Genomic DNA, 114,514 nt, shown 5'->3' on the forward strand with positions numbered 1-114,514 from the left:
AGAACCAGCCCGCGCATCTGACGCTGAAAGACCCGACCGTGCCGGTCAACGTCAACTGGCAGACCTATGCGGGTCCGGAGTCGCGCTACTGCCCCGCTGGCGTGTATGAATTCGTCAAGAACGATGACGGCAACGAGCGGCTTGTGATCAATGCGCAGAACTGCGTGCACTGCAAGACCTGCGACATCAAGGACCCGACGCAGAACATCGTGTGGGTCACGCCGGAAGGTGGTGGCGGGCCGAACTACCCGAATATGTGATTGATGTTTGGCTTGCCTTCGCGGCGCACTGTTCGGAACAGAAGAACTGCGTTGCGGGGGCAAGTTTCGATAGTGCGTTCGCGCTATCGTCTATACGCTCTCTTCGGCGTTTTGCTGCCCCTTCGCCGTTTTCTCTTATGACGATGGCTCGTGCACGACCGGGTCTCGCCCGGTCGCACACGCCAATCCATTCAATCCTGAAATCGTCGATACGGTAGTCCGCTGCGCGACGCGCTTACGGCGCCGCATCAGCGGGACCCGCGTTAAGGCGCGCTCGCCGCGATCTTCGGCGTGCTCACCGAAACATCGCCGCATTGCCCCCGATGCCGCAGCGCATGATCAATCAGCACGAGCGCGAGCATCGACTCGGCGATCGGCGTCGCGCGAATGCCGACGCACGGGTCATGCCGCCCGAACGTTTCGACGATGGCTGGCTGCCCCGCCTTGTCGATCGAACGACGCGGCGTACGGATGCTCGACGTCGGCTTGATCGCGATCGACACCGTGATGTCCTGCCCCGTCGAAATACCGCCGAGCACACCACCCGCGTTATTGCCGACGAAACCTTCCGGCGTCAGCTCGTCGCCATGCACGGAGCCGCGTTGCGCCACGCTCGCGAAACCCGCGCCGATCTCGACGCCCTTCACCGCGTTGATGCCCATCATCGCGTGCGCGATGTCGGCATCGAGGCGATCGAACAGCGGCTCGCCGAGACCGACCGGCACACCGGACGCCACCACGTTGATGCGCGCACCGATCGAATCGCCGTCCTTGCGTAGCGCGTCCATATACGCTTCGAGTTGCGGCACGATGTCGGCGTTCGGCACGAAGAACGGATTCTCGTGCACCTGCGCCCAGTCGACGAACGGCACGTCGATCTCGCCGAGCGCCGCCATATGGCCGCGAATTTCGGTGCCGAATTTCTCGCGCAGCCACTTCTTCGCGACCGCGCCGGCCGCCACTGTCGGCGCCGTCAGCCGCGCCGACGAACGGCCGCCGCCGCGATAGTCGCGAATGCCGTATTTCTGCCAGTAGGTGTAGTCGGCGTGACCTGGGCGGAAGGTGTCGGCGATGTTGCCGTAGTCCTTGCTGCGCTGGTCGGTATTGCGGATCAGCAGCGCGATCGGTGCGCCGGTGGTCTTGCCTTCGAACACGCCCGACAGGATCTCGACCTTGTCTTCTTCCTGGCGCTGCGTGACGTGGCGCGACGTGCCCGGCTTGCGGCGATCGAGTTCGAACTGGATATCGGCTTCGTTGAGCGCCATGCCCGGGGGGCAGCCGTCGATCACGCAGCCGATAGCGGGGCCGTGCGATTCGCCGAAGGTCGTGACAGTGAAAAGCGTACCGAGCGTGTTGCCGGACATGAGCGTCGTCCAAAGAAATGCGGGGAAGCCGCTATTATGCCAGCCCGCCGGGCTTGACCGGGCATCGCCGATCAGGTCTGAGAGAACGATCGGCGCGGAAGCGAGCCGAAAAGCCGGAGCGGTTGCGACACAGTAGACGGCCGGCTACCGGGATGGCCGAAGAAGCCAGGACCGCCGCGACAGTCGCCATCATGACCGCCACCGCCGCCATCGCGCCCCGCGCTATTTCCGCGCGCCGCGCAGCTCGGTCACGATTTCCTGCAGCCGTTCGGGCGTCGCCTGCTCCGGCTCGATCGGCTCGCCCACCGCGAGACTCAGCCGGCTCATCATCCCCTTCCCGATGGGCCGCGGCCAGTGCGTATCGACGGCGCGCGAAAACACGCTGCCCCACAACCCGCGCAGCGCCATCGGAATGACCGGCGCCGGCGTGCGCTTGACGATCTCGGTCACGCCGTGACGGAACGGATTCATCTCGCCGGTACGCGTGAGCTTGCCTTCCGGGAAGATGCACACGAGTTCGCCCTCGGCGAGCGCCTGCGCGCAACGGTCGTAGGCTTGCGCGAGCAACGCGGCGTCCTCGTGCGCGGGCGCGATCGGAATCGCCTTCGCATCGCGGAACAGCCAGCCGACGAACGGCGACTTGAATATCTGATGATCCATCACGAAGCGGATCGGCCGCGGGCTCTCGGCCATGATCACGATCGCATCGACGAAACTTACGTGATTGCACACGAGCACGGCCGCGCCCTCTTGCGGAATCCGCTCGGCGTGCACGAGCCGGATCCGGTAGAACGTGTGCACGAGCAGCCACGCGATGAAGCGCAGCAGGAACTCGGGCACGAGCGAATAGATGTAGCACGCGACCACGACATTCAGCAGCGCGGTGACGAGGAAGATCGCCGGAATGCTGAAGCCGGCCGAGGTCAGCACCATCGCCATCAGCGCCGAGACGATCATGAACAGCGAATTGAGGATATTGTTCGCGGCGATAATGCGCGCGCGATGGCTCGGCTGGCTGCGGCTCTGGATCAGCGCATAAAGCGGCACGCTGTACAGGCCGCCGAACAGCGCGAGCAGGAACAGGTCGGCGAGCACGCGCCAATGCGCGAAGCGGCCGAGAAACTCGCCGACGCTCAGCAGATGCCCGGCCGGCGGCAGTGCATGGCTTGCGAAAAAGAGGTCGATGGCGAACACGCTCATGCCGATCGAGCCGAGCGGCACGAGGCCGATTTCGATGCGCCGCTTCGAGAGCCGTTCGCACAGCAGCGAGCCGATGCCGATGCCGATCGAGAAGGTGCCGAGCAGCACGGTCACGACGTCGGGGTCGGCCGAGAGCACGTCTTTCGCGAAATTGAAGAACGACGCGAGAAACGTCGCGCCGATGAACCACAGCCACGAAATGCCGAGCAGGCTCAGGAACACGGTGCGGTTTTCGCGCGCGAGCTTCAGGTTGCGCCACGTTTCGCTGAACGGATTCCAGTTGATGCGCAGATCGGCCTGCGGCGCCGGCGTGGCCGGCACGAAGCCCGACACGACGCGGCCGACCAGCGCGATCGCGATACACGCGCAGGCGAGCACCAGCGCGCCGTGCCCGACCATCCCCGCGCCCGCGCCGCCGATGATCGTGCCGATCAGGATCGCGACGAAGGTGCCCATCTCGACCATGCCGTTGCCGCCGACCAGTTCCGCCTCCGACAGATGCTGCGGCAGATACGAGTACTTGACCGGCCCGAACACGGTCGAATGCACGCCCATCAGGAACGTGCACAGATACAGCAGCGGCGCGGCATGCAGCCAGAAGCCCGCGCCGCCGATCAGCATCACCACGATCTCGAAGCTCTTGACGAGCCGCGTGAGCTTCGCCTTGTCGTACTTGTCGGCGATCTGGCCGGACGTGGCCGAGAACAGCACGAACGGCAGAATGAAGATCGCCGAGATCAGGAACGCCGCGGTTTTCGGATCGACGCCGGAAAAACGCGCCGCCTGATACGTGACGAGCGACGTGAAGCCGATCTTGAAGACGTTGTCGTTCATCGCGCCGAGGAACTGCGTCCAGAAAAACGGCGCGAAACGGCGCTGGCGCAGCAGACGGAACTGGGATTCGTGCGCTTCATGCGCGCGAGCGGCGCGACGGGCGGCAGGCAAGGGACGATCGTTCATGAGGTTGGGGAAAGGGCGCGGGAAAATCGCGCGTTGCCCGTCCGGCGACCGGGCAGAAAATCGGGCAGAAAAAAAGCGCGCGCCTGCGCGCACGCTCTGTGAGCAGATTCGCGCCCGCGGCATGAGCCCGGGCGCGACGCCGGATCGACACGCATCAGCGCGTCGGCTGCTGCTCCTGCTGCTGTTCTTCCGGCCAGTCGCGGATATAAGCCTTGAGCATGCGGTTCTCGAAACCCTGCTCTTCGACCACCGCCTTCGCGACGTCGTAGAACGAAATCACGCCCATCAACGTGCGGCTCTCCATGACCGGCAGATAACGCACATGGTGTTCGAGCATCATGCGGCGCACTTCGTTGACGTCGGTTTCCGGCGTGCAGGTGAGCGGATGATCGTCCATCACCTTGCGGATCGTGGAGGTGCCGACGCTGCCGCCATTCTTGCTCAACGTCATGATGATTTCACGAAACGTCAGCATGCCGACGAGATCGCCGTACTCCATCACCACGAGCGAGCCGATATCGTGCTCGGCCATTGTATTGACGGCCTCATGCAGCGCGGTATCCGGCGTGACCGTAAAAAGGGTGTTGCCCTTGACCTTAAGAATGTCGCTGACTCGCATGATCTATCTCCTGATACCACTCGTCTGGCAATGCATGAAATGATTTTTCGATCCTAGCGGAAAGGCCCATAAAAGGAAAGCGGGCCGCCCGGCCTGGCGCGACGGCGCTTGCATCATGCCGGATCCGTGCGCCGGCATGAACGCGTCGCGCTCCGCCCTCCGGGCACAGGCCGGCGGACTCGCGGACAGCCCCGCGGGAAAGCCGCGCTTGATACGGCGCGCGCCGGTGATACGATGGCCGGCCACCCTCATCCTTTGCGAGGCCGCCCGTGGCCCCGCCGCCCACGATGTCCGCCAACCGTTTCGATACGCTTGCGCTGCACGCCGGCGCCGCGCCCGACCCCGTCACCGGCGCGCGCGCCACGCCTATCTACCAGACTACCTCGTTTTCGTTTCGCGATCCCGATCACGCCGCGGCGCTCTTCAACATGGAGCGCGCCGGCCATGTCTACTCGCGCATTTCGAACCCGACCGTCGCCGTATTCGAGGAACGCGTGGCCGCGCTCGAAAACGGCGCAGGCGCGATCGGCACCGCGAGCGGCCAAGCCGCGCTCCACCTCGCGATCGTCACGCTGATGGGCGCGGGCTCGCATATCGTCGCCTCGAGCGCGCTGTACGGCGGCTCGCACAATCTGCTGCACTACACGCTGCGGCGCTTCGGCATCGAGACGAGCTTCGTCAAGCCCGGCGACCTCGACGCGTGGCGGGCGGCGCTGCGTCCCAATACGCGCCTGCTGTTCGGCGAAACGCTCGGCAATCCGGGCCTCGACGTGCTCGACATCGCCGCGCTCGCGCAGATCGCGCACGCACACCGCGTGCCGCTGCTGGTCGACTCGACCTTCACGACGCCCTATCTGCTGCGGCCCTTCGAGCACGGCGCCGACTTCGTCTATCACTCGGCGACCAAGTTTCTCGGCGGCCACGGCACGACGATCGGCGGCGTGCTGGTCGACGGCGGCACGTTCGACTTCGACGCCTCGGGCCGCTTTCCCGAATTGACCGAGCCCTACGACGGCTTTCACGGCATGGTGTTCGCCGAGGAAAGCACCGTCGCGCCGTTCCTGCTGCGCGCCCGCCGCGAAGGTCTGCGCGACTTCGGTGCGTGCCTGCATCCGCAGGCCGCGTGGCAACTGCTGCAAGGCATCGAGACACTGCCGCTGCGCATGGAACGGCACGTCGCCAATACGCGGCGCGTGGTCGAGTTCCTCGCCGCTCACGCCGCGGTCGAAACGGTCGCTTACCCCGAGTTGCCAACGCATCCCGATCACGCGCTCGCGCAGCGGCTGCTGCCGCGCGGCGCCGGCGCGGTGTTCAGCTTCAATCTGCGCGGCGACCGCGCGGCCGGGCGCGCGTTCATCGAAGCGCTGTCGCTGTTCTCGCACCTCGCGAACGTCGGCGACGCGCGCTCGCTCGTGATCCATCCGGCCTCGACGACACATTTCCGCATGGACGCCGCCGCGCTCGCCGAGGCGGGCATCACGGAAAGCACGATCCGCCTGTCGATCGGTCTCGAAGACCCCGACGACCTGATCGACGATCTCAAGCGCGCGCTGAAGGCCGCCCAGAAAGCCGGGGCGCAGGCCGCCGCGACGCCGCGCGCCAACGCTGACGCCGCGCAGCAGAACGCCGCCGCCGCAAGCCTCGCCCCCGCCCCATCTGGCGCCACGCCCCCGTCCTGCCCGGAGTCCGCATGATCGTCAGCGTTCAGGGCCAAGCCGCCTACGCCTATACCGGCGGCAAACCGTTCGACCCCAGCCTGCCCGCCGCGGTGTTCATTCACGGCGCCGAACACGACCACAGTGTGTGGGCGCTGCAAAGCCGCTACTTCGCGCACCACGGCTTCGGCGTGCTCGCGGTCGACCTGCCGGGCCACCGCCGCAGTGCCGGCCCCGCGCTCACGAGCGTGCCGGCGATGGCCGACTGGCTCGCCGCGCTGCTCGACGCCGTGGGCGTCGCGCGTGCGTTCGTGGCCGGCCACAGCATGGGCTCGCTGATCGCGCTCGACTTCGCGGGCCGCTACCCCGAACGCGCGACGCATCTCGCGCTGCTCGCGACCGCGATGCCGATGGCCGTCTCCGACGCATTGCTCGACGCCGCACTCAACCGCGAGCCCGAGGCGATCGGCATGGTCAACCAGTGGTCGCACTCGACGCTGGCGGCCAAGCCGTCCTGCCCGGGCCCGGGCTTCTGGCTGCACGGCATGAACCAGCGGCTCATGGAACACGTTTCGGCGAGCGGCGAACCGCACCTGTTCCATACCGACTTCACCGCCTGCCACACCTACGCCGACGGCCTCGCCCGCGCGGCTCAGGTGCGCTGCGCGACGCGGCTGATCGTCGGCCGGCGCGATGCGATGACGCCGCCGCGCGCCGCGCAGGCAATCGCCGGCGCGCTCGCGCAGGCCGGCACGCCGATCGACACGATCACGCTCGACGCGGGCCACGCCTTGATGACCGAGCAGCCCGACGCAACGCTCGATGCGCTGTTCAGCTTCGCTGCGCGAGCGCCGCGCTAGGTGTCGCGGTGTCGCAGAGGAAGTCGTCGCGAATGGTCAAGATACCGGAGCCAAACGCGCCCTGCCATCGGCCGAATGGCCAGGTTGCACGCGACGCGCGACAGCCGGAAAATGTTCGAAGCCAGTCTTTTTCAGTCCATGTCCGATAACACCACGCCGACGCGCGGCAAAACCTCCTCGCGGCAACGGCGGGCAACCACGGGCAACGGGCCGGTAATCGGGCTGCATCCATAAGCTGCGTTCTATCCGGAGGCCACCATGGCTCATACAGCGCACACCGATCACTTCGCGAATTTCGCGGAGTTTTACCCGTACTACCTCAGCGAGCATCGCAACCCGGTCTCGCGGCGGCTGCACTTCGTCGGCTCGCTTGGCGTGATCGGCTGCCTCGCCATGGCGCTCGCCACCGGCGACTGGCTATGGCTGCCTGCGGCGGTGATCTGCGGCTACGGCTTTGCGTGGATCGGCCATTTCTTCTTCGAGAAGAACAAGCCGGCCACCTTCCGCCATCCGCTCTACAGCCTGATGGGAGACTGGGTGATGTTCAAGGACATCTGCGTGGGGAAAATCTCGCTGTAGTTGCGTGCTGCAATTGCGTGTTGTGGCTTCGAGCCGTCGTTGCGGCAGAAACCCACCGCTGCGAACCGCAACCTCACGCCGCCGGATGCGGCAGCGAAGCCGCCTCGCGCGCGCTTCCCGCTGCCCGGGCCGACCTTGTGGCCGCGCGTGCCGCCAGCAGCGCGGCGAGCGTGAGCTTCAGCCTGTCGTTATCGAGCGCCGCCAGCAGCATCTCGCTGTCCACGCGCGTCGACTCGAGTTCGAGCTGATACGTGAGTTCCGCGCGGTCGATCACGAACAGATCGAAGAGCCGCTGCACCGTGGCCTGTGCCGGGTTCACGACCAGCACGTAGTGCGGCCCGGCCCGGTCTTCCTGCAGGCGCGCGATCCACTCGATCTCCTCGAGCCGCTGCAGCAGCATCAGCGTCGTGTCCATATCGCGGCGAAGCATGCGCGCGAGCTCGGGCATCGTGTAGCCCGGCTTGCCGGCCTCGCGCGCCTCCGAGAGCCGCGCGAGCAGTTCGAGCGAATCGAACAGATTGCTGCCGTTGAAAACGGGCCGGTGAAACTGGCCGATGCGGATCGCCGGCAAGGCCGACGAGATCATCGCGCCCGTGAGCGTAATGAACCAGCACAGGTACATCCACAGCAGGAACAGCGGCACGGCGGCGAACGCGCCATATACCGCGGTATAGGTCGGAATGCGGCGCACGTAATAGCCGAAACCGCGCTTGCCGAGTTCGAAGGCGACCGCCGCAATGACGCCGCCGATCACCGCGTCGCGCCATTCGACACGGCAGTTCGGCAGATAAACGTAAAGAATCGTGAACGCGAGCGCGGTGAGCGGCAGCGCGGCGCCCGCGAGCGCCCATTCGATCAGCGGCGTGATGCGCTGCGCGGCCGAGAACGACATCGATTGCGTGAACAGATACGACGAAATGGACAGGCTCACGCCGATCAGGATCGGCCCGAGCGTGATGATCGCCCAGTAGACCAGCACGCGCTGCGCGACGGGCCGCGCCTTGCGCACGCGCCAGATCACGTTGAACGCCGATTCGACGGTCATCATCGTCATGACCGCGGTGACGAACAGGATGATCATGCCGATCGTCGTCAGCCCCTTGGCCTTCGAGGCGAACTGGTTCAGATACTTGAAAATCTGGTCGTTCAGCTGCGCGGGCATCAGGTGGTCGGCGAGAAAAAACTGCAGCGACGCCTGGAACGAACTGAAGATGGGAAACGCGGTGAACAGCGCGAACGCCACCGTGGCGAGCGGCACGAGCGCGAGCATGGTCGTGAACGTCAGGCTGCCCGCGACCTGCGGAATCCGGTCCTCGCCGATGCGTTGCGCGGCAAACTGCGCGAGCCGCCTGAGCGTGTCGAGATCGAAACGCACCCTGGACAACAAACCTGCCTCCTTGCTGACTGAACCGCCAGATAAACCACTACCGCGGGACTGCGCGGACCGCACGCGGCGCGAGGCCGAACGCACCTGGCCGAATGGCCATGAGCGGCCTGTGCAGCGGACCGAGCCCCTATAATACCCGTTCACCGATGAGGCCTATGAAAGACATTCTCGTGCTTTATTACAGCCGTCATGGCGCCACACGCGAACTTGCGCTCGCGATTGCGTACGGCGTCGACAGCGTTCCCGGCATGCAGGCGCGCGTGCGCACCGTGCCGGCGGTTTCCACGGTCTGCGAGGCGAGCGAGCCGGACATCCCCGCCGAAGGGCCGCCCTACGTCGAGCTGCGCGACCTCGAGGAATGCGCGGGCCTCGCGCTCGGCTCGCCGACCCGCTTCGGCAACATGGCGGCCGCGCTCAAATATTTTCTCGACGGCACCACGCCGCAGTGGCTCTCGGGCGCGCTCGCCGGCAAGCCGGCCTGCGTGTTCACGTCGACCGGCAGCCTGCACGGCGGCCAGGAATCCACACTGCTCTCGATGATGCTGCCGCTCCTGCATCACGGCATGCTGCTCGTCGGCATTCCGTACACCGAGAGCGCGCTCTCGACCACGCAAACCGGCGGCACGCCCTACGGCGCATCGCATTTCGCGCGCGCAGGCACGGCCGGGCAAGGCATCTCCGCCGACGAGAAAACGCTCGCGATGGCGCTCGGCGCACGCGTCGCGCGCACGGCGGCGTCGCTGACCGAAAGACCGTGAGCGAGTGACTGACTGGGTAGCCAGGTAGCCAGATAAACGAGCGAGCGAGCGAACAAGCAGGCAATCAAGCGAGCAACCAAGCGTGAGCGAAAAGCCGTGAACGATCCCGATCTGCAGCCAGCCGAGCGCGAGGATAGCCGTCGAGCCACGCATGCGCACCGTGCCGAATCCCGGGCCGCGAACCCGCCCAGCCACGCCGCGAATGCACCGCACGCAGCGCAGGCGCCGCACGCTCCCCTCGCGGCCGGCGCCTCGTTGCACGCCACCGCCGTGCCCGTGCAGCCGAAAACCACCGCCGCGCGCGTCGCCGCTGTCACGCTCGTCGCGATGATCGCGCTGGCCGTCACCTGGGAAGGGTGGCTCGCGCCGCTGCGTCCGGGCGGCTCGCTGCTCGTGCTCAAGGCGTTGCCGTTGCTGTCCGCGTTGCCGGGCGTGTGGCGGCGCCGGCTTTATACGCTGCAATGGGCGTCGATGCTGATCCTGCTGTATTTCGCCGAAGGTGTCGTGCGCGGCTGGAGCGATCACGGACTCAGCGCGCGTCTCGGCTGGCTGCAAGCCGTGCTCGCGGTGATTTTTTTTGCGAGCACACTCGCGTATGTCGGACCGTTCAAGCGCGCGGCGAAACGGCGGGCGAAGCAGGCGGCCGCCGAGGCGGCCAACGGCACCGCTGGCAGCGAAACCCGGCATGACTGAGCAGACCGCCCCGAACGACTTGTCCCACGCCCCGCACCTCAACCTGACCGAGCTGCCCCCATGACCCCGACCGACTTTCTCACCGCCTGCCGCGACGCCATCGGCGCGGCCCACGTCCTGACCGACCCGCACGACACCGCGCCCTATCTCACCGACTGGCGCCGCCGCTACACGGGCGCCGCGTGCGCGGTACTGTGCCCGGCCACCTCCGCGGAAGTCGCGGCGCTCGTGAAACTCGCCGCCGAGCATCGCATCGCGCTCGTGCCGCAAGGCGGCAACACCGGGCTCGCCGGCGGCGCAACGCCCGACGCGAGCGGCGCGCAGGCGGTCCTCAGCCTGCGGCGGCTCAACCGCGTGCGCGACATCGATCCGCACAACAACACGATCACCGTCGAAGCCGGCGTGATCCTCGCCGAGGTGCACAAGCACGCCGAAGCGGCCGGACGTCTGTTTCCGCTGAGCCTTGCCGCCGAAGGCAGTTGTACGATCGGCGGCAATCTGTCGACCAACGCGGGCGGCACCGGCGTGCTGCGCTACGGCAACACGCGCGAGCTGTGCCTCGGCCTCGAAGTCGTGACGCCGCAAGGCGAGCTGTGGGACGGTCTGCGCGGCCTGCGCAAGGACAACACCGGCTACGATCTGCGCGATCTGTTCATCGGCGCGGAAGGCACGCTCGGCATCATCACCGCGGCGGTGCTGAAGCTGCATCCGCAGCCGGCCGCGCGCGTGACCGCGCTCGCCGCGCTCGCCTCTCCTCATGCGGCGCTCGATTTTCTCGCGCTCACGCAAAGCGTCGCCGGGCCGCTTCTGACCGGTTTCGAACTGATGTCGGATTTCTGCCTGCGTCTCGTCGGCCGGCATTTCGAGCAGATGCGCTATCCGTTCGCCGAACCGCACGCGCAGGTCGTGCTGCTCGAACTGTCGGACAGCGAGAGCGAGGAACACGCGCGCACGCTATTCGAGGGGCTGATGGAAACGGCGCTCGAACAGGGTCTCGTCGAAGATGCGGTGGTCGCGGAAAACCTCGCGCAGTCGCGCGCGTTCTGGAATCTACGTGAGCACATTCCGCTCGCCCAGGCCGAGGAAGGGCTGAACATCAAGCACGACATCGCGGTGCCGATCTCGCGCATCGGCCACTTCATCGAGGCGACCGACGCCGCCATCGCCGAGGCCGCGCCGGGCGCGCGCATGGTCACGTTCGGCCATCTCGGCGACGGCAATCTGCACTACAACGTGCAGGCGCCCGAGGGCCTCGACGCGAAGGCGTTTCTGCAGGAATACCAGAGCCCGATCAACCGGATCGTCTACGACAGCGTGCACGCGCATCGCGGCAGCATCAGTGCGGAGCACGGGCTCGGCCAGTTGAAGATCGACGAGGCGGCGCACTACAAGCAGGACGTCGAGGTGCGGATGATGCGCGCGGTGAAACAGGCGCTCGATCCGCTCAATCTGATGAACCCGGGTAAGGTGCTACGCTAGGGTTCGAAGCCTGCACGCTCCGGTGCGCAGGCGCTTGCAGGAGTCGCGTCCGTGAAGATTCGCGTGCTGTCCGATCTGCATCTGGAAAACGACGAACCCGAACTGGTTCCGCATGCGCATGCGGACCTCATCGTGCTGGCCGGCGACATCCACAACCATGCGGCCGGTCCGCGCTGGGCCGCGCAAACCTTCGACGACACGGTGCCGGTCGTCTACGTACCCGGCAACCACGAGTACTACGGCGGTGAATTCGGCGCGCTCGAAAGCGCGCTCATCGACGCGGCCGCGCAGGTCGACAACGTGCACGTGCTGAACAACGCCGCGCTCGTCGACCCGCAAGGCCGCTGGCGCGTGCTCGGCACGACGCTGTGGACCGACTTCGCGCTATACGGCGCGACACCCGAGGCAATCGAAGAGTCGATCGAGGCCGCGCGCCGCGTGATGCTCGACTATCGCGGGCTGATCCAGATGAACTGGCCGCACGACACGCACGACGCCGCGCGCGACTTCACGCCGGCCGACTCGCTCGCGCTGCACCGGCGGTCGCGCGCGTGGCTCGAAACCGAACTGGCGAAGCCGTTCGCCGGCAAGACGATCGTGGTCACGCATCATGCGCCGCATCGGCTGAGTCTCGCCGGGCGCTATGCCGAGGACCGCGTCTCGGCGGGCTTCGTCAATCATTTGCCGGAACTCGTGCGCGCGCCGGTCGCGCTATGGATTCACGGCCACACGCATACGTCGTTCGACTATACGGTGGGCGGCACGCGCGTCGTGTGCAATCCGCGCGGCTATTTCGACCGGCGCAACGGGCAGTGGGAGAATCCGCAGTTTGCGTGGGATAAGGTGATTGAAATCGGTGGTTGAAATCGGCGCTTGACAGCGCGGGTTGAAATCCGGCGCGCGGATGCGCCGAACCGCGCGGCCTGGTTCAAGCGTTCAATGCTCGCGACGCTGGCGCTGCGCATCCTGCGGTTCGATCTCGACCGGCACGAGTTGCGGCTGCTGTTCGCGCATGCGGCGCAGCAGATCGCGCGATGCCGCGATGCCGATCAGTCCAAACATGACGGCCACGCCGATCATCAGGTGCGTATCCATGAATTTGTCGTCCTTCAGTGGTTGCGAGGTGCCGAACGGCGGCGAATCCAGCGCCTGCTGCAAGAGCGGCGGCGCGTGAACCACACGTTAGCAAATCACCCGCGCGCGAAAAGTAAGGAAGTGTTGCGGCGCAGCGCGTATGTAACAGGCTGTCACGCCACGCGGCGCCCCGCCGTTCCCCTACATCAGGCAGGGCGCGCGCATGCGCGAGAAGCGCTCAGGGCGCGGCGCCCTCTCACGAACGCGCGAACTTCCGCAACTCCGCGTGATCGGCGGCGAGCGTCGCCGGCAATTCGTCGCGCAGGAATTCGACCCACGTGCGAATCTTCGCGTCGAGATACTGCCGCGACGGATACAGCGCATACAGGTTCATTTCCTGCGACGTGTATTCGGGCAACAACCACACGAGGTCGCCGCTGCGCAAACCGCTGATCGCCGAATAGATCGGAATCAGGCCGATGCCCATGCCCTGGCGAACGGCCACGACCATCGCCTCGGCCACGTTCACCTGGAACGGGGTCGTGCCGAGCGCCACGGTTTCCTCGCCGTTCGGACCGTCGAAGGTCCATTTGTCGGGCGGAAACACCGGCGCGATCATTTGCAGGCACGTATGGCGCGCCAGGTCCGCCGGCGTTTGCGGCACGCCATGCTGTTCCAGATACGCGGGCGACGCGCACACGATGCTGAACGCGCTGCCGAGGCGCTGCGACACGAGGCCCGAATCGGGCAGGCCGGTCGCGAGCGTCAACGACACGTCGAAGCCCTCGTCGAGCAGATCGGGCATGCGCTGCGCGAGCGTCAGCTCGATATGCACGTCCGGGTAGCGCTCCTGATAACGCCCCACGGCCGGCACCACGTAGTGCTGGCCGAAGCTCGTCATCGCGTGAACCTTGAGCTTGCCGGACGGGCGCGCGTGCGCGTCGCTGGCCTCGGCCTCGGCCTGATCCACATACGCGAGAATCTGCTCGCAGCGTTGCAGATAGCGCTCGCCGGCCTCGGTCAGCGCGATGCGGCGCGTCGTGCGGTTCAGGAGCCGCGTGCGCAGATGCGTTTCCAGATCGGAGACCGCGCGCGACGCGTAGGCCGTCGTCGTATTCAAATGCTGCGCGGCGCCCGTGAAGCTGCCCGCCTCGACGACGCGGACGAATACGCGCATGTTTTGAAGCGTGTCCATACTCCTCCCCCCTCTGTCGATCCGGCGTGAGCGGCGCTTCGGCCGCCGCCCCGGAATAGACGCCCCGGCATCCGTTCCGGCCCGCTGCAAGGCAGCGCCGAACAATGCCGGTTAATTGGCCGCGATTGTTACACGATCCGCAAAGGCAATTGTCTCATGTAGCGCAACGATGCCTTGCACCTTTACCGGTTATTCCCCAATCAATCAAAAAATATAATTGCGCACAAGGTTCTATAGTCAATTTTGGAGGAAATCGTGCAGTCTCCGGTACCCAGAGGGATCGCCGCAGCCGCGGTTCTTACGATCTTAATAACAATCGCGGGATGCGCAAGTACCGGAGGCATCGCACCGCAGGCGAGCGCGGTCGCCCCGGCATCGCTCGACGCGGGCAACGCGATCCGCGCCGCGAATGCCGACGCGCAGTGGCCCGCCGCCGACTGGTGGCGTGCCTATCAAGATCCGCAGCTGAACCTGTGGATCGCCGACGCGCAGGCCGGCAACCCGAGCCTCGCGGTCGCGCAGGCGCGCGTGCGCGAGGCGGCATCGATGGCCGGCGTCGCGCGCGCGGCGCTCGCGCCGCAGGTCAACGGCAGCCTGTCGATCCAGCGTCAGCGGTGGGCCGACAACGTGTTCTACGGTCCGGGGCCGCTCGCGGGCGAGCAGTCGTGGAACAACACCGGCACGCTCGCCCTCGCCTATCACCTCGACCTTTGGGGCAAGGACAGGAACGCCGCCGAGCGCGCGCTCGACCTCGCCCACGCGAGTGCCGCCGACGCGCGCGCCGCGCAGCTCGAACTGCAGGCCAACGTCGTGCGCACCTATATCGAGATGTCGATGAATTACGCGCTGCTCGATATCGCCAGGGCAACGCTGCAGCAACAGCAGCAAATCGTCGACCTCGCGAACCGGCGTCTCAAGGGCGGCATCGGCACGCAGCTCGAAGTGAGCCAGGCCGAGACGCCGATGCCCGAGTACGAGCGCCGCATCGACGAACTCGAGGAAAAGATCGCGCTCGGCCGCAATCAGCTGGCCGCGCTCGCGGGCAAGGGTCCGGGCGCGGGCGATGCGATCACGCGCCCGACGCTCGCGCTGGGCGCGGCGCCCGCCGGTCTGCCGGCCGCGCTGCCCGCCGACCTGATCGGCCACCGGCCCGACGTCGTCGCGGCGCGCTGGACCGTCGCCGCGCAGGCTCGCGGCATCGACGTCGCCAAGGCCGACTTCTATCCGGACATCGACCTGCTTGCGTCGATCGGCGGCTACGCGGCCATGGGGCCGCTGTTCCAGTTCCTGAAGAATCCGTCGCATAGCTGGAGCGTGGGGCCGGCGCTGTCGCTGCCGATCTTCGACGGCGGCCGGCTGCGCTCGCAGCTCGGCGCGGCCTCGGCGGGCTACGACGAAGCGGTCGAGCGCTACAACCAGTCGATCGTGGGCGCGCTGAAGGACATCTCCGACCAGGTGATCCGCATGCGTTCGCTCGCGACCCAGGCCGACGATGCCGACCGCTCGGTTGCCGCGGCCCGCAAGAACTACGAGCTGTCGCGCGAGGGCTACCGGCGCGGCCTGACCGATTATCTGAACGTGCTGGTCGCGCAAAGCCAGTTGCTGCGCGCACAGGAAGGCGTCGCGACGATCGAGGCCGAGCGCCTCGGCGCGCATGCGTCGCTGATGACCGCGCTCGGCGGAGGACTCGACGAGCCGGCCGATGGTCCGCAGGACAGCGAGACGCTGCCGGCGCACGGCAAGGGTAAAGGCAAGAGCGACGCCGCAAAGAGCACCGGCGCCGGGACGGATGCGAAGGCAGCGACGCAAGCAGTAACGCAAGCGGCGGCACAGGCAACGACACCAGCAGCCCAACCAACGGCTGCGGCAAACCACGCAGCCAGCCTCAGCGCCACCCATGCTCCCGCCGCCGTCACCACGCGCGCGGCTCACGCGCGCGCGGCCGAGTGAGAAAGGCCATGTCCACCTCTCCCACCACCGCCCGCCCGGCCTCGCTCGCCGCGTGGTACGCGGCGGCCGCCGACTGGGCGCGCACCGACGGCCTCACGTGGATCTACATGTTCAAGGCGCTCGCCGCGTGCTTTCTCGCGCTCGGCATCGCGATGAAACTCGACCTGCCGCAGCCGCGCACCGCAATGACCACCGTGTTCATCGTGATGCAGCCGCAAAGCGGCGCGGTGTTCGCGAAGAGCTTCTACCGGATCTGCGGCACGCTCGTCGGTCTCGTCGTGATGCTCGCGCTGATCGGCCTGTTCGCGCAGCAGCCCGAACTGTTCATCCTCTCGACGGCGATCTGGATCGGCATCTGCACCGCGGGCGCCGCGCGCAACCGCAACTTCCGCTCGTACGGCTTCGTGCTGGCCGGCTACACGGCCTCGCTGATCGGCATTCCCGCCTCGCAGCACCCGGACGGCGCGTTCCTCAGCGCGCTCACGCGGGTCGTCGAAGTCGTGGTCGGCATCGTCTGCGCGGGCGCGGTCAGCGGCCTCGTGTTCCCGCAGTTCGCCGGCCTGCAGATGCGCAGCACCGTGCGCGCGCGTTTCTCGGCCTTCGTCGACTACGTGTCGGCGTCGCTCGCCGGGCGCAACGACCGCGCGCAGATCGAGGCGACCAATGCGCGCTTCGTCGCCGATATCGTCGGCTTCGAGGCGGCGCGCAGCATCGCCGTATTCGAGGGGCACTACTCGCGCATGCGCGGCGGCCGGCTCGCGCGTCTGAACAGCGAGTTCATGACCGCCTCGACGCGCTTTCACGCGCTGCATCAGCTGATGAACCGTCTGCACGCGAGCGGCACGCCGGGCGCCGCGATCGCGATCGCGGCGCTCGAGCCGTACTTCAGGGAGATCGCGCCGCTGCTCGCGAAGTCGGGCGAGCCGGTGCTCACCGCGACCGATGCCGCGCACGCCGCGGCCCAGCTCGAGACCTACAAGGCCGAACTGCCGAAGCGCGTGCGCGCGACGCGCGGCGAACTGGAAACGCAGCCCGACGCGCCGCTGCTCGACTTCGACACCGCCGCCGAACTGCTCTACCGCTTCATCGACGATCTGCACGCCTACGCGGCCACCTACGCCTCGCTGGTGGTCGACACGCACGAGCGCGAACGCTGGATCGAGCGCTACGAGCCGAAGACCAACGCGATCGCGGCGGGCGTCGCCGGTCTGCGTGCCGCAATCGTGATGGTCGTGGTCGGCGCGTTCTGGATCGCGACCGCGTGGCCGAGCGGTGCGACGCTGACGCTGAACGCGGCGACCACCAGCGCGCTCGTGGCATCGACGCCGGACCCGAAGCGCTCCGCGTTCCAGATGGCCGGCGGCACCGTGCTCGCGACGCTGATGGGCATGATCGCGGTATTCGGCGTGTATCCGCACATCGACGGCTTCGCGCTGCTGTGCGCCGCGCTCACGCCGTTCCTGCTGCTCGGCGTGTTCATGACCACGCGCCCGGCGCTCGCGGGCTACGGCGTGGGCTACTGCATCTTCTTCTGCTTTCTCGCCGGCCCGGACAACGTCATGCACTACGACCCGAGCGCGTTCATGAACGACGCGCTCGCGCTCGTGCTGTCGATGCTCGTGTCGTCGGTTGCGTTCGCGGTGCTGCTGCCGCCGTCGACGCCATGGCTGCGCAACCGCCTGCTCGTCGATCTGCGCCGCCAGGTCGTGCTCGCCGGCAGTGCGGGCATGCGCCACGTGCGTTCGCGCTTCGAGAGCGGCGCGCGCGATCTGATGTGCCAGATCAACGCGCTCTCGCCGAACGAGCCTGAAACGAAGCGCGACACGCTGCGCTGGCTGTTCTCGGTGCTCGAAGTCGGCAACGCGGTGATCGATCTGCGCGGCGAAGTGGCGGCGCTGCCGGCCGAGCCGCGCCATGACCGCTCGACGCCGTGGCGCGTCGCGCTGCGCGGCCTGCTCGAGGCCTTGAACGAGCTCTTCGAGCGGCCGCGCGAAGACCGCTTCGAGCGCGCGCTCGCTGCAACCGCCGACGCGATCGCCGAAGTGCAGCAGATGATGAGCCGCTTCACGCCGACGCGCGAAGAACGCCACCAATTGCTGCGCATTCTCAGTCAACTGCATTTCATCCGTACCGCGCTGCTCGATCCGCAGTCGCCGCTCGCCTCGGCGATCGGCGCACGGCATGGGGCGAGCGGCGCGTCAGAAGAAGGAGCTCCTCATGCCACGTGATATCGCCGTACTCGATGCCTACGTGCCGGCCATCGTGCTGCTTTTTATCGCGGGCTCCGCGTTGACCTGGGTGCTCGACCGCGTGCTCGCCTATACGGGCCTCTATCGCGTGGTGTGGCACCCCTCCCTGTTCCGGGCCAGCTTGCTCGTGTCCGTGTGCGGCCTTCTCGGCCTCGCCGTTTATCGTTGATCAGAGTCGAATCATGACCATCCGAAATCTTGTGGGCTTCGTCGCGACAGCCGTCATTTTTATCGTCGCGATCCTGATTGGCCGCGTGCTGTGGGTCCATTACATGGACGAACCGTGGACCCGCGACGGGCGCGTGCGCGCCGAGATCGTCAACGTCGCGCCCGACGTGTCGGGCGCGATCGTCGATCTGCCGGTCAAGGACAACCAGCTCGTGAAGAAGGGCGACCTGCTGATGCAGATCGATCCGTCGCACTACCAGATCGCCGTCGAGCAGGCGCAGGCGGCGGTTGCCGCACGCAAGGCCGAATTGCAGATGAGGCGCGACGACGCGCAACGGCGCGCCGACATGGATGCGCTCGTGGTGTCGAAGGAAAACCGCGAAAACGCGACGCATACGGCGTCGGCCGCCGAGGCCGCCTACCAGCAGGCGCTCGCCGCGCTCGACGCCGCGAAGCTGAATCTCGAACGCACGCGCGTCGTCTCGCCGGTCGACGGCTACGTGACGAACCTCAGCGTGTTCCGTGGCGACTACGCGACCGCGGGCGCCGCCAAGCTCGCGATCGTCGACAGCCATTCGTTCTGGGTCTACGGCTACTTCGAGGAAACCAAGCTGCCGCACGTGCGCATCGGCGACAAGGCCGAAGTGAAGCTGATGAGCGGCGGCACGCTGCAAGGCCACGTGGAAAGCATCTCGCGCGGCATCTACGACCGCGACAATCCGCAAAGCCATGAACTGCTCGCCGACGTGAACCCGACCTTCAACTGGGTGCGCCTCGCGCAACGCGTGCCGGTGCGCGTGAAGATCGATTCCGTGCCCGACGACGTGATGCTGGCCGCGGGCACGACCTGCACGGTGATCGTGCGGCCGGCGACGCGCAAGGCGAGTTGATCGGGCCGCCGCGGGGCGGCGGGGAGCGCAGGGGAACATCAAGCAGCGTCGGAAAGCAGCGAGGGCGGCAGGCGAATCGAAACCCGAATCGCCTGCCGCCTTCGCTTGTGCGTCCGATTCGCGACAAAACTTGTCCGCACAATTCGCTCAAGCCACATTACACTTCGACCCATGCTTACAAACATTGGTTGACGCGGCCCCACGCCGCGGATTTCGCGTGAGACACCGACAAAGACCGCAAAAAAACCCTGAAGACGACAAAAGGGAGCATGAAGGGGGCATGAAGAGCACACGCCAGGCCCCGCACGCGTCGGCCGCCGGTTTCTCACCTTCACTGTGTGCCTTGATCTCCTTCATCTAGCGTATGGAAACGAGCCTCGATAAAAACGCCCTCGCCGGCGCGCCCCCTTCCCCCTCTGCCGCTGCGCCGGCCGTCGCCAAAGTCCAGCGCACGGTTTACTCCGTGCTCGGCGCGATCAGCTTCTCGCACCTGCTCAACGACATGATCCAGTCGTTGATTCTCGCGATCTACCCGATGTTCAAGGAGAACTTCTCGCTGTCGTTCGGGCAGATCGGCCTCATCACGCTGACTTACCAGATCACGGCGTCGCTGCTGCAGCCGCTCGTCGGCAGCTATACCGACAAGCATCCGAAGCCGTATTCGCTGCCGGTCGGCATGGGCTTCACGCTCGCCGGCCTGCTGCTGATGTCGGTCGCGTCGAGCTTCGGCATGCTGCTCATCGCCGCCGCGCTGGTCGGCTGCGGCTCGTCGGTGTTCCATCCGGAATCGTCGCGGGTCGCGCGCATGGCCTCGGGCGGCCGCCACGGGCTCGCGCAGTCGCTGTTCCAGGTCGGCGGCAACGCGGGTTCGTCGCTCGGACCGCTGCTCGCCGCGCTGATCGTGTATCCGCACGGCCAGGGCAGCATTGCGTGGTTCTCGGCGGCGGCGCTCGTCGCGATCGTCGTGCTCACGCAGATCGGGCGCTGGTACAAGCGTCATCCGTCGGTCAAGAAAGCGCGCGGCCAGGCGACCCACGCGACGCTGCCGCGCAACAAGATCGTCATGGCGATGAGCGTGCTGGTGCTGCTCGTGTTCTCGAAATACTTCTACCTCGCGAGCATCAACAGCTACTTCACGTTCTATCTGATCGACCGGTTCCATCTGTCGGTGCAGGCCGCACAGATCCATCTGTTCGTGTTCCTCGCGGCGGTCGCGGCGGGCACGGTGATCGGCGGGCCGATCGGCGACAAGATCGGCCGCAAGTACGTGATCTGGGTGTCGATCCTCGGCGTCGCGCCGTTCACGCTGCTGCTGCCGTACGCGAACCTGTTCTGGACCGGCGTGCTGACGGTCGTGATCGGCGTGGTGCTGGCCTCGGCGTTCTCGGCGATCCTCGTCTACGCGCAGGAACTGATTCCCGGCAAGGTCGGCATGGTCGCGGGGCTGTTCTTCGGCTTCGCGTTCGGCCTGGGCGGAGTCGGTGCAGCCGTGCTCGGCCAGCTCGCCGACGCGACGAGCATCGCGTTCGTCTACAAGGTCTGCTCGTTCCTGCCGCTGATCGGCGTGCTGACGGTGCTGCTGCCGGATATCGAGGGGAAGCGCGCGAAAGCGTGATGGTTTGAGTGGATGCTGCATGCGGTTGCATGCGGGGAAAAGGCGCCTTGGGGCGCCTTTTTCTTTTGGAACGGTCGGGATGGGTGATGTCTTGAGGGTATGGGTCCCGAAGCGCTTATCCGCGTTGCAAGATCCGCGAGCAAATTTCAGAGTTATCCGACTGTATTGGAGGCACGTTTGCTTTAACGCCGAGGAGAGTTAGAGGTGGTCCCCGTTTAGGATCGCAAGACGCAATGCACACTACATGAAGGTCGCGAATGAGCCCGATCACTGTCCACGCGACGGCACAAACAAAAATACACGCGAGCAAAAGAATTCGGGGTTTGGGAACCCGCTATTTGGCTACGCTAATTTCAGCACACGTTATTTTCTTACTGACTTTTGGCTCATTCGCCTATGGGAAAACCGTTTATTCGGTGCCCTTTGATTATGAAAAATTTCCTTCGTCGTCGATCCATTTCACTGGGAATATACCCAAAGAGATCGACCACTTCTGCCAGACAGCCAAGCATGCTTCCAATGACGATATCGCCGCATGCGAACAGCGAGACTTCGAACATCTGAACTCGGAGTTCAGTTCGAGGTACTCGCAGGTTCTGAAGGAAATAAAGGAAATCGATAAAGAATCGAGGGCATCCGGCGATCCTCTCGCCGAACCTGCTTTCATCAGCGCACAGGATAATTGGATAAAGTATCGCGATAGTTACTGTTACGCCTATGTCTATGCAATGGGCGAAGCATCCGCGCGCTACATTTACTTTTGGGACTGCATGAAAGGAGCTACTCAGGACCGAATCAAACAGCTAGAAAAATTTCTCAATCCCTAAGAGCACAACGAATGCGGCATGCGGGTTTTCGCCTAACCTGCTCCTGCGATGGCTTGCCTGCCGGCGTCAGCCTTACCCGCTCCAGTACTTCGCCTGCTTGTTAGCATAGGTGAAGCACCAAGCCTTCCGACGCGACGTTCAACGCATAGTTCTCGAAGCACGTCTCCACAGAAAAAAACATGCCGCAACCGCGAGAACAGCGACGCCATCAACGACAGCGAGAACGGGAAGCGGATCGCTCCACTTGTCCATGTTTGTCGTGCGCGAATAGTACGGTTCTCCACTGCCATATGCTTCGTTCAGGTTCACGAGATTAAACGCAACAACTGCAGCGACGAAGGCAAACAGAATAGCGCCCGTCAGAAGACGCGCAACCGGGATTTTCGACATGTCAGTACCTGACGGTTAGCGGGATGTAGCAGTCCGGCGACGACGCGACCCACTCATTCAGATCCCTCGCAAATGCCTCCCTTTCGATGTGCAGGTTGATGCACCCAGCGCTACCTGCATGTGTGCCGCCGTGAATAAAAAAACCACCCCGTCCGTACAATAGGGCCCGTATTGTGCTCACGCTGGCGAGCCGGCGAGTAATCAAAACTTCGTCTGTCAGCCACGCTGCCCGACGATGCCGCATAAGTCCGAAAAACGGGACCATTCATAGTCAGAAAGCGACCGCTAAAGTCAAGGGATAGTTGCGATCTGGCGCAAACAGGGCCAGTCGGAATACCGTGCTCAGCGGCATATCGATCAGACATGCAAACCTCTCATTTGAAACGAAAAAGATGACCGGGCCGAAATAGAAACTGCCTGAGACAATCGGTTCGATTCACAGCACCTGTACCGGCAAGGCCCGTAAATTACCAGGCAACGACCGAATAAGATATGGGCGACGGATGATTCTGCAGCTCAGCCGGAGCAAGCCGAACCAGACAGGCGGCGAGCTGCACCACACAACCGCCCCGCGCCCCGCAAACCCCATCACTCCCGCCCGCAGCTCACGCACGCGCCCGCCCCTCATGGTCAACCCGCATTACCCACTCCACGATGCCTGTCTATGCTGATGCGGACACCCGCGCCTCCCTCGGGCGCGGAATTTGCGCGACTGTTTCATCCGCCCCCCTCCACCACGCCGCACGAGGATCGCCGCCGATGACCCGCTACCGCGATTTCCACCGCCGCTCGATCGAGAACCCCGAGGCTTTCTGGGGCGACGAAGCGAAGCGCATCCACTGGCACACGCCGTTCGACAGCGTGCTCGACCGCTCGAATCCACCGTTCGCGCGCTGGTTCGTCGGCGGCCGCACGAATCTGTGCCACAACGCGGTCGACCGGCATCTCGCCGAGCGCGCGCAGCAGAACGCGCTCGTCTACGTATCGACGGAAACCGGCATCGAGCGGCACTACACCTACGCCGAGCTGTACGCGGAAATCAACCGCATGGCCGCGGTCATGCGCTCGCTCGGCGTCAAGCGCGGCGACGTCGTGCTGATCTATCTGCCGATGATCCCCGAGGCGCTGTTCGCGATGCTCGCGTGCGCACGCCTCGGCGCGATTCACTCGGTCGTGTTCGGCGGCTTTGCGGCGCCGAACCTCGCCACCCGCATCGACGACGCCAGACCCGCCCTGATCGTCACCGCCGACGCCGGCGCGCGCGGCGGCAAGGTGATCGACTACACGCCGCTCGTCGACGAAGCGCTCGCGCGCGCCGCGCACAAGACGCCGCACGTGCTGCTGATCGACCGGCAACTCGCGCCCGAACGCCTGAACGCGCCCTACCTCGTCGCCTACGAGCCGCTGCGCGAGCAGTTCTTCGACGCCCGCGTGCCGTGCGAATGGCTCGAATCGAACGAGCCTTCCTATGTGCTCTACACCTCGGGCACGACCGGCAAGCCGAAAGGCGTGCAGCGCGACGTCGGCGGCTATGCGGTCGCGCTCGCGGCCTCGATGGAATACATCTTCGAGGGCAAGCCCGGCGACACGATGTTCACCGCTTCCGACGTGGGCTGGGTGGTCGGCCACAGCTATATCGTCTACGCGCCGTTGATCGCGGGTCTCACCACCGTCATGTATGAAGGCACGCCGATTCGCCCGGACGGCGGCATCTGGTGGCGGCTCGTCGAGCGGCACAGGATCAACCTGATGTTCACCGCGCCGACCGCGCTGCGCGTGCTGAAGAAGCAGGACCCGGCGCTGCTGAAGGCGGCCGATCTGTCGAGCCTGCGCACGCTCTTTCTCGCCGGCGAGCCGCTCGACGAGCCGACCGCCGCATGGATTTCCGGCGCGCTCGGCAAACCCGTCATCGACAACTACTGGCAGACCGAAACCGGCTGGCCGATGCTCGCGATCCCGCGCGGCGTCGAAGCGCTGCCGACCAAGCTCGGCTCGCCGGGCGTGCCGTCGGCCGGCTTCAGCCTGACGCTGCGCAACGAACTGACGGGCGAGCCGTGCGCAGTCGGCGAAAAAGGCGTGCTGACGCTCGACCATCCGTTGCCGCCGGGCTGCATGTCGACGGTGTGGGGCGACGACCGCCGCTTCGTCAGCACCTACTGGTCGAGCATTCCGAACCATCAGGTCTATTCGACGTTCGACTGGGGCGTGCAGGATGCGGACGGCTACGTGACGATCCTCGGCCGCACCGACGACGTCATCAACGTCGCCGGCCACCGGCTCGGCACGCGCGAGATCGAGGAAGCGCTGTCGAGCCACGCGGCCGTCGCGGAAGTGGCGGTGGTCGGCGTGATGGATGCGCTCAAGGGGCAGACCGCGATGGCCTTCGTCGTGCTGCGCGGCGCGCGCCCCGATAACGATCCTGGCGGCCGCGACCCGAGCGAGCGCGCGCGGCTCGAAGCCGAACTGCTGGCGACGGTCGATCGCCAACTCGGCACGATCGCGCGGCCAACGCGCGTGGTGATGGTGTCGATGCTGCCGCAGACGCGCTCCGGCAAACTGCTGCGCCGCGCAATCGCGGCGCTCGCGGAAGGCCGCGAGCCCGGCGACCTGCCGACGATCGAAGACCCGGCCGCGCTACAGCAGGTGCGCGATGCGCTCGGTGGTGCGCTCGAATGAGAGCGGACAAGGCTGAATTGCTGCGGGAGCCGGGCGTGAAGCTGACATGAGGCCGGCGTGAGGTGCGGGTGTGCAGCACTTGAAGCGCTGGAGTCAAGCAGCGGCGACGGCTAAGGCGCGAGTATCGAAGCGCCGACGCGCAACGTCAGCGCGAGCAACGCGCGCCCCGCGGCAAAAAATCAGCGAGTCCCGCATTCGCGTCCGCCGTATCGCCAACCCGCCGCTGTAGCGCGCCTTTACCCGCATCGCCAGCCCGCCAGCAAGTCAGCCGGCCAGCAAACTTCGCGCGCGGCTTCGCTACCCTACCCTCGCGCCGTCCCTGCCCGCTCCCCCGCCTCGCCATGCGCCTCGAAAAAGCGCGCAAGAATCGCGTTCGAATACGTGCCCGCGATCTCGGTGAGGAACGACATGAACGACGTCGGCGCATGATCGTCGGCGGTATCGGAAATGGTGCGCACGACCGCACACGGCACGCCGTACTCGTAGCAGACCTGTGCGAGCGCCGCGCCTTCCATCTCGACCGCGAGCGCATCGGGCAAGGCTTCGCGCAATGCCGCGACGGCCGCCGCGCTCGCGACGAACTGATCGCCGCTGACGATCAACCCGCGATGCACGCGCGGCTCGCGCGTGCCGAAGCGCGCCGCGCAAGCCGCGCCTTCCTCGGCGGCGAAGCGCTCGCAGGCGGCGGCGAGCCGGTCGGCGAGCGTCGCATCGACGCCGAAACGCGACACGCCGAGCAGCGGCACCTCGAAGCGCGGGAACAGCGGCGACGCGTCGATATCGTGCTGCAGCAGCGTATCGGCGACGACGATATCGCCGATCCGCACCTCGCTGCCGACGCCGCCGGCCACCCCGGTGAACACGATCGCTTCGACATCGAACGCATGGATCAGCGCGCTGACGGTAGCCGCCGCCGCGACCTTGCCGACGCGCGCGAGCGTGACGACGCACGGCGTGCCACGCACGGTGCCGACGTGATAATCGCGCTGGCCGTGCGTGACCGTGCGCACGCCGGATTCGGCGCGCATCGCTTCGATCAGATCGCCGAGTTCCTGCGGCAGCGCGGCCAGCACGCCGAGCGGACGCCGCGCATCGGCGCTGGTGACTACATTAGCGCCTGCATTCGGAACAGCATTGAGATTGGCCTCGGGAGCCGCGCCCGGGATAGTCGTCGTGGGTGCGCTCATTCGACCGCCTGCAATTTAGCCACCGCGAGCGCCAGCCACTTCTCGCCGTGCCGCTTGAACTTGACCTGCGCCTTCGCATCGGTGCCGCCGCCTTCGAGCGCGGTGATCGTGCCTTCGCCGAACTTCGTGTGGAACACCTGCTGACCGACGCGGAAGCCCGTTTCCGCGGCGCGCTGCTCGTTCGCGAAAGCGGGCAGCGTGGCCGGGGTCGTCGAGGCGGGGCCCGTGTAGCCAGGCCGCGCGAACCAGTCGCGTCCATAGCCGGCGTTGTCCGAGCGGCCGCCCCAGCGCGAACCCGCCTCGACCTTCGGCGTGAGCCACTTGAGCGTGTCCTGCGGCAGTTCGTCGAAAAAGCGCGAGCGGATGTTGTAGCGCGTCTGGCCGTGCAGCATGCGGCTTTGCGCGAACGACAGATAGAGCCGCTCCTTCGCGCGCGTGATCGCCACGTACATGAGGCGCCGTTCTTCTTCGAGGCCGTCCGTTTCCATCGCGCTGTTCTCGTGCGGGAACAGCCCTTCTTCGAGACCGGTGATGAACACCGCGGTGAATTCGAGCCCCTTGGCCGCGTGTACCGTCATCAGCTGCACGGCTTCCTGGCCGGCCTGCGCCTGGTTGTCGCCCGCTTCGAGCGACGCGTGCGACAGAAAACCGGCGAGCGGCGTCATCGTGTCGGGGTTTTGCGCGGGCTCGGCGAGATCGGGCGCATCGAGCACGACCGTGTTCGGATCGTCGGTCGCGACCGCCAGTTCGGGCGCGGCGCTCGCACCGGGGCGCAGCGGAATCGAGCGCGCGGGCGTGTCGAGCCCGTAGCCCTCTTCGCTGACGAACGCGGCCGCCGCGTTGACGAGTTCCTGCAAGTTTTCGAGCCGGTCCTGGCCTTCGCGCTCGTTCTGGTAGAACTCCGCGAGACCGCTCGTGCGGACCACGTACTCGACGGTTTCGGGCAGGCTCATCTGCTGCGTTTCCGCGCGCATCCTGCCGATCAGGTTCGCGAACGCGGCGAGGCTCGAACCGGCTTTGCCCGCGACGTACGGAATTGCCGCGGCCATCGAGCAGTTGTACAGGCGCGCCGCGTCCGCGAGCTGTTCGAGCGAGCGCGCGCCGATGCCGCGCGTCGGGAAATTGACGACGCGCGCGAACGCGGTGTCGTCGTTCGGGTTGTCGATCAGACGCAGATAGGCGAGCGCGTGCTTGACTTCCTGGCGCTCGAAAAAGCGCAGGCCGCCATACACGCGATAGGCGATGCCCGCATTCACGAGCGTGTGCTCGATCGTGCGCGACTGCGCGTTGCTGCGATAGAGCACGGCGATTTCGCTGCGCGAGGTGCCGGTGCTGATGAGCGCCTTGATTTCCTCGACGATCCAGCCCGCTTCCTGCGAATCGGTTGCCGATTCGTAGACGCGCACCGGCTCGCCGTGCCCCGCGTCGGTACGCAGATTCTTGCCGAGGCGCCGCGAGTTGTTGGCGATGAGCTGATTCGCGGCATCGAGAATATGGCCGTGCGAGCGGTAGTTCTGTTCGAGCTTGATCAGATTGCGCACGTTGAACTCATGCTCGAAGTCGCGCATGTTGCCGACGTTCGCGCCGCGGAATGCGTAGATCGACTGGTCGTCGTCGCCGACCGCGAAGATCGCGTTGTGCTGACCCGCGAGCAGCTTGAGCCACGCGTATTGCAGCTTGTTGGTGTCCTGGAACTCGTCGACGAGGATGTGCCGGAAGCGCGCCTGGTAATGCGCGCGCAGCGGCGGATTGTGCGCGAGCAGTTCGTGGCAGCGCAGCAGCAGCTCGGGGAAATCGACCACGCCTTCGCGCTGGCACTGCTGGTCGTAGGCTTCGTAGAGTTCGACGAACTTGCGATTGAAGTTGTCGGTGGCGTCGACGTCTTTCGGCCGCAGCCCCTGCTCTTTCGCGTTGTTGATGAAGTACTGGAGATTTTTCGCCGGGTACTTTTCGTCGTCGATGTTGAGGCCCTTCATGAGGCGCTTGATCGCGGAAAGCTGGTCGGCGGTATCGAGAATCTGGAACGTGGCGGGCAGGCCCGCGTCGCGGTGATGCGCGCGCAGCATGCGGTTGCAGAGACCGTGGAAGGTGCCGATCCACATGCCGCGCGTGTCGATGGGCAGGAGCGCCGAGAGGCGCGCCATCATTTCGCGGGCGGCCTTGTTCGTGAAGGTGACGGCGAGCACGGTCGCGGGAGACGCGAGGCCGTGCTGGATGAGCCACGCGATGCGGGTGATCAGGACGCGGGTTTTGCCGCTGCCGGCACCTGCGAGGATCAGTGCGGGCTCATTGGGGAGCGTGACGGCGGCGTGTTGTTCGGGGTTCAGATTGGCGAGGAGATCGGGCATTTTCTCTGGCGGACGGCAGGGCGAATGACATTATAGGCCCCTGTGCGGGGCGGGATTTTTTTGTTGGTCTGGATTGGGGGGTGTCGTTGTGCGTGGGGTGTTGGCCCCTTGGGCGGGGCGGTGCTTCTTTGTCGTTGTTCTGACTTTGTTGGCCTTTCCTTGTTTTCGTGTCGGTCTATTAGTGTTGCCCCTGTGCGGGGCGGCACCTACTTTCTTTGCGGCTGCAAAGAAAGTAGGCAAAGAAAGCAGCTTCACACCTCCAGCTCTTAAGTGGGCCCCTTGGCTTGGAGAGGACAGTGGTGCATCTGGAATCGGTGCCCTCGCACATTCCATCTTGGTGACAAAGCCGTCATCCGCTCCCACTCCGCACTGCGTGCGTCGCGGACGGGTCTGCCAGGAGAACCCGCGGGTTCGTTCGCGCAACGGGGGCCATCGGCTGCACCTCGGCGACACGCCGAAACAACCGATGGTTTTTGAGCCGGGCTTCGGCGCGCGTAGCGCCGCCGGAAGAATGACGGCCTTGTCACTGACGCGGAATGCGCGAGGAGACAGATTCCAGATGCACCACGATCCCCTCCAGGCCAGGGGACCCGCTTCAGAATTAGCGGTGTGAAGCTGCTTTCTTTGCCTACTTTCTTTGCAGCCGCAAAGAAAGTAGGTGCCGCCCCGCACAGGGGCAACGCCAATAGACCGACACGAACACAAGGAAAGGCCAACAAAGCCAGAAAAACGAAAAAAACCGCCCCACGCAGGCCCCTCCCCCTCCCAGCTATAATCTCCAATCCTCCGCATCCAAAATCCTGCCTTTAACCAGAAACATGAGCGACACCTCGAGCGACCCCACCTCGACGCTTGCCAAAAGCTTCGAACCCCACACCATCGAAGCCCATTGGGGCCCGGAATGGGAAAAGCGCGCCTACGCCGCGCCCTTCTTCGACTCCAATCGCAAGGATTTCTCGATCCAGCTGCCGCCGCCGAACGTCACGGGCACGCTGCACATGGGCCACGCGTTCAACCAGACCATCATGGACGGCCTCACGCGCTATCACCGTATGCTCGGTGAAAACACGCTGTGGGTGCCGGGCACGGACCACGCCGGGATCGCCACGCAAATCGTCGTCGAACGGCAACTGGACGCGCAGGGCGTGTCGCGCCATGACCTCGGCCGCGCCAAGTTCGTCGAGCGCGTGTGGGAATGGAAGCAGCAGTCCGGCTCGACCATCACGAGCCAGGTGCGCCGCCTCGGCGCGTCGATCGACTGGTCGCGCGAATACTTCACGATGGACGACAAAATGTCGGCCGCCGTGCGCGACGTATTCATACGCCTGTATGAACAGGGCCTGATCTATCGCGGCAAGCGTCTCGTCAACTGGGACCCGGTGCTGCTCACCGCCGTCTCCGACCTCGAAGTGGTCAGCGAGGAGGAAAACGGCCACCTGTGGCACATCCAGTATCCGCTCACCGACGGCTCGGGCCATCTGACCGTCGCCACCACGCGTCCGGAAACCATGCTCGGCGACACCGCCGTGATGGTGCATCCCGAAGACGAACGCTACGCACACCTGATCGGCAAGACCGTCACGCTGCCGCTGTCGAACCGCGAAGTGCCGATCATCGCCGACGACTACGTCGACCGCGAATTCGGCACCGGCGTCGTCAAGGTCACGCCCGCGCACGATTTCAACGACTACCAGGTCGGCCTGCGCCACCAGCTGCCGCAAATCGAAATCCTCACGCTCGACGCGAAGATCAACGACAACGCGCCCGAAAAATACCGCGGCCTCGATCGTTTCGACGCCCGCAAGCAGGTCGTCGCCGATCTCGAAGCGCTCGGCGCGCTCGAATCGGTCAAGCCGCACAAGCTGATGGTGCCGCGCGGCGACCGCACCGGCGTCGTGATCGAGCCGATGCTGACCGACCAGTGGTTCGTCGCGATGAGCAAGCCGGCTCCCGAGGGCACGTTCAACCCGGGCAAGTCGATCGCCGAAACCGCGCTGAACGTGGTCCGCACCGGCCAGATCAAATTCGTGCCCGAGAACTGGACCACCACCTACTACCAGTGGCTCGAAAACATCCAGGACTGGTGCATCTCGCGTCAGCTCTGGTGGGGTCATCAGATTCCGGCGTGGTACGGCGAAAACGGCGAAATCTTCGTTGCGAAGACCGAGGAAGACGCGCGCGCGAAAGCCGCCGCGGCGGGCTACACGGGTGCGTTAAAGCGCGACGAAGACGTGCTCGACACATGGTTCTCGTCGGCGCTCGTGCCGTTCTCGTCGCTCGGCTGGCCGAACGAAACCGAGGAACTGAAGCACTTCATGCCGTCGTCGGTGCTCGTCACCGGCTTCGACATCATCTTCTTCTGGGTCGCGCGCATGGTCATGATGACCACGCACTTCACGGGCAAGGTGCCGTTCGACACGGTCTACGTGCACGGCCTCGTGCGCGACGCCGAAGGCCAGAAGATGTCGAAGAGCAAGGGCAATACGCTCGACCCGATCGATATCGTCGACGGCATCGGCCTCGACGCGCTCGTCGCGAAACGCACCACCGGCCTCATGAATCCGAAGCAGGCCGCGTCGATCGAAAAGAAAACCCGCAAGGAGTTTCCGGACGGCATTCCGGCGTTCGGCACCGACGCGCTGCGCTTCACGATGGCCTCGATGGCCACGCTCGGGCGCAACATCAACTTCGACCTCGCGCGCTGCGAGGGCTATCGCAACTTCTGCAACAAGCTGTGGAACGCCACGCGCTTCGTGCTGATGAACTGCGAAGGCCACGACTGCGGTTTCGGCCAGCCGGCGCAATGCGGCGAATGCGGGCCGGAAGGCCATCTGCATTTCTCGCCGGCCGACCGCTGGATCGTGTCGCTGCTGCAACGCGTGGAAGCCGAAGTCGCCAAGGGTTTTGCCGACTATCGCTTCGACAATGTCGCCAATGCCCTATACAAGTTCGTATGGGACGAATACTGTGACTGGTATCTCGAACTTGCAAAGGTCCAGATCCAGACGGGACAGCCGAACCAGCAGCGCGCCACGCGCCGCACGCTGTTGCGGGTGCTCGAAACGGTGCTGCGCCTCGCGCATCCGGTGATTCCGTTCATTACCGAAGCGCTGTGGCAGAAAGTGGCGCCGCTCGCGGCACGCTACCCCGAGGGCAAGGCCGAAGGCGAAGCGTCCATCATGGTGCAGCCGTACCCCATCGCCGAGCCCGCCAAGCTCGACGAAGACGCCGAGCGCTGGGCCGCCGACCTCAAGGCTGTGATCGACGCGTGCCGGAATCTGCGTGGCGAGATGAACCTGTCGCCGGCCGTGAAGGTGCCGTTGCTCGCCACCGGCAACGCGGAGCGGCTTCGCACTTTCGCGCCATACGCCCAGGCATTGGCGCGTTTGTCCGAAGTGCAGATCATCGCCGACGAGGCTACGCTCGATGCGCAGGCGGATGGCGCGCCGATTGCTATCGTAGGAAGCGACAAGCTCGTCTTGAAGGTCGAAATCGACGTGGCCGTCGAGCGGGAACGCCTGTCGAAAGAGATCGCGCGTCTCACCGCCGAAATCGCCAAATGCAACGGCAAGCTGCAGAATCAGGCTTTCGTTGCCAAGGCGCCGCCGGCGGTCGTTGAACAGGAACAAAAACGTCTCGCCGATTTCGAAGCTACCGTCGGCAAGCTGAAAGCGCAACTGGATCGCTTGCCGGTCTGATCGACACGTCTTGCCCCACCGCCGCCGCGGTGGGCAAGGCCTTAAACCAGAGGACTCAGGGTAATCACATGCTAAAAGTTACAAAGGCGGTATTTCCGGTAGCCGGTCTTGGCACCCGATTCCTCCCTGCCACGAAGGCAAGCCCGAAAGAAATGCTGCCGATCGTCGACAAGCCGCTGATTCAGTACGCTGTCGAGGAAGCGATGGCAGCCGGCATCACCGAAATGATCTTCGTCACGGGCCGCAGCAAGCGGGCGATCGAGGACCATTTCGACAAGTCCTATGAAATCGAGGCCGAACTCGAGGCGCGCGGCAAGGACAAGCTGCTCGAACTCGTGCGCAGCATCAAGCCAAGCCATGTCGACTGCTTCTACGTGCGCCAGGCCGAAGCGCTCGGCCTCGGCCACGCGGTGCTGTGCGCAGAAAAGCTGGTCGGCGAAAACCCGTTCGCCGTGATTCTCGCGGACGACCTGCTGTACGGCACGCCGCCCGTGATGACGCAGATGATCGAGGTGTTCGATCACTATCACAGCTCGGTGATCGGCGTCGAAGAGATCCCGCCGCAAGACACGAAGTCGTACGGTATCGTCGACGGCAAGGAGTGGGAAGATTCGATCATCAAGATGTCAGGCATCGTCGAAAAGCCGGAGCCGAGCGTGGCGCCGTCGAACCTCGGCGTGGTCGGCCGCTATGTGCTCAAGCCGCGCATCTTCAATCATCTGCGCTCGATCAAGCCCGGCGCGGGTGGCGAATTGCAGTTGACGGACGCGATCCAGTCGCTGCTCGCCGACGAACAGGTGCTCGCGTACAAGTATCACGGCACGCGTTTCGACTGCGGCAGCAAGCTCGGTTATCTGAAGGCGACGGTCGAGTTCGCGCTGCGTCACCCGGAAGTGGCCGCCGATTTCGAGCAGTATCTGCGCACGCGTTCGCCGGTGCTGGAAGGCTGACGGATTCGCTTCGCGGCCTGCGGGCCGCGGGGCCATTCAACGCAACGCGCGCCACACCGCTGAGCGTGCCCTCGGGTGCGCTCGGTGCGCTCAAAACGAAAAGGCGCTGTGCCCCGCATTCGCGGGCACAGCGCCTTTTCTGCTTCTTGCGTACCGCCTCGCGTGGCGGGTTTGGCCGAGTGCCGGGTTCTGGCGGGTTTGACTGCCTAGCGCCGCCGCATCAGAAACGTGAACACCTTGTCTTGCGCCGAGCTTTCGACAATCTCGTTGCCGGTCTGCTTCGCGAACGCGGCAAAATCGCGCTGCGAGCCGGGATCGGTGGCGAGCACCTTGAGAATCTGGCCGCTTTCCATGTCGGCGAGCGCCTTCTTGGCGCGCAGGATGGGCAGCGGGCACATGAGCCCGCGCGCATCGACTTCCTTGTGAATCTGAATTTGCATCGACGATGACCTTCGGGACGAGGGCGTCGCTCGCGACGCCGGACAGAGGGCCAAATTCTACAGCAGGCGGTGTTTCGCCGCCCGGGCCTGCGACGGTGCGTGTCACCGCCTCGACACGATCCGCCCCGCTTCACCTCGCCTCGCCCGCCCTCGAGCGGCAACCCGCGCCGCTACAGCATCACCGCCTGCCCGCTTTGCAGCGACTCGCGCAGCGCCATGCCAATCCGCGTCGCTTCGAGCGCATCGGCCAGCGTCGCCCCCGCCTGCGCCGACTCGGGTTGAGCCACCCCGCCCTGCACCGCCGCAACGAACGCGCGTGCCTCGTGCAGAAATGCATCCTCGAAACGGTCGAAAAAGTTCGGCGTGCATTCGTTGCGAACCCCGCTCGCGTCATAAATCTCGACGCGATTCGCGCGCGGATTGCGGCCGATCGCGAGCGCGCCCGCCGTGCCGATCACTTCGCTATGCGTGTCGTTGCCGTGCGCCTGCGTGCGCGACGCGTAGAACATCGCGAGCTTGCCGCCCTCGAATTCGCAGATCGCGACGCCGTTGTCGACGTCGCTGAATTCACGCAAGCCTTCGTGCAACGCAACGGCCCCCGCCGCGAACACGCGCGTCGCACGCGGCTTGCCGAGCAGCCAGCGCGCGACGTCGATGTCGTGCACGGTGCAGTCGAGAAAGATGCCGCCCGAGGTCGCCGCGAAGCGCACGAAGAAACCGTCGGTATCGTTTTTGTCGGTGGTCTGCGAGCGCACGAGAAACGGCCGGCCGATCTGGCCCATCGCGATCCTGTCGAACGCGTCCTTGTAGCTCGGATCGAAGCGCCGCATGAAGCCGATCGTCGCCTGCAAGTGCGGATAGCGCGCCGCCACCTCCAGCACGCGCTCGCATTCGGCCACGTCGAGCGACAGCGGCTTTTCGCAGAACACGTGCTTGCCGGCCTGCAAGGCGTCGACGATCTGCTGCGCGTGCAGCGACGACGGCGTGACGAGCCACACCGCATCGACCTGCGGATCGGCGAGCAGGTCTGCGTAATCGGTGTAAAGACGCGGCTCGGGCAGTGCATCGCGAGCCCATGCGAGTTCGTCTTCCAACGGACTGCAGGCGGCCGCGAGCATGGCGCCCGGCACGCGATACGCGAGATTTTCGGCGTGCCGCTTGCCGAGCCGCCCAAGGCCCACCACGCCGAGGCGCACCTGCTGCGTAGCCGGCTTCATCACGCCACCTCGCCGAGTTGGATCGCGCGGCCTTCGCGCCACGAACGCGTCGCCGCTTCGGCGAGTTCGAGCGCTTTCAGACCATCGGCGACGGTCGTGCGCACCGGCTTGCCATGCCTGACCCCATCGAAGAAATGCGCGATTTCGAGCGCGTAGGCCGCACGATAGCGTTCGAGAAAGAACGCCTCGGGCACGTCGGTCGACACTTCGGTTTTCGAGTACGCGGTGACTTCGGTCGGCCGCACGTTGCCGGCTTGCAGCATGCCGCCGCTGCCGAGCACTTCGAAGCGCTGGTCGTAGCCGTAAGCGGCACGGCGCGCGGTGTTGATCTGGCACAGCCGGCCGCGCTTCGTGCGGATCGTGACCGCCGTCGAATCGATGTCGCCCGCCTCGGCGATCGCCGGATCGCCAAGGCAGCTGCCGGTGGCGTGCAGCGTGTCGGCTTCGTCGTCGAGAATCCAGCGGAAGATATCGAAGTCGTGAATCAGCATGTCCTTGAAGATGCCGCCCGAGTGCCGGATGTATTCGAGCGGCGGCGCGCCCGGATCGCGGCTCGTGACGACGAGCATTTCCGGCGTGCCGATCTCGCCCGCGTCGAGGCGCGCTTTCAGCGACGCAAACGTCGGATCGAAACGGCGCTGAAAACCGATCATGCACACCACGCCCGCGCGCTCCACCGCTTGCGCGCACAGGCGCGCGCGCTCGAGCGCGAGATCGACCGGTTTCTCGCAGAACACGTGCTTGCTCTGCGCCGCCGACTTCACGATCAGGTCCGCATGCGTGTCGGTGCTCGAACAGATCACGGACGCTCCGATCGACGCGTCGCCGAGCGCGCCATCGATATCGGCAACCCGCGCGCCATGCTGCTCGGCCAGCGCCCCGGCGGCCTCGCGATTCACGTCGACAACGTACTTGAGCCGCACGCCGGGCTGCCGCGCAAGGTTAGCCGCATGAATCCTGCCGATGCGCCCCGCGCCGAACAGCGCGACGTCGATCGTGTTTACCGCGTCAGTCATCGTAGCCTCCAGGGTCGTGGGATTCTTCAACGTTCAGTTCGAGCTTGTACGCGAGCGCAATGAACAACGCCTGGCACAGGCAGATCGTGCTGGTCAGCGAGCGAAACGCGAACGCGCTGCCCTCTTTCACATACAACAGCGTGCTCGCGTAGCGCGCGAGCGGCGATAGTTGGCTATCCGTAATGACGAGCGTCTTCGCCTGAAGATGATGCGCGACGCGCAGGCAGTACTGCGTTTCCTTGCCATATGGCGCGAAGCTGATCGCGATCACGACGTCGCCCTTCTTCACGCTGCGAATCTGCTCGCGGTACATGCCGCCGAAGCCCGACACGAGATGCACGCGCTTAGGCGTGTGCTGCAACGCGTAGACGATGTAGCTCGCGACCGGAAACGAGCGCCGCACACCGACCACGTAGATGTTGTCGGCCTGCTGCAGCATTTTCACGGCGGCGTCGAACTGCTTGTCGTCGAGGCCCGCCTCGAGTTCTTCGAGGCCGCCGCGCGACGCCGCGATGAACTCGCGCGCGACCGAGCCGCCCGACAAGGTGCCGGGCTTCTCGTCGATCAGCCGGCGAATGCGCTGCTGATAGCTCGGCGACGACACGCCCTGCTCCGCATAAGCCTGACGAAACACCGCCTGCAGATCGGAGAAGCCGGAAAAGCCGAAGCGCTGCGCAAAGCGCACGACCGCCGACGGATGCACGCCGCAGCTCGCGGCGATGTCGCTCGTGCGGTCCATCATCACGCTCGAACGATGCTGCTCGATATAGGTCGCGACGCTCTTCAACTGACGCGGCAGCGTCTCGTAGTTGTCCGCGATGCGCCGCATCAAATCCTCGACGCCCGGCAACGTTTCTTCGGTGTTCGGTTCCGCCATGTCTGCCCCTCGAGTGTTTTTTGCTATGCGGCAGAAGCACTCGCGGCCTCCCGCTCGTGCTTCCGACGCTGCCGATTATAGGCAGCGCCCCAAGCAAATGGAACATATTTTCCATTTTTATTTTTCGTGAAATTTTCTTTGCAAGACATCGAAAGATGGCCTACTCTTGGTCCTGAGCGGTGCCGCTTCGGCCCTGTTGTGCGGATTTACACGGAAATGGGCAACCATCCGCGAGGCGCGCCTTCAATGACAAACGACAGATCGAGAAAGGTGGAGACCATGAGACTTGGCAAAGGCAAGGCGGCGCTCAGGATTCTGGCGACGGCGTTGGCATTGGCAACGGGATTCGGCGCGGCGACGGCAGCCCGCGCGGCGGACGCTCACTTCGTGCTGATCAGCCATGCGCCCGATTCGGATTCGTGGTGGAACACGATCAAGAACGCGATCAAACAGGCCGACGAGGACTTCAACGTTCAGACCGACTACCGCAATCCGCCGAACGGCGACATTGCCGACATGGCGCGTCTCGTCGAACAGGCGGCCGCGCGCAACTACGACGGCGTGATCGTCTCGATCGCCGACTTCGACGTGCTGAAGAGCTCGATTGCGAAAGTCACCGAAAAGCACATTCCGCTCGTCACGATCAATTCGGGCACCGAAGAACAGAGCGCCAAGCTCGGCGCGCTCATGCACGTCGGCCAGCCCGAATACGCGGCCGGCAAGGCGGCGGGCGAAAAGGCCAAGACCGCCGGCATCAAGTCGTTCCTGTGCGTGAACCACTATGCGACGAACCCGGCTTCGTTCGAACGCTGCCGCGGTTTCGCCGAGGCGATCGGCGCCGACGTCAAGACCTCGACGCTCGACGCGGGCCAGGACCCGACCGGCGTGCAGTCCAAAGTCAGCGCGTTCCTGCGCAATCATCCGGACACCCAGGCGGTGCTCGCGCTCGGCCCGCTGTCGGCCGATCCGACCTTGAAGGCGCTGCAACAGATGGGCCTTGCCGGCAAGCTCTGGTTCGCCACGTTCGACTTCGACAGCGACATCGCGAAGGGCATCCAGAACGGCACGATCCAGTTCGCGATCGACCAGCAGCCGTATTTGCAGGGCTATATCCCGGTTGCCGTGCTCGCGATCGCGAAGAAGAACCAGACGACCGATCCGGTGAAGATCCGCGAGATTCTGCAGGCGAATCCGAAGTTCAAGGAGCGGCTCGACACCTACGGGCTCGCGCCGTCGTATGGGCCGCGCAATATCGGCTCGGGTCCGGGCTTCATCACGAAGGCCAACGTCGACAAGGTACTCAAATACGCGGGGCAATATCGCTGACTGCGCGGCAACGCAGCGCCTGAGCAGGCCGCCGCGCCGGCGGCCCACGGTTGAATTCATCAGTTCCAACGCCCGCGGTGCCGCGTCGATCGGCTTGCCGGCGTATCAAGGAGAGCTTCAATGGGTGTCGCCGATCTTTTCCATCCCAATCACCGCAAACCGCCCGCGTCCGATCCGCAGGACCCGGCTGCATCAGCGGCCACCTCAGGGGCCACCTCAGGGGCCACCTCAGCAGCCACATCGGCCACCGCGCCGGACGAACGCATGCGCGAGGAATCGTGGTTCCGGCATCTGCTGAACCGCCCCGAATTCGCGGCGCTGGCCGGCACCGTGATGGTGTTCCTCGTGTTCGGCCTCGCGGCCGGCAACTCGGGGATGTTCAACCTCGACGGCATCATGAACTGGTCGCAGGTCGCGGCCTATCTCGGCCTGATCTCGGTCGGCGCGTGCATGCTGATGATCGCCGGCGAGTTCGACCTGTCGATCGGCTCGATGATCGGCTTCGCCGGCATGATGGTCGCGCTGCCGACCATGTACTTCCACTGGCCGATCTGGCTCGCGATCCTGTTCGCGTTCGCCGGCTCGATGCTGCTCGGCGCGCTCAACGGCTACCTCGTGATGCGCACGCGGCTGCCGTCGTTCATCGTCACGCTCGCGTTCCTGTTCATTCTGCGCGGCCTCACGCTCGCGCTCTCGGTGATGTTCGCCGACCGCACGATCATCTCCGGCGTCGGCGACGTCGCGCGCGAGGACTGGTTCGCGCACACGCTCTTCCAGGGCGTCGCCTTCAAAGGGCTGTTCGTCTCGCTCGGCCATCTCGGCCTCGTGAAGATGCTCGACAACGGCACGCCGCTCGTGCCGGGCATTCCCAAGGTCCTGCTGTGGTGGCTCGCGTTGGCCGTGGTCTGCGCGTTCACGCTCGCGAAAACGCGCTTCGGCAACTGGATCTTCGCGGTCGGCGGCGACGCCAACGCGGCCAAGAACGTCGGCGTGCCGGTACGCCGCGTAAAGATCTCGCTGTTCGTGCTGACCGCGTTCTGCTCGGCCCTGTACGCGGTGCTGCAGGTGTGCGATATCGGCTCGGCCGCCGCCGACCGCGGTTTGCAGGCCGAATTCGAGGCGATCATCGCGGCCGTGATCGGCGGCACATTGCTCACGGGCGGCTACGGCTCGGTGGTCGGCGCCTGCTTCGGCGCGCTGATTTTCGGCGTGGTGCAGATCGGCATCACCTACACCAATGTCGACTCGGACTGGTTCCGCGTGTTCCTCGGCGTGATGCTGCTGTTCGCCGTGCTGTTCAATCACTACGTGCGCGGCCGCGTCGCCGCATCGCGCTAACGCGCCCGGCAAGGAGTTCATGATGACCGACCTCGAACAGAACGCGGACGACACCATCCTCGCGCTCGAAAACGTCAGCCGCTATTTCGGCAACATCATCGCGCTGAACGACATCACGCTGCGCCTCAAACGCGGCGAGGTGCACTGCCTGCTCGGCGACAACGGCGCCGGCAAATCGACGCTGATCAAGACGCTCGCGGGCGTCCATCAGCCGAGCGCGGGCACCTATCTCGTGGACGGCAAGCCGGTGCACTTCACCTCGCCGAAAGACGCGCTCGATCTCGGCATCGCGACCGTCTATCAGGACCTCGCGCTGGTGCCGCTGCTGTCGGTCGCGCGCAACTTCTTCATGGGCCGCGAGCCGAACAGGAAACTATTCGGCTTCCTGAACGTGATGGACCTCGACACCTGCGCGAGCACCGCGCGCGACAAGCTCGCCGAAATGGGCATCAACGTGCGCGACCCGCATCAGCCGATCGGCACGATGTCGGGCGGCGAGCGGCAATGTCTCGCGATCGCGCGCGCAATCCACTTCGGCGCGCGTGTGCTGATTCTCGACGAACCGACCGCCGCGCTCGGCGTGAAGCAGAGCTTCAACGTGCTGAAGCTGATTCACAAGGCGCGCGCCAAGGGCATCTCGGTGATTTTCATCACGCACAACGTGCATCACGCCTATCCGATCGGCGATTCGTTCACGCTGCTCAATCGCGGCAGATCGCTCGGCACGTTCACGAAGGAAACGATCAGCAAGGACCAGGTGCTCGACATGATGGCCGGCGGCGCCGAGATGCAGAAAATGATGGGTGAACTCGAAGGCGCGACCATCTGAGCTTCGCGCGGATCGCACGTCGTCCGCCTAACCCGCGTGGCCTTCGACCATGCCCCGTTATTCAGGATTCTTCATGAACCATTCCAGCATATCGCGTGCGACCGCGCCGGGTTCGGATACCGGTGCGGGCACCGCGCGCGGCAGCCGCTTCGCGCCGGGACGCGCGCGTGACATCATCTGCCTCGGCCGTCTCGCCGTCGATCTGTACGCGCAGCAGGTCGGCGCGCGGCTCGAAGACGTATCGAGCTTCGCGAAGTATCTCGGCGGCTCGTCGGCGAATATCGCCTTCGGCTGCGCGCGGCTCGGGCTCGATGCGGCGATGCTCGCGCGCGTCGGCGACGATCACATGGGCCGCTTTCTCACCGAAACGCTCGCGAACGAAGGCTGCGACGTGAGCCGCGTGCGCGTCGATCGCCAGCGGCTGACCGCGCTCGTGCTGCTCGGCCTCAAGGACCGCGACACGTTCCCGCTGATCTTCTACCGCGACGACTGCGCCGATATGGCAATCGACGCGGCCGATTTCGACGAGGCCTTTATCGCCTCGTCGAAAGCGCTGCTGATTACCGGCACGCACTTCTCGACCGAGCAGGTGAACCGCGCGAGCCGCCGCGCGCTCGACTACGCGCGCCGCAACCAGGTGCGCACGGTGCTCGACATCGACTATCGTCCGGTGCTGTGGGGACTCACCGGCAAGGCCGACGGCGAGACGCGTTTCGTCGCGAGCGAAGGCGTCACCGCGCATTTGCAGCGCATTCTGCCGCTGTTCGACCTCGTGATCGGCACCGAGGAAGAATTCCGCATCGCCGGCGGCAAGAGCGAGCTGATCGACGCGCTCGCGATGGTGCGCGCGGTCACACCGGCCACGCTCGTGCTCAAGCGCGGGCCGCTCGGCTGCCAGATCATCGACGGCAACGTGCCGGCTTCGCTCGACGAGATGCCGGTTCACGGCGGCGTCGAAGTCGAGGTGCTGAACGTGCTCGGCGCAGGCGATGCATTCGCGTCGGGCTTTCTGTCCGGCTGGCTGCGCGACCGGCCGCTCGACGCCTGCGCGCGCGCCGCGAACGCGAGCGGCGCGCTGGTGGTCTCGCGGCACGGCTGTGCCCCGGCCATGCCGACGCCCGCCGAACTCGACTACTTCCTTGGCGAAGCACAAGCCGATCCGCAACGGATGCGCCGGCCCGACCGCGACGCGAAGCTCGCGCGCCTGCATCGCGTATCGCCGGCACGCAAGCCCTGGCATGAAGTGCTCGGCTTCGCGTTCGATCATCGCAATCAGTTTTTCGAACTGGCGCAGCAAACCGGCGCCGACGAAGCGCGCGTTGCGCATCTGAAGAACCTGTTCGTCGAAGCGGTCGCGCAGACCGAACACGCGCTGCATCTGCAAGGCCGCATCGGCGTGCTGATCGACGACCGCTACGGTCAGGACGCGCTCAATGCCGCAACCGGCCGCGGCTGGTGGATCGGCCGCCCGGTCGAGCTGCCGGGTTCGGTGCCGCTCGTGTTCGATCAGGGCCGCTCGATCGGCACGACGCTGCTCGCGTGGCCGAAGGAGCACGTTGCGAAGTGCCTCGTGCAGTTTCATCCCGACGAGCCGATCGAGCAGCGCCTCGAACAGGAAGCGCAATTGCGCGCGCTTTACGATGCGACCCAGGCGAGCGGCCATGAACTGCTGCTCGAGGTGATTCCGCCGAAGCACGCGTCGCTGCCGCAGGGGCCCGACATCGTGTATCGCGCGCTCAAGCGTCTCTACAACCTCGGCATCTATCCCGAGTGGTGGAAGCTCGAACCGATGGACGCCGCGCAATGGCATGCCATCGATGCGCTGATCGCCGAGCGTGACCCGTATTGCCGTGGCGTCGTGCTGCTCGGTTTGTCCGCGGCCGTCGAGCAGTTGAGCGAAGGCTTTCGCGCGGCCGCGCGGTCGGCGACGTGCCGCGGCTTTACGGTCGGCCGCACGATCTTTCACGACCCGAGTCAGGCGTGGCTGGCCGGAGAAATCGGCGATGACGAACTGATCGCGCGCGTGCGCCATACGTTCGAAACGCTGATCGCCGCCTGGCGAGCCGCCCAGGGCACGCCGCATCAGGTTCATCAGGAGCAGGCCGCATGAACGAACGCATCATGCAGGACGACGCCTTATCGGCGAGCAGCGCCGCGCAGACCCATGCGCAAACACAGGAGCAAGCACAGGCGCACGCGAATGCCGGCGCCACGCTGCGCCTGACGATGGCCCAGGCGCTGGTGCGCTATCTCGCCGCGCAACGCGTCGCCAGCGAAGACGGCAGCGGCACCGAGCCGCTGTTCGGCGGCGTGTTCGCGATCTTCGGCCACGGCAACGTCGCGGGCATCGGCGAGGCGCTGTACCAGCATCGCGACGAATTGCCGACGCTGCGCGCGCATAACGAGCAGGCGATGGCACATAGCGCGATCGCCTATGCGAAGGCGCATTTCCGCCGCCGCATGATGGCGGTCACGACCTCGATCGGCCCGGGCGCGACGAATCTGCTGACCGCCGCCGCGCTCGCGCACGTGAACCGCCTGCCGGTGCTGCTGTTGCCCGGCGACATCTTCGTCTCGCGCGCGCCCGACCCGGTGTTGCAGCAGCTCGAAGATTGCGCCGACGGCGGCGTCTCCGCCAACGATGCGTTCAAGCCGCTGTCGCGCTACTTCGATCGCATCGTGCATCCGGCGCAATTGCTGAGCGCCTTGCCGCGCGCGATACGCGTGCTGACCGACGCCGCGTTGTGCGGCCCCGTCACGCTCGCCTTGCCGCAGGACGTGCAGGCGCAGGCGTGGGATTTTCCGGCGGACTTCTTCGCGACGCGCGTGATCCGCTTTCATGCGCCCGCGCCGCGAATCGACGAGATCGAGGCGGCGTGCGCGCGTTTGCGGCAGGCAAAGCATCCGCTGATCGTCGCGGGAGGCGGCGTGCTGTACGGCCGCGCGGCCGACGCGCTGCAGCGCTTCGCGAGCGCGCACGGCATACCGGTCGCCGAAACGCAGGCCGGCAAAAGCGCGCTCGCGTGGAACGATCCGCTGAACACGGGCGCGCTCGGCGTGACCGGCTCGCCGGCCGCCAACGCGCTCGCGCACGATGCCGACTGCGTGCTCGCGGTCGGCACGCGTCTGCAAGACTTCACGACCGGCTCGAATACGCTGTTCACGCAAGCCGACGTGATCGCGATCAACGCCAATGCGTTCGACGGCCTCAAGCATCGCGCGCTCGTCGTCGAGGCCGATGCGCGGCTCGCGCTCGATGCGCTCGGCGAATCGCTGCACGGCTGGCACGCGGAGCGCGCATGGACCGCGCGTGCGCACAAACTCGCGGCAAGCTGGCGCGACACCGTGCACACGCTCACGCATGCGCCGCAACGCGACGCCGTGCTGCCCTACGAGGGCGACGTGATCGGCGCGGTGCAGCGTTCGAGCACGCATTCGGCGAACGACGACATCGTCGTGTGCGCGGCCGGCACGCTGCCCGCCGAATTGCACAAGCTGTGGCGCGCGGGCCGGCCCGGCGCGTATCACGTCGAATACGGCTATTCGTGCATGGGCTACGAGATCGCGGGCGGACTCGGCGTGAAGCTCGCACGGCCCGAGCGCGAGGTGATCGTGATGCTCGGCGACGGCAGTTATCTGATGCTCAACAGCGAGATCGCGACCTCGGTGATGCTCGACGCGAAGCTGATCGTCATCGTGCTCGACAATCGCGGCTTCGGCTGCATCAACCGCTTGCAGCAAGCCTGCGGCGGCGCGCCGTTCAACAATCTGCTCGCGGACAGCTTGCAGGGCGCAGCCGGCGCGCCACGCATCGACTTCGCCGCGCATGCGCGCGCGCTCGGCGCCGAGGCCGAGCACGTGGGCCATCTTGCCGAACTCGAAGCGGCGCTGCGGCGCGCCCGCGCGGCCACGCGCACGTACGTCATCAGTATCGACACCGATCCGGCCCGCACCACCGGCGACGGCGGCTGGTGGTGGGAAGTCGCGGTGCCCGAAGTCTCGCCGCGCGAGGCGGTGCGCGCCGCGCGCGCGAAATACGACGCGCAGCTTGCCGCGCGCGCCGAGCCGCCCGCACCCCTGCCGCACGACGCTCGCCACGCTCACGAATGAGGACGCCCGCATGACTGCTTTCGACGTACGTATCGGCATCAACCCGCTCTCGTGGATGAACGACGACCTGCCCTCGCTCGGCGGCGAAACGCCGCTTGAAGTCGCGCTGACCGAGGGCCGCCAGATCGGTTATGAAGGTTTCGAACTCGGCAACAAGTTTCCACGCGAGCCGCAGGCGTTGAAGACGCTGCTCGCGCGCTACGACCTCGCGCTCGTTTCCGGCTGGTATTCCGGAGAACTGGCGAAGCGCAGTGTCGCCGAGGAAATCGCCGCCGTCGGTCCGCATCTCGAACTGCTCGCGCAAAACGGCGCGACGGTGATGGTGTATGGCGAAGTCGCCGATTCGATTCAGGGCGCGGCGCGGCCGCTTTATCAACGGCCGCGTTTTTTCAGCGACGCGCAATGGTCCGGCTACACAGCACGGGTCGACGAATTCGCGCGCTATACGTTGAGCCATGGCGTGCGGCTTGCGTACCATCATCATATGGGCGCCTATGTCGAGACGCCGGCCGACGTCGATCAACTGATGGCACGCACGAGCGATGCGGTCGGCCTGCTGTTCGACGCGGGTCACATCACGTTCGCGGGCGGCGATCCGCTCGCGGTGCTCGACCAGCACATCGCGCGCGTGTGCCACGTGCATTGCAAGGACGTGCGGCCCGCGGTCATGAAGCTCGCGCGCAATCGCAACTGGAGTTTTCTCGATGCGGTAATCGCAGGCGCGTTCACGGTGCCGGGCGACGGGGCCGTGGATTTTGCCGGCATCATCGGCCGGCTGAAGCGGCATGGTTATCGCGGCTGGCTCGTCGTCGAAGCGGAACAGGACCCGGTGGTCGCGCCGTCGTTCGAGTATGCCCAGAAGGGTTATCGGACTTTGCGCACGCTCGCCGATGCACCGCTCGATACGCTCGACGGCACGGGCAAGGAGGCAGCATGAGTTTATTGGTGAAGGCACAGCGCGAGGGCCAAACGATCGCGCGAGTCACGCCGCAGTCGGCCTGCTGGCGTTATGTCGGATTTGCCGCGTACCGGCTCGGCACGAGCGAAATCGTGCACGTATTCGAGCCGTCGCGCGAGGTATGCATCGTCGTGCTGACCGGGGCCGTCGATATCGAAACGCCTAAAGCAACGTGGACCTCGCTCGGTTCGCGCGACAGCGTGTTCGAAGACGCCGCGCCGTGTGCGGTCTATCTGCCGCCGAACGTGCGAGCGACCGTGCGCGCGAACCGCGATGCGGAGATCGGCATCGCAAGCGCGCCGGCCACGGGCGAGTACCCCGCGCGGCTCATCGAGCCCGCCTCGATGAAGCGCTCGACACGCGGCAGGTCGCTCAATACGCGCTACGTCTGCGATATTCTTCCGCAGACCGAGCCTGCCGAATCGCTGCTCGTCGTCGAAGTGAGAACGCCGGGCGGCCATGCGTCGAGCTATCCGCCGCACAAGCACGACACCGACAATATCCCTCACGAGAGTTCGCTCGAAGAGACTTACTATCACCGGCTCGATCCGCCGCAAGGCTTCGCGTTTCAGCGCGTCTACACCGATTCGCGCGATATCGACGAATCGATGGCCGTCGAGAATCACGACGTCGTGATGGTGCCGCGCGGCTATCATCCGGTCGTCGTGCCGTATGGGTACGACTCGTATTATCTGAACGTGATGGCCGGCAGCCAGCGCACCTGGCATTTCCACAACGACCCGGCGCACGATTGGATTATCAATAAGGATGCTTGATTAATTATGCTGCGCGGTGCTTTGATGGCACCGTGCAGCGCGATTCGCATCGCGCTCCCGTACGCCGCTCACTGCGTCGCTCACTGTCCCGCCTTTCTCGCGGCAAGATCGACGCGCAGCGTGCCGTCCTCGTCCATGCGCACCGTCCCCTTCGAGACGTCGCGACGGTAGCCATACAGGTCGAACTTCATTGCGCCGGAGTTCGAACTGTCCTCGATATAGGTGCGCGTATTCGTGACGAGCGAGTTGAACATCTTCACGTCGCCGGCCTCGATCCATACGAAGCTATGCCCCGCGCCGGCCGGCGGCTTCGCAACGGCCGCGCTGTCGCGCCTGAACTTCAGCACGAGCCCGGCCTCGGTAACGGTCGCGCTCGCGAGCCGCGAGATCAGCGCGGGCGGCGGAAACACCGTGTACTGGTCGAACACGAGCTCGTTGCCCTTGAGCGCGACGCCCTTGCGCGTGAACGGCGTCAACGACGCGAGCGGAATATCGAGCGCGCGCAGCAGACCCGCTTGCGGCACGCCGAGCACTTTCACCTCGGCGGGACGATAGACCAGATGCCGTTCGTCCGCCGCGCTGATCGTGCCGCTCATCGTGGTCGGCAGCCATACGCCGGGAAAATGATTCCATAGCTTGATGCCGCCCGTCACTTCGAGCTGGCCGTCGACCGGCTTCAGTTGCAGATCGTTGAGCGAGCGCGGCGCATAGTCGAGCAGATAGTCGTTGAAGAGCGCGGCCATTGCGGGCCACGGTTCGACGACCTCGCCGCCGATGATATGAATGTCGTACTGATCGGGATCGTCGAAATCGACGGGCTCTCCGGGCTTTTTCGGCACCATCTGCGCATCGAGCGAGCGCACGTGAAAGCCGATGCGCCCTGCTACGTAGAAGTCGACGTTCTGCACGTGAATCAGCGGCGCGGGCCCCGACGAATGGCGTTCGTCGCCGAGTGCTGAAGCAGACAACGAAGCCGGCGCCGCGAGACTCCGGCGCTTGAACGCGACGCGCGTGGCGAGCGGAGTCGCATGCGCCGCCGATGCGATGCGTAAATTCTGCGGCACGTATTGCCAGATCGCGCGGGCCTGCGCGAGCGAGGCCTGCTGCGTGCGCAGCAGGCTGTCGTTATAGCGTGCGCTCGCGCTGCCGGTTTGCGACGATTGCGGCGATGGCGACGACCCGGCCTTCGACGCGCTCGCGAGCGTCGGATACGACGGCAGATGCACGTCGAGCGCGCCCGCTTCGTCGAACGTGAAATAGCCGGCGGCCATCTGCTCGCGGTAGTGGTACAGATCGAGCACGAACGGCGCGGCATCGGCCGCGACGTTCGCTGCATTCGATCCGGTCGATGCAAGCGGCGTGATCGCCATGTCGATATTCATCGGCATCGAGCGCATGAACTTCACGTCGCCGCCCTGCACGAGCAGACCGTGCGCAGGCATCGTCGCGGGCCACGCGATGTTCGGCACGGTGCCGTCGTCGAGCGTGAAGCGCACGCCCGACGCGCTCGTTTGAATCTGCGTGATCGTCATGCGCAGCGCGGGCGGCGGCGTCAGTTTCGCGACCTGCATGACAACGTCGTCGCCATCGAGCCGCGCGATCGGCGTGTTGACCTTGAGCAGATCGGCCATCCGCACGTGCGCGGCCTGCATCAGTTTGTCCGCGCCGATGCCCGCCACTTCGACGTGATCGGGATGAAACACGAGTTCGTCAGGATTGCGCATCGACAGCGAGCCGGTCAGCGCGATCGGCACCCACGTGTCGCGATGCATCTCGCCCGTGATGCGCAGATTGCCGCCGTCCTGCGGCACGACGCGCATATTGCGCAGCGGCGAGCCCTGATACTGGAACAGATAACGATCGAAAATCGCGGTGAGCTTCGCGCTGTCGAGCGTGACGTCGCCACGGTGCACGTGGATCGTCGCGCTGGTCGGGTCGTCGAAGACGATCGGCTGACCGGGGCGTGTCGGCGTCAGCGTCGCGGCCATGTCGTGAATCATGAAACCGATCTCGCCCGTCACCCGAAAATCGACGTCGCGCACGAACATGAGCGAACCGTCGATGCCGGAATCGCGCAGCGTCAGCACGCGGCTGCGCGTTTCGTGCATGCCGCTCGCCGAGGGCACGCGCGCGGCGATCTGTTGCTCGGCAGCCCGTTGCCTCGCCTTGTCGCGTTCGAGCGTGGGACGTGATGCGGGTGTCGTACCGGGCGATGCGTTCGCGGTCACGTTCGCCTCTGCTTCGCGATCCTGATTGCCCGGTGCGCTCGCCGCGCGTTGTTGTGCCTTCGATGCGGCATCGGCCGGCATCGAGTCCGCGGTCGAGCTAGCATCCGCGCATGCGAACATCAGCAAGGCGGCGGCCAGTAGCGCCGCGCCCGCGCCGAACCGCGAACTCCAGGAACGCCGGGAATGCCTGGCATGCCCGGCTCGATCCAACGGACCCAGATGCACTTCAACGCGCGCCTCGATGTTCGCTCCGACGCGCTCGACACTCAACGCCACCTGCCGTTTCATCATGTCTCCTCCTGAAGCCGCGGCGCGTCTTTTGCGCGTCTAACGCGGCGGGGTTCGGCGCATTCATGAACTCGGGCGGAAATCGCGTGTACGAGCCCTGCACAGGCTTCGAACATCGCTTCGCCGTTGCGCGCCGCTGACTCGATTGTCTTTATTTGTCCGCGCGTTGCCGACAAGATTTCTGGAGGACGCTCACCAAACGATCAATCGTTTGAATCGCACGAGCGAATCGATGGAAAGCCCCATACACGGGGCCTGTGCGGCAGGTCGCGATGAACGGTTCAAACGCCGTCGCGAACGCGGATCGGCGCCTCGAACCGTGCCGGCAAAGATCACGTCAATCATCAGGTGCTCGAAACGTATGCCGCACCTCATGCGGCGGCGCACTCAACCCGCGATTGCGGCCACGCCGCTCAACCGACGCCGAGCCACTCGCGCATCACGTCGTCGCGCCCGAGAAACGCATCGAGCGCGCCGTCGAACACGATCTCGCCATGCCCCATCACGGCGACGCGACTGGCGATTTCCCGCGCGATCACGAGGCGCTGCTCGATCAGCAGCATCGCGACGCCGCGCTCGCGCAACGTGCGCAGGCACCCGGCGACCTGCTCCATCACGCCGCTCGCGAGACCTTCGCCGGGTTCGTCGATCAGCAGCAGATCGGGATCGCCGAGCAACGCCCGCGCGAGCGCGAGCATCTGCTGCTCGCCGCCCGACAGCGCGCCGGCGCGCGCGTGCCGGCGCTCAGCCAGCACGGGGAACAGCGCGTAGGCGTCATCGAGCGTAAAGCGCGGCGTGCGCTTGCGCGGCGAGATACCGAGCAGCAGATTTTCATGCACGCTCAGCGCCGCGAACACGTCGCGATGTTCGGCCACATAGCCAAGGCCAAGCCGCGCGATTTCGAAGGTGCGCAGCCCGGCGAGCGAACGGCCCGCGAAACGCAACTCGCCCTCGCTGCGCACGAGGCCCATGATCGCGCGCGCAAGCGTCGAGCGCCCCGAGCCGTTGCGGCCAACCAGCGCGAGCACTTCGCCGCGCGCGAGGCCGAGCGTGACGCCGTGCAAGGCCTGGCTCGCGCCATACCACGCGTGCAGATCGCGGATCTCGAGCAGCGCACTCATGCGCGCTCGCCCAGATACGCAGCCCGCACTGCCTCGTCGGCGCGAATCGCCGCCGGCGAACCGGTCGCGATGATGCGCCCCTGCACGAGCACCGAAATGCGGTCGGCAAGCGCGAAGACCGCGTCCATGTCGTGCTCGACCATCAGCAACGTGCGGCCTGCCGTGGTCTCGCGAATCAGTTCGATCGCGCGCGCCGCTTCCGCGCGGTTCATGCCCGCGGTCGGCTCGTCGAGCAGCAAGGTATGCGCGCCGCCCGCGAGCGCGATGCCGAGATCAAGCGCGCGCTGCTCCGCATAACTGAGCGTGCCGGCCTGCACGTCGCGGCGCGCGCCGAGGCCGACCGCGTCGAGCACCTCGGCCGCGCGCGCATCGATCGCCGGCGAGCCGGTCACGCGTTGCCACCAGCGCGTACGGTCGCGCTCGGCAAGCATGGCCGCGCAGCGCAGATTGTCGAACACGCTGAGCCGCGCGAACACACTCGTGCTCTGGAAACTGCGCGCGAGGCCGCGGCGCGCGATCGCAGCCGGCGCGAGCCGCGTGATCTCCGCGCCGAACAGATGGATGCGCCCCGCGCTCGGCCGCGCACCGCCGGCGATCAGATTGAACAGCGTCGACTTGCCCGCGCCGTTCGGGCCGATCAGCGCATGCCGCTCGCCAGGCTCGATCTCGAGATCGACACCGCGCAGAATCCGCGTCGCACCGAAACGCTTTTCGATGTTGTAGAGACCCAGTGCCGGGATCATCGCGTCTCTCCGCTGGATGACGCAACGCGAGCGCGCCCGGCTTGAGGGGCGAGACGAGCGTGCGCGCGCATCGCATAGCGCGTGGTCAGCGCACCGAACGCGGCAAGCAAGGCCAGCGCCACGGCGGGCCACCACGACACCGCGCTCAACGCCGATGCAAGCGGCGCACCGTCAGCCCCCGCGTTTGCGCCGAAGCCGAAGATCGCGCCCGCCGCGCCCTCGTCCGCGCCGAATCGCGCGGCATAGGCCCACTGCACCGCGAGCACGACGGCCGCGCTCCACAGCACCGACGCCAGCACACTCCATAGATAGGCGGCGCGGCACCGCCGCCAGCCTTGCGCCGCGATGCGCGCCGCGTGCCGCGCGCAGAAACCCGCGAGCCCGTCGGGCGCGGCGAGCACGACGGCCACGAAGAAGAGACCCAGATAGAACAGCCACGCGCGCGTGACGCTCGCGACGATCACGCTGAAAAACGTCAACACGAGCGCGCCGGCAACCGGCCCGAAAAACGCAGCCGTCCCGCCGATCACCGTCGCGATCAGCACCGCACCCGAGCGCATCATGCCGACGCTTTCCGTCGACACGAGTTCGATATTGACGAGCCCCATCGTCCCCGCCATGCCCGCGAAAAACGCCGACAGCACCACCACGCCATAGCGGATACGCGCCGGATAGCAGCCGATCGCGGCCGCGCGCGCCGGGTTGTCGCGCACCGCGTTCGCGAGGCGCATGAACGGCGTGCGCGACAGCGCGAACATCGCCGCGCTCGCGGCGAGACACCACAGCGCGATCAGCGCATAGGCCTCGCGCGCCGGACCGAAGCTCAGGCCAAAAAAGCGCGGGCCGCTCGCGCGATCGATGGCGATGCCGGCCTCGCCGCCGAACCAGCCCGGCAGCGTCCACGCGGCCGCGACCACGAGTTCGCCGAGGCCGAGCGTAATCATCGCGAACGCGGTGCCGGCACGGCGCGTCGCGATCAGGCCAAACAGCAGGCCGCACAACGCGCCGCCCATGCCGCCGACGAGCGGCAGCAGCACGAGCGGCATGCCGGTCGCGTTGAACATGCGCGCGGCGATCAGCGCGCCGAGCCCCGCATAGGCGGCATGCCCGAACGACAGCAGCCCGGTCTCGCCGAGCAGCAGGTTGTAGGAGAGCGCGAACACGATCATCGTCGCGGTCTGCGCGAGGTACGCGAGCAGCCAGCTTTGCGACCCGACGAACGGCGGCAACGCGAGAAAGACGGCGAGCGCGAGCCAAGGTGCGAACGAACGCGCGGACGGCCCACGCCCAGCGGTTTGCGGTGCAGTCCCAGGGCGCTCCGGGCGCTCCGGGTGCTCCGGGTGCTCCGGGTGCTCCGGGTGCTCCGGGTGCTCCGGGCGTGCTGCGGCGCCCCTCGCCTCCGCCCCCGCATCCCGCTTACGCATGATCCCCCCGCCGTCCGAACAGCCCTCGCGGCCTCAGCGCCAGCACCGCGACGAGCAGCAGATACGGAATCAGCGGCGCGAGTTGCGCGAGCGTCAGCGCGTCCCAGCCGGGCGGCAACGCCACGCCGGCGACCGACAGCACCTCTCCCAGCGACACGTCGCTCGCCACCGCGAGCGTCTGCACGCAGCCGACCAGCAGCGACGCCACGAGCGCCCCGCTCAACGAACCGAGCCCGCCGATCACGACCACGACGAACACGATCGAGCCGAGCGATTCCGCCATCGCCGGCTCGATCACGAAGAGCGGCGCGCCGATCACGCCGGCCAGCGCGGCGAGCGCCGTGCCGGCCGCGAATACCCCGGTGAACACGGCGGGCACGTTATGACCGAGCGCTTCGACCGCGTGCGGATGCGTCAGCGCGGCGCGCACGACGAGGCCCGCGCGCGACACGCGCAGCACCGCGACGAGCGCCGCGAGCATCGCCAGCGACACCGCCATCATGAACGCGCGATAGCGCGCGAAGCTCGCGCCGTACAGCGAGAACAGCGAGCCGTCGAGCACGGCCGGCACCGGCGCGGACAGCGGACCGAGCCCCCAGCCGAGCTTGACCAGTTCGCCGAGCAGATACGCCGCACCGAACGTGAGCAGCAACTCGGGCAGATGACCGTGCGCGCGCACGCGCCGCAACAGCCAATGCTCGAACGCCGCGCCGAGCAGACCGACGCCGAGCGGCGCGATCACGAGCGCGCTCCAGAACCCGGCGCGCGCGGCCACCGAAAAGCCGACGTACGCGCCGAGCATGTAGAAGCTCGCATGCGCGAAATTGAGCACGCCGAGCATGCTGAAAATCAGCGTGAGCCCGGCGGACAGCATGAACAGCAGCAGCCCGTAGCTGAGGCCGTTGAGGAGATTGACGATGAACGACTGCACGCGCTGAATCCGTTCCGGTCTGTCCCGACTCGCTTCAGCCCGCCTGCGCGGCCACGGCAAGCGGTTCGAGCGCCGCGCGCAGTTCGGCGGGCAGGTTCACGGGACGGCGCGTGACGCGATCCACGTAGACGTGCACGAAATGCCCCTGCGCGGCGGGTTCGACCTCGCCCTCCCGGAAAAGCCCGACTTCGTAGCGCACGCTCGACGTGCCGAGCCGCGCGACACGCAGGCCCGCGTCGATGCGATCCGGAAACACGAGCGGCGCGAAGTAATTGCACTGCGTCTCGACGACGAGCCCGATCGTCGCGCCCTGCTCGAAATCGAGCACGCCCGCGCGGATCAGATACTCGTTCACGACGGTGTCGAAATAGCTGTAGTAGACGACGTTGTTCACGTGACCGTAGACGTCATTGTCCATCCAGCGGGTCGTGATCGGCAGGAAGTGCGGGTAGGCGGAGCGTGGCGCGGGAGCGGGTTTGTTCATGAGGCGTGGGGTTTGATCGGCTGCGTGATGATAGGGGTATTTCTGGCGATAGCGATAGCGATAACGCGAGCGATGACAATGACCATGACGACAACAGCGGCGGTCAGGCGCGACGCGTGGCCGTGGCCGCTACCGCGCACCGCCTCGCCTCGTCACAGCGACTCGGTCAGCATGCGGCGGTAATCGTCGGCCGTCGCTTCGCGCGGATTCGTACGATGGCAATGATCGGCGAGCGCGCCCTGCACGACCTTGTCGAACATGCTCTCGTCGACGTCCATCTGCGCGAGGCCGGTCGGCAGACCGAGCCGTGCCGTCATGTCGAACAGCGCCTGCGCGAGATCGGTCTGCTCGGACAATCCCATCACGCGGCGCATGCGTGCGAAGCGACGCTCGGCCACCACGCTCGGCGCGCGTTCGTTGAAGCGCAGCACGGCGGGCAGCACGACCGCGTTCAGCGTGCCGTGATGCAGCGAGGTTCGGCCGTTCACCTTCAGCCCGCCCAGCGGATGCGACAGCGAGTGTACACAGCCGAGCCCCTTCTGGAACGCCATCGCGCCCTGCATCGACGCGCTCATCATGTTCAGACGCGCCTCGCGGTCGCTGCCGTCCGCGCATGCCCGCTCGATGCTGTGCCACGCGCGTTCGAGACCGTCGAGCGCGATGCCGTCGGCGGGCGGATTGAAGGCCGGCGCGAGGAACGTTTCGATGCAGTGCGCGATCGCGTCCATGCCGGTCGCCGCGGTCAGCCCCGGCGGCAGGCCGAGCGTCAGCCCTGGATCGCAGAGCGCCGCCTTCGGCAACAGATGCCACGAGTGAAAGCCGAGCTTGCGGCCATCGTCGAGGATCACGATCGCGCCGCGCGCGACTTCGCTGCCGGTGCCCGCGGTGGTCGGAATCGCGATCAGCGGCGCGACGGCCTCGGTGATCTTCGCGCTACCGCCTTCGATCGTCGCGTACTGCGTGAGCGGTCCCGGATGCGTGGCCGCGATCGCGACGCCCTTGGCGAGATCGATCGACGAACCGCCGCCCACCGCGATCAGGCCATCGCAGCCCGCGTCGCGATACATCCGCGCGGCGGCCAGCACCATCGCCTCGGTCGGGTTCGACGGCGTGTCGTCGAAGAGCGGCACGTCGCCGAGCTTCAGCGCGTCGAGCGCGCGCTGCGCGATGCCGGCCGCGACGACGCCCTTGTCGCTGATGACGAGCGGCCGCGTCATGCCGATGCGCGCGCATTCGGCCGGCAGTTGCGACAATGCTTCGTAGCCCAGATGAATATGCGTCAGATAGTAGATGTAAGCCATGCCGTGCTTCTCCCGAGCGTGAGCTCATTGACCGCTGATTGACTTGGGTTGATCGTTCGTTGCCGCGCTGACTGGGGTGCTGGTTCGGGTGCTGTTTTGTGCGTTGTTTGGTGTGCTATTTCGTGTGCCGGTTCGTATGCCGGTTCGTGCGTCGTCTGGTGTGGCCGATGCCGTGCGCCGTATCGAGGTTGTCTGCGCGGGCCGTGTCGTTTAGGCCTGCTTCGAGCTTCGCCGCCGTTGCCTCGTCGGCCCGTTATGTATCGTCGCGCGATGAAGTACCGCCGACGCGGGCAACACCATGCTCGCCGCCATCGCGCCGCCCGCGAACGCGACTCACTGCCCCGGCCGCTCGACGAATTCGAACGGCAGACCGCGCCGCCGCATCCATTCGCCGAGCGCCTGGCCGGTGCCCGCGCGCCAGGGCCGCAGCTTCGCCGGCTCGACGAGCCGGTATTCGAGCAGTTCCGGCGATAGCGAGACCGTCCCATGCGCCTTCACGTGATACGCGATGATCAGCTCGTTCTTGCGGATGAACTCGTACACGCCGATCAGTTCGACCGACTCCGTCTGCAGCGACGTCTCTTCGAGCACTTCGCGCGCGATGCCCTGCTCCGGCGTCTCGCCGTTTTCGAGGAAGCCGGTAATCAGCGCGAACATGCCCTCGGGCCACGCAGCATTGCGCGCGAGCAGAATCTTGCCCTCGTACTCGACGATCGCGGCCACGACCGGCAGCGGGTTATTCCAGTGGACGTAGCCGCACACGGTATCGGGGCAGCTTTGGCGTATGCGGCCGCCTTCGTGCTCGGGGTCGGCGCGTTCGGTCAACGGCTTGGCGCAGCGGGGACAAAAGCGGTATTCGGTCATGTCGTGAGGTGTCTCGTGTCTTGTGTGTATGTCTGTCTGCCGCGATTGGACGCGGTCGGGGGCGGCTGCGTGCGATGGCGAGGAGTAAAGGCGGAAGGTGATGGCGGCGGCGCGCTTCGCTTCACGCCTTGCATTACGCCGCGCACAACTCGCGCAGCTCGGCGGCAAAGCGCTCGACCGTCGCGGGCTGCGTGTCCCACGCGCACATCAGCCGGCAGCCGCCCGCGCCGATGAATTCGTAGAACCTCCAGCCGCGCGCGCGCATCGCCTTCGCGGCGTGCGGCGGCAACTGCGCGAAGACCGCGTTCGATTCGCCCGGAAACATGATGCTCACACCCGGAATTTCCTGCAACCGCGTTTGCAGCAGACGCGCCATCGCGTTCGCGTGACGCGCGTTGCGCAGCCACACGTCGTTGTCGAGCAGGCCGAGCCAGGGCGCGGAGATGAAGCGCATCTTCGAGGCAAGCTGCCCCGCCTGCTTCAGGCGATAGGCGAAATCGTCGGCGAGGGCGCGATCGAAGAACACCACCGCTTCGCCGACCGGCAGGCCGTTCTTCGTGCCGCCGAAGCACAGCACGTCGACGCCCGCGCGCCACGTGATCTCCGACGGATGCACGTCGAGCGCCGCGACCGCGTTCGCAAAGCGCGCGCCGTCCATATGCAGCTTCAGATGACGGCGCTTCGCGATCGCCGCGATCGCGCGCACTTCCTCGACCGTGTAGACGGTGCCGACCTCGGTCGACTGCGTGAGCGTGACGACCTTCGGCTTCGGATAGTGGATGTCGGCGCGGCGCGTGACGACCGCTTCGATCGCATCGGGCGTGAGCTTGCCGCCGATGCCAGGCGCCGTCAGCAGCTTCGAGCCGCCCGAGAAGAATTCGGGGCCGCCGCATTCGTCGGTCTCGATGTGCGCGAGTTCGTGGCAGATCACCGAGTGATACGACTGGCACAGCGAGGCCAGCGCGAGCGAGTTGGCGGCCGTGCCGTTGAAGACGAAGAACACCTCGCAGTCGGTCTGGAACAGATCGCGCAGACGGTCGCAGACCTGGCTCGTCCAGGAATCGTCGCCGTAGGCCGGCTCGTGGCCGCTGTGGTTGGCGGCGATCAGCGCCTCGAGCGCTTCGGGACAGATGCCGGCGTAGTTATCGGACGCGAAATGTTGCATGGTGGCGCGGCGCGCCCGGCGACAGGCGCGTGGAAATGACGGGAAGCGGTCATTTTAGTGCGATCGTGCGATTTTGGTGAAGGTATGCGGGATGGGCGCCGGGTGTGGTGGTATCGGATGTCGGCCTGGGAAGGGGGACGAGGTTGGGGCTTCGGGCTTCGGGCTTCGGGCTTCGGGCTTCGGGCTTCGGGCTTCGGGCTTCGGGCTTCGGGCTTCGGGCTTCGGGCTCTCCAAATCGTCGAACACCTCGGCCGTTAGTTGCAGCCGCAATCCGGCATACCGCCACGGCTACGCGGCATGCGCGCCACGGCGACCAGTCCCGCCGCCCCCGCCAGCAGCGCGCCCACGGCCAGCCACAGCGCCGGCGAAAACGATCCCGTCTGCGCGGCAATCGGCGCGGCCACCAGCGGACCGACGATCTGGCCGATGCCGTAAGCCGCCGTCGCATAGCCCATCAGGCCGGCCGCATCGTCGCCACGCAGACGCCGCGCCTCGCACATCGCGAACAGCGTGATCGCGGTGAACGGCAGGCCGATCAGGATGCTGCCGAGCGAGAAGCCGCCCGCTGTCGGCCAGACGATGCCCAGCGCGATGCCGAGCGCTTGCAGCACGTAGGAGCCGGCGAGCAGCGCGCGGTTGTCCCAATGCACGGGCAAACGCGCGGCCGCCATCGCACCGACGATCAGCGCCACGCCGAACATCGGCCAGAACAGGTCAGGCCACGACGAACCCGGCAGCGCGTGGCGCGCTATGACTGGCAGGAACGTCGCGGTGATGATGTAGCCGAAGCCGGGGATGCCGTAGAGCAGGACCAGCCAGAAGGCGTCGACACGGTGAGCGGTGGCGCTTCGATGGGCCGGGATTGAGTGGGCGTGCTCCTCGGCGGTGTCGGCCGATGCAACGTGAGTCGATTCGGCCAACGCCGCGACAGCAGCGCGCTCTGACTCAAGATAGTCCGCCGCGCCCTCCCTTGCCGCGCTGCCGCTCCGGGCCGCCCGATCCGCGGCGGCTTGTTGCGCCGCGCGCGGCCGCTCCCGCTTCGCGCCGTCCGCGGCGCTCTTGCGACCGCCTTCCGGCGCGGCTTGCGCACGCGGCGCGGCGCCGAACACCGGCCACACCAGCGCCGACAGCAGCGCGCCGATCACGCCGAAACCGATCCACCCGGCCGTCGCGCCATACCGGCCCGCGATGCTCACGAACAAGCCCGTGCCGACGATACCGACGCCCGGCCCCGTATAAATCACCCCGCTCCACGCATGCGCACCGAGTTCGGCGAGCCGCCGCAAGCCCCACTGCGACGCGAACACGAAGGTCCACGCGCTGACCGCCCCGGCGACGAAGCGCACCACGGCCCATACCCAGAACTGGCTCGTGACGCCCATCGCGAGTGTCAGCACAACCGTCGCGACGAGCCCCACGCGCACCATGCGCGCCGGGTCGGTACGCAGCGCCGCGCACATCACCGCGCCGGCGAAATAGCCCGCGTAGTTGAACGAGGCGAGCCAGCCGCCGTGCTGGATGTCGATCTGCGGCTGGCCGAGCGCGGCGCCGTGCAGCATCAGCGGCAGCAGTGGCGTGAAGGCGAAGCGGCCGATACCGAGCGCGACGGCCAGCGTCACCATGCAGGCAAGCGCCGCGCGCCGGGCGGCGTGGGGTTCGTGGAAGCGCATAGATGTGTGGGAGGCGAGAGCGTTCATGGTCGGCGGTCGAACAGCAGTGAGGTGATCCCTATGTGAATCCATCTTAGCTTGACCAGACGATCTCTAAAAATGAATAATTAGGATATCAACCATCACCCGGAGAGAATCATGGATCTGGCCGCCCTGACCATTTTTCGCGCCGTCGTGCGGGAAAACGGCGTGACGCGCGCCGCCGCCAAGCTCAACCGCGTGCAATCGAACGTGACGACGCGCATCAAGCAGCTCGAAGAGCAACTCGGCACCGAACTGTTCATCCGCGACGGCCGCCGCCTCGTGCTGACACCGGCCGGCGAAACGCTGCTGCCCTACGCGGAGCGCCTGCTCGCGCTCGCCGACGAAGCGCGCCACGCGGTGCGCGAGGACCGGCCGAGCGGGCGTCTGCGGCTCGGCACGATGGAAAGCGTCGCGGCGACGCGTCTGCCGGGCCTGCTCGCGCAATATCACCAGCAGTGGCCCGCCGTCGAGCTGGAACTGGAGACGGGCACGACCGGCAAGCTGATCGAGCGGGTGCGCGAGTTCGAGGTCGATGCCGCGCTCGTGGCGACGCCGCTCGATCCGGCCGCGCTCGGCGAGTTGTTCGAGAGCGTGCCGGTTTTTCGCGAAGAACTCGTGATGCTGACGCCGCGCGGACATCGGCCGATTCGCGAAGTACGCGACGTCGCGCTCTCGACGCTGATCGCGTTCGAGCGCGGCTGCGCCTATCGGTCGTATATCGAAAAGTGGTATCTGGAGCACGACATGCGGCCCGCGCGCGTGCTCGAACTCGGCTCGTATCACGCGATCGTCGCGTGCGTGGCGGCCGGCGCCGGCGTCGCGGTCGCGCCGCGCTCGGTGCTCGACCTGCAGGCCGACGCGAGCAATATCGCGGTACACGCGCTACCCGACATCGGGATGATCGAAACGCTGCTCGTCTGGAGACGCGGCCATTTTTCGTCCGCGCTCAATGCGCTGCGGCGCACGCTGGTGGCGCCGCAGGAGAATGCGGTAGCCGGGGATATGCCGCAGCGTGTAGATGCGACGGTCGCGATCGATGCGGGTGCTGCGTGATGGGTGGGGGCTTGCGTTTGCCGAGGGTCTGCTGCCGGTCGTCTGCTGCGGGTCTGCTGTGAAGCTCGTCATGGCCTCGCTCGCGTACGGAGAAAACGAAAGGGCCACGCGGCAAACCGCGTGGCCCTTTCTCTCGTCAACCAGACCAATCCGGAACGAGTCCGGATTCAAGCCTTAACAAGTCAAGCCGCAATCACAGCTGAGCTTCGACCCAAGCCTTGACGCCCGCAAGCGCCGCCGGCAGGTTGGCCGGCTCGGTACCGCCGGCCTGAGCCATATCGGGACGGCCGCCGCCCTTGCCGCCGACTTGCTGCGCAACGAAGTTGACCAGTTCGCCGGCCTTGACCTTCTTGCTCGCGTCGGGGGTCACGCCGGCGATCAGGCTCACCTTGCCGCCCTCCACCGCAGCCAGCACGATGGCCGCGCTCTTGAGCTTGTCCTTGAGCTTGTCGACCGTTTCGCGCAACGTCTTGACGTCCGCGCCATCGAGCGTTGCCGCCAGCACATGCACGCCGCCCACCTCGATCGCCTGGCCCGCGAGTTCGTCGCCCTGGCTCAACGCCATCTTCGACTTCAGCGCGCCCAGCTCCTTTTCGAGCGCCTTCACCTGATCCTGCACCTGGCCGATGCGCTGCGTGAGTTCCGCCGGCTGCGCCTTCAGCACCGTCGCCGCCGCGTTGATGCGCGCTTCGAGGTCTTGCACGTAACGCACCGCGTTGTCGCCGGTGATCGCTTCGACACGGCGGATACCCGCCGCGACGCCGCCTTCCATCACGATCTTGAAGAAGCCGATGTCGCCCGAGCGGCTCACGTGCGTGCCGCCGCACAGCTCACGCGAGAAGCCGAGGTCGAGCACGCGCACTTCGTCGCCGTACTTTTCGCCGAACAGCGCCATCGCGCCGCCCTTCACCGCCTCGTCGTACGACATCAAACGCACGATGCCGGGCGCGTTCGCGAGCACTTCGGCATTGACGATTTCCTCGACGCGACGAATCTGCTCGTCCGTCATCGGCGCGTTGTGCGCGAAGTCGAAGCGGGTCTTGTCGGCGTCGACGAGCGAGCCCTTCTGCTGCACGTGCGAGCCGAGCACTTCGCGCAGCGCCTTGTGCATCAGGTGCGTGGCCGAGTGGTTGCGTGCCGTGCGGGCGCGGCGCACCGCGTCGATTTCCGCCTTGACGACGTCGCCGACCTTCAGCGTGCCCTGTTCGAGCGTGCCGTGATGGCCGACCACGTCGGCCTGCACCTTCAGCGTATCGGCAACGGCAAAGCGCGTGCTGGCGTTGGCGAGCACGCCCTGGTCGCCGACCTGGCCGCCCGACTCCGCGTAGAACGGCGTGTGATCGAGCACGACGACGGCCTGCTGGCCGTCCTGCACCTGCTGCACCGATGCGCCGTCGACGTAGAGCGCCACGACCTTCGCGTCGTCGAAGACGATTTCTTCGTAGCCGTGGAACGTGGTCTTCGCGCCCGAGTATTCGAGGCCCTGCGCCATCTTGAACTTGCCGGCCGCGCGTGCCTGCTCGCGCTGGCGTGCCATCGCTTCGTCGAAGGCCGGTTCGTCGACCGTCACTTCGCGTTCGCGGCAGACGTCCGCGGTCAGGTCGAGCGGGAAGCCGTAGGTGTCGTGCAGCTTGAAGGCGAGTTCGCCGTCGAGCGTCTTGCCGCCCTTCGCCGTGAGTTCAGCCAGAGCGGCTTCGAGAATCGACATGCCGTGCTCGATCGTCTCGAAGAAGCGCTCCTCTTCCTGGCGCAGCACGTCGGTCACGCGCTGCTCGGCGTCCTTCAGTTCCGGATAAGCCGCGCCCATTTGCGCGACGAGGTCCGCCACCATGCGATGGAAGAACGAACCCTTCTTGCCGAGCTTGTAGCCGTGGCGGATCGCGCGGCGCACGATACGGCGCAGCACGTAGCCGCGGCCTTCGTTGCCCGGAATCACGCCGTCGACGATCAGGAACGAGCACGCGCGGATGTGGTCCGCGATTACCTTCAGCGAGTTGTTCGTGAGGTCGCTCACGCCGGTTTCGCGGCCCGCGGCCTGAATCAGCGCCTGGAACAGGTCGATCTCGTAGTTGCTGTGCACGTGCTGCAGCACGGCGGCGATACGTTCGAGGCCCATGCCGGTATCGACGCATTGCTTGGGCAGCGGCGTCATGTTGCCCTGCGCATCGCGGCTGAACTGCATGAACACGAGGTTCCAGATCTCGATGTAGCGGTCGCCGTCTTCCTCGGGCGACCCCGGCGGGCCGCCCCACACGTCCGGGCCGTGGTCGTAGAAGATTTCCGAGCACGGGCCGCACGGGCCGACATCCGCCATCTGCCAGAAGTTGTCCGAAGCGTAGCGCGCGCCCTTGTTGTCGCCGATGCGGATGATGCGCTCGACCGGCACGCCCACTTCCTTCGCCCAGATGTCGTGCGCTTCGTCGTCTTCCTGGTAGACGGTGACCCAGAGCTTCTCTTTCGGCAGCTTGTAGACTTCGGTCAGCAGTTCCCACGCGTAGTGGATCGCGTCGCGCTTGAAGTAGTCGCCGAACGAGAAGTTGCCGAGCATCTCGAAGAACGTGTGGTGGCGCGCGGTATAGCCGACGTTTTCGAGGTCGTTGTGCTTGCCGCCCGCGCGCACGCTGCGCTGCGCGGTCGTGGCACGCGAATACGGACGCGACTCCGCGCCGAGGAACACATCTTTGAACTGCACCATCCCCGAATTGGTGAAGAGCAGTGTCGGGTCGTTGCCGGGCACGAGGCTCGACGAACGGACGATCGTGTGGCCCTTCGATTCGAAGAACTTGAGGAATTTCTCGCGGATTTCAGCGGCTTTCATAGCGTGCGGGGGACGGGTCCTGACGGTTCCTGACTGAGACTGGCTGCATCGCGGGATGCGCCAACTGTCTGTTTCTTAAACGACTGATTATACGGGATCGGCGCGCGTGCGCGGCAGCGCGCCCGGTGCCGTCGGCCATCCGGCCAGGGCGAAGCGGGCTCGGCGTGACAGCCGCGCGGCGTGTCCCATCGTCCGAGCGGCACTATGACGTTCGGACGACTGCGCCCGCGCGTGGGAATCGCTTAAGATGGCCCATCCATCGAAACGCACACGAAACCTCGCTTGGCACCGCTAAAAAATCAGGAGACATGCAGAAATATGGGCGCTCTCAGTCATATCCGCGTGCTGGATCTCACCCGCGTGCTCGCCGGCCCGTGGTGCGCGCAGACACTCGCCGATTTCGGCGCCGACGTCATCAAGATCGAACGTCCCGAGGTCGGCGACGACACGCGCCACTGGGGCCCGCCCTATCTGAAAACGCCCGAAGGCGCGGACACGCGCGAAGCCGCCTACTATCTCGCGGCGAACCGCAACAAGCGCTCGGTCACGGTCGACATCGCCTCGCCCGAGGGCCAGCGCATCGTCCGCGAGCTGGCCGCGCAAAGCGACGTGGTGCTCGAAAACTACAAAGTCGGCCAGCTGAAGAAGTACGGGCTCGACTACGAATCGCTCAAGGCGGTGAAGCCCGACCTCGTCTACTGCTCGGTCACGGGCTTCGGACAGACCGGGCCGTATGCGCAGCGCGCCGGCTACGACTTCATCGTGCAGGGCATCGGCGGCTTCATGAGCATTACCGGCGAGCGCGACGGCCAGCCGGGCGGCGGCCCGCAGAAAGCCGGCGTCGCGATCGCCGACCTCATGACCGGCATGTATTCGACGATCGCCGTGCTGACCGCGCTCACGCACCGCGATCGCACGGGCGAGGGCCAATACATCGACATGGCGCTGCTCGACGTGCAGGTCGCGATGCTCGCCAACATGAACTCGAACTACCTCGCGAGCGGCCAGCCGCCCCTGCGCTGGGGCAATGCGCATCCGAACATCGTGCCCTACCAGACCTTCCAGACGAGCGACGGCTGGATCATCGTCGCGGTCGGCAACGACGGGCAGTTCCGCAAGTTCGTCGAGGCGGGCGGGCAGCCGGAACTCGCCGACGACGAGCGCTTCGCGACCAATCCGGCGCGTGTGCGCAACCGCGACGTACTCGTGCCGATCCTCGCGGACATGGTGCGCCTGCAAGGCAAGCAGCAATGGATCGGCGCGCTCGAAGCGGCGGGCGTGCCGTGCGGGCCGATCAACGACCTCGGCGAGGTGTTCGAGAACGAGCAGGTGGTGGCGCGCGGCCTGCGGGTCGATCTGCCGCATCCGTCGGGCGGCACGGTCAAGCTCGTGCGCAATCCGATCAATATGACGGGCACGCCGCCCGAGGCGCTGAGCCATCCGCCGCTGCTCGGCGAACATACCGAGCACGTCTTGCGCGACGTGCTCGGGTATGACGCGGCGCGGATCGAGGCGTTGAGAGGGAAATCGGTGATTTGACGGAAAAGGCTGCGGGCCGCGCCGGCCTCACGGATGTCCCGCCCCAGATTCTGGCTCAGCCATCGGTGCCATTAAGCCCGCATTAAGCCCGAACTCCGCGCGACGGGGCCAGCGAAGCCAGCCAGCTGCGCCCTTCGTCCCAATCGCCGAGGCCGCTGTCCGCGTTGATATGGCCGCGCGCGCCGAGGTCGATCCAGCGGCTGCCCCATGCGCTCGCGCAGGCCTGCGAAAACGGCACGCCGCCATACGGATCGTCGCTGCTCGCGACGACGATGCTCGCGAACGGCAGCCGCGCGAGCGGCACCGGCGCAAAGCCGGTCGCGTCCTGCGGAAAATGCGGCCCGGTGGGATCGGGCAGCGCGACCAGCAATGCGCCCGCCACCTTCGCGAGTTGCGCCGCGCTCGCGTACTGCGTGGCCCAGAATGCCGCCGTCAGGCAGCCGAGGCTATGGGCGGCGAACACGACCGGCGCGGCGGCGGCGGCCACCGCGGCGTCGAGCGTGCGGCACCATGCGTCGCGCGAAGGATGCGCCCAGTCGGGCATCCGCACGCGCACGAACGCGGGATCGAGCGTTTCCCAGCGCGTTTGCCAATGACCGGCGCCGGAATTCAGATACCCCGGCAGCACGAGTGTGTTCAGTTTATGTCCGCTCATCGCGCTTCCCTGCGCCCCGTGTTTGGTATGTCCATGGCAACTCCGTGACGAATACGACAAAGCCGCCGCGCGTCCGTCAACGGCTACGTCCGTTGCAGCCCGCTCGGTCGAACCGCCTACCGTATCACCCGCGCGACCCCGACGCCGCGCGGATCGCTCGCGGGCTCGGGCGTCGTGCCGTCGACCCGGATCATCTGCACGTCGCCGTCGAACGACTGCTGCTCGACCGTATAGCCGAGCGCTTTCAACTGCGCCGCCAGATCGTCCGGCGCCGGATGATACGGCTCGAAATAGATCGTCTTCGGCGGCAGCAACTGGTGATGAAACCGCATGGCCGCAAGCGCGTCGGCCGGCGTCATGCCGAAGTCGTACAGGTTCGTCATCACCTGGAAGAGCGTCGTGAGAATGCGCGAGCCGCCGGGCGTGCCGATCGCGAGCGCGATCTTGCCGTCCTTCAGCAGCAGCGTCGGCGTCATCGACGAAATCGGGCGGCGTCCCGGAGCGATCGTGTCGAGCTCCGCCCCGGCGGCGCGCGACGTCGCGGCCGCGCCATCCGCGCCGGCCGGCTTGGTGACGAAGTCGTCCATCGCATCGTTGAGCAGGAAGCCGCCGCCGTCCACGACGACGCCCGAGCCGAAATCGCCGTTCAGCGTGTAGGTGTTCGAGACGGCATTGCCCCATTTGTCGACCACCGAGAAATGCGTGGTCTGCGCCTTCTCCACCGCGCCGTCGCCAAGGCCGGGCGTGACCGGCGCGCCCGGCACCGCGTCGGGTTTGACTTCGCTCGCGCGTTGCGCGAGGTACGCGTCGTCGATCAATCTCGCGGCCGGTACCGGCGCGGCGTCCGGGTCGCCGATGTAGCGCTGCCGGTCGGCGAACACGCGGTCCTCGATCTGCGCGACCAGGTGGATGTACGGCGCCGAATTCAGCGCGAGGCCGTCGAACGCGGGCGCCAGCGCGGCGCGCATCTTCAGCATCTGGATCAGCCCGATGCCGCCCGAGCCCGGCGGCGGCGCGGTAATCACGCGGTAGCCGTTCCAGTCGGCGGCAAGCGGCTCGCGCCATAGCGCCTTGTACTGCAGCAGGTCCTGTTTCGTGACGAGGCCGTGCCCGTACATCTGCTGCGCGATCAGCTCCACGGTGCGGCCTTCGTAGAATTCGCGGCCGCCGTCGCTCGCGATGCGCGAGAGCGTCTGCGCAAGCTCCGGCTGACGCAGCGTCGCGCCTGCCTTCAGGTTCGCGAAATAGGCGTCGAAGTTGGTCCGGCCGGCGAAACTTTTCGCGGCCGCATCGCGGCGCTGCTGCAAGCGCCGATCGACCTGAAAGCCATCGGTCGCGTAGTGGATCGCGGGCGCGAGCACCTGCTTCCATTTGAGCTTGCCGAAACGGCGCTGCGCTTCCCACATGCCGTCGACGGTGCCTGGCACCGCCACCGCGCGATAGCCGACCGTGCTCATGCCGGGCTGGACGTTGCCCTTGTCGTCGAGATACATGTCGCGGGTCGCCTGCTGCGGCGCGCGCTCGCGATAGTCGAGGAAATACGGCTTGCCGTCGACGAACAGCGTCATGAACCCGCCGCCGCCGAGGTTGCCCGCATCGGGCCGCGTCACGGCAAGTGTGAAGGCGATCGCGACGGCGGCATCGACCGCGTTGCCGCCCACGGCGAAAATCTGCTGCGCGGCATCGGCGCTGTAGCTGTCGGGCACGGCCACCGCCGCCGCGTCGAGCGCGGGCTTCGGCGGCGGTGACGTTTTCGCCGCGGCGGGCAGCGGTGCGACGAGACTGCCGGCACAGGCGGCGAACCACGCCGCGGCGAGCGTGCCGCGGGTGCGGGAAGAACAACGGGCGCGCGCGAAAGCGCGGGCGAAAGGCGCGCGGGACGCGCCGTGCGTCAGGACAGGCATCCGAGAAAACTCCGGCAACGAGGCGAGCATGGTGCACGAACGGCAGCGGTTCGCGCAAGGCGGCGGCTATGGGAGAAGCCGATACGGGACGGCCGATACAACGTAACCGATAGGGTAACCGATGCGGCCGGCACCCAAGCCGGCCGTACCGGCCAAGCCTGCGCGCGGACGATGAACCACGGGCCCGGCAAGCCCGCCGCGCCGCACGATCCTAAGCCGCCCTAGCCAGGCCGGCCAACCCGATTTACCTCCTGTTACAGCGCCGCTTTCGCCGCCCCGCGCCGCCGCTTACCGCCCCTGCCTCGCGCCAAACGCGCCCGAGCGTGGGCCGCGCGCCGCATCGGCCTGTCGCGAGCGGGCTCGTCAGGTAGAATCAGAGGCTTGGCGGGCGCATTGCGCGGCCCCACGGACTCTCACCTTTTCGCATGAATACCGAACGCAAAGACGCCGACCGCAACGACGCGCCAACGGCCTCCAATTTCATCCGCAACATCATCGACGACGACAACCGCAGCGGCAAATGGGCCCAGCGCGTCGAAACGCGCTTCCCGCCCGAGCCGAACGGCTATCTGCACATCGGTCACGCGAAGAGCATCTGCCTGAATTTCGGCGTCGCGCGCAGCTACGGCGGCGTGTGCCATCTGCGCTTCGACGACACCAATCCGGAAAAGGAAAGCGTCGAGTACGTCGAGTCGATCATCGACTCGGTGCGCTGGCTCGGCTTCGAGTGGCAAAAGGACCACACGGAGCATCTGTACTACGCGAGCGACTACTACGACAAGCTGTACGAATACGCCGAGTTGCTGATCCAGCGCGGCAAGGCCTACGTCGACAGCCAGTCGGCCGAGGAAATCCGCGCGAACCGCGGTTCGGCCACCGAAGTCGGCACGCCGTCGCGGTTCCGCGAGCGCCCGGTCGAGGAGAACCTCGACCTGTTCCGCCGCATGAAGGCGGGCGAGTTCAAGGAAGGCGAGCACGTGCTGCGCGCGAAGATCGACATGAGCTCGCCGAACTTCAACATGCGCGACCCGGTCATCTACCGCATCCGTTTCGCGCATCACTACCGCACCGGCGACGCCTGGTGCGTGTACCCGATGTACGACTACACGCACTGCATCTCGGACGCGCTCGAAAACATCACGCATTCGCTGTGCACGCTCGAGTTCGAAGACCATCGGCCACTTTACGACTGGATCCTCAACGAACTCGCCGAAGCCGGTATCTTCAGGCGTCCGCTGCCGCAGCAAATCGAGTTTTCGCGCCTGAACCTGACCTACGCGATCACGAGCAAACGCAAGCTGCTGCAACTCGTCAACGAAGGTCACGTGGACGGCTGGGACGACCCGCGCATGCCGACGATCGTCGGCGTGCGGCGGCGCGGCTTCACGCCCGAGTCGATCCAGCTGTTCTGCGAACGCATCGGCGTGACCAAGGTCGACTCGTGGATCGACATGAGCGTGTTCGAAGGCGCGCTGCGCGACGACCTCGACGCGAAGGCGCCGCGCACCGTCGCCGTGCTCGATCCGGTCAAGCTCATCATCGACAACTTCCCCGAGAATCTCACCGAGCCGTGCAGCGCGCCCGTGCATCCGCATCACCCGGAACACGGCGTGCGCGAGTTTCCGATTTCGCGCGAACTGTGGATCGAGCGCGATGACTTCACGGAGACGCCGCCGAAGGGCTACTTCCGCCTGTTCCCGGGCAACAGGGTGCGCCTGCGCTACGGCTACGTGATCGAATGCACGCACGCGGACAAGGACGAGCACGGCAACGTCGTCGCGGTGCACTGCAACTACTTCCCGGACAGCAAATCGGGCACCGAAGGCGCGAACAACTACAAGGTCAAGGGCAACATCCACTGGGTCAGCGCGGCAGCGGCCTGCCCGGCCGAAGTGCGCATCTACGACCGGCTCTTCAAGGAGCCGCAACCGGACGCGGGCGGGCGCGACTTCCTCGAAGCGCTGAACCCGGACTCGAAGCGCGTCGTGCAGGCCTACCTCGAAACGGGCGCGCGCCATGCCTTGCCGGAACAGCGCTACCAGTTCGAGCGCCACGGCTATTTCGTCGCCGACCGCGTCGATTCGCAGCCGGGTAAGCCCGTCTTCAACCGTATCGTCAGTCTGCGCGACAGTTGGGGCAAGCCGGCGTAAGCTGGTGTTAAGCTTGAGCGTCGCGTTCGCGGCATTACAGGCATAACGGACGCTTCGGACTTAAGCGGGTCTTAAGCGCGCCTGCCCGAGCATGTCGACGTCGGCTCGATGCGCCAGGCTGCATGCGGCGTGCATCCCTGTCCAGGGGATGCACGCCTTTTCGTTGCATGATGGTTGCATGATGTTCGATCGACACTCACTGCACGCTCGCCCGAACGTGCCGGTCCGGGAGATCCGATGAAAATTGCAGCCCGCCGCGAGGCAGGTCCTGGGAAGACGGTTCCAATCACACACCGCCCGCGCTTCACGCGCGGCGCGCTCGCGGCACTGGCCGCATGCACGGCGCTCGCATTCGGCGGTCCGGCCCACGCGGACGAACTCACCGGCACGCTGAAAAAAATCCACGACGACGGCGTGGTCCTGCTGGGCGTGCGCGAAGCCTCGATTCCGTTCTCGTATTTCGACGGCAAGCACACGGTCGGCTACTCGCAGACGATCGCGCTGCAGATCGTCGACGAAATCAGAAAGGCGCTCGGCATGCCGCAACTGCGGGTTCACGAAGTCACAGTGACCTCGGCGAACCGCACGCCGATGCTGATGAACAACCAGATCGATCTCGAATGCGGCTCGACCACGCATACGATCGAGCGCGAAAACGTCGCCGCCTTCTCGAACAGCTTCTTCCAGTACGCGGTACGCATGATCGCGCGCAGGAACAGCGGCATCAGCGATTTCGCGGACCTGGCCGCGAAGCCGGTCGTGACGACGGCGGGCACGTCCGACGAGCGTCTGCTGCGCAGCCTCAATACCGACAAGCAGTTGAACATGCGCATCGTGAGCGCGCGCGATCATCAGGAAGCGTTCACCGCGCTCAAGGAAGGCCGCGTGGCGGCTTTCGTGATGGACGAGCCGATCCTGTACGGCTTCAAGGCGGCCGATCCGCATCCCGGCGACTTCATCGTGACGGGCACGCCGCTCGGCTACGAAGTCTACGCGTGCATGTTCCGCAAAGGCGACGAGCCGTTCCGCAATCTCGTGAACCGCGTCATCGCGCGCACGCAGATCTCGGGCGACGCGGAACGTCTGTACAGGCAGTGGTTCACCCAGCCGATTCCGCCGCTTGGCATCAACATCAATTTCCCGCTCTCGGACGCGAACCGCGCGCTGTTCGCGCATCCGAACGACCGCGCGCTCGATTAGGGCCGGGTTCAGACCGGGCGCGCGGGTCATCCGTCGCGCATAGGCGGCTCATAGCGAGCGATGCAGCTCCGCGAGCGACAGCGTCGTCTCGAACAGACGCGTGAGGCTGCGGCTCGCATAGCGCGGGATTTCCTCGATCGACGCCCAGCGATACGCATCCATTTCGGGGATCAGCGTACCGTCCGAGCGGCGCGGAAACATCGACGTGCAGATGCAGGCGCTCAGATCGAATTCGCCGGCGCTCGCGCGCGCGGCGAACAGATGCAGGTCCTTGTCGCGCCGATAGACGAACAGGCCCAAATCCTTCAGGCGTTCGGGCCCGAGCGCGATGCCGGTCTCCTCGACCATCTCGCGCAACGCCGTGACGTCGGGCGATTCGCCTTCCTCGCCGTGTCCTTTCGGGATGTCCCAGTGCGACGTTTCGGTGGCATGCGCGAGCAGCACGCGGCCGTGCGGGTCGAGCAGCACGATTCCGCACGACACGATGCGCGGGCTCACCTCCGCACCCCGGCCACCCCGCTGCCTGCCTGCTCAGCGCCATGACGCGCCGCGACCGCACGGCGCCGCGCCACCGTCATCTCGCGCATGCTCAGCGCTTCTGCAGTTTCCAGGCGCCACCTTCCTTGCAGAAGTTCGGACGCAGATTCATCGATTGCCCCTTCGCATTGAGCGCGACGACAAGGCTGCGGCAGGTGCGCCCGCCGTCGGTCGAGGTGCTGTCCACCGTGATGTTCGCGTCGATCTTCACGCTGTTGCCGGTGCCCTCGTTGACCCACGTGAGGCTCTCGCCGTCCTTCTTCTCGTCGAGCGCGCTGACGACCGCGTGCTTGATCGAGTCGACGTCGCGCTGCTTCATGTAGGTGATCGGCGTATCGTTCAGAAAACCGAGGTTCGCCGCTTGCGCGCCGACGGCGGCGCCGAGCAGCAGGCTCGCGGCACTCAGTTGGAACAACACACGGGTTCGCATCGACATAACGGGTTCTCCTCGAAAGTATGTGTGGCGCTCACGCGCGCGGCGGCTTTTGATCCTGACCTCAAAAGCATAGCATGCACGCCTCGGGAGACTGCGTGGCGATCACCGTGGCTGCGCGGACGCCAGAAAGCAAAAAGCGCGGTCGACATGACCGGGCTCGGCGCCTGATTGACGGGTACGGCAGGAGGGGCTCGGTAGCCTCACGGTGTTTCATGTTGCTCCCTTCGAATCTGACAAAAGGCTAAATGCGCGGCTTGCGCGCGCATTCAATGGCTTTGGTATCCCATCGGCCCACGCGTATCGCATCGAGCAGCATGCCGAGAGTCAACGTGGGCGGGGTAACAGGTTTCCTGGCTTAAGCCTGAGCACGAAACTGACGAAAGCCACGACAAGCATCGGAACGAGGAGCAGGGCAAGAAGCGCATTGCCTTCGGGGCCGAAGTAACGATGAAGGGGGAAGTTTTCCATGCCCACGACATTGAACCGGTCAAAGAACTTCTGCATGAACTCAACTGCATCGTCACGGTCGATGCCCAGATCGTCATTGATGCTTGTCGACAGCGTGAGCGTGATTGCCTTGCCCCACCAGGGCGCGCCAATCTCTTCACGCGTGAAGGCAAGGAGCGCATCCCATTGTGGATCATTGGCCAAGCCTGTCCTCCGGTTTAACTAACGCGTTATAGCGCTTTACTGTGCGGTACATGATGAGCGTGGCGTCATAGCCCATAAATACAAGGTCCGCTACTGGAATAGCACGGCCAATCCACGCGCCAAGGCTTCTTGTATAGCGAATTCTCCTGGTAACTCAAGTGAACACTGTCAAACCAGGAACCCGCTTCGGGAAGCGTTTCCTGATTACGCTACGAAAGAAAATAGACATGACAGAAGTACCTTCCGTTGCTGTTTTCATCTTTCCCGGGACAGGCACGTCATTCAGGCTCAAAAGCCAGGTCGCAACAGCAGCCAGGTCTGCGAAGACTAATTGAATTTTCGTCTGGTCCATCGCGACCAAAATGAACAGTGAGCCGGGGGAAAGATTGCGGTACTCATTGAACTGATCAACGTTTGCACTCGTTGCGCGGCTCTTATCGTGACGTATTCTTTTTGACGTCGAACAGCGCCGTTATCGTGCCACCGTTAGCGACGTGAGCGAACCACTGGAAAACGTGCCGCATGTGCCGCTCACCGATGAGGACTATTTCACCCTGCTCGATGGGCAGACACATGGGAAACGCATGATGGTTGATCAGAACGGCAAGCTCTCGCTTGCCGATTTGCTGTGATGAGGCGCGCGATGCTCGTCGCGCGATACTCTACCGATATTCATCAATCTCGACCGTGCCACCCATCGCTTCCATCATCGTGCGGATATCATCGGGTACATCGGGCACGCGGTCGCCACTTTCATTGACCCAGTAACAGAAAAATCTAACTTTCGCCCTGATGTTTTCAATGTGCACCTTCATGTCGTGCCGTGGCAATCCCAAGCGTTGAACCAGATAGCGAAGATGCGGTTCCAGCTTGTCACTATCGACGGCCTTTTCGCTTTTGATTGACCAAATACCCGTTCGTCGCTTCAAATCGCGGTTTTGTCCGGTCGGGTCACGGAGCGGTTCGCCCTTCATTGCGGCTTTATCTGGTGTTACGCCGAAATACTGTGTCCACCATTCAGGTACGACATAATCCCCTGTTATGGTAAAACTCGCCGATGCAAGCCGTTCTTTTGTCATACATATCTCTCAATTGTTGTAGGCATGGAAATTATCAACATATTCGCCGTTAAAATACACATCGCCGTTTTTCTCAAATTCGAGGTCGTCCTTTGGACTAAAACCATTATCGTCCTTGAATCTATGAATCATGTCCCGGAATGTTGAACTATCGTAGCCGAACATTTTCCTGGCGTACTTTTCATTCGTCGTTCCGGCTACTTGTTCAGCATCGCCGCTGGGCGCGTCCGGTGTGTATTCGAACGACTGCGCACGGCCGAGGTTCTGCGGCGGGGTTCGTGAGCATCCGCGACAATCGCACGTCCATGCGATGCCCAGGGCTTCGGCCATCTCGTAACCGGTTGGCAGCGAGCGCAGCCGGTCAAACGGAAAGAACTCGCCGGTCTCGACGTTATAAGCCCGTGCCGATGGCATCGGCGGGAAGTTGGAAAAGATCGAATAGATAATGCGACAACCCAGACACTCTTTCTGGTCCAACCGATCCGCCCCACCGTTTTCCTGTTTCATTTGCTCCATTTTCAGGACTGGTTGAAAACGTTCACCGTAAGCGCGCGGGCCGGTCGCGCGCTATCAGATAACTCCGAATTTGCCCGCTGAAGGGCTAACCCCTGATGGAGAACATGCAAAGGCAAACCAACGTGTACAACGATGGCCGCGCGCCGATCCGCGTCATCATCGACGGCGACAACGTAAACGACTCGACGCTCGAACGGGGCGAAGAACGCGAGATCGAAACCCGCGACACTGCCCCCGCTCTTGCGCAATGAATTGGGCGTGCTGTCACTCAGTAGGGGGGCGACTCTATCTTGACCTTCAGCATGGGCTTCAATGCCGGATGATAGACCGACAGCACGGTCAACGCTGCCCCCCTAGCCGCCGGGCAACATCGTCCGTCAGTTCATGATTGACGTCTGCCAGCGGCCAATCGGCTCTCAGGGCGCGGTTCAGAAACGGTGCGAGGTCCGCATCATTCAATGAGCACACGGTGAGCTTGTCCTGCTCTTCATCGAATGACACGACGAACGAGCGCTTCGGGGGTGGGTTGGGCATATCAGTAACCTCGACACTGGTCCTCGCTTGCCGATTTGCTGTGATCAGGCGCGCGACGCTCTATCGATATTCATCAATCTCGATGGTCCCGCCGAGGGCTTCCATCATCGCGCGGATATCCTCCGGGATATCCGGCACACGGTTGCCGCTTTCGTTGTACCAATAGCAGAAGAAGCGCATTCGAGCGCCGTTGTCTACGAGTATCTGGCGAAGATCGGCACGCGGCAGACCAAGACGCCCAACGAGGTAACGCAAATGCGGCTCTAGCGAGTTGCTACGGACGGCGACTTCACTGCCTATCCCCCAAAGGCCAACGCGGCCCGGAACGCGGCTCGGTCGTCCAGACGGCGTTATGAACGGCTGGCCCTTGGTAATCGCCACATCTGGCTTGACGTTAAAGTACTCCGACCAGAAAGTTGGCTCCAATGAGTCTCCAGAAATGTAGAAGGTCGCGTGTGCAAGTTGATGGTCTTTCATTGGAGTTATCTCAGTCTGCCCAATCATGAAAATTTCCGATGTAGCTACCCTTAAAATACACGTCACCGTTGTCATGCCAGATGAGGTTATCGGCTGGGCCCAAACCATTGCGTGGCTTGAACATGTGCAAGATTTTTCCGAACGTCTTGCGGTCATACCCTAGCATCTTCGCTGCGTAGTCCGGATTGTTCGTGCTCAGAAAAGCCGACTCGCGAGGATCGGCATGTGAGTTTGTAGCGAACACCCATTACTCAGTAGGGGGCTTAGGCGGTGTCCAGTCCATTGGCTCCTTGGTCGTAATTTGGAGGCGGGGCCGCAATTCCGGGTAGCCTGCGGCAAGAATGAGAAATGAGGTTCCACCGAGAAGCCTGGCGTGCTCATCTGTTACGGGCGCACCAGAATCTTCCGGCTCGACGGTATGTGCTACAGCTCTGTCGATTGCACTTTGTACGCGATCACGAAGGACCACACAAGTTTTTACGGTTTGTGTTGCATCGTCATAAAAAGTGATTACTGCACGGTCTTTCGTTCCCAAGTCAGAATCCTCCATACCCACGACAGGCTTGATAGTTAGAGAAGGCGTCATCCGAGCATTTCTTCCACGCCCGAAAATCTCCGCCTGCCATCGCGCGATTTACATTGCACAGTTCCATTTCTAACGCATATTGCGCATCGCACTCCGCTTCCTCGGCCGCGCTGACTCCGCGCGCCACAATCTGCTGCACGTCGCGGCCCGTTGTACCCTCGACGTACTGGAACGGCTGTTCATCGAAGCGTTTCTGTGAGCGTCCGCGACAATTGCACGTCCATGCGAGCCCCTGTGCTTCGAGCATAGCGAAACCGGTTGGTAGCGAGCGCATCCGGTCAAACGGAAAGAACTCGCCGGTCTCGACGTTATAAGCCCGTGCCGATGATGGCATCGGCGGGAAGTTGGAATAGATCGAATAGGTAATGCGACAACTCTGGCACTCTTTCTGGTCCAACCAATCCGCCCAACCGTTTTCCTGTTTCATTTGCTCCATTTTCAGACACCTGGCATCAGTCAGGGACTCCGCTATGCAGCGGGTTCCCTGTGCCGGTGAGCACCACCCCGCGCCGATCAAGCAGGCCTTCGCAAGCCTGCTCAACAAACTCCCTCACTTTCAAGGCCGGTAACCCCTTAGAGCGCGTTCCGCAATGCCGCCAGGTCGTCGCGCGCGATGGCAGCGACGTAAGCGACCGACGCGGCGATGCTTTTCGTCTTCTCGCTGGCCGTCGAACTCACGACCGCGTTAGCGATGACCTCGATTGAAGCGCACAGGCGGCGGGCCTTCTTCACCATACGTCGCGCGTGCCGCCGTTCCTTTTTCGATCCCGTGACATGAACCCTATGTATTGATGAAGGGTCAATGTGCGCCGCGCGCGCCGCAATCAGACAACTCCGAATCTTCGCCCGCCGAGGGCTAACCCCTGATGCAGAACATGCAAATGCAAATCAACGTGTACAACGATGGCCGCGCGCCGATCCGCGTCATCATCGACGGTGACACCATCAACGATTCGCGGCTTGAGCCGGGCGAAGAACGCGAGATCGAAACCCGCGACACTGCCCCCGCTCCTGCGCAATGAATTGGGCATGCCGTCACTCAGTAGGGGGCGACTCTATCTTGACCTTCAGCATGGGCTTCAATGCCGGATGATAGACCGACAGCACGGTCAACGCTGCCACCCCTAGCCGCCGGGCAACATCGTCCGTCAGTTCATGATTGACGTCTGCCAGCGGCCAATCGGCTCTCAGGGCGCGGTTCAGAAACGGTGCGAGGTCCGCATCATTCAATGAGCACACGGTGAGCTTGTCCTGCTCTTCATCGAATGACACGACGAACGAGCGCTTCGGGGGTGGGTTGGGCATATCAGTAACCTCGACACTGATCCTCGCTTGCCGATTTGCTGTGATGAGGCGCGCGATGCTTTATCGATATTCATCAATCTCGATGGTCCCGCCGAGGGCTTCCATCATGGTGCGAATATCCTCGGGCACATCGGGCACGCGGTCGCCACTTTCGTTGTACCAGTAGCAGAAGAAGCGCATATGCGCGCCAGTGCGCTTAAGCAATTCTGGCAAATCCGATCGCGGTAGTGCCAAGCACCGGACAAGATAGCGAAGGTGAGGGGCGAGAAGATTGCTCTGGACATGCTCTTTGCTACGCACACCCCATAGACCGGTTCGCGCCGGGAATTTACTCTTCTGGCCCGATGATGTAAGCCAGAACTGGTCCTTTATGCGCTGTGTATCAGGCACGACTCCAAAGTAGTTTGTCCAGAATTCAGGCGGCTCAACGTCCTGATAGATCGTAAACGATGCATGTGGATCGGCATGTGGGTTTGTAGCGAACACCCGTTACTCAGTCGGACGCTTAGGCGGTGTCCAGTTCATCGGGGCTTCGGTTGTGATTTGCAAGCGCGCCCGCAACTCTGGATTCGCAGCGGCAAGGCTCAGGACCGCCATGCCTCCCAGTTTCCGCGCGTCCTCGTCTGTAAATGGAACGTCGGAGTTTTCAGCGGCATCCGGCGGTACGCTGATTGCCATCACGCGATCAATCGCGGCTTGAACGAATTGTCGCGGCACAACGCAGAATTTGACCTGTCCGGTACGTTCGTCGAAGAAACTGATAACCGCGTTTTGTCGTTGACTCATGAATAACCTCTACAGGTTTGGTAATTCGCAAATGCGCGTTGCGCGCACAGCGCATAAGTGCGCGGGTCCCGGTACATTGCGCCAGCAGCGGAACAGGCTGTCATTTCCTCATGGTATATCGCATCGCACTCCGCTTCCTCGGCCGCGCTGACTCCGCGCGCAGCAACGTCTTGCACATCTTCGCCTATCGCGTCGGGCTGATAGGTGAACGACTGCGCACGGCCGAGGTTCTGCGGCGGGGTTCGTGAGCGTCCGCGACAATCGCACGTCCATGCGATGCCCAGGGCTTCGGCCATCTCGTAACCGGTTGGCAGCGAGCGCAGCCGGTCAAACGGAAAGAACTCGCCGGTCTCGACGTTATAAGCCCGTGCCGATGGCATCGGCGGGAAGTTGGAAAAGATCGAATAGATAATGCGACAACCCAGACACTCTTTCTGGTCCAACCGATCCGCCCCACCGTTTTCCTGTTTCATTTGCTCCATTTTCAGGACTGGTTGAAAACGTTCACCGTAAGCGCGCGGGCCGGTCGCGCGCTATCAGATAACTCCGAATTTGCCAGCTGAAGGGCTAACCCCTGATGCAGAACATGCAAAGGCAAACCAACGTGTACAACGATGGCCGCGCGCCGATCCGCGTCATCGTCGACGGCGACACCATCAACGATTCGCGACTTGAACCGGGCGAAGAACGTGAACTTGAAGCGTCGACGCCCGGCATCATCGAACTTCGCGAACTCGGCAAAGACGATAACGCGGGCGTCGATGCCTGATCAGTCGGGCGGCGGATCGTTGTCTTCCCGCTTGCCGCTATGCTTTGCCGCCCATCGCCTGAACAGGCTTACGGTTTCCGAGTGACGATGCGGGTTCGCTTCCCATAGCTGTATCACGTCGCCGCGCAGGAAACGCCATCACGAAAGGGCCGTCGCTGGCAGGTGACTCACTACTGTCCAAGATTGGCCTGGGTCTAATGGGGTTCGTCGTGGGAATCGGTTGTGCTGGCGTGGCCACCGGCGCGCGATATCTGGCTCAGTGGGGCTACTCGGCATGTCAAGGCAACCCGCAGAAGCGCTACATGAAAGCGACCGCTAACACTTTCCAATGGGCGTCCATCATCCTGGCCGTTGCATCGTTCGCGACCTTCTCCATCGGAGGTTACTCGACCTATCAAGCTATCGCGAAGCCAGGCGACACGCCAATCGCTCATGTCACTTCACCGAATGCGCGATAGCGCCAGAGTTCGCATGCTTGACTGCGTTGTTGTGTGGCAAGACATGCCCCGACCGCCTGAAGGTCGCCCTACCGTGCCACCCGCGCGGGTCGGTGCGAGCCATAGCGAAAAATCACTTACACCGGCCCTTACACGGATTCCAGAAAGCAAAAAGCCCGACTATCAAAACCGGGCTAAGTGCTTGATTTTACTGGTACGGCAGGAGGGGCTCGAACGGCACGCTTCGATGCCGAACAGCCGGTTTTTGCGTGCAAGGCGGCCTTCAGCAAGGACGGCTGCGGGATTTTCCCTGATTTTTCCTACCCGTTCGTACCTAGTGCGATCAGGTACGAACGTGCATTAACTGCCTCGCGCCGAATACCTTCGCACGTCCGCGCTTCAGGCCGCGCGTGATTTGCTGTCCGCTCGCGAGTAACGGGAAACGAACGGGCCAGTCGTGCCGCGCTTACTTCGTGTCTGCGTCGAGCGGCGGCGGTGCGAGCAAGCGAACGGCGCGGGAGGCGGATGGTCTCCGTGCGGGCTGGATGTCCTGACGCATTGCATTAATGGCCACACTTAGAAGTGCATCGTGTCGCGCGTCGCTCCGCTCGCGGTTGCGGCATGAAATCTCTTTCTGAAACGCCTGAACAGCATCGAGTACAGCGGGGGAAGCTACAAGCGTTAGCGCGTTCACTGCGTCTGCGTATCGCTCCTGAGCCGCAGGCGTTGAACGACCGGAAACGACGGCCGATAGCGAGGAAACATACTCCTGATAATGCGTGGCTTTCGTTTGTCTCCACTCGGTTTCATGCTCGCGGCGTTGTGCGAGAAACGATGTCACCAGAACACCCACGAGGGCAAACACACCGGAAGCTAACGCGGCAAGGATGGCAGGCAGAGCGGCTGAGCTAATGGTCATAACTCGTCCTTTGGTTGGCTCTTTTCATGGGGCAGTATCCGCGCATGGGAGATACCATGATAATGGATGACACGGGCTGCGCCGGTATTCGCGCCGCCGCTGTCGTGACCGAGCCCCACGAAGAACAGCGCGAAATCGTCGAGCAAGGCGAAGCCTATCCTCCCCACACGGTTAAACTGGCGCGCTCTCACATTGAGAAGGGACGCGCTATTATGGCCGGACCATCCGACGCGGTAATTCTGGAACGCGCGCTGAGTTTCTGCCGGGAAGCGTGCGCAACGGTCAGGCTTCAGCATCGGCGCGTGCGTGGAAGCGAACCGGAAGATGCCGCGTTTCCGTTTCGCCGTGAAGCCGACATTCATTTCATGATCGTGACGCTGCTTCGGGTAAGGCGGGCGGCGGAACTTGCCGCGCGCGTTCCAGGTCTGCCGCATTCGATACCCGACGCCATCGCGGAATTTGATGACCGATTGCCTGACCTGAAGAAGATGCGCAATGCCGGTCAACACATTGACGAATACGCGCTGGATAAGGGGCACGACAAGAGCGTGTTGCGCAGTCAATTGCAGGTCAATACATGGGATGGAACGGTCTTCCGGTGGCTTGGCGCGGCACTGGATATAGACGTAGCCCTTCACGCAAGCGAAGCTCTGCTTGCCACCGTTTCTCAATGCGTCTCGCCCTCTTCACCCGTACGTTGACACGCACAAAGGGGAAACCCAGCGCTAACTTCGCGCCGCCGGGCCGCGGGACATAGAGAAAAATCGCTTACACCTGCACTTACACGGATTCCAGAAAGCAAAAAGCCCGGCTATCGAAACCGGGCTAAATGCTTGATTTTACTGGTACGGCAGGAGGGGCTCGAACCCCCGACCCTCGGCTTAGAAGGCCGATGCTCTATCCAGCTGAGCTACTGCCGTAGTGATTGATCTTTGCGTGAAACCCGCGCCCGCATGGGTGCCGCCGGTTCCCTATCAAGCGAAATTCTAACCGAGCGGGCAAAAGACCGCGAATTCCGCTCCGCCTGCGCCACGCGATTCCGCGTCGTCGACATTGAACGAAGCACTGCCCGCCGCCCGCGCAGGGCCCGGATTATAACCGATCGCCCCGCGCCGCCATTACACCGGCTGCGGATGCAGCATGAACCAGCCGAGGAACAGAACCCCTGCGATCGCGCAGTACGCGCCGAACGACGCGAGACGCCCTCGGCCCTCGAAGTAGCTCATCAGGAAACGCACGCTCAGATACGCGGCGATCGCGGTCAGCACGCCGCCGAGCAGCGCGTCCGCGAGTTGGCTCGGCGCATGGAACAGCTTCGGCAATTCGAGCACGCCGGCCGCGAAAATGATCGGCGTGCCGAGCAGGAACGAGAACTCGGCGGCCTTTTCGGCAGTGAGGCCGGCCGCGTTGCCGGCGATCATCGTGAGACCGCTGCGCGAGAAGCCCGGAATCAGCGCGCCGATCTGCGCAAGACCGACGAAAAACGCCTGGCGGAACGTCAGCTTCTCCGGCGTCTGCAGCGCGCGCGCGCGCTGCAGACGATCGCCGAACCACAGCAGCACGCCATTGACGATCAGCGCGATCGCGACGATCCGCAAATCATGAAAAATCCGCTCGAGCCGTTTTTCGAGCAGCAGTCCGACGAGACCCGCCGGAATCGTGCCGATGATGAGCGCCCACATCATGTGGCCGTCGTCGTTGCTGCGGCCGCCGAGCGAGGCGAAGAAGCCGCGCACGAGCGAGCACCAGCGCTTGCGGAAATACCACAGCAGCGCAAAGGCCGTGCCGAGATGGAGCGCCACGAGGAACGGCAACAATTGCGGTGCATGCTTGTCGATATGCATGCCGAACAGCGCGGGCACGAGCAGCGTGTGGCCGAGGCTGCTCACCGGAAACAGTTCGGTGACGCCTTGCAGCACGCTCAGAAAGATCAGAAACGACAGGTTCACGCGGCGGTCCTTGTAAGGAAAATGTCGGGGAACGGCGCGCCGCACAAAAAATAACACCGGCGCATCAAAAGCGCACCGATTATGCCTGGCTGCCAGGTCAGCGCCAAGCGTTCAGGCCACATTCGAGGAAATATTGGCGCGCTGCGTCACAACTCGAAACCGTTGTTACGCCGCGGCAAGGTCGCGGGCTATGTACCGGGACACGTCGATGCGGGCGCGATACTGCGTGGGTGATGCTACGCGTTGCGGATGACAGCGTTCGGTCAGCGAGGACGCGTTTCGATCGAACTTGCGCAAACCGCGCGCGAGCGGGCGGCTTCGAGCCGCAACTCTTCCGGGCAGCCGATCCGCCGCGGGCGTCGATCGGAACCGAACGGGCGCGCCGAATCAGCGGCCGAGCGAGTGGAAGAAGTAGTAGGTGCTTGCCGTGAACATGCCGAACAAGGCCACGCCCATTGCCATCGCGAGATCCATAAAGCCTCCTGAGCCGATCGCGCCCCGGAAGTCGAATCTACAGGGCGATTTGACGATTATCGGCAAGGTTTACGCTTTTCCGACACCCGCAATTTCCCGGGAAGGGTTTCCCCGTAGCGCAAAGCAGCGCAAAATCGCTGTCTCGCCCGTGCGACTTTCAACCTTATCGAGCCACTCATTGACCATGCCTCTCTCCCCGGAACAGGACATTCTCGAGATCGCCCAGGACACCTCGGTGCTCCGTTTTTCGCCGCAAGCCGGCGGCCGTCTGCTGTCGTGGACGATCGACGGCGAAGAGGTGATCCACTGGCCCGAGCACGCCGACTGGAGCGTGCCCGCGCGGATTCGCGGCGGCAATCCGCTGCTCTTTCCGTTCCTCGGCCGGCATCGCGTCGACGGCAAGATCGGCTACTGGCGCGATGCGCAAGGCACGGTGCGCGAGCTGCCGATGCACGGCTTCGCGCGCGACCTGCCGTTCGAGGCGCACGCCGACGTGCATGGCGCGGGCCTGCGCATGGTCCTCGAGGACAGCGAGGCGACCCGCGGCTTCTACCCGTTCGGCTTCCGTTTCGAAGCGGCCTACAGTCTCGCCGACGCGCGCACGCTCGACGTGACGCTCACCACCACCAATACCGGCAAGACGCGCCTGCCCTACTACGCCGGCCATCATTTCTACTTCACGCTGCCGCACACGCAGCGCGGCGCGACCACGATCGAGCTGCCGCCCACCGTGCGGCATCGCCAGCTCGAGGACGGCTCGATCAGCGCCGCCGAACCGGGCGAGCCGCGCTACACGCTCGACGAAGCACGCATCCACGACCGCTTCCACTGTCTGAGCGGCACGCCCGACCAGCCGGTGCGGCTCGTCGCGCCGGGCCTCGCGCGCGTCATCACGATCGATCTGCGGCGGCCGGGCTCGGTGCCCTGGTACTGTGTGACGACGTGGACCGAGACGCCGCAGTCGGATTTCTACTGCGTCGAGCCGTGGCTCGGGTTGCCCGACGCGATCCATAACGGCATGGGCCTGCGCTGGCTCGAAGCGGGTCAAACCGAAACGGCGGCGCTGCGTATTCACGTCGAGAAAACGCGCTGAGAATGTGGCGTTTCACGACCCGTCGAGGTAACGATGCAGCACCGCCCGCAACGTTACGCGGCGGTGGTACCCACACTGCCATTTGGCGTGCTGCGACGCAAAACCGTTAGAATCAGACGCTTTGTCTCCTCTGCCGCGTGATCGGGATCGGCGCGCGGCAGCGCTTTGCGAGGTCCAATGCTGGAAACAACAAGAATCAAACGATTCGCCTGTGCGTCGTTGCTGGCGCTGCTCGCCGCGTGCGGGTCCGCGCCGGTCGGGCCAGGCTACTACCGGGTCGAACGGGGCGATACGCTGTCGAAAATCGCGCGCAGCAACCGGCAGTCGGTGCAGAGCATCGCCCGCTGGAACAACCTGACCAATCCCGACAGCATCGAGGTCGGCCAGGTGCTGCGCGTCGCGCCGCCCGGTGGCGCGGCGTCGACGAGCGGCGCGGTGCGTAGCGGCGGCGGCAATGGCAGCGCGAGCGCATCGACCGCGCCGCGTCCGGCCCCCGCCGACAATGCTCCGGCCACCGCGCCCGCGTCCATCTCGCTCGTCTGGCCCGTCGACGGCACCGTGATCCGCCGCTTCGACGGCGCCAACTCGAAGGGCATCGACATCAGCGCGGCCGCCGGCACGCCGGTCGTTGCCGCGGCGTCGGGCACCGTGGTATACGCCGGCAACGGTCTGCGCGGCTACGGCAATCTGCTGATCCTCAAGCACAACGCCGACTACCTGACCGCCTACGCGCACAACCGCGTGCTGCTCGTGAAGGAAGGCGAATCGGTCAAGCGCGGCCAGAAAATCGCCGAAATGGGCGACACCGACACCGATCGCGTGATGCTGCACTTCGAACTACGCTATCAGGGCCGCTCGATCGATCCGTCGAAAGAATTGCCGCCGCGCTAGGACCAGGCGGCACGCGGCGCGTCGGCATCATGCGCGGCGCGTGCCGTATCGCGCGCACGCGGCAAACCGGGCGCGGGAACCCCGCGTGCTATAAACGCTCAATTCGAGGCGGCCTCGCTGCGGCAGCCGCCCCTTTCGTTATTTGCAAGGAATCTGACATGAAGAGCGCATTGGCGCGCGTCGCGACGGCCGCGGCGGTCGGTCTTGGCCTGCTGACGCTCGGCGGCCTCGGCGGCTGCTCGAGCACGACCACGATGACCTACCTGCCGAGCGGCGACACCGGCTTCGCGATCAACTGCAGCGGCAGCGACGCGAGCGTGAGCTGGGCCGAGTGCTACAAGCGCGCGGGCGAAGTCTGCGGCAATTACGGCTACGACGTGGTGTCGAAAGACGTCGACAACGGCGCGACGTCGGGCGGCTCGATCGGCGGGATTTTCGGCGCGAATGTGAAAAACCGTTCGATGGTGGTGCGCTGCAAACAGTAACGCAGGCTGTGCCGGCGAGCGCAATCGCCTATTCACCGGTTAGCGGCGGCGCCAGCGTCCGGAACGCGGATCGATGCGCACGGCAAAGCGCAATAACAGCCCCAGCGCAATGGGCCATACGCCGAGAAAAATGATCAGCCAGGTCATGACCCGTACGATAAAAGATAATCGGCCATGATCGGTGACGCATGTGAATTCGCAATGAAGGAAGCGAAATCCGCCCGGCAAAATCCCCACGCATCCGGCGAAAAAAAGCCCGGCACGGAGCCGGGCTAACGGGGGTTCGGCGCATATCGGCAAAGGACCGGTTCACCATGCGCCAGAACGAAATCTAACAACCTGCATTTACAAGCGCAATCCATTATTTTTGCGGTCAATGTGACAGGCCGTACGGATTCCGCAAATCGCGAACCGGAAATGTCGCAATGAGCCTGGCTAAATGCGCCGGCTGTTTGATCTAAAGCGGGACAAATCACATAAATGAAATTTCCGGCGTGCGCCGTCTGCCAAAGGGCTGACCACGTCTGCGGAAATCGGCCACAAAACAACTGACAAAAGACCATTGGCCGATTTTAACTAATAGGCCCAGCCCGAAACCGACTTTCTCGATACCGAATAAACTTGGTGCGCCAACGCACGCAACAGGCCGATTTCTTATTCGTCTATTATAAATAAGTCATTTTACCTTTTTCATTGCGAAATTCGCGAATAGCGAAATATTAATATCGGCATATCTACCGACAAATGATTAATCCACATTCAGCCGTGTTTCCCGTTCACTCAATCGGACCACAATCTGACAATTGCATCACAGGCGAAGCGTATGCAACGGTTGCGCGCATCGCCCGATCGCGCCGTTGAATCCAATAACCTGAAGGTTCAAAATCCGGGCATCAGAAATCGACGGAGGAATCGAAGGCTTCGATAAACATCGCAGCCATCGCTCCGCCAACCCGCACGAGCCGGACCTGCGGCCCGTCCGGCGAGCCCGCGCCGATGGTTTATAGTAACGACCCCGTTCGACCCCGCTTACGATGACTTCCAACGACGCCCCCCACAGCCCCCTGTACGCCAAGCTGCTCGGCGAAACCGCCAAGATCGGCTGGAGCGAACTCGAACGCTTCTTTGCGCGCGGCATGCTGCTGCGCGTCGCGCGCGACCTCGATCTCGTGAGTGTCGCCGAAGCGATCGCCAGCGACGACACCGCGCAGGTCACGCAATGGCTCTCCGCCGGCCTCGTCGAGCGCGTGCAGTCCGAAACCGCCGCCGACTTCGCGGCGCGCGACCCCGACCTCTGGGCCGTGGTCGTGTCCCCGTGGGTTTGCGTGCAGGAACGCGCTTGAGCGACACGGTAGAAACCGCCGGCCCCCTCGCGCCCGCGCTGCCGGTGCGCTGGCACCGGCGCGTGCTCGCGCTGGCGTTTCCGATCGTCCTCGCCAACCTGACGCAGCCGATTCTCGGCGTGGTCGACACCGCCGTCGCCGGCCATCTGGACGATGCCTCGTATCTCGGCGGCGTCGCGCTCGGCGGGCTCTTCTTCAACTTCGTGTTCTGGGGCTTCGGCTTCCTGCGCATGGGCACGACGGGCCTCGTCGCGCAGGCGCACGGCGCGGACAACCATGACGAACTGCGCAACACCGTCGTGCGCGCGCTGCTGATGGCGGCCGCGATCGGCGCGGCGGTGCTGCTATTGCAGGCACCGCTGATCGGCTGCGCGCTGCGCCTGATCGGCGGCAGCGATGCCGTGCAACGGCACGCGCAGATCTATTGCCATGCGCGCATCTGGGCCGCGCCGCTCGCGCTCGGCAACTACGTCGTGCTCGGCTGGCTGCTCGGCACGCAGCGGGTGCGGCTCGCGCTGCTGTCGCAGGCGTTCATCAACGGCGTGAATATCGTCGCCGTGCTGCTCTACGTCTATGCATTCGATTGGGGCGTGGCCGGCATCGGCGCGGCCACCGCAACCGCCGACGCGCTCGGCTTCGTGCTCGGCCTCGCCCTGCTGTGGCACGGCAGACCGCGCGGCCTGCCGAAGCTGAGCCGCGCCGCCGTATTCGATGGCGCGGCGCTCAGGCGGCTCGTCGTGCTCAATCGCGACATCTTCGTGCGCACGCTGTGCCTGCTGTCGTCGTTCGGCTGGTTCGCGCATCTCGGCGCGCGTCAGGGCGATGCGACGCTCGCGGCCAACGCTCTGTTGCTCAACTTCCAGACCTTCATGGGATACGGACTCGATGGCTTCGCGCACGCGGCCGAGGCGCTCGTCGGCGCGGCAATCGGCGCGCGCGACCGCCGCGCGTTCACGCAGGCGGTCAGGATCACCGCGCTATGGTCGGCCATCGGGGCGGTGGGATTCGCGCTCGTCTACTGGGGCGCGGGCGCGTGGATCATCGGGCGGCTGACCGATCAGGCAGCGGTGCGCGCGGCCGCCGACACCTATCTGCCGTGGGCGGCGCTCTCGCCGGTGATCTCGGTGTGGGGCTTCCTGCTCGACGGCGTGTTCATCGGCGCGACGCGTACGCGCGAGTTGATGTTGTCGATGGCGGTATCGCTCGCGGTATTCGTCGCGGCATCGTCGGCATTGCTCGCGTGGTACGGCAATCACGGGCTGTGGCTTGCGCTGCTGATCTTCATGGCCGCGCGCGGGGTGACGCTCGTGCGTTATTTGCCGCGCGTTTCGCGCGGGATTGCGGCGGCATAGCGCGTCGCGTATCTCTTTGTGTCGAATATCTCTTTATTGCGCCGCAACCCGGCCGCGCCGCGAGCGCGCGAAATCGGGAACGCTGCGCTGCGCCGGTTTTTCACGGGACGACAGCCGGTTACGGATTGAAACAAGCGCATACATATCACATAACGCACGCACCCTAGAATGATTTCAGCCCGTGCTCTCCGCGCGAACAGTCAGCGCGGGTCAGAGGTGCCGGCGTGCCCGCGCCGGCACTTCGCCTCCCTCCCCTCGCCGTTTTCATTTCGCAGACTCGCTCGCTGACGCGCTTCGCGCGCTTTCTTTGTCACGCTTTCTTGGTCAGTTTGTCAGCGGTCTTTCCGTGCGGCTTCTCGCTACGCTTGCTGGCTGCGCTTCCTGCCTGAGCTTCTTATGGGCGCGCCTGATGGGCATTTTTAACGCGCGCCCCGCCGCTTCACGCGTAGCTAGCCGGCGCCGACCCGCGTGGCATGCGCAGCGTGCTCACTCCGCCGGCGGCGCGGGCACCATCGAGGGCGGCCGATCGTCGGTCGGCACGCCGTGGTAATCGGCGGGATCGTGCGGCGGGCCGCCGTGGTGGCCGGACGGATTGTCCGCGCAGCCGGCAACGCCGGCGCACAGCAGCAAGGCAAGGGTTAGAACGCGGATCATCGGCAGTCGTCTCCGGAGCAAAAGGTAGGCGGACAAACCGTCCGCCGGCGCGCCGAGAGTCTACCCGCAAAGCGCGCGGCATGACGCCGTCGCGCGCAGGCCCGAGCGGCCATTTCGTGAGATTTCGCGTGCCCTGATCTACTATAGGCTCATGGCCGAACGTTTCAGGAGACTGCCATGGACGCTGAATCGATCGCAGGTCTGATCGGACTCGCAGTAGGTCTGCTCGTGCTAGTGGCGCTGTCGGTTTTCGAATCGAAAACCTACCGGCGCGAACACGACGGCGAAGGCATGCTGCATCACTGGACGCATCAGCATCTGCATATGCCGCATTGGAAGTGGCCGCGACATTGAGCGCCGCATTCGCAGGCACCCGGCGACGATGATCTGGCGGCGCTCGAACCGCTGCGTTGGATGCCCGGATTGCGCTCCCGATGGATGAAGCTGCACTCGGCGTCGCGATGAGTTCGCGCGCCGAGTGGCGGGGGACGGTGCGCGCGGGGTATTGCATGTTTCAGGCTCGTGGCCCGGGTTCTTTGCCTTGCGCCGAGGGGTACATATAGACCAAACAGACCAAACGATTGACGCGATCGGCTGGCTCCGCCTATAATCTTTGGCTTGTCGGAGCGTAGCGCAGCCTGGTAGCGCATCTGATTTGGGATCAGAGGGTCGAAGGTTCGAATCCTTTCGCTCCGACCAAAGAAAATCAAGGACTTATGGCGTTTCGCCATAAGTCCTTTTTCTTTTTCTGGCTCCGTCAAACGGACTCCAGCGCAAACACGATCATGGCAATGATCGAACCAAAGAATAGGCATGCCCCGAGCGTGCGCTTGCGATTGAGCTCGGTCCACAGAATCACGCCCGTTAGCGACAGCAGCACGAGGCTCCCCGCGATGGAGTCGGCGAGCAGGACCCATCCGGCGCTGGCGCCATTGGCTCGGTGCAACGCCTCCAGCATGCCGATGACGCCCTGCTCCCGCCGCTCGACCGACACGAATGTGCCGCCTTTCCAATATTCGGCGTTGACGAAGTAGCGCGGGGAAATGAATCGCGCAGTCCAGCGCTCGGGCTGGACGACCGATTGATCGCCCCAGGTCACGGGCTGCGCAGGCTGACGCGACACGCTGGAGGGCGGCCGGTCGAGATGAAGCCCGGATCGAACCCACTTCCCTAAATCGCGCGGGTCGTTCAGCGAGCCGGCAGCAACCGGCAACTGTACGGTCGAGACCACGGGCCCTTGGCCTACGCGGAATTTCATGACGGCCCGATGGTTCTGCAATATGCCCGTCACACCGAACAGCAGCCCAAGGACGGCCCCCCACAGACCGACCCAGCCATGTATCTTGCGCAGCCATTTGAGAAACTGGCTGCGGCGCGAGCGCGTGGCAGCGCGGATCGTATTGCCGGTACTCGCGGCGGCGACTCGAGTAGAAATTTGCATCTTTCGATCAGGTAGAACGGTTGTCCGGGGCATTCCTATTCCTGCACAGTGAATGCCGTGCCCGCGATTTCATGGAGCAGCTTGACGCGCTGCCGGCGACGATGGTTGGCCGAGCGCCCAGTCCGTGGCCGCATCGAATAGTGTCTGGCCATCGCTGCTCAGCTTTTCGAATGACCGGTTGCCGAGGAACAGCGCGACTCGCCGTGCCGGGGCGATAAAGTCGTAATCCATGGTGGAGCCCTTCTCATAGGCGAACACGACGGCGTGGGACGGTTCGCCGGGAACGGTCGCGATCACGGTCGCGCCGGGGCCTGGCCTGCCCCACCCCATCTCGTCATCACGCGGATAGACCCAACGCTTTCCCGCGGGTACGCCACCGGCTATCGGGCTCGGCGCGTTGACCACGCTCACGTAGTGCTCCTTCTGCAGTTCGCCGAAGTCTTCCCCCTTCTTCTGGCCGGTGAAGCGCAACGAATCGTAAAGATCGGACTCCCAGGTGAGAAGCGGGATCGGCACGTCGCGAAAGCCCGTGCTTACCATGTCGCGGGCGCTGACGACCGAAGAGATGATCACGAGATCCATGCCATTCGACGCGCTTGCCGGCGTGTTTTCGTCCACCATGGTGACCGACATCCCGCGCGATTCCAGGTGGGCCCGCACCTTGTCATCCTCCTCGCGATCGCGATGGGAAAGCCGGGTCACGTAGAGAACGCGCTTGTGCAGCGCGACGCCGGGCGGCGAGCCGGCGGGAACGGACTGCGCCATGACCTCGTGAGAAAAACCAGCGACACTCACAGCGAACACGAGCGCGGCAAACCGCATGCCCCGATAACGGGACGTCGCTGAGGAATGAGAGCTGCGAGTCGCAGCGGACCAGACACGGAAAGCAAAATCAAGCATGATGAGCAGGAGCAGGTTTATGCCGGCACGCAAGCCGGCATGGTTCAGAAGTCGAAGGTCGAGGTGAGAATGACGGTGCGTTCGAGTCCGATACCCAACTGACTCGACCCGGCCGACGCCCAGTAGTGCTTATTGAAGGCGTTTTCCACGTTGAGCTGGAAACTCGCCGCCTTGCCATAGATTTTCGTGTCGTAGCGGGCTCCTGCCGTGAACAACGTATAGCCCGGAATGTAGGCCTGGTTCGCATCGTTGATCGGACGCGAGCCGACGAAATACGCCCCGCCATTGACAGAAAATCCGTTGACGTGCGGCACGCGATAATTCAGAAAGACGCTTCCGGTATAACGCGGCGTGTTCTCCGGGCGCTTGCCGAGCGTGGTCGGATCGGTGCTATCGACCAGCGTTGCGTCCAGCCACATGCCTGTCGTCACGATCGAGAGATCGCGCGTGATGTCGCCCTGGTACGAGAATTCGACTCCCCGGTAGCGGCCCACGCCGTTTAATGCGTAGACATTGTCGGCATTCGCGCTGGCGGCCGGCTGCCGGATCTGGAACAGCGCCGCCGAGAAAATCCCGCCATTGTCGAAGCGATGGCGCACGCCGAGCTCTTCCTGCCGGCTCACGGCGGCAGGCAGCACCTGATAGGCATTCGCCGCGGTCGCGGGCGCGCTGCCTGCCGATTCGAGCCCCTCGATATAGCTCGCATAGACGCTGGTTTGCGGCGTGAGCCTGAACACGAGGCTCGCGGCCGGCGAAACGTGATTGGCGTCCTGCGTGGGCGTATACGCCTGCGTGGCATGATACGAAGCGTAACGCAGGCCCGGCGTGAATTGCAGCCAGGACGTCAGGTCGATGCGATCGAATACGTAAGCCCCGCTATTCGAGGTGTGCTGCGCATAGAACGCCTTCGAGCCCGCCTCCTTCAGGTTCGTGATGCTGATCGGGTTGTAGAGGTTCTGCGAGGCCGTAAAGTAATAAGTCGTGAAATCGGGCTGAAACTGCCACGTCTTGTTCACGCCAAACGTGACGTCATGGTGAAGGCGGCCCGTATCGAACAGCCCGTTGATTTCCGCGCGTACGACCTTGCTCTCGTAGAACTGTCCATCCTGCTGGCTGCCCTGTAAGGTGCCCGCGCCGGTGTTGACGTTGTATTTCTGGAAGACCCATAGCCAACGGTTGCGCTGCGTGATCGACTGGCCGATTTCCACATTGGCACGCCAGTTGTCCGAAAAGAGATAGTCGGCGCGCAGCAACTGGCTGGTCGCCGTTGCATTCGTTTTCCTGTCGTTCGGAACCAGCAACGTGGAAGGATCGGGCAAACGCGGAAGCGCGATGACACCGCTGACCGCGGCGAGAGGCGTAATGCCGGCCTGCTCGACGACATTCTGGTCGATGTGTTCGAGGTCGTACTTGAACGAAAGACGGTTAGTCGCGCGCCAGTCCAGCGCCACGCTGGCAAAGCGGCGAAAGCCGCGATCGCCGTCGATAGGCGTTTCGACGTGCTCGTCCATCGCATTCACGCGCAGGCCGAACTGGTTGTCGGGGCCGAAACGGCGGCCGATATCCGCGTGTGCACCAATGGACCCGTGCGAATCCGCCACGATCGAGGCCGAAGTGACGGGATCGCTCCCGGCGCGCTTCGTGACCATGTTCACCACGCCGGCCGGGACGATAAAGCCGTAGTACAACGCCGAGGCGCCTTTGAGCACTTCGACGCGCTCCTTGTTCTCCATCGGCATCCAGATGTTGTTGTCCACGGGCAGGACGCCGTTCAGCAAATAGCTGTTGCGGTTGTCGAGCGAGATGCCTCTTATGGATAACTGATCATATGCGATGCCGCTCAATTGCTGTCGAACGACGCCCGCCACGTTGCGCAAACCGCCATAGAGGCCGGAGGCCGCCTGCGCCTTCAGCAGTTCCGACGTCACGACGTTGACGGTGGCAGGTACGTCCAGCACATCGAGTCCGGCGTACGGGCCGCTCTGTATCGACCTCGCTGCATACGCGCTTGCTTTCTCCTGCTTTGACGTGACGACGATCGCCTTCAGTTCGCTGCCGGGCCCGCTATCCGCCGTGGTGCTTGCCGCGGGACGGGTCGGGTTGGCGGATGCCCCATTCCGCACCGAATCGCCGGAGATCGCGGTGTCGCTGTCGGTCGTCGATGCGCATGCCGCATAAGGCAAGCCGAGGCTCACGACAGCCAGGGCGGCGGCGATGGCAAACGGCGTTGTGGTCGATGATGATTGGGCCGAGCGTCGGCGGCGAAAGGTTGGGTGCATACACGGTGAAACGAGGGGCATGGAACGGACGATGAAACATTGCTCCGCGATCGACGAGACACGGCTCGCAACGGCACAGGGCACCGAGCGAAAAGTTTTCAATCAGGAGTACATATCTTCACCACGGCGTGATCGACGGCGCGAACCTGTCTCGTCGCTGCATTTCAGCCGATTGGAAAAATCAGATTGTAAGCAGGCGGAAGTTGATCGTCAATGCATATGAGAATTATTATCATTAACTGATCTGTCGTGGCGTGAGGATAGTTGGGGGTAGTCAGGAACGGTTCGGCCAACCTCGCAACCAGTCAGGTCGCGATCTGCAGCATCTCCGCCAGCACCAGTCCAGCCGCCCCGCGCATTCCGGCAAGATAGCCCACAGCTAATCGAGCTTGTCGGCGTTGCTCAAGCTAACTGAGCTCGCCTCACTGCGCAGCCATCCAAGTGTGGCATCATCTCCGGGCAGCTACGCTGCCCACAGTGACAGAGGACTCCGCCCACGTGCACGCGAGTATGGCCGAGTTCGCCGCCCATTCCCTTCGGCACGCGCGGCACGCGACCATTGAGAAAGAGCGCGGAGCCGATCCTCTCAGTGACGTACAGGGCTGCGAAACTATTTTTCCCTCGCCCCGCTCCGCACCACCTGTCTTCAAGTAAGAGGGCACGCGGATGGTAGTCGACGAATGTCGGCAAGCCGAAGCGACCTTGGACTCCGTCCCGAATCCGCAGATCACTCAAACCCGGTGTCATTGCGTTATCGACAATCGATCCGCTATCGGTATCGAGCATGCCCGCCACGGCCACGCCAATGCCGAAGGGCGCTCTCCCGGCACGCGTCAAGGTGAGCCGGGCGCATGTGAAAATGATTTTCAGCAATTCGGACTGCGGCACATCGCAGGAGTCGAACGGCACCAGTTTTCAGCCTGAATGCGGCCGCCCATCGAGACGAGCACGGCACGTACGCGGTCATGCATGAGCAGAGCGCCACACAGGGACTTTGCGTCAGCGGCAAGTTCGTCTTCCACGAGCAGGCCCCTGTTAAGCAGCGGCTGAAGTATCCCGGTCATCGTGAACCGATTGACGTCGGCATGCCGCGCAAGTTCTGCGCGGCTGGTCGGTCCGAGGTCGAATAGCGCCTGCACCACCCGGTTGCGGTAGCCCACCCAACTCAACCACGCTGCTTGCGCGGACTCTCCTCGAGATCGGCGATCGATTGATCGATCGAATCCATATGCGCGGTCATGGCCGCCCTCGCGAGCGCGGGGTCTCTCGCGGCAATTGCCGCATAGATGGCGCGGTGCTCGCTATGCGCCTGCGAGCGCCGTTGCGGAAGACGGGCCGCCGTGAAGGCTTCTTCTTCGACCATGGTGCGCAAGTTTCCGATGATCTTGGCAAGCAGCGGATTACCGGTGGCCCGGGCAATCGCCACATGAAAATCGGCGTCCAGCTTGTTACGGCTCGCGGCGTCGTCTTCGCTCTCCAGCCGGTCGAGAATCGATGCGATTTCGTCAAGCTGCGCCTTGCTGCAACACCGTGCCGCTTCCTCGGCCGATGGAATCTCGACGTAGCGCCTCACCTGATTCAGATGCGCCGGCGCGTAGCCGCCGAATACGAGTTCAGGTTTGACCTCCGTGGCCACGACGAAAGTACCGGACCCGCTTCTGGCAACGGTCAGGCCCATCGCGTCCAGACTCACGAGCGCTTCACGGATGACTGGCCGGCTCACGCCGAAGAGCCGCGCCAACTCGTTTTCCGACGGCAGCCGCTCGTTGATGCCCAACTCCCCGGACTGAATGCTGGCGATAAGCCGCTCGCGCACCTCGTCGACGGCACGACGGCGGCCGATCTTTTCGATCGATCCGGCAAAGGACGGCACATTAGACACGGATGACCCCAATCTGCCGGGCGCGTTGCACATGCAATCCCTCGCGATGAAGCGCGGAACAGGAAGCGCGATATGACGATGCGCGCAAGACGTCAGTTAGCATGGATGGTTCGCGACGGTATTGACGAGAGTGCCGATCTGGGAGATTTCGATCTCTATTGTATCGCCCTTCTTCAACCAGACAGGCGGCTCGCGAAACGCGCCGACACCGCCTGGCGTGCCCGTGATGATGACGTCGCCGGGTCGTAGCGGCGTGAACGACGAGCAATACTCGATGAGCTCCGCAATGCCGAAGATCAGGTCGCTCGTGTTCGCGCGCTGCATGACCGTGCCGTTCAGACGGGTAGTCAACGCGAGATTCGAGGGGTCCGGAATCTCGTCGGCGGTGACGAGCCAGGGGCCGAATGCGCCCGTCGACGGAAAATTCTTGCCGGGCGTGAATTGCGTCGTATGACGTTGCCAGTCACGAATGCTCCCGTCGTTGTAGCACGCATATCCCGCGACGTATTCGAGTGCATATGCAGACGGCACGCGATGTGCCTCGCGGCCGATCACCACGGCCAGCTCGCCTTCGAAATCCAGTTGCGTGGACTCGGGCGGACACACGAGCGCGCCGAGATGGCCGCATTGGGAATCGGCGAAGCGTGTGAAGATCATCGGATGCGACGGCAGCGCGCGGCCCGTTTCCTTCACATGTGCATGGTAGTTGATGCCGACACACAGAATCTTGCCGGGATCGGAAATGACCGGCAGCATGTCTACCTGGTCGAGCGGCAAATGCTCCGTGGACTCAAGCGCCCAACGGGCGATGTCCGGCAAACGCCCAAGCGCAAGCGCGTGCCTGAGCGTCGCGCCGACCTCGGAGGAAATCGGCGCCACGTCGATAATCCGGTCTTCCTCGACGACGCCATAGGACGCGCGTCCATCGACGCGAAAACTTGCGAGCTTCATGCGGGTATCAGTCCGTTCGATGTTGAAAGGGATCAGGCGGAGTGCCGGACCGCATTGGCCTGTCGCAAGCTGTCCGGCGCGCTCGCGAACCAGGTGCAAACGGCGGCGACCACAAGGCACACCCCCATCAGCACGAGTCCCGATGCGAACGACGGCGATACCGAGCGTGCGTAACCGACGAGATACGGTCCGGCGAAGGCGCCAAGCACGCCGCCAATGTTGACAATCCCCATCACGATGCCGGTCACGCCGGGCGGCACCGCATCGGTGGCGATCGACCAGACGACCGGATACACGCCATAGATGCCACATGCGGCGATCGTCAGCAGCAGCATCGCGATACCGAAGGACACGTTCCCATAGGTGGCCGCGCCCACGATCAGCGCCAGCGCCGAGACGACCAGCGGCCACACGGCATAGCCGCGCCGGCTCACGGCCCGATCGGCGAGATTCGACAGGATGACTAAGGAAATGACAGAAACCGCGAACGGCAGCGAGCTATACCAGCCCAGGGCGACAGAATCGAGTGAGGACGCGTATTGCTTGATGACGCTCGGCAGCCAGATCACGAAGCCGAGAAAACCGATGTTCCAGAACAGCAACACGAAGAAGATCAGGATCACGGCGGGCGAGCGCAACTGCTCGAACACGACCTCGCGCGTCGCTTCCTGACGGGCGGCCGCGCTGGACGCCAAATCCGAGGCAGCGAGATGCTTCAGGAGCGCGGCGCGATCCTGATCGCTCAGCCACTTCGCGGCGGCGGGCTTTTCCGCCATGCCCCATAGCCAGACGGCCGCCCACACCAGCGGAAGAATGCCTTCGACGATAAAGAGCGTTTTCCAGCTTCCGTGTTGCAGAATCAGGCCGGCCATCGGCCCGCTGACCGCCGCTGAAATCGGATAGCACAACTGCCAGATGCCGTTTGCGCGAGCGCGCTCCCGTTCATTGAACCAGGCGCGCACGATCACGAGGAAGGTCGGAAAAATGCCCCCTTCCGCGAGACCGAGCAGAAAGCGCACGATCACGAGCTGGGTGGCACTGGTCACGAAGCCCTGCGCAATGGCAACGATGCCCCATGCGACCATCAGCACCGCCACCAGCGATCTCGCGTGGCCCCGGTCGGCCAGCCAGCCGCCGGCGGCCTGCGTAATCGCGTAACCGAGAAACAGCACGCCCGACGAGAAGCCGAGCACGCTGGCCGTGAGCCCGAGCTCCGGCCCCATGGTCGGGATGGCGAAGCTGATATTGGTGCGATCGAGAAAGGCGATCAGGAATGTCACCATCATGATCGGCAACAGGATGATCCATCGGCGTAACATGCAGGTCTCCGTTTTCTATGTGTGTTGTCGTGTCGTCAGCCGATCTCGCGCAGGAACTCGCCCGCCATGCCGGCAACGAGCTCCGCGTCTTCGAGATGCGGGAAATGTCCAAGACCGGACAATGCGCGCAGCTCGACGCGCGGCGCCTGGGTCAGCCCGTCGCGCGCCGCCTCGACCATGTCCTGCGATACGAGCCAGTCTTCGGTGCCGCGTGCAATCAGCACAGGACACCGAACGTTTTCCAGCAGCGCCCTGGAATCGCAATGTGCGTAGGCGCGAAGGTCGCCTTGCTGGGCAACCGGGATGATCGACAGCACGCCCCATTCGGAAAACGCACGCGCCTCGTCCGATGCGGCGGAGCCCACGAGACTCATCGAGAAGTCGAGATTCGCGTGCATCAGGTTCACCTGCGGGTGCGTCATCATCTCGAGCGCGCCGTCGGTGAAAGTCGGCGTATGCGCGGCGCCCTGCAAGGCGATCACCGCCCGCACCTCCGGATGGCGAGCGCCCAGCAGTAGCGCGAGGTTGCCGCCGATCGAGCATCCCATCACCGCCGGGCGTTCGAGCCCCAGCGTCTGCGCGAAATGCCATAGCCAGGCCTGGATCGACTCGATATCGCTGAGGCAGACGTTGCCTGCGAGCGGCCAGCTTTTGCCGTGCCCCGGCAAGTCCGGCGCGACGCAATGAAACTCCGGCGCGAGGCGCTGCATCACGCCTTGCCATTGGCGGTTCTCGCGTCCCGCGGTATGCATGAGCAGGATCGGCTTACCGCTGCCCGCACTTTCGTAGTACGTGCGCACGCCGTCCACATCGACGTAGCGTCCGACGATTTCAGTCATGGGAATCTCCAGAGGCAACCAGGTGCCGTGTCAACCGGAACAGCTGCCAGAGCGGACGATTGGCCCACGTCGCGGCCAGGGCGTCGCCGCTGACCCGGAGTTGGCCGTGCACGACGTTGATGGCCGCGCCGTAGGGCTTCTCGCCGGCGACGAGCCGCGCCCATTCGTCAGCGGGACCCGCTACGACGAACGCCGGCGCATCCGGCTCGACAAGCGCGAGGCTGCCGCGCTCGATACGCAGGCCGATACGGCGGCCGCCCACCTCGAAGCCGAACGCCAGCTCGCGCAGATGCGCGCCGCGCTGGCGGAAGTCGTCGTCCGCATTGGCGGCGGCCACGACCCGCTGCCAGAACGGCTCGCTGCCGACGGTGTCACTCAGTACGATCATTGCGCTCACTTTGAATCTCCCACGATGCCGAGTTTGCGCAAGAGGCGATCCGCGTTTCGGTACAGCACGCCTTCGAGTGCGTCGGGCGAGAACGGGTGCATGCGTACGCGTTCGAGCGCGGTCGGAATCGGCACGACCGGAAAGCCGCTCGCGAACAGGATGCGATCGGGAATGCAGGTGTTGGCGGCCTCGGCGAACTGCGCGCAGCCCGGCAGATGAAAGTAGAACGAAGTATCGACATAGACGTTCTCGTGCCGGAACGCGAGCGCGATCGTTTCGGTGACCCAGGGCCAGCCGGAATGGTCGATGACGATCGTGAGTTCGGGGAAATCGCAGGCCACGTCGTCGATCGGCAGGACGCTGCCGTGTTCGAGCCGCGGGCCGGCGAACGGCAGCGGACCGCTCGTTATCACGACCGGCACGCCGAGTTCCGCGCATTTCGCGTAGATCGGGTAGAGCCGCCGATCATTCGCGGCGATGCGGCCGCCGTACGGATCGAGCGCGACGCCTTTCAAGCCGAGTTCTTCGACCGCGCGCCGCACTTCGCGCACCGAACGCATGCCGAGCAGAGGATCGATACCCGCCAGCCCCACCACGCGATCGGGATAGCCGTGCATGACTTCGGCGACGTATTCGTTCGTGACGTCATTGGCGCTCGTGCCGCTCGATTGGCGGCCGGCGAATACGACGCGCTCGACATCGAGCCGCGTCAGGTCCTGCATCCACTCGTCGATCGTGCGCGGTTGCGGCTGCGGCGAGCCGAGCTTGCGCATCACGGTTTGCGTGAGCGGCAGCTCCAGTGCGCGCAGGTATTCGGGCGTGGGCGGGCGAGCCCGGAAATCGATGATAGCCATCAAGCAGTCCTTACGTGAAGAAAACGATCAGCTGCGAAATCTTGCGATGACAGCGGGATCGGGATCGACTCCGAGCCCGGGATTCTGGGGAACGCGCAGCATGCCGTCGACTGGATGAATCCAGTCGCCATAGAGATTCTCGGGAAGGTCCACATACAGCCGCTCGAATGGCACGTCGTCGTGTCCGGACGCCGCGATCAGATGCAGCGTGGCGAGAAAGCCCGGTCCGAAATACGGCGAATGCGGCGCGATGCGCACCTTGGCCCGATCCGCGAGCGCGAAAATCTTCAGCATCTCGCTGACGCCCCCGCACTTGATGACACTCGGCTGCACGAAGTCGAGCGCGCGCGCGTCGAGCAGATCGGCGAAACCGTGGACGTTTGCCACGTTCTCGCCGGCCGCGATCGGCGCGGCGCCGTCTTCGCGCAGCACCGCGAGCGACGCCCGGTCTTCGGGCGGCCAGATCGGCTCTTCGAGCCAGTACAGGTTGCATGCGCGCAAGGACCCGGCGATCTCGCGAGCGGCGTCCAGCGTCCAGGCGCAATTGCAGTCGACCATCAGGCGCGTGGCCTCCCCCGCGGCGCTGCGAGCCGCCTCGATGTTGGCAGGCTCGATCTCATGAAGCTTGAGCGAACGATAGCCGTCACCCAATGCACGCGAGCAATTGTGGGCCACGTCCCGCGGGTTGCCGTAGCGCAGCAGGCTCGCATAGGCAGACAGGGCCGGGACTTCGGCGGCGGGGTTGAGCAGCTTGTAGAGCGGCTGGCCCGCCACCTTCGCGGCCAGATCCCACAACGCGATGTTGATACCCGATATGCCGTACGTAACCGGGCCATTGCGGCCGAACAGATGGAGTTTTTTCTCCAGCATCTCGCAGATCGCGTCGAGCTCGGCCGGATCAGCGCCGATGATGAGCGGCGTAATCATCTGATCGATCGCGGCCTGCGTGGACGGATCGACGTTGAAGCCGAACGCTTCGCCCCAGCCGCTCAGGCCATCGTCCGTGCGAATCTCGACGAGCAGCACGTCGATCGTGCCCCAGACCGTCCCGCCAAAGCCCGTGGGCGAACCGCCGTGAGAAAACGGCAGGCGAACGATGGTCGTCTCCACCGAAGCAATCTTCATCGCGTCTCCTCGATCTATGCCGCCACCTGACACCCGGCCATATTTTGACTTTCTGCCAAGCTGCCTTACAGATTAAGTCTAAGCATCATCGCGGCAATACGCAAGCAATGTTTCCAGGATCGCGAACGGGAGCCTCTTTCCGCCAGGCCCCCTCGTCTTGCAAACCGTCATCAACACATGCGACAGTGTCCGCATCCGGCACCGCCGCTGCCCCGCCACCATCGCGCGCCCCTCAAGGAGACATACATGGACCTGATCCTCTGGCGTCACGCCGAAGCCGAAGATGTCGCCGCCAGCGATCTCGCCCGCGCGCTCACGACACGCGGCCGCAAGCAGGCGCAGGGCGTCGCCAAATGGCTGCGCGCCCGCCTGCCCGAGGACTCCGTGGTGCTCGCGAGCCCGGCGATACGCACGATCCAGACCGCCGAGACCCTCAGCGACCAGTACCGCGTAGTGCGCGAACTCGCGCCGAACGCGAGCGCGCGCGAAGTGCTCGACGCCGCCGGCTGGCCCGACGGCATCGCGCAGACTGTTGTAATCGTGGGACACCAGCCGACGCTCGGCCACGTCGCCGCGCAATTGCTCGGCAATAGCCCGGCGAGCTGGCCGCTGAAAAAAGCCGGCGTCTGGTGGATCGCGAGCCGCGAGCGCGACGGCGCGGAACAGGCCGTCCTGCGGGCCGCGATCAGTCCCGAGCTGGTCTGACGCGGCTTCCTCCGGACACCCAAACATCGGGAAGCGCACGCGAGCGGCTTACGGGCAGTCATCCAATCGTCACCGGTTTTTCATGCAAGCGTCACCCGGCGTTACTACATTGGCGAAAAAAGAATTTCACACTCTTTTCGATCAGGACCGCCAATGCGAGAACTGCCGACGCCCACCTTGCCCTTCGCTTCGCTCCTCGAATCGCGCCGTTTGCCGCGCGCCGAGGAAACGGTCACCGCCCAGCATCGATTGGAAGTGTCGTGGGCGCGTACCGACGAAGAATTGCGCGAGGCACAGCATCTGCGCTACCGCGTGTTCGCCGACGAAATGGGCGCGCGCCTGTCCGGCCCCACGGGCCTCGATGTCGATGCATTCGATTCGTACTGCGATCATCTGCTCGTGCGCGATCTCGACACGCTGAAGGTGGTCGGCACGTATCGCGCGTTGCCGCCGCACCAGGCCGCGCGCATCGGCCGCCTGTATGCGGAAAGCGAATTCGACGTGTCGCGTCTCACGCACCTGCGCGCGAAGATGGTCGAAGTGGGCCGCTCGTGCGTGCACCCCGACTATCGCAGCGGCTCGGTCATCATGTCGCTGTGGGCCGGTCTCGCCGCGTACATGAAGCACAACGGCTACGAGACGATGCTCGGCTGCGCGAGCGTCGCGATGGTCGACGGCGGCCACTATGCGGCCAACCTGTACTGCTCGCTGCGCGACAATGCGCTGACCGCGCCGGAATATCGCGCGTTCCCGCATACGCCGCTGCCGGTCGACGATCTGCAGACGGGCGCCGTCGTGGCCCCGCCGCCGCTCGTGAAGGGTTATCTGCGTCTTGGCGCGAAGATTTGCGGCGCACCGGCATGGGACCCCGACTTCAACACCGCGGACTTCCTGACGCTGTTCCGTCTGTCCGACATCAATGCGCGCTATGCCCGCCACTTCCTCGGCGACGCGCTGCCGCGCTGAGCAGGCAGTGTGAGCGCGCCGCAAACGAAAAGCCCGGCAAATGCCGGGCTTTTTTCATTCATGCGCGAACTGAAACGAAACGCTCGAAGGCAAGGACATGAAGCCGCGACATGACGCGCGGCCTCGCATGCCCATCAATCTTCCGTATAAACCACACGATACGGAATCCCAACCTTCTCCCACTCCGCCGCTTCCTGAATCAGGCTGTAATCGGTCAGCGGATTGTTGACGACCCATTCGTTCGGCAAGCGCACCTCGTAACCGCCGTTGGCCTGCGCCACCGAGATCCACGGCAGGCCGACGTCCGCGCGGCGGCGGCACAGCAGCGCCGCGAGCCGCAGGCAGAACAGCAGCGGCCATTCGACGTCGCGCGCCTGCGAGAGCTTGCCGAGCTTGCCCGCATGACCGAGCACGAGCGCCGCGAGGCGCGCCTGATCGGTACGCGAGAAACCCGGCATGTCGGCATTGCTCGCGATATAGGCCGAATGCTTGTGATAGGCGCTATGCGAAATGGAGAGCCCGATCTCGTGCAGCGACGCCGCCCAGCCGATGAACATGCGGTTTTCCGCGCGGCGCTCTTCGTCGGGCTCGGTGAACTGGTCGTAGAAGCTCATCGACAGATCGCCGATGCGCCCCGCCTGCGCGCGATCGACGCCGTAGCGGCGCATGAAGCCCTCCACCGTGACCGTGCGCATGTCTTCGTGCTGCGAGCGGCCGAGCAGGTCGTACATGACGCCGAGGCGCAATGCGCCGTCGGTGGTGTCGACGTAATCGACGCCGAGTTCGTCGAACACCGCGATCATGATCGACAGCCCGCCCGCGAGCACCGGTATGCGGTCGCCCTTCAGCGCGACGAGCTTCAGGCGGTTCACGTTCTCGGCCTTGATCAGCGCGCGCTTGAGCTTCTCCAGGCCGCCGCGCGAAATGCCGTGCGTGACGCCCGCATCGTTGAAGCCGTTCGCCTCGACCAGTTCGGCGAGCGCGCGCGCCGTGCCCGACGAGCCGATCGCCTGCTCCCAGCCGGTCTTCTTGTACTCGGCGGAAATGATCTGGATTTCGCGGCGCGCCGCGAGTTCGGCCTGGCGCATCGTGTATTCGTCGACGTTGCCGGCCGGGAAAAATGCGCGGCTATGGCTCACGCAGCCGATATACAGGCTCTCCATCTTGATCGGCGTGTAGTGCGAGCCGATGATGAATTCCGTCGAGCCGCCGCCGATGTCGACGACGAGCCGCTGGCCCGCGCTCGCCGGCACCGAATGCGCGGCGCCCGCGTAAATCAGGCGCGCTTCCTCGCGCCCCGCGATCACTTCGATCGGAAAACCGAGCGCGGCCTGCGCCTCGCCGAGAAATTCGCCGGCATTCTTCGCGATGCGCAGCGTATTGGTCGCGACCGCGCGCACGTGGTCGGGATGAAAGTCGCGCAGACGCTCGCCGAAACGCTTCAGCGCGTCCCAGCCGCGCACCTGCGAGGCACGGTCGAGCATCTTGTCGCTCGACAGGCCGGCCGCGAGGCGCACCGGCTCGCGCAATGCATCGACCTGATAGATCTGGCTGCCCGCGTCGGTTTCCTCGACCCGGCCCACGATCAGCCGGAAGCTGTTCGAACCGAGATCGACCGCAGCGAGGAGTTGAGGGGTATTGGCCATCGGGTAAGCGGACTCCATGCGCGCTAGCGCGGCGGCTGCGGCGCCGGGCGTGGATGCCGGCAGCACCGCGCGCCGGCCCGGCGTTTTCGGCGCACGTTGCGCGTCGCGGCCGGCCGCGCTGTTCAAAGACGCCATTCTAAGCGTACCGGGCCTCACAATGTCACCTCTGAGCGCAGGGAGACTGGAATGGTCGCACAAGCCGTGCGTCATATTGACGACAGACGCCGATTACGGCATAAAATCTCAAAATAGCAAGAATGTCATAAGGGCGTCATTAAACTGTGCGAATTTCCGAGCGTCTTTCCGCCTCCATTCCAGACATTCCACTTCCGCTGCCGATGTCCATCCGCTATCCCTTATTGAATCGCGAACTGGGCATTCTGGGTTTCAACGAGCGTGTACTGGCGCAAGCCGCCGACCCCGCCGTCCCCCTGCTCGAACGCCTGCGCTTCATCTGCATCACCAGCAGCAATCTCGACGAATTCTTCGAAGTCCGCATGGCCGGGCTCCAGGAGCAGATCCGCGACAACCCCGGCGCGCTGTCGCCCGACGGCATGTCGCTGCAGCACGTGTACGGCCTCGTGGTCGAGCGGGCGCAGAAGCTCGTGCATCGCCAGTACACGATGCTGCACGACACGGTGCTGCCCGCGCTCGAACAGGAAGGCATCTATTTTCACGGCACCGAAGCCTGGAGCGACGCGCAGACCGAATGGGCGCGCAACTACTTCTTCGACGAACTGCTGCCGGTGCTCACGCCGATCGGCCTCGACCCGGCGCATCCGTTTCCGCGCGTGCTCAACAAGAGCCTGAACTTCGTCGTCGAACTCGAAGGCAAGGACGCCTTCGGCCGCCAGGCGATGATGGGCATCGTGCAGGCGCCGCGCGCGCTGCCGCGGCTCGTGCGCATGCCGCAGGAACTGTCGGGCTATCCGCATGGCTTCGTGCTGCTGAGCTCGCTGTTGCAGCGCTTCGTCGGCGAGCTGTTTCCGAGTCTCGTCGTGCGCAGCTGCAACCAGTTCCGCATCACGCGCAACAGCGAACTGTTCGTCGACGAGGACGAAATCACCAATCTGCGCGTCGCGCTGCAGGGCGAACTGCCGGCGCGGCATCTCGGCAACGCGGTGCGCCTCGAAGTGTCGGCCGAAACGCCGGCGCACGTCGTGCGGCGCCTGCTCGACGAAAGCGGCCTGTCGAACAAGGACTGCTACTACGCGAACGGCCCGGTCAATCTGGTGCGGCTCATGCAGTTGCCCGAGATGGTCGACCGGCCCGATCTGAAGTTCGTGCCGCATATTCCGTCGACGCCGACGCAGATCGCCAACAGCGCCAGCATGTTCGACGTGATCGATCAGGGCGACGTGCTGCTGCATCACCCGTACGAGAGCTTCCAGCCCGTGCTGGAACTGCTGCTGCAGGCCGCCAAGGACCCGAACGTGGTCGCGATCAAGCAGACCATCTACCGCACCGGCACCGACTCGCCGCTGATGGACGCGCTGATGCAGGCCGCGCGCAACGGCAAGGAAGTCACCGTGGTGGTCGAGCTGCTCGCGCGCTTCGACGAGGAAACCAATATCAACTGGGCCTCGCAGCTCGAAGCAGTCGGCGCGCACGTGGTCTACGGCGTGGTCGGCCACAAGTGCCACGCGAAGATGATGCTGATCGTGCGGCGCGTGTCGTCGGGCGGCAAGACCACGCTCAAGCGCTACGTGCACCTCGGCACCGGCAACTATCATCCGCGCACCGCGCGTCTTTATACCGACTTCGGTCTGATGACCGCCGATCAGAAAATCTGCGAGGACGTGCACCACGTGTTCCAGCAACTGACCGGCATCGGCGGCGAACTGAAGCTGCACGAGCTGTGGCAATCGCCGTTCACGCTGCACCCGAAGCTCGTCGAGTCGATCCGCAAGGAAGCCGAGCATGCGCGCGCCGGCAAGAAGGCGCGCATCGTCGCGAAGATGAACGCGCTGCTGGAGCCGACCGTGATCGCCGAGCTGTACGAGGCGTCGCGGGCCGGCGTGAAGATCGATCTGATCGTGCGCGGCGTATGCTCGCTGCAGCCCGGCGTGGCGGGACTTTCGGAGAACATCACGGTGCGCTCGATCGTCGGGCGCTTCCTCGAACACCATCGCACCTACTACTTCTACGACGACGGCAAGGAGCAGGTCTATCTGTCGAGCGCCGACTGGATGGATCGCAACCTGTTCCGCCGCGTCGAAGTCGCGTTCCCGGTCAATAACCGGCGCCTGAAGCGGCGCGTGATCGCGGAAGGGCTGTCGGCGTTTCTCGGCGACAACCAGTCCGCGTGGCTCATGCAAAGCGACGGACACTATCGCCGGCGCCGGCCGGGCAAGTCGTCGCGCAATGCGCAGATGAGTCTGCTCGCGAAGTTCTGCGCATAGCCGTTGTGTTTTCGAGGTGTGCGCGACAATGGCACGCGCCTCGATGAAGCCGACGAAGCGCAAATAAAAAAACCGCCTGAAGAAGGCGGTTTTTTTATTTCATGGCCGCTGCCGCACTCAAACCGGCGCCGCCTGGCAGCGTGCCGTGCGATACACCGGAAAGCGCACCGTGAACGTGCTGCCGCGCCCTTCCTCGCTCTTCACGTCGAGCTGCGCATCGTGGCGCTGCAACACATGCTTGACGATCGCGAGACCGAGGCCCGTGCCGCCGGTGTCGCGCGAGCGGCTGCGATCGACGCGATAGAAGCGCTCGGTGATCCGCGGAATATCGGCGGCCGGAATGCCGAGACCGCTGTCCGTGACCGAGAACACCGCATGGCCGCCCACCGAGCGCCAGTTCACCTTGATCGTGCCGCCGTCCGGCGTATAGCGGATCGCATTCGTCACGAGATTGCCGAGTGCGCTGAACAGCTCGGTTTCGACGCCGGTGACGGTCAGCTCCTCGTCGACCTCGAAGACGATGCGGTGATGGTCGCTCGACAGACTGTCCGCATCGTCCCGCAGATGTCGCAATACCGCGCGCATGTCGATCATGTGATCGCTCGGCGACTTGTTGTCGCCCTCGAGCTTCGCGAGCACGAGCAGATCGTTGACGATATGGCGCATACGTGACGCCTGCTGCTCCATCAGCTCGAGATAGCGCGCGCGTTCGGCCTCGCCGAGCGGCAGCTCGCGCATCGTCTCGAGAAAGCCGGACAGCACCGTAAGCGGCGTCTTCAGTTCATGCGAGACATTGGCGACGAAGTCACGCCGCATCGCGTCGGTGCGTTCGAGCTCGGTGATGTCCTGCGAGAGCACGAGCTTGCGATTGTCGCCGTACGGAAACACCTGCACCGACAGCACGTTCTGGCGCTTTTCGCCCATGCCGCGCATGATCAGCATTTCCTCGTAACGATGCGAATTGAGGTAGTGCACGAAATCCGGATGACGCACCAGATGCGTGATGTGCTGGCGCAGATCGCGCTTCGCGTCGAGCCCGAAGTGGCTTTCGGAAATCGCGTTGCACCATTCGATCTGATCGTGATCGTCGAGCATCGCGACGCCGTTCGGCGAGGCCTGGATCGCCTGGATGAAACGCGAATGCTGCTGCTCGACCTGGCGCACCTGGGCGTGCCAGCGCTTCGCGAGCTTGTGCAGACGATAGTAGATTTCGCCCCAGATGCCGGGAGCGCTCGGCACTTCGCCGTACACCGGCGCGTCGAGCAGACGCCACAGGCGCTGCTTGTGGAAAGTACTGAAGATGCTCTGCGCGAGCAGCAGGATGATCGCGAGAGCGAGGCCCGCCTTGACGTTCACCAGTGCGCCGACCACCGCGCACAGAACAGCCAGCAGCACGACCGACACGATGGAGCGCGCCCAGATGATGTTCATGGTCTAGCGATCGAAGAGAAAATACGGCGCAGGAGGGAGTGGCGGCGCCGCGCACCGCCGCGGCTATCAGGCGCTCTTCGCCAGCCGGTAGCCGCTGCCGCGTACGGTTTCAATCATAGCATCGCAACCGGCGGGCTTGAGAGCCGCGCGCAGGCGCTTGATATGCACGTCGACGGTGCGTTCCTCGACGAACACGTGGTCGCCCCAGACCTGATCGAGCAGTTGCGTGCGGCTGTGCACGCGCTCCGGGTGGGTCATGAAGAAGTGCAGCAGGCGGAATTCGGTCGGGCCGAGATCGAGCTTGATCTCGCTGCCTTCCGCGTGGGCGGCGACGCGATGCGTAGCCGGATCGAGCTTGAGGCCGTTGATCGCAACCACGTCTTCGGTCAGCTGCGGCGCGCGGCGGCGCAGCACCGCCTTGATGCGCGCCATCAGTTCCTTCGGCGAAAACGGCTTCGTCACGTAGTCGTCCGCGCCGATCTCGAGGCCGAGCACCTTGTCCTGCTCGTCGCCGCGCGCGGTCAGCATGATGATCGGGATATGCTTCGTGCGCTCGTTGTTGCGCAGGTCGCGTGCGAACGAAATTCCCGATTTACCCGGCAACATCCAGTCGAGCAGCACGAGGTCGGGCAGTACGTCGCTGATCAGGTTGTGCGCCTGCTCCGCGTTGTACGCGCGAATCGGGCAATGTCCGGCGTGTTGAAGATTGACCGAAATCAGTTCGGAAATGGCTGGCTCATCTTCAATGACGAGAATGCTGCTGGGCATCGGCACCTCTGTTCCTTATCTCTGGATTAGCTGAGTGCTTCGCGTTCGAGCGTATCGCGCGACTGATGCCGCACGTCGGTGCCCTTCACGATGTAAATGATGAATTCGGCGATGTTCTTCGCGTGGTCGCCGATCCGCTCGATCGCCTTGGCGATGAACAGGAAGTCGAGGCCCACCGAGATCGAACGCGGATCTTCGGTCATGTAGGAAATCAGCTTGCGCACGAAGGCGCGGAATTCCTCATCGATCGCCTTGTCGTCGCGCACGATCTGCGCGGCGGCAACCGTATCGAGACGCGCGAACGCGTCGAGCGCGCGGCGCAGGATCGACACGGCCATCTCGCCCGAAAGCTTGATCTCGGCGATGTTGATCGTGCGCGACGCGCCGTCTTCCATCAGGCGCTTGGTGCGCTTCGCGATCTTCTCGGCCTCGTCGCCGGCGCGCTCGAGGTTCGTGATGGTCTTCGAGATCGCGATCAGGAGGCGCAGGTCGCGCGCGGCCGGCTGGCGGCGCGCGATGATGTTGCTGCACTCCTCGTCGATCTCGACTTCCATCCTGTTCAGACGGTCTTCGGCGGCGATCACCTGCTCGGCGATGTCGAGGTCGAATTCGTTGAGCGCCTGCATCGCGTTGACGATCTGCGATTCGACGAGACCGCCCATTTCGAGCACCTTCGACGAAACGAGGTTCAGATCGGCATCGAACTGGCTGGACAGATGTTTATCGGACATGTCGTACTCCGTTGTATTGCCCGGCTGATTAGCCGAAGCGGCCCGTGATGTAGTCCTCGGTTTCCTTGCGGACCGGCTTGATGAAGATCTTTTCGGTGTCGCCGAATTCGATCAGTTCACCAAGGTACATGTAGGCAGTGTAGTCCGAACAGCGGGCCGCCTGCTGCATGTTGTGCGTGACGATCACGACCGTGTAGTCGCTCTTCAACTCCGCGATCAGCTCTTCGATGCGGCCCGTCGAGATCGGGTCGAGCGCCGAGCACGGCTCGTCGAGCAGCAGCACCTCGGGGCGGATCGCAATGCCGCGCGCGATGCACAGACGCTGCTGCTGGCCGCCCGACAGACCGTAGCCGCTCTGGCCGAGCTTGTCCTTCACTTCGTTCCACAGCGCCGCCTTCGTGAGCGCCCATTCGACGCGGTCGTCCATTTCCGAGCGCGACAGCGTTTCGAACATCTTCACGCCGAACGCGATGTTGTCGTAGATCGACATCGGGAACGGCGTCGGCTTCTGGAACACCATGCCGATGCGCGCGCGCAGCAGCGAGATATCGCGGCGCGTGGTCAGCAGGTTTTCGCCGTCCATCAGGATTTCGCCTTCGGCGCGCTGCTCCGGATAGAGCGCGTACATCTTGTTGAAGGTGCGCAGCAGCGTGGACTTGCCGCAGCCCGACGGACCGATGAACGCGGTCACCTTACCTTCGGGAATCTGCAGATTGATGTTCTTCAGCGCGTGATACTTGCCGTAGAAGAAGTTCAGGTCGTTGACCTCGATCTTCGGACGCGCCGGCGCATGCGCCTGGCCGCTTTGTTCGGGGTCGGAGCCGGCGGGCGCGCTCACGTGCCCGATCGGATTGAGTTGGGTTTCTGCCATGTTCATCGGATTCACTCCGCCCATTACTTGTTCGAAAAGATCGTGCGCGCGAGGATGTTCAGTCCGAGCACCGCGAGCGTGATCAGGAAGACGCCGGCCCACGCGAGCGATTGCCACTGCGCGAACGGGCTCATCGCAAACTTGTAGATCGTGACCGGCAGGTTCGCGACCGGCTGGCTCATATCGACCGAGAAGAACTGGTTCGACAGCGCGGTGAAGAGCAGCGGCGCGGTTTCGCCGGCAATCCGCGCGACCCCGAGCAGCACACCGGTCACGATACCCGCGATCGACGCCTTCAGCGTGATCGACAGCACCATCTTCCACTTCGGCGTGCCGAGTGCGAAGGCCGCTTCGCGCATCGCGTTCGGCACGAGCTTCAGCATGTTCTCGGTCGTGCGGATCACGATCGGAATCTGCAGCAGCGCGAGCGAGAGCACGCCGGCCCAACCGCTGAAGTGGCCCATCTTCGCGACGACGAGCGCGTAGACGAACAGACCGATCACGATCGACGGCGCCGACAGCAGGATGTCGTTGATGAAGCGCGTCACGTTCGCGAGCCAGCCCCTCTGGCCGTATTCGGCGAGATAGACGCCGGCCATGATGCCGATCGGCGTGCCGACGAAGGTCGCGAGCGCGACCAGCATCAGGCTGCCGACGATCGCGTTGGCGAGACCGCCGCCGTCGGTGTTCGGCGGCGGCGTCGACTGCGTGAACAGCTCGATCGACAGCCCGCCGATACCGAGGCGCAGCGTCGTGTACAGAATCCACACGAGCCACAGCAGACCGAACGCCATCGCGGCGAGCGAGCAGGTCAGCGCAATCGCGTTCTTCACGCGGCGGCGTCCTTGCAGACGCGTGCGCATCGCTTCCAGGGTTGCCGCGTCGCGCAGACCCGGCATGTTCAGAGAGGACTCGCTCATTTCGCACCCTCCCCTTTCTCAAGACGAAGCAACATGATCTTCGAAATCGACAGCACGATGAATGTAATCACGAACAGGATCAGGCCGAGTTCCATCAGCGCCGACGTATGCAGGCCTGGGTCCGCTTCCGCGAACTCGTTGGCGAGCGCCGACGTGATGCTGTTGCCCGGCGAAAACAGCGAAATATTGTCGAGCAGGTTGGTGTTGCCGATCACGAACGTGACCGCCATGGTCTCGCCGAGCGCGCGGCCGAGGCCGAGCATCACGCCGCCGATCACGCCGGTCTTCGTGAACGGCAGCACGATCTTCCACATCACTTCCCACGTCGTGCAGCCGATACCGTACGCCGACTCCTTGAGCAGCACCGGCGTGACTTCGAACACGTCGCGCATGACCGAGGCGATGTACGGAATGATCATGATCGCGAGAATCACGCCCGCGCACAGAATACCGATGCCGATCGGCGGGCCCGCGAACAGCGCGCCGACGAACGGGATGCCGCCGAGCACCGCGCCGAGCGGTTTCTGGAACCACGTCGCGAAGATCGGCGCGAACACGAGCAGGCCCCACATGCCGTACACGATCGACGGAATCGCGGCGAGCAGCTCGATCGCGATGCCGAGCGGGCGGCGCAGCCAGGCGGGCGAAAGTTCGGTAAGGAAAAGCGCGATGCCGAAGCTGACCGGCACCGCGATGATGAGAGCGATGAGCGAGGTGGCGATGGTGCCGTAGATCGGCACGAGTGCGCCGAACTGCTTGCTAGGTGGATCCCAGACCGCTGTCCACAGGAAGGAAAGACCGAATTCCCGGATCGACGGCAACGAGGAAATGATCAGCGAAACGATGATGCCACCGAGCAACAGCAGCGTAACGACGGCGGCCAGCCGAGCCAGGCCGCCGAAGATCACGTCGCCGGAGCGGCCAGGCGCCTTCTGCTGAGACGCGCTGCCAGGCGGGGTGGCCCGGCTCGTGCCGGACGCTAGATGAATATCGGACATGGGAGCCTGAGTGACCTGTTGAAGCTGTTCCAGTTGCCGGACCGCACGCTGGGCGCAGCCGGTGACGCGGTGGCGAATGCCGGGTTAATGCCATTGGCCGTCCTCTCGCGAGGACGGCCAATGTAAGGCTCTGGCGCGGCTAAACCGCCGCGCCGGGGCAAGGCTGGACGGTCGCTTAGTCGGCGATCGGCTTGCCTGCTGCGTCCTTCACCTTCTGCTTCCACTGCGTGCGGATTTCCGACACGACCGACGGCGGCAGCGAGATATAGTCGAGGTCGTCAGCAGCCTGGCCGCCGTTCTTGAACGCCCAGTCGAAGAACTTCAGCGTTTCCGTGCCTTGCGCCGGCTTGTCCTGCGCCGTGTGCAGCAGCACGAACGTCGCGCCGACGATCGGCCATGCGTTCTTGCCCGGCTCGTTCGTCAGGATCTGGTAGAACGACTTCGACCAGTCAGCGCCAGCAGCCGCTGCCTTGAACGTTTCGGTTTCCGGCTGAACCACTGCGCCCGATTCGTTCTTCATCGCGACGTAGTTCATGTGGTTCTGCTTCGCGTACGCCCACTCGACATAGCCGATCGAGCCCGGCAGACGCTGCACGAATGCCGCGACGCCGTCGTTGCCCTTGCCGCCCGTGCCGGTCGGCCAGTTGACCGTGGTGCCTTCACCGACCTTCGACTTCCATTCCGGGTTGACCTTCGACAGGTAGTTCGTCCAGATGAAGCTGGTGCCCGAACCGTCGGCGCGGCGAACCACAGCGATGTCCAGATCCGGCAGCTTGACCTTCGGGTTCAGCGCGGCGATCGCCGGGTCGTTCCACTTCTTGACCTTGCCGAGGTAGATGTCGCCGAGCACTGCGCCCGACAGCGTCAGTTCGCCCGGCTTCACGCCCGGCACGTTGACCGCCGGCACCACGCCGCCGACCACCGTCGGGAACTGGAACAGGCCTTCTTTCGCGAGTTCGTCGTCCTTCAGCGGAGCGTCCGAACCGGCGAAGTCGACGGTCTTCGCGACGATCTGCTTCACGCCGCCGGCCGAGCCGATGCCCTGGTAGTTAACCTTGCCGCCGCCCGACTTCTGGTAAGCGTCGGCCCACTTCGTGTAGATCGGTGCTGCGAAGGTGCTGCCCGCGCCGGTGATGTCTGCGGCTTGCGCTGCCATAGCGAAGAGCGCGCCAGCGACGCCAGCGAACACGGTTTGCATCAATTTCATGAGACCTCCAAGGTGTGAGCGGTATGAGCGTGGAACACGAACACCGCGAAGCTTAGGGTCTCTTTATGACAAAACAATGACTGACCGTGAAACGGATGTGACAGTCATATTACTGTGCGAAAGGTGCTGAAACGGATAAACCGGCGCTCTGACGATGCGGGCTGCATCGCCTTGTAGATTAGGCGAAAAAAGATGGGGCGCGAACGTTTGCGCGAGGTGAGATGGGGGAATTTATGGTCGCTTTTTGATCGGGCGGGTTGTGCTGGTTTTTGGCGGTCGGGCGAGGTGAGGGGGATTTTGCCGGGCGGGCGCGTTGCGGTGCGTTCGGCGCGTTCGGCGAGCTTGATGCGTTCGATGCGTTCCAGTGGATAAGGACGTCTTCCGCGCTCGTGCTTTGGCTGCCCGGCGGTAGAGACAGGACTGGCGGCGGGACGTCGTTACCCTCGCCCCGCCGCTCACGTGTGGCTCAAGCCGTCGCCGTCCTCACCGTCTCGGCAATCGCTTCCGCATGCTGGACGGCGTCGTCGGCATTTTGCGCCTCGACCATCACACGCAGCACCGGCTCCGTGCCCGACGCGCGGATCAGCACGCGGCCATGGCCATCGAGCGCGCCTTCAGCCGACTTGATCGCGCCGCGGATCGCCGCGCTGCCCTTCCAGTCCGCGTCCGGCTTCATGCGCACATTGATGAGTTTCTGCGGGAACAGCTTGACGCCGTCGAGCAGCTCGGCGAGCGATTTGCCGCTGCGCTGCATCGCCGCGAGCACGAGCAGCGCCGAGACGATCCCGTCGCCGGTCGAATGGCGGTCGAGCGAAAGGATATGGCCCGAACCTTCCGCGCCGAGCTGCCAGCCGTGCTCGCGCAACTGCTCGAGCACGTAGCGGTCGCCGACCGCCGCGCGCACGAACTTCACGCCGGCGTTGCGCAGCGCGACCTCGACGGCCATATTGGTCATCAACGTACCGACCGCGCCTTCCACGTTGCCGGCGGTCGCGATGCGGTCCTTGACCAGCACGTAGAGCAGTTCGTCGCCGTTGTAGAGGCGGCCAGCCGCGTCCACGACCTGCAGACGGTCGGCGTCGCCGTCGAGCGCGATGCCGAGATCGGCATGATTGGCGCGCACCGCGCGCACCAGCGCGTCGGGCGCGGTCGCGCCGACGCCGTCGTTGATGTTGAAGCCGTTCGGCGCGACGCCGATCGGGATCACTTCGGCGCCGAGTTCGTGAAAGACGTGCGGCGCGATATCGTACGCGGCGCCATGCGCGCAATCGACGACGAGCTTCATGCCGCGCAAATCGTACGCGGCCGGGAACGTGCTCTTGCAGAACTCGATATAGCGCCCTGCGGCGTCGTCGAGACGCCGCGCCTTGCCGAGCCGTTCGGAAGACGCGCAAGCAAGCGGCAATTCGAGCTGCTCCTCGATCTGCGCCTCGACGTCGTCCGGCAGCTTGTTGCCGTCGGCCGAGAAAAACTTGATGCCGTTGTCGTAGTACGGGTTGTGCGATGCGCTGATGACCACGCCCGCCGCAAGCCGCAGCGCGCGCGTGAGGTAGGCGATGCCGGGCGTCGGCATCGGGCCGGCCAGCATCACGTCGACGCCGGCCGCCGAAAAGCCCGATTCGAGCGCCGCTTCGAGCATATAGCCGGACACGCGCGTGTCCTTGCCGATCAACACCGTTGGCCGCGTGCCGGTTTTGGCCCAGTGGTCCGCACCCGCGAGTACCTTGCCGGCCGCGTAGCCAAGCCGCAACACGAATTCCGGCGTAATGGGCCCTTCGCCGACCTTGCCTCGAATTCCGTCCGTTCCGAAGTAACGACGTGCCATGCTTTATCACTCTCCCTATTACTGTGAGTTCAACTGCGGACGCGGCTCGCGTTCGCCGCGTCGCGCAGGGTGGCCCAGACTTTCAATGCATCGACTGTTTGCGCGACGTCATGCACGCGCAGAATCGCGGCGCCGCGCTCGGCCGCGCACACGGCCGCGGCGATGCTGCCGGCCACGCGCTCCGATGCCGGGCGCCCGACCACGGCGCCGATCATCGACTTGCGCGAGACACCCGCGAGAATCGGATACGGCGACGCGGCCCGTGGGGCCGTGTCGCGCAAATGCGCGAGCAGCGCGTAGTTGTGCTCGACGACCGCCTTACCAAAACCGAAACCGGGGTCGACGCTGATGCGCGCACGCGCAACCCCCGCCTGCTCCAGCGCTGTTACGCGTTCTTCGAGGAAGGCGCGCACCTCGCTGACGACATCATCATATTCGGGCTCGCCGAGCTGCATGGTTTGCGGCTCACCGAGCATATGCATCACACAAAGACCGCAGTTGCCGTCGCGCACGGCGTCGATCGCGCCGGGCATCCGGAAGCCCCAGATGTCGTTGATCAGGTCGGCGCCCGCGCTCAATGCGTGGCGCATCACTTCCGGCTTGTAGGTATCGACCGACAAGGGCACGTTCGCGCCGCGCAATTGTTCGACGAGCGGCAGCACGCGTTCCAGCTCCTCGTCGAGCGACACCGGCGGCGCGCCCGGCCGCGTCGATTCACCGCCAATATCGATGATGTCCGCGCCATCGAGCATCATGCGCTCGGCCTGGCGCAGCGCGTCGTCGCGAATCGTGTACTTGCCGCCGTCGGAAAACGAATCGGGCGTGACGTTCAGAATGCCCATGACCAACGGGCGTTCAAAGGTCAGCGTGAAGCGGCCGCATTGCAGCGGCTCCGGAAGAAGAACGGAAGAGGAATCGACTTTCGACACGCAGCGGTGCTTCACATAGAACGGATAAATGCAAAACGGGCCGGTGTGCTACACACCGGCCCGCACTTTCTACTGGCTGCCGATCAGGCCGGCGCGGTCGCGCTACCCGGCTTGACCTCGGTGCCCGGACTGCCGCCCGACGAGGTATCGCCCGCCGACGGCGGAGAACTCTTCGGCGAACGCGGCGGACGACCTGCCATGATGTCGTTGATCTGATCTGCGTCGATCGTTTCCCACTCCATCAGCGCGGCGGTCATCGCCTCGACCTTATCGCGGTTCTCTTCCAGCAGACGTCGTGCGAGGGTGTACTGCTCGTCGAGCACACGGCGGATTTCCGCGTCGACCTTCTGCTGCGTCGCTTCCGAAATGGTTCGCGTGAAACCG

Annotated in this window: 107 protein-coding genes and 2 tRNA genes (1 of these 109 cut by a window edge); 44 read left to right on the plus strand and 65 right to left on the minus strand. The window is 64.7% G+C overall.

The annotated features are described in order from the left end of the window. Positions 1 to 260 (plus strand): 4Fe-4S dicluster domain-containing protein (locus F3J20_RS12960; RefSeq protein ID WP_205299284.1); only part of this gene is annotated, 260 nt, incomplete at its 5' end. Between the two features lie 263 nt (positions 261 to 523). Here the strand turns inward: F3J20_RS12960 and aroC are convergent. The 3 genes from aroC to F3J20_RS12975 all read right to left on the minus strand — a co-directional run bounded on the left by aroC (position 524) and on the right by F3J20_RS12975 (position 4,403). Next, complete coding sequence (gene aroC / locus F3J20_RS12965) at positions 524 to 1,624, minus strand: chorismate synthase (RefSeq protein WP_167283533.1); 1,101 nt, start codon at positions 1,622 to 1,624, stop codon at positions 524 to 526. A gap of 222 nt (positions 1,625 to 1,846) precedes the next feature. Then, positions 1,847 to 3,784 carry an MFS transporter gene (locus tag F3J20_RS12970; RefSeq protein ID WP_167283534.1) on the minus strand — a complete coding sequence of 646 codons (1,938 nt, stop codon included), beginning with the start codon at positions 3,782 to 3,784 and terminating at the stop codon, positions 1,847 to 1,849. A 154-nt stretch (positions 3,785 to 3,938) separates the two neighbouring features. Next, positions 3,939 to 4,403, minus strand: coding sequence for a CBS domain-containing protein (locus F3J20_RS12975; protein ID WP_167043232.1), 465 nt, complete (start codon positions 4,401 to 4,403; stop codon positions 3,939 to 3,941). A gap of 287 nt (positions 4,404 to 4,690) precedes the next feature. Here F3J20_RS12975 and F3J20_RS12980 point away from each other — a divergent pair, with 287 nt between their 5' ends. The 3 genes from F3J20_RS12980 to F3J20_RS12990 all read left to right on the plus strand — a co-directional run bounded on the left by F3J20_RS12980 (position 4,691) and on the right by F3J20_RS12990 (position 7,497). Next, positions 4,691 to 6,097 carry an O-acetylhomoserine aminocarboxypropyltransferase gene (locus F3J20_RS12980; protein ID WP_167283535.1) on the plus strand — a complete coding sequence of 469 codons (1,407 nt, stop codon included), beginning with the start codon at positions 4,691 to 4,693 and terminating at the stop codon, positions 6,095 to 6,097. Continuing rightward, entirely contained in the window at positions 6,094 to 6,918 is an 825-nt protein-coding gene (locus F3J20_RS12985; protein WP_167283536.1) for an alpha/beta hydrolase, read from the plus strand. The genes F3J20_RS12980 and F3J20_RS12985 overlap by 4 nt, the downstream gene beginning before the upstream one ends. A 258-nt stretch (positions 6,919 to 7,176) precedes the next feature. Beyond that, positions 7,177 to 7,497, plus strand: a complete 321-nt coding sequence (locus F3J20_RS12990) for an Mpo1-like protein (RefSeq protein ID WP_167043226.1) — start codon at positions 7,177 to 7,179, stop codon at positions 7,495 to 7,497. A 73-nt stretch (positions 7,498 to 7,570) separates the two neighbouring features. On the opposite strand, the gene F3J20_RS12995 is transcribed toward F3J20_RS12990, so the two are convergent. Next, on the minus strand, positions 7,571 to 8,884 hold the full coding sequence (locus tag F3J20_RS12995) for a YihY family inner membrane protein (RefSeq protein WP_205192931.1): 1,314 nt from the start codon (positions 8,882 to 8,884) through the stop codon (positions 7,571 to 7,573). A gap of 155 nt (positions 8,885 to 9,039) precedes the next feature. Between F3J20_RS12995 and wrbA the strand changes: the two genes are divergently transcribed. The 4 genes from wrbA (at position 9,040) to F3J20_RS13015 (ending at position 12,678) form a co-directional block, all read left to right on the plus strand. Then, positions 9,040 to 9,642 carry an NAD(P)H:quinone oxidoreductase gene (gene wrbA / locus F3J20_RS13000; RefSeq protein ID WP_167283537.1) on the plus strand — a complete coding sequence of 201 codons (603 nt, stop codon included), beginning with the start codon at positions 9,040 to 9,042 and terminating at the stop codon, positions 9,640 to 9,642. Positions 9,643 to 9,912: 270 nt separating this feature from the next. Continuing rightward, positions 9,913 to 10,335, plus strand: a complete 423-nt coding sequence (locus tag F3J20_RS13005; protein ID WP_345889879.1) for a DUF2069 domain-containing protein — start codon at positions 9,913 to 9,915, stop codon at positions 10,333 to 10,335. 60 nt (positions 10,336 to 10,395) lie between these two features. Further along, complete coding sequence (locus tag F3J20_RS13010; protein WP_167043218.1) at positions 10,396 to 11,814, plus strand: FAD-binding oxidoreductase; 1,419 nt, start codon at positions 10,396 to 10,398, stop codon at positions 11,812 to 11,814. Positions 11,815 to 11,865: 51 nt separating this feature from the next. Then, the gene (locus F3J20_RS13015) at positions 11,866 to 12,678 is read left to right on the plus strand and encodes a metallophosphoesterase (RefSeq protein WP_167283539.1); all 813 of its coding nucleotides are present in this window, start codon (positions 11,866 to 11,868) and stop codon (positions 12,676 to 12,678) included. A gap of 72 nt (positions 12,679 to 12,750) precedes the next feature. Here the strand turns inward: F3J20_RS13015 and F3J20_RS13020 are convergent, their stop codons facing one another. Together F3J20_RS13020 and F3J20_RS13025 are read right to left on the minus strand one after the other, a co-directional pair. After that, the gene (locus F3J20_RS13020) at positions 12,751 to 12,972 is read right to left on the minus strand and encodes a hypothetical protein (protein WP_167283531.1); all 222 of its coding nucleotides are present in this window, start codon (positions 12,970 to 12,972) and stop codon (positions 12,751 to 12,753) included. Between the two features lie 172 nt (positions 12,973 to 13,144). Continuing rightward, a complete protein-coding gene (locus F3J20_RS13025; protein ID WP_167043214.1) occupies positions 13,145 to 14,083 on the minus strand; it encodes a LysR family transcriptional regulator in 939 nt (312 codons plus the stop codon). Positions 14,084 to 14,338: 255 nt separating this feature from the next. Here F3J20_RS13025 and F3J20_RS13030 point away from each other — a divergent pair, with 255 nt between their 5' ends. From F3J20_RS13030 to F3J20_RS13055, 6 genes are all read left to right on the plus strand, one after another. Then, positions 14,339 to 16,033, plus strand: coding sequence for an efflux transporter outer membrane subunit (locus tag F3J20_RS13030; protein WP_167283540.1), 1,695 nt, complete (start codon positions 14,339 to 14,341; stop codon positions 16,031 to 16,033). An 8-nt stretch (positions 16,034 to 16,041) separates the two neighbouring features. Then, positions 16,042 to 18,261 carry an FUSC family protein gene (locus F3J20_RS13035; protein ID WP_167283541.1) on the plus strand — a complete coding sequence of 740 codons (2,220 nt, stop codon included), beginning with the start codon at positions 16,042 to 16,044 and terminating at the stop codon, positions 18,259 to 18,261. Continuing rightward, on the plus strand, positions 18,251 to 18,451 hold the full coding sequence (locus F3J20_RS13040; protein ID WP_167043208.1) for a DUF1656 domain-containing protein: 201 nt from the start codon (positions 18,251 to 18,253) through the stop codon (positions 18,449 to 18,451). The genes F3J20_RS13035 and F3J20_RS13040 overlap by 11 nt, the downstream gene beginning before the upstream one ends. A 13-nt stretch (positions 18,452 to 18,464) precedes the next feature. Next, positions 18,465 to 19,340, plus strand: a complete 876-nt coding sequence (locus F3J20_RS13045; protein WP_167043206.1) for an HlyD family secretion protein — start codon at positions 18,465 to 18,467, stop codon at positions 19,338 to 19,340. A 364-nt stretch (positions 19,341 to 19,704) separates the two neighbouring features. Then, positions 19,705 to 20,955, plus strand: a complete 1,251-nt coding sequence (locus F3J20_RS13050; protein WP_167283542.1) for an MFS transporter — start codon at positions 19,705 to 19,707, stop codon at positions 20,953 to 20,955. Between the two features lie 257 nt (positions 20,956 to 21,212). After that, complete coding sequence (locus F3J20_RS13055; RefSeq protein ID WP_167283543.1) at positions 21,213 to 21,782, plus strand: lysozyme inhibitor LprI family protein; 570 nt, start codon at positions 21,213 to 21,215, stop codon at positions 21,780 to 21,782. 138 nt (positions 21,783 to 21,920) lie between these two features. Here the strand turns inward: F3J20_RS13055 and F3J20_RS13060 are convergent, their stop codons facing one another. Next, positions 21,921 to 22,172 (minus strand): hypothetical protein, encoded by a 252-nt coding sequence (locus tag F3J20_RS13060; RefSeq protein WP_167043200.1) that lies wholly within the window; start codon positions 22,170 to 22,172, stop codon positions 21,921 to 21,923. A 759-nt stretch (positions 22,173 to 22,931) separates the two neighbouring features. On the opposite strand from F3J20_RS13060, the gene F3J20_RS13065 reads away from it, so the two are divergent. Further along, on the plus strand, positions 22,932 to 24,848 hold the full coding sequence (locus F3J20_RS13065) for a propionate--CoA ligase (protein WP_167283544.1): 1,917 nt from the start codon (positions 22,932 to 22,934) through the stop codon (positions 24,846 to 24,848). A gap of 302 nt (positions 24,849 to 25,150) precedes the next feature. Here F3J20_RS13065 and F3J20_RS13070 read toward each other — a convergent pair whose 3' ends face one another. Further along, entirely contained in the window at positions 25,151 to 26,035 is an 885-nt protein-coding gene (locus F3J20_RS13070) for a 5'-methylthioadenosine/adenosylhomocysteine nucleosidase (protein ID WP_240158997.1), read from the minus strand. Further along, positions 26,032 to 28,383, minus strand: a complete 2,352-nt coding sequence (locus F3J20_RS13075; protein ID WP_167043194.1) for a UvrD-helicase domain-containing protein — start codon at positions 28,381 to 28,383, stop codon at positions 26,032 to 26,034. The genes F3J20_RS13070 and F3J20_RS13075 overlap by 4 nt, the downstream gene beginning before the upstream one ends. Positions 28,384 to 29,201: 818 nt before the next feature. On the opposite strand from F3J20_RS13075, the gene F3J20_RS13080 reads away from it, so the two are divergent. Continuing rightward, a complete protein-coding gene (locus tag F3J20_RS13080; protein WP_167283545.1) occupies positions 29,202 to 32,081 on the plus strand; it encodes a valine--tRNA ligase in 2,880 nt (959 codons plus the stop codon). Between the two features lie 68 nt (positions 32,082 to 32,149). Next, positions 32,150 to 33,031, plus strand: a complete 882-nt coding sequence (galU, locus tag F3J20_RS13085; RefSeq protein WP_167043190.1) for a UTP--glucose-1-phosphate uridylyltransferase GalU — start codon at positions 32,150 to 32,152, stop codon at positions 33,029 to 33,031. Positions 33,032 to 33,237: 206 nt separating this feature from the next. Here the strand turns inward: galU and F3J20_RS13090 are convergent, their stop codons facing one another. The 4 genes from F3J20_RS13090 to F3J20_RS13105 all read right to left on the minus strand — a co-directional run bounded on the left by F3J20_RS13090 (position 33,238) and on the right by F3J20_RS13105 (position 36,581). Further along, a complete protein-coding gene (locus F3J20_RS13090) occupies positions 33,238 to 33,465 on the minus strand; it encodes a sulfurtransferase TusA family protein (RefSeq protein ID WP_075301700.1) in 228 nt (75 codons plus the stop codon). Positions 33,466 to 33,641: 176 nt separating this feature from the next. Further along, positions 33,642 to 34,688, minus strand: a complete 1,047-nt coding sequence (locus tag F3J20_RS13095) for a Gfo/Idh/MocA family oxidoreductase (protein ID WP_167283594.1) — start codon at positions 34,686 to 34,688, stop codon at positions 33,642 to 33,644. Next, the gene (gene iolG / locus F3J20_RS13100; RefSeq protein ID WP_167043188.1) at positions 34,688 to 35,704 is read right to left on the minus strand and encodes an inositol 2-dehydrogenase; all 1,017 of its coding nucleotides are present in this window, start codon (positions 35,702 to 35,704) and stop codon (positions 34,688 to 34,690) included. The genes F3J20_RS13095 and iolG overlap by 1 nt, the downstream gene beginning before the upstream one ends. After that, the gene (locus tag F3J20_RS13105; RefSeq protein WP_167283546.1) at positions 35,697 to 36,581 is read right to left on the minus strand and encodes a MurR/RpiR family transcriptional regulator; all 885 of its coding nucleotides are present in this window, start codon (positions 36,579 to 36,581) and stop codon (positions 35,697 to 35,699) included. The genes iolG and F3J20_RS13105 overlap by 8 nt, the downstream gene beginning before the upstream one ends. Before the next feature lie 279 nt (positions 36,582 to 36,860). On the opposite strand from F3J20_RS13105, the gene F3J20_RS13110 reads away from it, so the two are divergent. From F3J20_RS13110 to iolB, 7 genes are all read left to right on the plus strand, one after another. Continuing rightward, on the plus strand, positions 36,861 to 37,907 hold the full coding sequence (locus F3J20_RS13110; protein WP_167283547.1) for a sugar ABC transporter substrate-binding protein: 1,047 nt from the start codon (positions 36,861 to 36,863) through the stop codon (positions 37,905 to 37,907). 120 nt (positions 37,908 to 38,027) lie between these two features. Beyond that, complete coding sequence (locus F3J20_RS13115) at positions 38,028 to 39,245, plus strand: ABC transporter permease (RefSeq protein ID WP_167283548.1); 1,218 nt, start codon at positions 38,028 to 38,030, stop codon at positions 39,243 to 39,245. Positions 39,246 to 39,267: 22 nt separating this feature from the next. Further along, a complete protein-coding gene (locus tag F3J20_RS13120) occupies positions 39,268 to 40,074 on the plus strand; it encodes an ATP-binding cassette domain-containing protein (protein ID WP_167283595.1) in 807 nt (268 codons plus the stop codon). Positions 40,075 to 40,147: 73 nt separating this feature from the next. Further along, positions 40,148 to 42,184: a 5-dehydro-2-deoxygluconokinase gene (iolC, locus tag F3J20_RS13125; RefSeq protein ID WP_167283549.1), complete on the plus strand. Its 2,037-nt coding sequence runs from the start codon at positions 40,148 to 40,150 to the stop codon at positions 42,182 to 42,184. Further along, positions 42,181 to 44,184 carry a 3D-(3,5/4)-trihydroxycyclohexane-1,2-dione acylhydrolase (decyclizing) gene (gene iolD, locus F3J20_RS13130; RefSeq protein WP_167283550.1) on the plus strand — a complete coding sequence of 668 codons (2,004 nt, stop codon included), beginning with the start codon at positions 42,181 to 42,183 and terminating at the stop codon, positions 44,182 to 44,184. Before iolC ends, iolD begins: the two co-directional genes overlap by 4 nt. A 10-nt stretch (positions 44,185 to 44,194) precedes the next feature. Continuing rightward, positions 44,195 to 45,121, plus strand: a complete 927-nt coding sequence (gene iolE / locus F3J20_RS13135) for a myo-inosose-2 dehydratase (protein WP_167283551.1) — start codon at positions 44,195 to 44,197, stop codon at positions 45,119 to 45,121. Further along, positions 45,118 to 45,918, plus strand: coding sequence for a 5-deoxy-glucuronate isomerase (gene iolB / locus F3J20_RS13140; protein WP_167283552.1), 801 nt, complete (start codon positions 45,118 to 45,120; stop codon positions 45,916 to 45,918). Before iolE ends, iolB begins: the two co-directional genes overlap by 4 nt. 80 nt (positions 45,919 to 45,998) lie before the next feature. Here iolB and F3J20_RS13145 read toward each other — a convergent pair whose 3' ends face one another. From F3J20_RS13145 to F3J20_RS13190, 10 genes are all read right to left on the minus strand, one after another. Next, positions 45,999 to 48,266, minus strand: coding sequence for a hypothetical protein (locus F3J20_RS13145; RefSeq protein WP_167283596.1), 2,268 nt, complete (start codon positions 48,264 to 48,266; stop codon positions 45,999 to 46,001). Positions 48,267 to 48,847: 581 nt separating this feature from the next. Continuing rightward, positions 48,848 to 49,555 carry an ABC transporter ATP-binding protein gene (locus tag F3J20_RS13150; protein WP_167283553.1) on the minus strand — a complete coding sequence of 236 codons (708 nt, stop codon included), beginning with the start codon at positions 49,553 to 49,555 and terminating at the stop codon, positions 48,848 to 48,850. Continuing rightward, complete coding sequence (locus tag F3J20_RS13155) at positions 49,552 to 50,298, minus strand: ABC transporter ATP-binding protein (protein ID WP_167283554.1); 747 nt, start codon at positions 50,296 to 50,298, stop codon at positions 49,552 to 49,554. Before F3J20_RS13155 ends, F3J20_RS13150 begins: the two co-directional genes overlap by 4 nt. Then, positions 50,295 to 51,722 carry a branched-chain amino acid ABC transporter permease gene (locus tag F3J20_RS13160; RefSeq protein ID WP_205299286.1) on the minus strand — a complete coding sequence of 476 codons (1,428 nt, stop codon included), beginning with the start codon at positions 51,720 to 51,722 and terminating at the stop codon, positions 50,295 to 50,297. Before F3J20_RS13160 ends, F3J20_RS13155 begins: the two co-directional genes overlap by 4 nt. Beyond that, positions 51,715 to 52,653 carry a branched-chain amino acid ABC transporter permease gene (locus F3J20_RS13165; RefSeq protein WP_167283555.1) on the minus strand — a complete coding sequence of 313 codons (939 nt, stop codon included), beginning with the start codon at positions 52,651 to 52,653 and terminating at the stop codon, positions 51,715 to 51,717. The genes F3J20_RS13160 and F3J20_RS13165 overlap by 8 nt, the downstream gene beginning before the upstream one ends. 34 nt (positions 52,654 to 52,687) lie before the next feature. Next, a complete protein-coding gene (locus F3J20_RS13170; RefSeq protein ID WP_167043166.1) occupies positions 52,688 to 53,137 on the minus strand; it encodes a thioesterase family protein in 450 nt (149 codons plus the stop codon). Between the two features lie 152 nt (positions 53,138 to 53,289). After that, the gene (locus F3J20_RS13175) at positions 53,290 to 54,438 is read right to left on the minus strand and encodes an iron-containing alcohol dehydrogenase (RefSeq protein WP_167283556.1); all 1,149 of its coding nucleotides are present in this window, start codon (positions 54,436 to 54,438) and stop codon (positions 53,290 to 53,292) included. A gap of 333 nt (positions 54,439 to 54,771) precedes the next feature. After that, positions 54,772 to 55,302: an NUDIX domain-containing protein gene (locus F3J20_RS13180; RefSeq protein ID WP_167043162.1), complete on the minus strand. Its 531-nt coding sequence runs from the start codon at positions 55,300 to 55,302 to the stop codon at positions 54,772 to 54,774. Between the two features lie 133 nt (positions 55,303 to 55,435). Beyond that, positions 55,436 to 56,467 carry a low specificity L-threonine aldolase gene (locus F3J20_RS13185; protein WP_167043160.1) on the minus strand — a complete coding sequence of 344 codons (1,032 nt, stop codon included), beginning with the start codon at positions 56,465 to 56,467 and terminating at the stop codon, positions 55,436 to 55,438. Between the two features lie 254 nt (positions 56,468 to 56,721). Further along, positions 56,722 to 58,164, minus strand: coding sequence for a YbfB/YjiJ family MFS transporter (locus F3J20_RS13190; RefSeq protein ID WP_167283557.1), 1,443 nt, complete (start codon positions 58,162 to 58,164; stop codon positions 56,722 to 56,724). 111 nt (positions 58,165 to 58,275) lie between these two features. On the opposite strand from F3J20_RS13190, the gene F3J20_RS13195 reads away from it, so the two are divergent. Beyond that, positions 58,276 to 59,214 carry a LysR family transcriptional regulator gene (locus F3J20_RS13195; RefSeq protein ID WP_167283558.1) on the plus strand — a complete coding sequence of 313 codons (939 nt, stop codon included), beginning with the start codon at positions 58,276 to 58,278 and terminating at the stop codon, positions 59,212 to 59,214. Between the two features lie 193 nt (positions 59,215 to 59,407). Here the strand turns inward: F3J20_RS13195 and alaS are convergent, their stop codons facing one another. Continuing rightward, positions 59,408 to 62,032, minus strand: a complete 2,625-nt coding sequence (gene alaS, locus F3J20_RS13200) for an alanine--tRNA ligase (protein ID WP_167283559.1) — start codon at positions 62,030 to 62,032, stop codon at positions 59,408 to 59,410. Positions 62,033 to 62,350: 318 nt separating this feature from the next. Here alaS and F3J20_RS13205 point away from each other — a divergent pair, with 318 nt between their 5' ends. After that, on the plus strand, positions 62,351 to 63,571 hold the full coding sequence (locus F3J20_RS13205; RefSeq protein WP_167043152.1) for a CaiB/BaiF CoA-transferase family protein: 1,221 nt from the start codon (positions 62,351 to 62,353) through the stop codon (positions 63,569 to 63,571). 82 nt (positions 63,572 to 63,653) lie between these two features. Here the strand turns inward: F3J20_RS13205 and F3J20_RS13210 are convergent, their stop codons facing one another. Continuing rightward, entirely contained in the window at positions 63,654 to 64,226 is a 573-nt protein-coding gene (locus F3J20_RS13210) for an alpha/beta hydrolase (protein ID WP_167283560.1), read from the minus strand. A 116-nt stretch (positions 64,227 to 64,342) separates the two neighbouring features. Beyond that, positions 64,343 to 66,130, minus strand: a complete 1,788-nt coding sequence (ggt, locus tag F3J20_RS13215; protein WP_167283561.1) for a gamma-glutamyltransferase — start codon at positions 66,128 to 66,130, stop codon at positions 64,343 to 64,345. Positions 66,131 to 66,555: 425 nt separating this feature from the next. Here ggt and F3J20_RS13220 point away from each other — a divergent pair, with 425 nt between their 5' ends. Beyond that, a complete protein-coding gene (locus F3J20_RS13220) occupies positions 66,556 to 68,280 on the plus strand; it encodes a glutamine--tRNA ligase/YqeY domain fusion protein (RefSeq protein ID WP_167283562.1) in 1,725 nt (574 codons plus the stop codon). Between the two features lie 237 nt (positions 68,281 to 68,517). Continuing rightward, positions 68,518 to 69,480 (plus strand): transporter substrate-binding domain-containing protein, encoded by a 963-nt coding sequence (locus F3J20_RS13225; protein WP_167283563.1) that lies wholly within the window; start codon positions 68,518 to 68,520, stop codon positions 69,478 to 69,480. 48 nt (positions 69,481 to 69,528) lie between these two features. Here the strand turns inward: F3J20_RS13225 and F3J20_RS13230 are convergent, their stop codons facing one another. The 3 genes from F3J20_RS13230 to F3J20_RS13240 form a co-directional block, all read right to left on the minus strand. Further along, positions 69,529 to 69,978 (minus strand): NUDIX hydrolase, encoded by a 450-nt coding sequence (locus tag F3J20_RS13230; RefSeq protein ID WP_167043142.1) that lies wholly within the window; start codon positions 69,976 to 69,978, stop codon positions 69,529 to 69,531. Between the two features lie 91 nt (positions 69,979 to 70,069). Then, positions 70,070 to 70,453, minus strand: coding sequence for an RT0821/Lpp0805 family surface protein (locus F3J20_RS13235; protein ID WP_167043140.1), 384 nt, complete (start codon positions 70,451 to 70,453; stop codon positions 70,070 to 70,072). Positions 70,454 to 70,777: 324 nt separating this feature from the next. Further along, complete coding sequence (locus F3J20_RS13240; protein WP_240162787.1) at positions 70,778 to 71,104, minus strand: DUF1493 family protein; 327 nt, start codon at positions 71,102 to 71,104, stop codon at positions 70,778 to 70,780. 494 nt (positions 71,105 to 71,598) lie between these two features. Between F3J20_RS13240 and F3J20_RS13245 the strand changes: the two genes are divergently transcribed. Continuing rightward, positions 71,599 to 71,736 (plus strand): hypothetical protein, encoded by a 138-nt coding sequence (locus F3J20_RS13245; protein WP_167283564.1) that lies wholly within the window; start codon positions 71,599 to 71,601, stop codon positions 71,734 to 71,736. 30 nt (positions 71,737 to 71,766) lie between these two features. Here the strand turns inward: F3J20_RS13245 and F3J20_RS13250 are convergent, their stop codons facing one another. Continuing rightward, positions 71,767 to 72,183 (minus strand): DUF4279 domain-containing protein, encoded by a 417-nt coding sequence (locus F3J20_RS13250; protein WP_167043136.1) that lies wholly within the window; start codon positions 72,181 to 72,183, stop codon positions 71,767 to 71,769. Between the two features lie 9 nt (positions 72,184 to 72,192). Continuing rightward, positions 72,193 to 72,699, minus strand: coding sequence for a hypothetical protein (locus F3J20_RS13255; RefSeq protein WP_240162788.1), 507 nt, complete (start codon positions 72,697 to 72,699; stop codon positions 72,193 to 72,195). 104 nt (positions 72,700 to 72,803) lie between these two features. Between F3J20_RS13255 and F3J20_RS13260 the strand changes: the two genes are divergently transcribed. Further along, complete coding sequence (locus tag F3J20_RS13260) at positions 72,804 to 72,950, plus strand: hypothetical protein (RefSeq protein ID WP_167043132.1); 147 nt, start codon at positions 72,804 to 72,806, stop codon at positions 72,948 to 72,950. Between the two features lie 88 nt (positions 72,951 to 73,038). On the opposite strand, the gene F3J20_RS13265 is transcribed toward F3J20_RS13260, so the two are convergent. The 4 genes from F3J20_RS13265 to F3J20_RS13280 form a co-directional block, all read right to left on the minus strand. Continuing rightward, complete coding sequence (locus tag F3J20_RS13265) at positions 73,039 to 73,233, minus strand: hypothetical protein (protein WP_240162789.1); 195 nt, start codon at positions 73,231 to 73,233, stop codon at positions 73,039 to 73,041. 60 nt (positions 73,234 to 73,293) lie between these two features. After that, positions 73,294 to 73,710: a DUF4279 domain-containing protein gene (locus F3J20_RS13270; RefSeq protein WP_167043128.1), complete on the minus strand. Its 417-nt coding sequence runs from the start codon at positions 73,708 to 73,710 to the stop codon at positions 73,294 to 73,296. 536 nt (positions 73,711 to 74,246) lie between these two features. Further along, positions 74,247 to 74,732 carry a hypothetical protein gene (locus F3J20_RS13275; RefSeq protein WP_240162790.1) on the minus strand — a complete coding sequence of 162 codons (486 nt, stop codon included), beginning with the start codon at positions 74,730 to 74,732 and terminating at the stop codon, positions 74,247 to 74,249. A 137-nt stretch (positions 74,733 to 74,869) separates the two neighbouring features. Continuing rightward, positions 74,870 to 75,031, minus strand: a complete 162-nt coding sequence (locus F3J20_RS13280; RefSeq protein WP_167043125.1) for a hypothetical protein — start codon at positions 75,029 to 75,031, stop codon at positions 74,870 to 74,872. A gap of 146 nt (positions 75,032 to 75,177) precedes the next feature. Here F3J20_RS13280 and F3J20_RS13285 point away from each other — a divergent pair, with 146 nt between their 5' ends. Further along, entirely contained in the window at positions 75,178 to 75,318 is a 141-nt protein-coding gene (locus tag F3J20_RS13285; RefSeq protein ID WP_167283567.1) for a hypothetical protein, read from the plus strand. A gap of 13 nt (positions 75,319 to 75,331) precedes the next feature. On the opposite strand, the gene F3J20_RS13290 is transcribed toward F3J20_RS13285, so the two are convergent. From F3J20_RS13290 to F3J20_RS13305, 4 genes are read right to left on the minus strand one after another with little or no spacing between them, the layout of a single operon-like run. Beyond that, entirely contained in the window at positions 75,332 to 75,601 is a 270-nt protein-coding gene (locus tag F3J20_RS13290) for a hypothetical protein (protein WP_167283568.1), read from the minus strand. A gap of 60 nt (positions 75,602 to 75,661) precedes the next feature. Further along, positions 75,662 to 76,087: a DUF4279 domain-containing protein gene (locus tag F3J20_RS13295; RefSeq protein ID WP_167283569.1), complete on the minus strand. Its 426-nt coding sequence runs from the start codon at positions 76,085 to 76,087 to the stop codon at positions 75,662 to 75,664. Positions 76,088 to 76,090: 3 nt separating this feature from the next. Continuing rightward, a complete protein-coding gene (locus F3J20_RS13300) occupies positions 76,091 to 76,387 on the minus strand; it encodes a hypothetical protein (RefSeq protein ID WP_167283570.1) in 297 nt (98 codons plus the stop codon). Then, positions 76,384 to 76,869, minus strand: coding sequence for a hypothetical protein (locus F3J20_RS13305; protein ID WP_240162791.1), 486 nt, complete (start codon positions 76,867 to 76,869; stop codon positions 76,384 to 76,386). The genes F3J20_RS13300 and F3J20_RS13305 overlap by 4 nt, the downstream gene beginning before the upstream one ends. Positions 76,870 to 76,973: 104 nt before the next feature. Here F3J20_RS13305 and F3J20_RS13310 point away from each other — a divergent pair, with 104 nt between their 5' ends. Next, positions 76,974 to 77,156, plus strand: coding sequence for a hypothetical protein (locus F3J20_RS13310; protein ID WP_167283572.1), 183 nt, complete (start codon positions 76,974 to 76,976; stop codon positions 77,154 to 77,156). 903 nt (positions 77,157 to 78,059) lie between these two features. On the opposite strand, the gene F3J20_RS13315 is transcribed toward F3J20_RS13310, so the two are convergent. Next, complete coding sequence (locus F3J20_RS13315) at positions 78,060 to 78,512, minus strand: hypothetical protein (protein WP_167283573.1); 453 nt, start codon at positions 78,510 to 78,512, stop codon at positions 78,060 to 78,062. A gap of 62 nt (positions 78,513 to 78,574) precedes the next feature. Here F3J20_RS13315 and F3J20_RS13320 point away from each other — a divergent pair, with 62 nt between their 5' ends. Beyond that, a complete protein-coding gene (locus tag F3J20_RS13320) occupies positions 78,575 to 79,213 on the plus strand; it encodes a hypothetical protein (protein ID WP_167283574.1) in 639 nt (212 codons plus the stop codon). Between the two features lie 142 nt (positions 79,214 to 79,355). Here F3J20_RS13320 and F3J20_RS13325 read toward each other — a convergent pair. The 3 genes from F3J20_RS13325 to F3J20_RS13335 form a co-directional block, all read right to left on the minus strand. Next, positions 79,356 to 79,432: transfer RNA gene (locus F3J20_RS13325), tRNA-Arg, on the minus strand. Between the two features lie 198 nt (positions 79,433 to 79,630). After that, positions 79,631 to 80,461, minus strand: a complete 831-nt coding sequence (locus F3J20_RS13330) for an undecaprenyl-diphosphate phosphatase (RefSeq protein ID WP_167043120.1) — start codon at positions 80,459 to 80,461, stop codon at positions 79,631 to 79,633. Positions 80,462 to 80,848: 387 nt separating this feature from the next. After that, on the minus strand, positions 80,849 to 81,001 hold the full coding sequence (locus F3J20_RS13335) for a hypothetical protein (protein ID WP_167283532.1): 153 nt from the start codon (positions 80,999 to 81,001) through the stop codon (positions 80,849 to 80,851). A gap of 118 nt (positions 81,002 to 81,119) precedes the next feature. Between F3J20_RS13335 and F3J20_RS13340 the strand changes: the two genes are divergently transcribed. The 5 genes from F3J20_RS13340 (at position 81,120) to F3J20_RS13360 (ending at position 86,099) form a co-directional block, all read left to right on the plus strand. Next, complete coding sequence (locus F3J20_RS13340) at positions 81,120 to 82,028, plus strand: aldose epimerase (RefSeq protein ID WP_167043118.1); 909 nt, start codon at positions 81,120 to 81,122, stop codon at positions 82,026 to 82,028. Positions 82,029 to 82,205: 177 nt separating this feature from the next. Beyond that, entirely contained in the window at positions 82,206 to 82,919 is a 714-nt protein-coding gene (locus tag F3J20_RS13345) for a peptidoglycan DD-metalloendopeptidase family protein (RefSeq protein WP_167283575.1), read from the plus strand. A gap of 158 nt (positions 82,920 to 83,077) precedes the next feature. After that, positions 83,078 to 83,404, plus strand: coding sequence for a hypothetical protein (locus tag F3J20_RS13350; protein ID WP_167043114.1), 327 nt, complete (start codon positions 83,078 to 83,080; stop codon positions 83,402 to 83,404). Positions 83,405 to 84,438: 1,034 nt separating this feature from the next. Beyond that, entirely contained in the window at positions 84,439 to 84,747 is a 309-nt protein-coding gene (locus tag F3J20_RS13355; protein WP_167043112.1) for a DUF2288 domain-containing protein, read from the plus strand. Next, a complete protein-coding gene (locus F3J20_RS13360; protein ID WP_167283576.1) occupies positions 84,744 to 86,099 on the plus strand; it encodes an MATE family efflux transporter in 1,356 nt (451 codons plus the stop codon). Before F3J20_RS13355 ends, F3J20_RS13360 begins: the two co-directional genes overlap by 4 nt. A 486-nt stretch (positions 86,100 to 86,585) precedes the next feature. On the opposite strand, the gene F3J20_RS13365 is transcribed toward F3J20_RS13360, so the two are convergent. Next, a complete protein-coding gene (locus F3J20_RS13365) occupies positions 86,586 to 86,753 on the minus strand; it encodes a hypothetical protein (protein ID WP_167043108.1) in 168 nt (55 codons plus the stop codon). Positions 86,754 to 86,930: 177 nt separating this feature from the next. On the opposite strand from F3J20_RS13365, the gene F3J20_RS13370 reads away from it, so the two are divergent. After that, entirely contained in the window at positions 86,931 to 87,107 is a 177-nt protein-coding gene (locus tag F3J20_RS13370) for a hypothetical protein (RefSeq protein ID WP_167043106.1), read from the plus strand. A gap of 268 nt (positions 87,108 to 87,375) precedes the next feature. Continuing rightward, positions 87,376 to 87,452 (plus strand) — tRNA-Pro (locus F3J20_RS13375). A gap of 58 nt (positions 87,453 to 87,510) precedes the next feature. Here the strand turns inward: F3J20_RS13375 and F3J20_RS13380 are convergent. From F3J20_RS13380 to F3J20_RS13390, 3 genes are all read right to left on the minus strand, one after another. Further along, positions 87,511 to 88,194: a PepSY-associated TM helix domain-containing protein gene (locus F3J20_RS13380; protein WP_167283577.1), complete on the minus strand. Its 684-nt coding sequence runs from the start codon at positions 88,192 to 88,194 to the stop codon at positions 87,511 to 87,513. 69 nt (positions 88,195 to 88,263) lie between these two features. After that, the gene (locus tag F3J20_RS13385; RefSeq protein WP_167283578.1) at positions 88,264 to 88,959 is read right to left on the minus strand and encodes a hypothetical protein; all 696 of its coding nucleotides are present in this window, start codon (positions 88,957 to 88,959) and stop codon (positions 88,264 to 88,266) included. Positions 88,960 to 89,138: 179 nt separating this feature from the next. Then, positions 89,139 to 91,052: a TonB-dependent siderophore receptor gene (locus F3J20_RS13390; protein WP_345889878.1), complete on the minus strand. Its 1,914-nt coding sequence runs from the start codon at positions 91,050 to 91,052 to the stop codon at positions 89,139 to 89,141. A gap of 70 nt (positions 91,053 to 91,122) precedes the next feature. Here F3J20_RS13390 and F3J20_RS32120 point away from each other — a divergent pair, with 70 nt between their 5' ends. After that, positions 91,123 to 91,272 carry a hypothetical protein gene (locus F3J20_RS32120; protein ID WP_240162792.1) on the plus strand — a complete coding sequence of 50 codons (150 nt, stop codon included), beginning with the start codon at positions 91,123 to 91,125 and terminating at the stop codon, positions 91,270 to 91,272. A gap of 1,266 nt (positions 91,273 to 92,538) precedes the next feature. On the opposite strand, the gene F3J20_RS13400 is transcribed toward F3J20_RS32120, so the two are convergent. The 7 genes from F3J20_RS13400 to F3J20_RS13430 form a co-directional block, all read right to left on the minus strand. Beyond that, positions 92,539 to 93,288 (minus strand): FadR/GntR family transcriptional regulator, encoded by a 750-nt coding sequence (locus F3J20_RS13400; protein WP_167283581.1) that lies wholly within the window; start codon positions 93,286 to 93,288, stop codon positions 92,539 to 92,541. A gap of 63 nt (positions 93,289 to 93,351) precedes the next feature. Continuing rightward, complete coding sequence (locus F3J20_RS13405) at positions 93,352 to 94,206, minus strand: fumarylacetoacetate hydrolase family protein (protein WP_167283582.1); 855 nt, start codon at positions 94,204 to 94,206, stop codon at positions 93,352 to 93,354. A 32-nt stretch (positions 94,207 to 94,238) separates the two neighbouring features. Then, positions 94,239 to 95,525: an MFS transporter gene (locus tag F3J20_RS13410; RefSeq protein ID WP_167283583.1), complete on the minus strand. Its 1,287-nt coding sequence runs from the start codon at positions 95,523 to 95,525 to the stop codon at positions 94,239 to 94,241. Positions 95,526 to 95,560: 35 nt separating this feature from the next. Next, entirely contained in the window at positions 95,561 to 96,364 is an 804-nt protein-coding gene (locus tag F3J20_RS13415; protein WP_167283584.1) for an alpha/beta hydrolase, read from the minus strand. Continuing rightward, positions 96,357 to 96,761, minus strand: coding sequence for a hypothetical protein (locus F3J20_RS13420; RefSeq protein WP_167283585.1), 405 nt, complete (start codon positions 96,759 to 96,761; stop codon positions 96,357 to 96,359). The genes F3J20_RS13415 and F3J20_RS13420 overlap by 8 nt, the downstream gene beginning before the upstream one ends. After that, positions 96,758 to 97,606 carry an amidohydrolase family protein gene (locus F3J20_RS13425; RefSeq protein WP_167043083.1) on the minus strand — a complete coding sequence of 283 codons (849 nt, stop codon included), beginning with the start codon at positions 97,604 to 97,606 and terminating at the stop codon, positions 96,758 to 96,760. The genes F3J20_RS13420 and F3J20_RS13425 overlap by 4 nt, the downstream gene beginning before the upstream one ends. A gap of 27 nt (positions 97,607 to 97,633) precedes the next feature. Continuing rightward, positions 97,634 to 98,731, minus strand: coding sequence for a mandelate racemase/muconate lactonizing enzyme family protein (locus F3J20_RS13430; RefSeq protein WP_167283586.1), 1,098 nt, complete (start codon positions 98,729 to 98,731; stop codon positions 97,634 to 97,636). A 246-nt stretch (positions 98,732 to 98,977) separates the two neighbouring features. Here F3J20_RS13430 and sixA point away from each other — a divergent pair, with 246 nt between their 5' ends. Both sixA and F3J20_RS13440 read left to right on the plus strand, forming a co-directional pair. After that, entirely contained in the window at positions 98,978 to 99,436 is a 459-nt protein-coding gene (sixA, locus tag F3J20_RS13435) for a phosphohistidine phosphatase SixA (protein WP_167043079.1), read from the plus strand. A gap of 153 nt (positions 99,437 to 99,589) precedes the next feature. Next, positions 99,590 to 100,402: a GNAT family N-acyltransferase gene (locus F3J20_RS13440; protein WP_167043077.1), complete on the plus strand. Its 813-nt coding sequence runs from the start codon at positions 99,590 to 99,592 to the stop codon at positions 100,400 to 100,402. Positions 100,403 to 100,536: 134 nt separating this feature from the next. Here the strand turns inward: F3J20_RS13440 and ppx are convergent, their stop codons facing one another. After that, positions 100,537 to 102,183 (minus strand): exopolyphosphatase, encoded by a 1,647-nt coding sequence (gene ppx, locus F3J20_RS13445; RefSeq protein WP_167043075.1) that lies wholly within the window; start codon positions 102,181 to 102,183, stop codon positions 100,537 to 100,539. Positions 102,184 to 102,386: 203 nt separating this feature from the next. Between ppx and ppk1 the strand changes: the two genes are divergently transcribed. After that, positions 102,387 to 104,450 carry a polyphosphate kinase 1 gene (gene ppk1, locus F3J20_RS13450; protein WP_167283587.1) on the plus strand — a complete coding sequence of 688 codons (2,064 nt, stop codon included), beginning with the start codon at positions 102,387 to 102,389 and terminating at the stop codon, positions 104,448 to 104,450. 117 nt (positions 104,451 to 104,567) lie between these two features. On the opposite strand, the gene phoR is transcribed toward ppk1, so the two are convergent. The 10 genes from phoR to ftsH form a co-directional block, all read right to left on the minus strand. Beyond that, a complete protein-coding gene (gene phoR, locus F3J20_RS13455; protein WP_167043071.1) occupies positions 104,568 to 105,881 on the minus strand; it encodes a phosphate regulon sensor histidine kinase PhoR in 1,314 nt (437 codons plus the stop codon). A gap of 66 nt (positions 105,882 to 105,947) precedes the next feature. Then, entirely contained in the window at positions 105,948 to 106,649 is a 702-nt protein-coding gene (gene phoB, locus F3J20_RS13460; RefSeq protein WP_008922879.1) for a phosphate regulon transcriptional regulator PhoB, read from the minus strand. 26 nt (positions 106,650 to 106,675) lie between these two features. Beyond that, positions 106,676 to 107,380: a phosphate signaling complex protein PhoU gene (gene phoU / locus F3J20_RS13465; protein WP_167043069.1), complete on the minus strand. Its 705-nt coding sequence runs from the start codon at positions 107,378 to 107,380 to the stop codon at positions 106,676 to 106,678. A gap of 28 nt (positions 107,381 to 107,408) precedes the next feature. After that, entirely contained in the window at positions 107,409 to 108,257 is an 849-nt protein-coding gene (pstB, locus tag F3J20_RS13470; protein ID WP_167043067.1) for a phosphate ABC transporter ATP-binding protein PstB, read from the minus strand. Positions 108,258 to 108,274: 17 nt separating this feature from the next. Beyond that, the gene (gene pstA, locus F3J20_RS13475; RefSeq protein ID WP_167043065.1) at positions 108,275 to 109,171 is read right to left on the minus strand and encodes a phosphate ABC transporter permease PstA; all 897 of its coding nucleotides are present in this window, start codon (positions 109,169 to 109,171) and stop codon (positions 108,275 to 108,277) included. Then, entirely contained in the window at positions 109,168 to 110,169 is a 1,002-nt protein-coding gene (gene pstC, locus F3J20_RS13480; RefSeq protein WP_167043063.1) for a phosphate ABC transporter permease PstC, read from the minus strand. Before pstC ends, pstA begins: the two co-directional genes overlap by 4 nt. A gap of 175 nt (positions 110,170 to 110,344) precedes the next feature. Further along, positions 110,345 to 111,376: a phosphate ABC transporter substrate-binding protein PstS gene (gene pstS / locus F3J20_RS13485; protein WP_167043061.1), complete on the minus strand. Its 1,032-nt coding sequence runs from the start codon at positions 111,374 to 111,376 to the stop codon at positions 110,345 to 110,347. 466 nt (positions 111,377 to 111,842) lie between these two features. Then, on the minus strand, positions 111,843 to 113,201 hold the full coding sequence (gene glmM, locus F3J20_RS13490; RefSeq protein WP_167283588.1) for a phosphoglucosamine mutase: 1,359 nt from the start codon (positions 113,199 to 113,201) through the stop codon (positions 111,843 to 111,845). Between the two features lie 29 nt (positions 113,202 to 113,230). After that, on the minus strand, positions 113,231 to 114,043 hold the full coding sequence (gene folP, locus F3J20_RS13495) for a dihydropteroate synthase (RefSeq protein ID WP_205192957.1): 813 nt from the start codon (positions 114,041 to 114,043) through the stop codon (positions 113,231 to 113,233). 170 nt (positions 114,044 to 114,213) lie between these two features. Further along, on the minus strand, positions 114,214 to 114,514 hold the final stretch of the coding sequence (gene ftsH / locus F3J20_RS13500; protein WP_167043055.1) for an ATP-dependent zinc metalloprotease FtsH. Its footprint extends 1,589 nt past the window's final position; only the last 301 of its 1,890 coding nucleotides appear in the window; its start codon lies beyond the right edge, outside the window; the stop codon is at positions 114,214 to 114,216.

The sequence above is a fragment of the Paraburkholderia sp. Cy-641 genome, assembly GCF_011752945.1.
GTDB lineage: Bacteria > Pseudomonadota > Gammaproteobacteria > Burkholderiales > Burkholderiaceae > Paraburkholderia.

Bases quoted from the DNA above. Each gene is read 5' to 3' on its own strand.
- wrbA (WP_167283537.1), top strand. From the start codon at position 9,040: ATGAAAGACATTCTCGTGCTTTATTACAGCCGTCATGGCGCCACACGC.
- ggt (WP_167283561.1), bottom strand. From the start codon at position 66,130: ATGCCTGTCCTGACGCACGGCGCGTCCCGCGCGCCTTTCGCCCGCGCT.
- iolC (WP_167283549.1), top strand. From the start codon at position 40,148: ATGAACCATTCCAGCATATCGCGTGCGACCGCGCCGGGTTCGGATACC.
- F3J20_RS13070 (WP_240158997.1), bottom strand. From the start codon at position 26,035: ATGAGCGCACCCACGACGACTATCCCGGGCGCGGCTCCCGAGGCCAAT.
- F3J20_RS13150 (WP_167283553.1), bottom strand. From the start codon at position 49,555: ATGAGTGCGCTGCTCGAGATCCGCGATCTGCACGCGTGGTATGGCGCG.
- F3J20_RS13415 (WP_167283584.1), bottom strand. From the start codon at position 96,364: ATGACTGAAATCGTCGGACGCTACGTCGATGTGGACGGCGTGCGCACG.
- F3J20_RS12970 (WP_167283534.1), bottom strand. From the start codon at position 3,784: ATGAACGATCGTCCCTTGCCTGCCGCCCGTCGCGCCGCTCGCGCGCAT.
- F3J20_RS13300 (WP_167283570.1), bottom strand. From the start codon at position 76,387: ATGAGTCAACGACAAAACGCGGTTATCAGTTTCTTCGACGAACGTACC.
- F3J20_RS13225 (WP_167283563.1), top strand. From the start codon at position 68,518: ATGAAAATTGCAGCCCGCCGCGAGGCAGGTCCTGGGAAGACGGTTCCA.
- ppx (WP_167043075.1), bottom strand. From the start codon at position 102,183: ATGGCGTCTTTGAACAGCGCGGCCGGCCGCGACGCGCAACGTGCGCCG.
- F3J20_RS12985 (WP_167283536.1), top strand. From the start codon at position 6,094: ATGATCGTCAGCGTTCAGGGCCAAGCCGCCTACGCCTATACCGGCGGC.
- iolD (WP_167283550.1), top strand. From the start codon at position 42,181: ATGAACGAACGCATCATGCAGGACGACGCCTTATCGGCGAGCAGCGCC.
- F3J20_RS13235 (WP_167043140.1), bottom strand. From the start codon at position 70,453: ATGTCGATGCGAACCCGTGTGTTGTTCCAACTGAGTGCCGCGAGCCTG.
- pstA (WP_167043065.1), bottom strand. From the start codon at position 109,171: ATGAGCGAGTCCTCTCTGAACATGCCGGGTCTGCGCGACGCGGCAACC.
- F3J20_RS13350 (WP_167043114.1), top strand. From the start codon at position 83,078: ATGAAGAGCGCATTGGCGCGCGTCGCGACGGCCGCGGCGGTCGGTCTT.
- F3J20_RS13270 (WP_167043128.1), bottom strand. From the start codon at position 73,710: ATGAAAGACCATCAACTTGCACACGCGACCTTCTACATTTCTGGAGAC.
- phoU (WP_167043069.1), bottom strand. From the start codon at position 107,380: ATGTCCGATAAACATCTGTCCAGCCAGTTCGATGCCGATCTGAACCTC.
- F3J20_RS13355 (WP_167043112.1), top strand. From the start codon at position 84,439: ATGACTTCCAACGACGCCCCCCACAGCCCCCTGTACGCCAAGCTGCTC.
- F3J20_RS13080 (WP_167283545.1), top strand. From the start codon at position 29,202: ATGAGCGACACCTCGAGCGACCCCACCTCGACGCTTGCCAAAAGCTTC.
- F3J20_RS13075 (WP_167043194.1), bottom strand. From the start codon at position 28,383: ATGCCCGATCTCCTCGCCAATCTGAACCCCGAACAACACGCCGCCGTC.
- F3J20_RS13410 (WP_167283583.1), bottom strand. From the start codon at position 95,525: ATGTTACGCCGATGGATCATCCTGTTGCCGATCATGATGGTGACATTC.
- F3J20_RS13220 (WP_167283562.1), top strand. From the start codon at position 66,556: ATGAATACCGAACGCAAAGACGCCGACCGCAACGACGCGCCAACGGCC.
- F3J20_RS13185 (WP_167043160.1), bottom strand. From the start codon at position 56,467: ATGCAACATTTCGCGTCCGATAACTACGCCGGCATCTGTCCCGAAGCG.
- phoR (WP_167043071.1), bottom strand. From the start codon at position 105,881: ATGAACATCATCTGGGCGCGCTCCATCGTGTCGGTCGTGCTGCTGGCT.
- F3J20_RS13320 (WP_167283574.1), top strand. From the start codon at position 78,575: ATGGATGACACGGGCTGCGCCGGTATTCGCGCCGCCGCTGTCGTGACC.
- F3J20_RS13095 (WP_167283594.1), bottom strand. From the start codon at position 34,688: ATGAAGCCGGCTACGCAGCAGGTGCGCCTCGGCGTGGTGGGCCTTGGG.
- F3J20_RS13040 (WP_167043208.1), top strand. From the start codon at position 18,251: ATGCCACGTGATATCGCCGTACTCGATGCCTACGTGCCGGCCATCGTG.
- F3J20_RS13380 (WP_167283577.1), bottom strand. From the start codon at position 88,194: ATGCAAATTTCTACTCGAGTCGCCGCCGCGAGTACCGGCAATACGATC.
- F3J20_RS13345 (WP_167283575.1), top strand. From the start codon at position 82,206: ATGCTGGAAACAACAAGAATCAAACGATTCGCCTGTGCGTCGTTGCTG.
- F3J20_RS13400 (WP_167283581.1), bottom strand. From the start codon at position 93,288: ATGTGCAACGCGCCCGGCAGATTGGGGTCATCCGTGTCTAATGTGCCG.
- F3J20_RS13205 (WP_167043152.1), top strand. From the start codon at position 62,351: ATGGGCGCTCTCAGTCATATCCGCGTGCTGGATCTCACCCGCGTGCTC.
- F3J20_RS13285 (WP_167283567.1), top strand. From the start codon at position 75,178: ATGCAAATCAACGTGTACAACGATGGCCGCGCGCCGATCCGCGTCATC.
- pstS (WP_167043061.1), bottom strand. From the start codon at position 111,376: ATGAAATTGATGCAAACCGTGTTCGCTGGCGTCGCTGGCGCGCTCTTC.
- F3J20_RS13195 (WP_167283558.1), top strand. From the start codon at position 58,276: ATGGATCTGGCCGCCCTGACCATTTTTCGCGCCGTCGTGCGGGAAAAC.
- F3J20_RS13315 (WP_167283573.1), bottom strand. From the start codon at position 78,512: ATGACCATTAGCTCAGCCGCTCTGCCTGCCATCCTTGCCGCGTTAGCT.
- F3J20_RS13120 (WP_167283595.1), top strand. From the start codon at position 39,268: ATGACCGACCTCGAACAGAACGCGGACGACACCATCCTCGCGCTCGAA.
- F3J20_RS13190 (WP_167283557.1), bottom strand. From the start codon at position 58,164: ATGAACGCTCTCGCCTCCCACACATCTATGCGCTTCCACGAACCCCAC.
- F3J20_RS13175 (WP_167283556.1), bottom strand. From the start codon at position 54,438: ATGGCTTACATCTACTATCTGACGCATATTCATCTGGGCTACGAAGCA.
- glmM (WP_167283588.1), bottom strand. From the start codon at position 113,201: ATGGCACGTCGTTACTTCGGAACGGACGGAATTCGAGGCAAGGTCGGC.
- F3J20_RS13370 (WP_167043106.1), top strand. From the start codon at position 86,931: ATGGACGCTGAATCGATCGCAGGTCTGATCGGACTCGCAGTAGGTCTG.
- folP (WP_205192957.1), bottom strand. From the start codon at position 114,043: ATGGGCATTCTGAACGTCACGCCCGATTCGTTTTCCGACGGCGGCAAG.
- F3J20_RS13010 (WP_167043218.1), top strand. From the start codon at position 10,396: ATGACCCCGACCGACTTTCTCACCGCCTGCCGCGACGCCATCGGCGCG.
- F3J20_RS13115 (WP_167283548.1), top strand. From the start codon at position 38,028: ATGGGTGTCGCCGATCTTTTCCATCCCAATCACCGCAAACCGCCCGCG.
- F3J20_RS13280 (WP_167043125.1), bottom strand. From the start codon at position 75,031: ATGGTGAAGAAGGCCCGCCGCCTGTGCGCTTCAATCGAGGTCATCGCT.
- F3J20_RS13065 (WP_167283544.1), top strand. From the start codon at position 22,932: ATGACCCGCTACCGCGATTTCCACCGCCGCTCGATCGAGAACCCCGAG.
- F3J20_RS13310 (WP_167283572.1), top strand. From the start codon at position 76,974: ATGCAAAGGCAAACCAACGTGTACAACGATGGCCGCGCGCCGATCCGC.
- F3J20_RS13365 (WP_167043108.1), bottom strand. From the start codon at position 86,753: ATGATCCGCGTTCTAACCCTTGCCTTGCTGCTGTGCGCCGGCGTTGCC.
- iolG (WP_167043188.1), bottom strand. From the start codon at position 35,704: ATGACTGACGCGGTAAACACGATCGACGTCGCGCTGTTCGGCGCGGGG.
- F3J20_RS13170 (WP_167043166.1), bottom strand. From the start codon at position 53,137: ATGAACAAACCCGCTCCCGCGCCACGCTCCGCCTACCCGCACTTCCTG.
- F3J20_RS13405 (WP_167283582.1), bottom strand. From the start codon at position 94,206: ATGAAGCTCGCAAGTTTTCGCGTCGATGGACGCGCGTCCTATGGCGTC.
- phoB (WP_008922879.1), bottom strand. From the start codon at position 106,649: ATGCCCAGCAGCATTCTCGTCATTGAAGATGAGCCAGCCATTTCCGAA.
- F3J20_RS13155 (WP_167283554.1), bottom strand. From the start codon at position 50,298: ATGATCCCGGCACTGGGTCTCTACAACATCGAAAAGCGTTTCGGTGCG.
- F3J20_RS13305 (WP_240162791.1), bottom strand. From the start codon at position 76,869: ATGGAGCAAATGAAACAGGAAAACGGTGGGGCGGATCGGTTGGACCAG.
- F3J20_RS13180 (WP_167043162.1), bottom strand. From the start codon at position 55,302: ATGACCGAATACCGCTTTTGTCCCCGCTGCGCCAAGCCGTTGACCGAA.
- F3J20_RS13290 (WP_167283568.1), bottom strand. From the start codon at position 75,601: ATGCCCAACCCACCCCCGAAGCGCTCGTTCGTCGTGTCATTCGATGAA.
- F3J20_RS13425 (WP_167043083.1), bottom strand. From the start codon at position 97,606: ATGGCTATCATCGATTTCCGGGCTCGCCCGCCCACGCCCGAATACCTG.
- F3J20_RS12990 (WP_167043226.1), top strand. From the start codon at position 7,177: ATGGCTCATACAGCGCACACCGATCACTTCGCGAATTTCGCGGAGTTT.
- F3J20_RS13340 (WP_167043118.1), top strand. From the start codon at position 81,120: ATGCCTCTCTCCCCGGAACAGGACATTCTCGAGATCGCCCAGGACACC.
- F3J20_RS13160 (WP_205299286.1), bottom strand. From the start codon at position 51,722: ATGCGTAAGCGGGATGCGGGGGCGGAGGCGAGGGGCGCCGCAGCACGC.
- F3J20_RS13055 (WP_167283543.1), top strand. From the start codon at position 21,213: ATGAGCCCGATCACTGTCCACGCGACGGCACAAACAAAAATACACGCG.
- pstB (WP_167043067.1), bottom strand. From the start codon at position 108,257: ATGAACATGGCAGAAACCCAACTCAATCCGATCGGGCACGTGAGCGCG.
- F3J20_RS13430 (WP_167283586.1), bottom strand. From the start codon at position 98,731: ATGAAGATTGCTTCGGTGGAGACGACCATCGTTCGCCTGCCGTTTTCT.
- F3J20_RS13265 (WP_240162789.1), bottom strand. From the start codon at position 73,233: ATGCCCAACCCACCCCCGAAGCGCTCGTTCGTCGTGTCATTCGATGAA.
- F3J20_RS13025 (WP_167043214.1), bottom strand. From the start codon at position 14,083: ATGGACACGCTTCAAAACATGCGCGTATTCGTCCGCGTCGTCGAGGCG.
- aroC (WP_167283533.1), bottom strand. From the start codon at position 1,624: ATGTCCGGCAACACGCTCGGTACGCTTTTCACTGTCACGACCTTCGGC.
- sixA (WP_167043079.1), top strand. From the start codon at position 98,978: ATGGACCTGATCCTCTGGCGTCACGCCGAAGCCGAAGATGTCGCCGCC.
- F3J20_RS13385 (WP_167283578.1), bottom strand. From the start codon at position 88,959: ATGGCGCAGTCCGTTCCCGCCGGCTCGCCGCCCGGCGTCGCGCTGCAC.
- iolB (WP_167283552.1), top strand. From the start codon at position 45,118: ATGAGTTTATTGGTGAAGGCACAGCGCGAGGGCCAAACGATCGCGCGA.
- galU (WP_167043190.1), top strand. From the start codon at position 32,150: ATGCTAAAAGTTACAAAGGCGGTATTTCCGGTAGCCGGTCTTGGCACC.
- F3J20_RS13255 (WP_240162788.1), bottom strand. From the start codon at position 72,699: ATGGAGCAAATGAAACAGGAAAACGGTGGGGCGGATCGGTTGGACCAG.
- pstC (WP_167043063.1), bottom strand. From the start codon at position 110,169: ATGTCCGATATTCATCTAGCGTCCGGCACGAGCCGGGCCACCCCGCCT.
- F3J20_RS13250 (WP_167043136.1), bottom strand. From the start codon at position 72,183: ATGACAAAAGAACGGCTTGCATCGGCGAGTTTTACCATAACAGGGGAT.
- F3J20_RS13045 (WP_167043206.1), top strand. From the start codon at position 18,465: ATGACCATCCGAAATCTTGTGGGCTTCGTCGCGACAGCCGTCATTTTT.
- F3J20_RS13275 (WP_240162790.1), bottom strand. From the start codon at position 74,732: ATGGAGCAAATGAAACAGGAAAACGGTTGGGCGGATTGGTTGGACCAG.
- F3J20_RS13050 (WP_167283542.1), top strand. From the start codon at position 19,705: ATGGAAACGAGCCTCGATAAAAACGCCCTCGCCGGCGCGCCCCCTTCC.
- F3J20_RS13060 (WP_167043200.1), bottom strand. From the start codon at position 22,172: ATGTCGAAAATCCCGGTTGCGCGTCTTCTGACGGGCGCTATTCTGTTT.
- iolE (WP_167283551.1), top strand. From the start codon at position 44,195: ATGACTGCTTTCGACGTACGTATCGGCATCAACCCGCTCTCGTGGATG.
- F3J20_RS13105 (WP_167283546.1), bottom strand. From the start codon at position 36,581: ATGGCGGAACCGAACACCGAAGAAACGTTGCCGGGCGTCGAGGATTTG.
- F3J20_RS13210 (WP_167283560.1), bottom strand. From the start codon at position 64,226: ATGAGCGGACATAAACTGAACACACTCGTGCTGCCGGGGTATCTGAAT.
- ppk1 (WP_167283587.1), top strand. From the start codon at position 102,387: ATGTCCATCCGCTATCCCTTATTGAATCGCGAACTGGGCATTCTGGGT.
- alaS (WP_167283559.1), bottom strand. From the start codon at position 62,032: ATGAAAGCCGCTGAAATCCGCGAGAAATTCCTCAAGTTCTTCGAATCG.
- F3J20_RS12975 (WP_167043232.1), bottom strand. From the start codon at position 4,403: ATGCGAGTCAGCGACATTCTTAAGGTCAAGGGCAACACCCTTTTTACG.
- F3J20_RS13440 (WP_167043077.1), top strand. From the start codon at position 99,590: ATGCGAGAACTGCCGACGCCCACCTTGCCCTTCGCTTCGCTCCTCGAA.
- F3J20_RS13110 (WP_167283547.1), top strand. From the start codon at position 36,861: ATGAGACTTGGCAAAGGCAAGGCGGCGCTCAGGATTCTGGCGACGGCG.
- F3J20_RS13035 (WP_167283541.1), top strand. From the start codon at position 16,042: ATGTCCACCTCTCCCACCACCGCCCGCCCGGCCTCGCTCGCCGCGTGG.
- F3J20_RS13260 (WP_167043132.1), top strand. From the start codon at position 72,804: ATGCAAAGGCAAACCAACGTGTACAACGATGGCCGCGCGCCGATCCGC.
- F3J20_RS13145 (WP_167283596.1), bottom strand. From the start codon at position 48,266: ATGTTCGCATGCGCGGATGCTAGCTCGACCGCGGACTCGATGCCGGCC.
- F3J20_RS12980 (WP_167283535.1), top strand. From the start codon at position 4,691: ATGTCCGCCAACCGTTTCGATACGCTTGCGCTGCACGCCGGCGCCGCG.